This is a genomic window from Paraburkholderia unamae (assembly GCF_003268775.1).
Lineage (GTDB): Bacteria > Pseudomonadota > Gammaproteobacteria > Burkholderiales > Burkholderiaceae > Paraburkholderia > Paraburkholderia unamae.
The window spans coordinates 1-113,136 of sequence record NZ_QLSU01000012.1; the positions used below are offsets into that span (position 1 = coordinate 1).

Consider the following 113,136-nt stretch of genomic DNA (forward strand, 5'->3'; position numbering starts at 1 on the left):
CCGTGTTCTGTTCGCTTTGCTCAACCGCTCGCCCACTGTCGTCTTCAAGGCATGAGGGCTAGCGCCGCACAAAACGAATTGTTCAGGCCGGACTAGATAGCAGAATGACGAGCCAAGTCTGCGCTTCTGAGACGCGTGCGCCCGAGTTTCCGCCATGGCCCGGCAAGCAGTCCTTCAACATTGCGAATTAACTGGCCGGTTCCCGAGCGGAACCGACGCCTGAATGGCTGCGTGATGGTGCGTGCAAACACCCTTTTGGCCGTTTTTTTTGCCTTGGGGAGCAACGATCGCTCCGCGCGGCGACTGCTGCGCCGCACAAGCAAAAACCAACGGCAGAATCCGAAAACCCAGAAAGGGTAGCCGCCCCTGTCTGGTGGTATTTTTGGTGGTATCTATTCAGCGCAAAAACAACAGATGCCCGCCAGCATTGAAATAGCGGGAATTTTTTCATTCCGGCCCGAGCACCAAAGAATATTCCGGCAAGTTCCGGCGAAGTACAGAAACCCGCGACAGCACAAGGCTTCGCGGGTTTTTTGTTTCCTGCGTGTTCCGGGTTGATCCGTGGACAGCCGGTGGTATCGGGTGGGGCTACTGGCGGACGAACTACGGTCAGAAGAAAACCCACTAGCGAGGCTAGGCTTTGGCGTTTGAGCGAAGCTCTATCGGTACTCGTCTACCTCGACCGTGCCGCCCATCGCTTCCATCATGGCGCGGATATCGTCGGGTACATCGGGCACGCGGTCGCCGCTCTCGTTGAGCCAGTAACAAAAGAAACGCATACTTGCGCCGGTGCGTTTGAGCAATTCTGGCAGGTCCGACCGAGGCAGGCCCAAACGGTCGACCAGATAATGAAGATGAGGCGCCAGAAGGTCGCTCTGGACGTGCTGTTCGCTCCTGATACCCCAGACCCCAATGCGGCCGACTCCACTGCTGGGCCGCCCAGATGGCGTAACAAACAGTTCGCCTTTCACGATGGCAGTATCGGGTTGAACGTTGAAATAGTTCGTCCAGAATTCGGGAGGCTCGACGTTCTGATAGATCGAAAATGAGACGTGCGCAAGTGGATGCTTTGAGGTCATTTGATGTCTCGCTCAGGGCGCGTAGGCGTGAATGTTGTCCAACCACTCGCCATTGAAAGAAACGTCGCCGCTGTCATGGAACGTAATGTTGTCGTCGCCTCGAAGGCTATATTGGTCCTTGAGCGCGTGAATCATCCCGCCGAACGTGTCCATGTCGTAGCCGAGCATCCTGGCTGCGTATCGCTCGTTCATCGTCGACTTCGCCAGTTCTTCAACATCGCCACTGATGGCGTCCGGCTCATACGCGAACGGCTGGGCATCGCCAAGCGGCGTCAAAGTATCGCCAGCAACGTCGCTGAACAAATTGTCACCGGCCCCGCCAGCGTCGTCGCCACCATCTGAGTCATTGTCGCCAAACACCGCCCCGACCGCCGGTTCCACAGGCCCAAGCAAGCCATTGCTGTTACTTGCCGCTGCGGTCACCGCGCGCCTCGCGGCGTTCGCTGTCTGTACTGCGTCCATGCGCTGGACCATTGCGTTGTACTTTTCGATGTAGGCCGTAGCGCCCTCTGCATCCAGGCCCATCGATTCCATCACCGACTGGTGAAAGGTCTTGGGACGCATACTGGCAGCCATTCCGCCCCAGCCGGTCCGATACGTTTCGCCCCAGCATTGCGGCGCGTGTGGAACCCGCTCTGTCCTTACAGGTATGAGCCTGTCACGATCGATGACCGGCACGACCCGCCCGTCTACAACAGCCTGTTTCAGGATGCGCTCAATGCCCGGGTTATCGGTCGGCTGGTTCCAGTACGCGAAGCTCAGATGGTCTCGCAGGAATGAGCGAAGCGCGTCTATATCCGCGGCAATGGTTCGCCTGAAATCGTATCCGGGTCGGAAGTGACGCACGAAGGTGCGGTTGGCATCTTCAAGCGCCTTGAGTTCGTCGCCCGAGATAAAACGCAGCGGGACACCGGACGGGCTACGGTACTCCACAGCCGGTACAAGCTCGCAATTCCACGCACCACAATCGAGCGGGACCGTCAGTCCGTTATACGACATGGCACGCCTCCCGCCATGGCTGCTCGGCAGTTCCCATACGCCCACTCCGCATCGATCAGAGGTGGGTATAACTAGCACGCCAGCCAGCGGCACACCTTGCGCTACGTTGACAACGTCGCGTTTGATGCGGGACGCATCTGAGCCCCCTGTAGCACCACTTCTAACAGTGAAAATGCGCCTTCGTCACCGGCTCGCCGACCGGTGGCGAAGGTCAGGATTGTTCAGGCTCCCGTTTGGTTTCCTTGCAGCAGACAACCGGGCCAGCACGCCTCTCTTGGTGCTATCTATTCAGCGCGAAAACAACAATTGCCCGCCAGCATTGAATAGCGCGAATTTTTGCATTCCGGCCCGGCACCAGAATTCTTCTCCGGCAAGTTCCGGAGATCAGCAAAACCCGCGACAGCCACAAAGCCTCGCGGGTTTTCTACATTCAGCGCAAATTCGTCTGCGCCAGTTCCACCACCTCGTCCCCGCGCCCGCTCAACACCGCACGCAGCATATACAGGCTGAAACCCTTCGCCTGCGCCCATTGCAGTTTCGGCGGCATGGCCAGTTCGTGCCTGGTCGTCACCACGTCCACGAGCGCCGGTCCGGGGTGCGAGAACGCCGCGCGCAGCGCATCGTCAAGCGCCTCGGAAGTCTCCACGCGCACGCTGAAAAGCCCCGCTCCCCTGGCGATATCCGCGAAGTTGGTCGCGGCGAGATCGGTGCCGGTTTCGACATAGCCGCCTGCCTTCATCTCCATCGCCACGAAGCCAAGCGAACCGTTGTTAAGGACAACGATCTTAATCGGCAAGTCGAGCTGGCGCGCGGTGAGGATGTCGCCAAGCAGCATCGACAGACCGCCGTCGCCCGAGAGCGAGATCACCTGGCGCCCCGCGTGCGCCGCCTGCGCGCCGAGCGCCTGCGGCATCGCGTTGGCCATGGACCCGTGGTTAAACGAGCCATGCAGCCGGCGCCGGCCGTTCATCGTGAGATAGCGCGCGGCCCAGAGCGTGGGCGTGCCGACATCGACCGCGAAGATCGCATCGTCTTCGGCGAGCGCGTCGAGGCGCGCCGCCACATATTGCGGATGCAACGGCTTGCCCGCCGCCGCGGGGCGCGCGAGTTCGTCGAGTCCCTTGCGCGCGTTCGCGTAGTGCTCGCGCGCACGCTCGATGAAGCGCCGGTCGGTCTTGCGCGTGAGCTTGGGCGCAAGCGCGCGCAGCGTTTCACGCACGTCGCCGATGAGCCCGAGCGTGAGCGGCGTGCGCTTGCCGAGCGCGGCCGCGTCGCGGTCGATCTGCACGATATTCGCGTGCTGCGGATAGAAGTTGCGATACGGGAAGTCGGTGCCGAGCATCACGAGCGTGTCGCACGACATCATCGCGTGATAGCCCGAGCTGAAACCGATGAGCCCGGTCATGCCCACGTCGTACGGGTTATCCCATTCGACATACTGCTTGCCGCGCAGCGCGTGCACGGTCGGTGCGCCGAGCGCGTCCGCGAATGCCACCACTTCGTCGTGCGCGCCCTTGCAGCCGCTTCCGCACAATAGCGTTACCGCTTCCGAGCGATTGAGCAGATCCGCGAGCCGGTCGAGGTCCGCCGAAGAGGGCAGCGTAGCCGGGCGCGCCGCCTGCGCCCAGGTCACGTCCTCGTCGGCCGCTTCGAGCAGCGCGACGTCGCCCGGCAGCACGATCACGGCAACGCCCTTCTGGTCGATCGCCGTGCGCAGCGCCCTGTCGAGCACGCGCGGAAACTGCGAGGCGTTCGTCACCAGCTCGACATAGTGGCTGCACTCGCGAAAGATTTCGGTGGGATGCGTTTCCTGGAAATAGCCAAGCCCGATTTCCGTCGACGGGATATGCGCCGCGATCGCCAGCACCGGCGAGCGGTTGCGATGACAGTCGTACAGACCGTTGATGAGGTGCAGGTTGCCGGGCCCGCAACTGCCGGCGCACACAGCAAGCCGGCCGGTCGCCGCGGCCTCCGCGCCCGCGGCAAACGCGGCGACTTCCTCGTGCCGCGTGTGCATCCAGCGGATCGTGCCGAGCTTGCGCAGGCTCGCCGACAAACCGTTCAGGCTGTCGCCGGTCACTCCCCAGATACGCTCGACCCCCACCGCCTCGAGCGTTTTCGCCAAATGATCCGCAATCGTCTTCGCCATGATGGACTCCACATGAACCGTCAAGCGCAACGCGCGCGCCGAACGCGGGCGCTGCGCCAAAGAAAAGAGACAGGCAATGGCACGCCTCGCGCGCCGCGCACGTCCGGCGATGCCGGCCGGACCTGCCGATGCCTCGCGCTACGTTACGCCATCCTCCCGAAATACGCAGTCAAGCCGTGCGCGGCGCAGCGGTGCGGGCGCGGGATGCGTCGTCCCCGCTAAAATAGGCGGCTCTACGCGGCTTTCACGCTGTTTTCACGCTCTTTCCACGCCGTTTGCTGTTTGTCATGAATCTCGAAAGCATCCTCTTCTCACAGGGTTTCGGCTCGCGCCGCCAATGCCGCGCGCTCATCGCCGACGCGCGCGTCGCCGTGGCAAACGAGCCGTGCACCGATCCGCTCGCCACCTTCGACACGGCAGGCCTCGTGTTCAGCGTGGACGGCACGCCGTGGCCGTTTCACGAGCGCGCGTATGTCGCGCTCAACAAGCCCGCGGGCTATGAATGTTCGCGCGATCCGCAGCATCACTTGAGCGTGTTTCATCTGCTGCCGCCGCAGTTCGCGGCGCGCAACGTGCAGTGTGTGGGCCGCCTCGACCAGGATACAACTGGCCTCCTGCTGCTCTCTGACGACGGTCAGTTCGTGCACGCCTTCACGTCGCCCAAGCGCAAGGTGCCGAAGGTCTATGTGGCGACGACGCGCCATCCGCTCGACGACGCGCAATTGAAGGCCCTGCGCGAGGGCGTTCTCCTGCACGGCGAGCGCGAGCCGAGCACCGCCGTCGCGGCGAACGCGCGCGGGGAGCGCGAGCTCGAACTGAGCGTGCTCGAAGGCAAGTATCACCAGGTCAAACGGATGGTGGCCGCGGCCGGTAACCGCGTCGAAGCGCTGCATCGCGAGCGCATCGGTGGCTTCGCGTTGCCCGCAGGACTCGCGCCGGGCGCGTGGCTATGGCTCGACGACGCGGCGCTCGACGCGCTGCGCAACAAGGGGTAAACCACCACGCTGGCCGCGCACGCCTGCGGCTGCGTGCGTTGTCGCACCATGGGGCACAAGCGCCCGCCGTTTGCGCCGCACCGCAGCATGCCCTTGCTGACGTTCCGCCCTATACTCGTTTAAACAACGATTACAAGCTGCAAGGAGGGGCATCATGATCATCAACGGGACATTCGAAATCTCATTCGTGTTGATGGCATTCGTGGCGCTAGGGGCGATTCTGATTGGTGGCCTGCTCGCGTCGATGCATATGCGGCATCAGTACCATCCAAACCTGATCGGGGCGCTCGTCGGAGCGCTACTCTGCTTCCTCCTGCTCGAAGCGCTGCCGGCCATCACGTGAACGGCACGCTTTGCGCCGCGCCGCCCACCCGGCTCATGGGTGCGGCGGCAGCGTGCGCAAGAACGCATCCACATCCGCATAGCGCAAACGCACACGCAGTTCGCGCTTGAGCCGCGCATTCGAAAGACGGCGCGACTCCCGCATGAACGAGAGCAAGACCGGATCGAGTTCCCGCTCGGCCGCTTCGCGGCTCACGCGCGGCGCGCGCGCGAGGCCGAAGGCGTCGGCGACGCGGTCGAAGTACTCGCCCATCTTCAGTTCGCTGTCGTCCGAGGCGTGGATCGTGCGCGCCGGGCGGCCGTGAGTGGCCATGCGCAGGAGGATCGCCGCGAGGTCGTCTGCGTGGATGTGGCTCGTGTACACGTCGTCGCGCTCGACGAGCGCCGGCGTGCGCTTTTCCAGCCGCGCGAGCGGCAAGCGGTTCGCCGCGTAGATGCCGGGAATGCGCGCAACCGTGGCGCGCAGCGCGCCGCGCGCCGTCGCGCGCCGCAGTTGGCGCTCGGCGGAAACCCGGCGTATTGCACGGGCGTTGGCAGGCTGCGGGGTGCGGGTTTCGTCGATGCGCGCGCCGGCGCAATCGCCGTAGACGCCCGTCGTGCTGGCGTAGACGAGCGTCAGACGCGTGTGCCGGGCGCCGGGGGAGCGCCAGGTGCGCTCGGGTACAATAGCGGATCGTCCAGGGCTTGCGGCGTGGCCGAACATGCCGTGACGAGCCGGGCGCCGGGCGGGAACCGCCATGCCCGCCAGCGCGGGTCGCGCCGCGGCGCGCCTGCGCGCGGCAAGCGCCGCGATCAGGCCGCGTGTGCGCAGGTCGTCGTCGCCGGATTTTTGTGGCGGAGCGAGGTGCAGGACGGTGTGCGCGAGGCCGGCGAGCCGCCTGAGGCTCGCACGGGCGTCGAGGTCGCCGCGCACCGGCACCGCGCCTGCGGCGCGCAGCACGGCGTCGCGCTCCGGGCGGCGCGCGAGCGCGAACACGCGCACATGGTCCGGGCGAGCGCCCAGGCGGGCGAGACAGCGCAGGCCGACGTCGCCGCAACCGACAATCAGGATGCGCGCGCGGCGCAAGTTTCGTGTGGCAATCATGGTGGAACCATTTTAGCGGCCTGGGCCTCGCGGCGAAGCCCGGCCAGGAAATGCGGGCAAGCCCGCGACCGGATTCAACCCTCGGATTACAGACTTACGCTTCCCTGAATATGGCTTTCAACGTAACGCTCAAGCAAAGCGGCCGGCAATTCCAGGTCGAGCCCGACGAACCCATTCTCAACGCGGCCCTGCGTCAGGGCATCGGCCTGCCGTATGGCTGCAAGAACGGCGCGTGCGGCTCGTGCAAGGGCACGGTCTGCCACGGCGAAGTCGAACAGCGCGCGCACGCGGCTTCGGCGCTCTCCAATGACGAAAGAACCCGCGGCATGGCCCTCTTCTGCTGCGCGACGGCGCAGACGGACCTCGAAATCGACATCCGCGAAGTCGCAGGCGTGGGCGACATGCAGGTGCGCAAGCTGCCTACCCGCATTGCCGCCATCGAGCGCAAAGCCGACGACGTCGTCGTCCTCAAACTGCAACTGCCCGCCAACGAGCGCCTGCAATATCTGGCCGGCCAGTACCTCGAATTCATCCTCAAGGACGGCACGCGCCGCTGCTACTCCATGGCGAGCGCGCCCCACGAGGAAGGCCCGATCGAGCTGCACATCCGCCATATGCCGGGCGGCAAGTTCACCGACCACGTCTTCTCGCAGATGAAAGAGCGCGACATCCTGCGCTTCGAGGCGCCGCTCGGCACCTTCTTCCTGCGCGAGGAATCGGACAAGCCCATCGTGCTGCTCGCCTCGGGCACCGGCTTCGCGCCGCTCAAGGCGATTGTCGAACACGCGGTCCACAAGAACCTGAACCGCCCGATGACGCTCTACTGGGGCGCGCGCCAGAAGAAGGACCTGTACCTGATGGATCTCGCCGAGCAATGGGCGAAGGACATCCCGAACTTCCGCTTCGTGCCGGTGCTCTCCGAGCCCGCCGCCGGGGACAACTGGACCGGCCGCACGGGCTTCGTACACCGCGCCGTGATCGAGGATCTGCCCGACCTTTCCGGCCACCAGGTCTACGCGTGCGGCGCGCCGGTGATGGTGGAGTCGGCCCAGCGCGACTTCACGCAACACCACGGCCTGCCCGAAGACGAGTTCTACGCGGACTCGTTCACGAGCGCCGCGGACCTCGCGAACGCCGTCTGAAGCCGGTGTGCGCGGGTCGTTGCGTACGCAATGCAACGACCCGCGCTGACCCGCAAAAAGCCGCCGTCACGAAAAATTCTTCGGTCGAATGGAAAAATTCGGCACATTGACGGTTTACATCGCCGTTCGGCTTGTCGTATTCTTGCGCCCATGAACTGCATCCTGTCCGCTCTCCGACGTCGCCGCTCGCCCCATCTTTAGGGCCTGGCTAGTCGCGGACGCGCGTTGCACCTCTTCAACGCACAGCAAGTTCGAATCACGAAAGCCACGGCCAGTCCGTGGCTTTTTGTTTTTCCGCCGTATCCCGCCGTTTTCTTTACAACCTTTTTGCAGCCCCAACGCGGAGCCCGTTGCCATGAATTTTTCCGAGTACCCGATCGAGTCGCTGATGTACATCACCAACCGGCCCGAAATCGTTTTCACGCATGGCAAGGGGTCGTGGCTCTACGACAACGAAGGCAAGCGCTACCTGGACTTCATCCAGGGCTGGGCCGTCAACAGCCTCGGGCACTGCAACGAAGGCATGATCGAAGCGATGGAAAAGCAGGCGCGCCTGCTCATCAACCCGTCGCCGGCCTTCTACAACGAGCCGATGGCCAAGCTCGCCGGCCTGCTCACCGAGCATAGCTGCTTCGACAAGGTGTTCTTCGCCAACAGCGGCGCCGAAGCCAACGAAGGCGCGATCAAGCTCGCGCGCAAGTGGGGCAAGAAGCATCGCGACGGCGCCTACGAGATCATCACGTTCGACCACAGCTTCCACGGCCGCACGATCGCGACGATGTCCGCGAGCGGCAAGCCGGGCTGGGACACGATCTACGCGCCGCAAGTGCCGGGCTTCCCGAAGGCCGACCTGAACGACATCGCCTCGGTCGAGAAGCTCATCGGCGCGAAGACCGTCGCCGTGATGCTCGAGCCGATCCAGGGCGAAGGCGGCGTGATTCCCGCCACGCGTGAATTCATGCAGCAACTGCGCGCGCTCACGCAAAAGCACGGCATCCTGCTGATCGTCGACGAAGTGCAGAGCGGCTGCGGCCGTGCGGGCACCCTCTTCGCCTACGAACTCTCGGGCGTCGAGCCGGACATCATGACGCTCGGCAAGGGCATCGGCGGCGGTGTGCCGCTCGCGGCGCTGCTCGCGAAGAAGGAAATCGCCGTGTTCGAAGCGGGCGACCAGGGTGGCACGTACAACGGCAATCCGCTGATGACGGCCGCGGGCTACTCGGTGATCTCGCAACTGGTGGCGCCGGGCTTCCTCGAAGGCGTGCGTGCGCGCGGCGAGTATCTGCGCGACAAGCTGCTCGAGCTTTCGGCAGAGCGCGGCTTCCAGGGCGAACGCGGTGAAGGTCTGCTGCGCGCGCTGCTGCTCGGCAAGGACATCGGTCCGGAGATCGTCGAAAAGGCGCGCCTCATGCAGCCCGACGGCCTGCTGCTCAACGCCGCGCGTCCGAACCTGCTGCGCTTCATGCCTGCGCTGAACGTGACGACGGAAGAAATCGACCAGATGATGGCGATGCTGCGCACGATCCTCGACTCGCTGTAATCGAGCGGAGCACGAGCGATGTCCGTCACGATCCGCGTGTTTGCCGAAACCGATACCGAAGCGGTGCTCGCGCTCTGGCGCGAGGCGTTTCCCGAGTACAACGACGCGAGCCGGCCGCACCGCAATCCACGGCTGTCGATCGCGAACAAGCTCGGCACGCAGCCGGAGCTGTTCTTCGTCGCGATTCGCAACGACGGCGACGTTGAGGGCGCGATCGTCGGCACGGCGATGGCGGGTTACGACGGGCATCGCGGCTGGCTCTATTCGGTCGCCGTGGCGCCGCAGGCGCGGCGCCTCGGTCTCGGCACGCGGCTCGTGCGCCATGCGGAAAGCGCACTCGCCGCGATGGGCTGCCTGAAGCTCAACCTCCAGGTGCTCACCGACAAGGCCGAGGTGCTCGCGTTCTACGAGCGGCTCGGCTATCGCGCCGATGCCGTCGTGAGTCTCGGCAAGCGTCTTGCCGTGCAGGAGTCCGAAGCGGTTGTCTGAGCCCGATTGGTCGATGCCATAAAAAAAGCCGCATGGGTTTCGCACCCATGCGGCTTTTGTTTTCAGGCGGTCGCGAGGACCGCCATGTCATGCCTTACTCGCCCAGATACGCTGCGCGCACCTTCGGATCGTCGAGCATCTGCTTGGCTTCGCCTTCCATCGTCACGAGACCCGAGTCCATCACGTAGCCGCGATTCGCCGCCTGCAACGCGAGACGCGCGTTCTGCTCCACCAGCAGCACCGTGATGCCTTCCGACGAGATTGTGCGCACCACTTCGAAGATCTTCTCGACCATGATCGGCGAAAGACCCATCGATGGCTCATCGAGCAGCAAAAGCTTCGGCTTGCTGATGATCGCGCGCGCCATGGCCAGCATCTGCTGCTCGCCGCCCGAGAGCGTGCCCGCGAGCTGTGTGGCGCGCTCCTTCAGGCGCGGGAAGAAGCCGAACATGCGCTCGACATCCTTCTGGATGCCGTCGTTGTCGCTGCGCAGGTACGCGCCCATCTGCATGTTTTCGAGAATCGACATGCGCGCGAAGATGCCGCGGCCTTCCGGCACCATCGCGAGGCCGCGCTTGAGCAGCTCGTACGCCGGCACGCCCTTGATCGACTGGCCCATGTACTCGATGTCGCCCGCCGAGTAAGGCTTCAGCCCCGTGATGGCCTTCATCGTCGTGGTCTTGCCCGCGCCGTTCGCGCCGATCAGCGTGACCAGTTCGCCCTGGCGGACTTCCATGTCCACGCCCTTGACCGCCTGGATCCCGCCGTAGTTGACCTGAAGACCCTTGATTTTCAGAACCGATGTCGACATCAGTGAACCCCCGCACCCAGATACGCCTCGATCACCTTCGGGTCCTTCTGCACGTCATGCGGCAGACCCTCTGCGATCACCTTGCCATAGTCGAGCACTGTCATCCGGTTGCACAGGCCCATCACCAGTTTCACGTCGTGCTCGATCAGCAGGATGGTCTTGCCATCGGCGCGGATCTTGTCGAGCAGGCGCGTGAGTTCGACCTTCTCGGTCGCGTTCATGCCCGCCGCCGGCTCGTCGAGCGCGAGCAGCTTCGGGTCGGTCGCGAGCGCGCGCGCAATTTCCAGACGGCGCTGGTGGCCGTATGAAAGATTGCGCGACGTGTAGTCCGCGTACTGCGCGATGCCCACGTATTCGAGCAGTTCGAGCGCGCGCTCCTTGATCTCGCGCTCTTCCTGACGCTCCGAAGGCGTCTGGAACACGGCGCCGAGCAGACCGTGCTTCGTGCGCACGTGACGGCCCACCATCACGTTTTCGAGCGCGGTCATGCCGCCGAACAGGCGAATGTTCTGGAACGTGCGGGCAATGCCCGCCTTCGCGACCTGGTAGACGGCGGTGGGCGTATACGCGTCGCCGTCGAGCTTGAATTCGCCGGAGTCCGGCGTGTAGAGGCCGGTGATCACGTTGAAGAACGTGGTCTTGCCTGCGCCGTTCGGGCCGATCAGGCCGTAAATCGTGCCTTCCTCGATTTGCAGGCCGACATCGGACAGCGCCTGAAGGCCGCCGAAGCGTTTGTTCACGCCCTTCACGGACAGGCGGATAGGTTTGTTGCTCATCTTCTGTTCTCCCCCTTAGGCGCGAATCGGCTTCTTGCTGGCGCGCTTGGCAATCTTCGCGATCTTGTCTTCGTGCTTCGCCGCGGGCCACAGGCCTTCCGAGCGATACAGCATGATCACGACCATGGCGAGGCCGTAGAGCAACTGGCGAATGACTTCCGTATCGACGATTTCATGACCGAACAGCGCGTGCTGGAGCGGGCCCATCGTCGAGCGCAGGAACTCGGGGAAAATGGCGAGCAGCACGGCGCCGAGAATCACGCCCGGAATGTGGCCCATGCCGCCCAGCACCACGCAGGCGAGCACGACGACCGATTCCCAGAACGTGAACGACTCCGGCGACACGAAGCCCTGGAACGCACCGAACATCGCACCCGAAAGACCGCCGAACGACGCGCCCATCGCAAATGCGAGCAGCTTGACGTTACGGGTGTTGATGCCCATCGCCTTGGCGGCGATTTCGTCTTCGCGGATCGCGGCCCATGCACGGCCGATACGCGAGTGCTGCAAGCGCGTACAGACCCAGATCACGAGCAGCGCGCAGATCACGAACACGTAGTAATACATGTAGACCGACGTGAACGTGAAGCCGAACACCTCGTGCGGCTGCGCGAGATTGAAGCCCGCGACGTGCAGCGGCGCGACGCCGGTGATGCCCTGCGGCCCGTTGGTGATGTTCACCGGACGGTCGAGGTTGTTCATGAAGATACGAACGATTTCCCCGAAGCCCAGCGTCACGATCGCGAGGTAGTCGCCGCGCAGACGCAGTGTCGGCGCGCCGAGCAGGATACCGGCGAGCGCCGCGAGCGCCATCGCGCACGGCACCACGATCCAGTACGGCGTATGCAGGCCGCCCGGGAACATGCTGGCGATCCACGCGAACTGCGTGGTGAGGTGCGGCGAAGTCAGCAGCGCGGCCGTGTAGGCGCCCACCGCGTAGAACGCGATATAGCCCAGGTCCAGCAGGCCGGCGAAGCCCACCACCACGTTCAGGCCCAGCGCGAGCATCACGTACAGCATCGCGAAGTCGAGCACGCGCACCCAGTAGTTGCCGCCCGCGGCGCCGACCACGAAAGGCAGCGCGGCCACGACGATCGCGGTCACGACGCCAACCGCGAGGGTCTTCGTCGTGTTCTTTTCGGGGATGAGCGTCGTCGACGGCTCGATCGGTTGAATTGAAGTCATGTTGTGCTACTCCCTCTTATGCGCGGTCCGCGACACGTTCGCCCAGCAGCCCCGACGGACGGAACACGAGCACGACGATCAGCACGATGAATGCGAAGACGTCCTGATAGTTACTGCCGAACACCCCGCCGGTGAGGTTGCCGATATAGCCCGCGCCGAGCTGCTCGATCAGACCTAGCACCACGCCGCCGACCATCGCGCCGCCGAGGTTGCCGATACCGCCTAGCACCGCCGCGGTGAACGCCTTCATGCCGGGGATGAAACCCATGTAGAAGTGCGCGTTGCCGTATTCCGAGGCGATCATCACGCCGGCGAGCGCGGCGAGCGCGGAGCCGATCATGAAGGTGGCCGAGATCACGAAGTTCGGGTTCACGCCCATCAGGCTCGCGTTGGCCGGGTTTTCGGCGATGGCGCGCATCGCGCGGCCGAGCTTCGTGCGGTGCACGAGGAGCAGGAGGCCCGCCATCACGAGGAACGCGACGACGATGATGACGATTTCCGTCGGCGAGATCACGGCGCCCACGCCGGTATCACTCGGCTTGATGACGTTGATCGGATCGGTCGAGATGAGCTGCGGGAACGCGAGCGGATTGCGGCCCCAGATGATCATCGCGAGCGTCTGAAGCAGGATCGACACGCCGATCGCGGTGATCAGCGGCGCGAGACGCGGCGCGCGGCGCAGCGGCCGGTACGCGACTCGTTCGATAGTGTACCCGACGAACGCGCAAACAACCGCCGCCACCACAAGCGCAATGCACAGCGTGGGGATGTTCCCGAGACCAGGGAAATGATTCTGGATCACGTTGATCGCGGAGAGCGCGACCATGGCGCCCACCATGAGCACGTCGCCGTGCGCGAAGTTGATGATGCCCAGAATCCCGTACACCATGGTGTAGCCCAGTGCAATGATGGCGTAGATGCTGCCAAGCACCAGCCCATTCAGGATCTGCTGGATGAAAATATCCATTTAACGCTCCTTAGCCCGTGCAACCGGATTCGCGCTCGTCATCGGCCGGTGGGCGATGTTTTACGGAACCGCAACGACACTTTCGGGTATTGAAGTAAAAACCGGTAACGGTTGGCCACCCCGGTTCGCGTTGCCGCTGTGTTGCAGCGGCAGGCTCGCCAGAAGCGGATGCAAAAACGGCACCGTCGGATGGTTCGGTGCCGTCGGGTTCAATCAACTACGCGTCACGTTCGCAGTGACGGATTCGCGGCAGACCTCGCGGCCGACAATCGTGAATGCGTCAAACGTCATGACTCCCTCTCCTGAGCCGCTCTTGCGCTCCGTGATCTCGCCGGCGAGACCCGTCACGCCGCTGCGGCGAACCGGCACAACAACACCGGTGCATGCAAAAGCAATCTGCATGCCAGGATTGATCGATGTTGCACTCATACCCGCCTCGACACCGCCGTCGGGCCACGCATCGCGCGGCGCAACCGCAGCCGCCGAAGGCGCGGCAAAAGCAAACTCGAGTTGCATTAATCAGGTCTCCTGCGCCTTCCGAAATGCTTGCCTGACGGCCTTATCAGAGAGATTCAGCCCCCAGAACGCGCGCATTGTAACGCCAATTATGCGACGGGCAATATTGTTGAACCGGCAGGGTTTTCCTGCATTGCAACCACAATTCAGGATATCGGCCGCAATGAGGTTGCACCTTAGGTTGCGCCGTATTTTCGTGCATCAGTTGCACCAAAAATCGGCGCGGTTCGCATCATGTGTTGCAGGCTGTGACCGCAATGCCTTGTCGGGCGGGCTTCGGGTCAAAAAGAGGATATTTAAGGGGTGACATAAAAATCACGCCCTGACGTGGTGCGCTGTCGCTGGAAACGCTTCAACGAGATGAAAAATTTGGGGTCACACCACGTGATTTGATGTCGCACTCTAGCGAAAACACTAATAAGAACACCGGGTCGGCGGGCGGTTAACCCGCATTTTCCTTTAATGTGGCCCTTATTTTAATCGCGCAGCATACGCGACAGGCATAAAAAAACGCGCCCATTGGGCGCGTTTTTCGCAGACATGCGACCGGCGTGGATGTCAGGCCGGCTGACCCAGCCCTCGCGGCAGCGGGAACGCAATGTTCTCCTCGATGCCTTCGAGCGCGCGCACGTTGCGCGCACCGAGTTCGTGCAGACGGCGAATGATCTCCTGCGCGAGCGCTTCGGGCGCCGACGCCCCGGCCGTGAGGCCGATGCGGCGCTTGCCCTCGAGCCAGCGCGGGTCGATCTGCTCGGGCGCGTCCACCATATAGGCGGGAATGCCGCGCTTCTCGGCCACTTCGCGCAGCCGGTTCGAGTTGGAACTGTTCGGGCTGCCCACCACGATCACGATGTCGCACTGCGGGGCCATGAACTTCACGGCGTCCTGGCGATTCTGCGTGGCGTAGCAGATGTCCTGCTTCTTCGGCTCGCGAATGCCGGGAAAGCGCGCCTTGAGCGCGGTGATGATCTCGGCCGCGTCATCCACCGACAGCGTGGTTTGCGTGACGAACGCCACGCGCTGCGGATCGCGCAGCTTGAGGGCCTCGACGTCGGCGATGTCTTCGACGAGGTACATGCCCTCGGCCGCCTGCCCCATCGTGCCTTCCACTTCCGGATGGCCCTTGTGCCCGATCATGACGATATCGAGCCCTTCATCGCGCATCTTCGCGACTTCCACGTGCACCTTGGTCACAAGCGGACAGGTCGCGTCATACACGCGCAGGCCGCGCGACTCGGCGTCGGCGCGCACCGACTTGGAGACGCCGTGCGCGCTGAAGATCACCGTGTTGCCGGACGGCACTTCATCGAGCTGCTCGATGAAGATCGCCCCTTTCTTGCGCAGATCTTCGACGACATAAGCATTGTGGACGATCTCGTGCCGCACGTAGATCGGTGCGCCGTGAAGCTGGATGGCGCGCTCGACGATCTCGATGGCCCGATCGACGCCGGCGCAGAAACCGCGCGGCTGGGCGAGCAGGATTTCCGCTTCGGCCAGGTCGGCAATGGGGGACGTGTCCGTGATGGTCATGGGCTTTAGAGGATTCCGATGATTTGCACTTCGAACGCAACCGCCTGGCCGGCGAGCGGATGGTTGAAATCGAACAGCGCGGAAGTCTCGTTGACTTCCTTGAGCACGCCGGCGTAGCGGCCGCCGTCGGGCGCATTGAACTCGATCAGGTCACCCGGGTTGAACTCCTCGCCGATCATGCCGTTGTCACGCAGGGTCTTGAGCGAGACGCGCTGGATCAGGTCGGGGTTGCGCTGGCCGAAGGCCACGCCCGGTTCTAGCTGAAAGGTCGAGTGGTGGCCCACCTTCAGGCCCTGCAAAATGTCTTCCAGCGGCGGCGCAAGCTGGCCGGCGCCCATCAGGAGGGTGGCGGGACGGTCGACAAAGGTATTGACGATTTCGGTGCCATCGGCAAGCGAAAGCCGGTAGTGCAGCGTCACGTGGGAACCGGGTTTCACTTCGGAGATGTCGATGATGCTCATGCGTAACTCTTTTCGTCGGGACGCGCGCTTCGCGCGTGCGCGCCGCAAGGCGCCGGCCCAGCCTCCGTCGGGTGGCTGGAAAACATCTATTGTAAGCCACTTGGCCGGGGCGGTCTCGGCACGATTGTGCACCGCCGCCGCCAAAGCACGCCCGCGCGGCGCGCTCCGGCTCGCCCTATGGAGATTGTCATGACGGAACTTGCCTGCATGCCGGCGTCGCCCTATATGGCGACGCGCCGCGACGTCGCCCGGCCCGCTGCCGGCTGCGCCGAGCGCGGCCCCGGGCGCGATGGGCCGCCCGCGACTACGCTGCGCGAGCCGCCGCTTGCCGTGCTCGCCAGCGACAGCGAAGCGCCTGCGGCGCGCCCGCGCGACATGCCGCGCGAACGTCTGCGCGCGGCCGGCCCAACCGCGCTTTCCGATGTGGAACTGATCGCGATCCTGCTGGGCTCGGGATTGCCGGGCTACGACGTCTTCGAGGTCGCCCGCTCGCTGCTCGCGCATTTCGGGTCGCTGCGCGCCATGCTCGACGCGCAGCGCGAGGAATTCGAGAGTCTGCGCGGCATCGGGCCCGCAAAGGCCTCGGTGTTGCAGGCCGTCACCGAACTTGCGCGGCGCGCGCTCGCCGAGGCGCTGGACGACAAGCCGCTCGTCGACTCCCCCGGCGCGGTCGAGGACTATTTGCGGCTTTTGATCGGCGGGCGGCCGCACGAGGTGTTCGTGTGCCTATTTCTCGACGCGCGCCACCGGCTGATCCGCTCGGAGGAAAGCTCGCGCGGCTCGCTCACGCGCATGGCGGTGTATCCTCGGGAAATCGTGCGGCGCGCGCTCATGCTCAACGCCGCGAGCCTGATCGTCGCGCATAATCATCCTTCGGGCGCGGTGCAGCCCAGCGCGAGTGACCGGCGTCTCACGCGGGTGCTGCGCGAAACGCTCGCGCTCGTGGAAGTCCAGCTCATCGATCATCTCGTGATCGGCGCGCGCGAAACGTTTTCATTCGCACGCCACGGCTGGAACTGAGCCCGCGGACGGCTTCGCGGATGGCCTGCCAGACGGTCTGCATAGCGTCCGCGCACCGCTTGCGCCCCCACCCGGGCGCGGCGGCGCACAACAACATCCGCAAATCGTGTTTGATTTTCCTGGATTTTTTCTGCTAGAATTGCGGTTTGCCTATTTCCAACCCTGTTCCGAAGCCTTTGAGGTCTTCCAGGGGAAATACGGCCTGGGTTCGAGGTTGTCTCTCATCCATACGTGAGCGCGCTCTTATTCCGGCCATTTCTCGCCTGGGAAACTTAAGCGGCTCTCGAACTCAGAATTTCCGTAGGAGTGCACTCATGGCACGTGTATGCCAAGTCACTGGGAAAGCGCCGATGAGCGGCAACAACGTTTCCCACGCTAACAACAAGACCAAGCGCCGTTTCCTCCCGAATCTGCAAAATCGCCGTTTCTGGGTTGAAAGCGAAAACCGTTGGGTGCGTCTGCGCATCTCGAACGCAGGCCTGCGCCTGATCGACAAGAACGGCATCGATTCCGTGCTCGCAGACCTGCGCGCACGCGGCGAACTGTAAGGAGTAAATCATGGCCAAGGGTATTCGCGACAAGATCAAGCTCGAGTCGACCGCAGGCACGGGTCACTTCTACACGACGACGAAGAACAAGCGCAACATGCCGGAAAAAATGTCGATCAAGAAGTTCGACCCGGTTGTTCGCAAGCACGTCGAGTACAAGGAAACCAAGATCAAGTAATTGATCGGGTTCCGAGCCTGACGAAGACCGAAAACCCCGCTTTTTAGCGGGGTTTTTCGTTTTGGGCTCCGCCTCGAGCCCCGCCACGTCGCCCCTCGCGGCACGCAACGGTGTTTTACCCGCCGCGCCCACACTGCGGCTATCCCTCCACTCCTCTCTCGGAGTATGCTTCCCGCTTCACCGCCGCCACACGTTTGTCATCCATTCCTGACAGTGCGAGAGGACGGCAAAAAGCGCAGAACAAGAGAGACGGAGAAGCAGGATCATGAATTTCGATGTAGCGATCGTCGGCAGCGGCCTCGCCGGACTGAGCGTCGCGCTGAATCTCGCCGACACGCGTCGCGTCGTGGTCATCGCCAAGCGCGCGATGACCGAGGGCGCGAGCGACCGCGCGCAAGGCGGCATTGCCGCCGTGCTCGACTCGGCCGACAGCGTGGAGAACCACGTGGACGATACGCTCGTGGCAGGCGGCGGCCTGTGCGACGAGGCGGCCACACGCTACATCGTCGAGCATGGCCGCGAGGCCATCGAATGGCTGATCGCCCAAGACGTGCCGTTCACGAAGGACGCCGCAGCCGAACTCGGCTTTCACCTCACACGCGAAGGCGGCCACAGCCACCGCCGCATCATCCACGCCGCCGACGCCACCGGCCACGCCGTCGTGCAGACGCTGCTGGAGCGCGCGCGCTCGCACCCGAACATCACGATCCTCGAAGACCACCAGGCCATCGACGTCATCACGTCCGATCGCCTGGGCCTGCCGGGCCGGCGCTGCCACGGCCTCTACGCGCTCGATCTGAAGAACGACCGCACGGTGACGATCCAGGCGCCGCACACGGTGCTCGCCACGGGCGGCGCGGGCAAGGTCTACCTCTACACGACGAACCCCGACACGGCCACGGGTGACGGCATCGCCATGGCCTGGCGCGCGGGCTGCCGCGTGGCGAACATGGAGTTCATCCAGTTCCACCCCACCTGCCTCTTCCACCCGCACGCCAAATCGTTCCTGATCTCCGAGGCGGTGCGCGGCGAGGGCGGCGTGCTGCGCCTGCCCGACGGCACGCGCTTCATGCCCGACCACGACGCGCGCGCGGAGCTCGCGCCGCGCGACATCGTCGCTCGCGCGATCGACTTCGAGATCAAGAAGCACGGCATCGACTGCGTGCACCTCGACATCAGCCATCAACCGCCGGCGTTCCTCGAAGAGCACTTCCCGACCATCCTCGCGCGCTGCCGCGAATTCGGCATCGACATCACGAAGGAGCCGATTCCGGTCGTGCCCGCCGCGCATTACACGTGCGGCGGCGTCGTCACGGATCTGGCCGGACGCACCGACCTCGCGGGACTCTACGCCGTAGGCGAAACCTCGTACACAGGCCTGCATGGCGCCAACCGGCTTGCGAGCAATTCGCTGCTGGAGTGCCTCGTGATCGGCCGTTCGGCCGCCGAAGCGATCGAGGCGGAAGGCTTTGGCGCGGGCGCGCATGCCCCGCTGCCCGACTGGGACGAAAGCCGCGTTTCGGACTCCGACGAGGAAGTCGTGGTCGCCCACAACTGGGACGAGCTGCGCCGCCTGATGTGGAACTATGTCGGCATCGTGCGCACCGACAAGCGGCTCGAACGCGCGCAGCATCGCCTCTCGCTCCTGCGCGACGAAATTCTCGAGTACTACGCGAATTTCCGCGTCACGCGCGACCTGCTGGAACTGCGCAACCTCGTCGAGGTGGCTTCGCTGATCGTGGAAAGCGCGCGCTCACGCCGCGAAAGCCGCGGTCTGCACTACAGCCGCGACTGGCCGAATTCGCTGCCCAAGGCATTGCCGACGGTGCTTTCGCCCGAGCGCGTGCGCAATCGCACGGTTGCGTAACTCGACCTGCCTGGTAGCGCCCCAAAAAACAAAGGCCGCCTCACTCCGAGGCGGCCTTTTTGATGATGCTGCGGCAGCGAGAATGCGCCGCTTCAGACGATACGCATCGAGAAGTCCGTCGCGCGCACATCCTTCGTCAACGCGCCAATCGATACGCGGTCCACGCCCGTTTCCGCGATCGTGCGCACCGTGTCGAAGTTCACGCCGCCCGAAACCTCGAGCACCGCGCGTCCTGCCGTGAGCTTCACCGCCTCGCGCATCATGTCGAACGAGAAGTTGTCGAGCAGCACCGATGTCGCGCCGTGCGCGAGCGCCATTTCGAGCTGTTCGAGCGTTTCCACTTCGATCTGGATGGGCACGCCCGCATCGAGCGCAAGCGCCGCGTCCATCGCCGCCCCCACGCCGCCCGCTGCCGCGATGTGGTTTTCCTTGATCAGGATGCCGTCGTAGAGCGCGAGACGCTGGTTCGCGCCGCCGCCCACGCGCACCGCGTACTTCTGCGCGAGGCGCAGGCCGGGCAGCGTCTTGCGCGTGTCCAGAATGCGCGTGCTGGTATGCGCGATCGTGTCGACGTAGCGGCGCGTCACGCTCGCCACGCCCGAAAGCAGTTGCAGGAAGTTCATCGCGTTGCGCTCGGCCGTGAGCAGCGAGCGCGCCGGGCCGCGCAGCGAGCACACGGTCGTATCGGCAGCCATTCGGTCGCCTTCGCGATAGTGCCAGCGCACCTCGATGCGCGGATCGACCTGCTTCGCCACCCCGTCGAACCACAGTACGCCGCACAGCACGGCGTCTTCGCGCACGATGATGCGCGCGTTGCGCATTTCGTCGGCGGGCACAAGGCGGCCGGTCTGGTCGCCGGGGCCCACGTCCTCTTCGAGCGCGTCGGCGACGTTTCGGGCAATCGCGTCGTCGAACGCCGCGCCGTACTGAGCGCGCACGGCGTCCAGCACGGGGGAAACGGCATCGACTGCGAGCAATTCAAGTGCACCCATTTACGCCGCCCCCACTTGCGAGAACAGCGCGGTGTCGCGCGCGAGGTCGCCGCTCGCCTGCACGCGGCGCTTGTGCTCCGCGGCGAACGTCAGCATGCGGTCGATCGGCAGGCGGGCGCGCTCGCCGAGCGCGGCATCGACATGAATCTCGTTGTGACCGCGCTCCAGCACGTCGGCGAGATTCGCGAGGCCGTTCATGGCCATCCACGGGCAATGCGCGCAGCTCTTGCAGGTCGCGCTGTTGCCGGCCGTTGGGGCTTCGATGAAGGTCTTGCCCGGCGCGGCGAGGCGCATCTTGTGGAGGATGCCGAGGTCGGTCGCGACGATGAACCGTTGTGCGTCGAGCTTCACGGCCGCGTCGATCAGTTGCGTGGTCGAGCCGACCACGTCCGCGAGCGCGACCACGCCTTCCGGCGATTCGGGGTGGACGAGAATCTTCGCGTCCGGATATTCGGCGCGCAGCAGGTCGAGCTCGATCCCCTTGAACTCGTCGTGCACGAGGCACGAGCCCTGCCACAGCAGCATGTCCGCGCCGGTCTTCTTCTGGATGTAGCCACCCAGGTGCCGGTCGGGCGCCCAGAGGATTTTTTCGCCCTTGGCGTGCAGGTCGGCGACGATCTCGAGGCCGATGGACGACGTGACCATCCAGTCCGCGCGCGCCTTCACGGCCGCGCTCGTATTGGCGTAGACGACCACGGTGCGGTCCGGATGCTCGTCGCAAAACGCCGAAAACTCGTCGATGGGGCAGCCGAGGTCGAGCGAGCAGGTCGCGTCGAGGTCGGGCATGAGAATGCGCTTGTTCGGGCTCAGGATCTTCGCGGTCTCGCCCATGAAGCGCACGCCCGCCACGACGAGCGTCTGCGCCTCGTGATCGCGGCCAAAGCGCGCCATCTCCAGCGAATCGGCCACGCAGCCGCCGGTTTCGTCGGCAAGCTCCTGCAATTCGGGATCCACATAATAGTGCGCGACGAGCACCGCCTTCTCGCGCTTGAGCAACGCGCGAATCCGCTCCTTCAATCCCGCGCGCTCCGCCGTGGACGGCGCATCGGGCACGCGCGCCCACGCCTGTCCAACGCTACAGACGGCACCCTGCGGCCGGTCATATTCGACCTTCCTGATTGCCTGACTCATCATCTCCTGCCCCTACCGATCGCCGCGCCATTGAAGCCATTGTGGGGACTCCGGCTTTTTTTGCGGCCCAAAAAGAAAAACCCCGCCAGCGCGGGGTTTTGTGACGTCTCGTCATTCTAAAGGATTTTCCTACGCCTCACTGAGGGGCCCGAAATCCTCGCGGACCGATCAAGCGTAGCGACGCAGGCGCGACGCGAATTCCTGGAGCGCCTTGATCCCGCTTTGCTCAGCGCGATGGCACCAATCCTGGAGCTGCGTGAGCAATTGTTCGCGCGACGCGCTCGAACGTTCCCAGATCGCGGCCAGTTCGTTGCGCAGCTCGATGTAGGTGCGCAGCTTCTGGCTGTTTGCAAAAATCTGCGGCAACTGGCGCTTCTGCGGCTCGTTCAGGCTGGCTTCTTCCTTGTCGAACCACGTGCGAGCGCCACGCATGACCTTGTACTTCTCGCGCTCGCCCACTTCCTTCAGGTGCGCCAGCTCCTGGCGATACGCCTGCTTCACGGCCTTCGCGTAGCGCGCCATCACTTCGTAGCGGTTGGACAGCACGGCCTGAAGCGTTTCGTGGTCGGGCACGAGCTTGCCCTGGGTCAGGCGCGGCGTGGGCGCGACCTTCTTCACCTTGGCAAGGCCCACGGCCTGCATCATGCGGATGTACATCCAGCCGATGTCGAACTCGTACCACTTGTTCGAAAGCTTCGCGGAAGTCGCGAACGTATGGTGGTTGTTGTGCAGTTCTTCGCCGCCGATGATGATGCCTAGCGGGAAGAGGTTCGTGCTCGCGTCGGACGAGTTGAAGTTGCGATAGCCCCAGAAATGGCCAAGGCCGTTCACGACGCCCGCCGCCCAGAAGGGGATCCACGCCATCTGCACGGCCCATACGGTGAGGCCGACCGCGCCGAACAGCGCGACGTCGATCACCATCATGATGCTCACGCCGAGAATGGGATAGCGCGTGTAGACGTTGCGCTCCATCCAGTCGTTGGGCGTGCCGTGGCTGAAGCGGCGCAGCGTTTCTTCGTTCTTCGCTTCCGCGCGATAGAGTTCGGCCCCTTCGAGCAGCACCTTCCAGATGCCGCGCGTTTGCGGGCTGTGCGGATCTTCCTCGGTCTCGCACTTGGCGTGGTGCTTGCGGTGAATCGCCGCCCACTGGCCCGTGAGCATGCCCGTGGTCATCCACAGCCAGAACCGGAAGAAGTGGCTCGCGATGGGATGCATGTCGAGCGCGCGGTGCGCCTGGCAGCGGTGCAGATACACCGTCACGCCAATGATCGTGATGTGCGTCACCACCGCCGCGAACAGCAGGATTTGCCACCACGAGAAATGCAGCACACCGTGGGCAAGGAAATCAAGCAGGGAGTTCAACAAGGTTTTTACCTGTGAAACAAAGCGCGTCGGCCTTTCAGCCCGGCGCCGGTGTCAAGAAAGTGAAAGCGACTAGATGCGGTTGGACGGCATTCTACTAGAACCGTTCCAAGTGTTTGTAACAAAGGAAGATTTTTTTCTTTAATGGTGACGGCGTCAATGTCTGAAAGCCGTTTCGAGGCGCTTTGCCGCACCCGCTCCGACGTTTTTCGTGCGATCCGCCCCCATCTATTCTTTCACCGACGATCCGCACCTCACGCTGCGCGGGCGCAATCGCGATTCTGTGTGCTTCGAAGAGCCTCCGTACATTCTGGTTCACGTCCGAGCGTACCCCCGTGGTGCCGATCGCCGCGTCCTCTATCTGGATAGCTTGGTTCGAGTTGCGCGCCGTCGCAAGAAAATTCGACGAGATACGGCGCTGGCGCGCAGCAGCCGCAGACGCGCGTGAGATACGACGAATGGTTCTGCGAAACGCCCGAGATGAGCTTTTCGTTGGGAATCAAGGGCTCGATGCCGTCGAGGCGACGCACGACAGCATGGCGTCGGCGAATCTGCGCCACCTGGCCCTGAATACCGTCCAGCGAAATTGTGTCGCCAATACGCAACGAGCGATCGGCCACGAGAATGGCCGCAGGGTCACGCGCACGAGCGAGATCTGCATCGTGGCAAGGAGCCACAAGATGGCGCGAGGAAGGCGAGCATCCATGCGACCGCGATCAAGGTGGCGAGGATGACGAGTTGCCAGCGTAACCGCTCGCCCTCGCGCGCCGCCACGCATGCGGCTCAAGGATTGCCGCAAAAAGCCAGCAGAAACGCTGCGGCATGACCGGCGCGCAAACTTTCGCGGGCCGCCCGGCACCTACGCCGGCCGGACGGCCCCGCAAACTCGCGCGCCGCGCGCTTACTCCAGCGCGGCGTCCGGCTCGGCCGCTTCGCTCACCTGCGCCTTGGCGATCGCGTCCGCGGTTTCCTGCACGGCTGCGGATTCTTCCGGCGTCGTTTGCGCACCGGCCGCCTTCGTCTTCGGCTTCGGATCGCCACGGCGCTCCAGCACGGCGGCGAAGAAGCCGTCGGTAGCGTGGCGGTGCGGCCACAGCGAAAGGTAATCGCCCGTGTCGAGGCCCACACGCTGTTCGGCGAGCACGTCGCGCGCGCTCACCAGCACGAACTCGGGGTGCGCTTCGAGAAACTGCTTCACGACCGCTTCGTTCTCGGCTTCGAGAATGCTGCACGTCGCGTAGACGAGGCGGCCGCCGCGCTTGAGCAGGCGCGCGGCGCTCGTGAGAATCGAAAGCTGCTTGGGCGCGAGTTCCGTGATCGACTCCGGCGACTGGCGCCACTTGAGATCGGGGTTGCGGCGCAGCGTGCCGAGACCCGAGCACGGCGCGTCCACCAGCACACGGTCGATCTTGCCGATCAGGCGCTTGATCTTGGCGTCATGCTCGCTGTCGATCAGCACGGGATTGACGTTCGAGAGGCCGCTGCGCGCGAGGCGCGGCTTGAGCTTGGCGAGGCGCCGGTCGGACACGTCGAAGGCATAGAGGCGGCCCGTCGAGCGCATCATCGCGCCGAGCGCCAGGGTCTTGCCGCCCGCGCCCGCGCAGAAGTCCACCACCATCTCGCCGCGGCGCGGCGCCACGAGCGTGCAAAGCAACTGGCTGCCCTCGTCCTGCACCTCGAACCAGCCGTTCTTGAACGCGTCCAGCTTCGAGAGCGCGGGCTTGCCCGTCACGCGCACGCCGAACGGCGCGAACGGCGTTTCGCCGCCTTCGATGCCTGCGGCGGACAGCGCGCGGATCAGCTCGTCGCGACTCGCCTTGATGGGGTTCGCACGCAGGTCGAGCGGCGCCGGGTAGTTCAGCGCGGCAGCCAGTTGCGCGAGTTCGGCGGCGTCGAAGCGCGTTTCCAGCGCCTTGACGATCCATTCGGGCAGGTTGAGCTGCACGCGCTGCGGCAGGCTTGCCGGGTCGATGCGCGCGACGTGCTCGAGCCAGCTCGCTTCGGCGTCGGACACGAACGGGCGGATTGCCGAGCGGCCGGCAGTCGCCATCAGGCCGAGCAGCGTGAGGCGGCGCGTGGGGCTGCCCGAGCCGCTTTCGGCGAGGTGGGCGAACTCCATGCGCCGGCGCAGCACGGCGAACACGGCCTCGGCGATCACGCCGCGCTCGGCATGACCGAGCTTCGGATGCTCGCGGAAGAAGCGGCTGGTCACGGCGTCGGCCGGGCCGGTGAATTTAAGGACGTCGGCGAGCAACGTCTCCGTTTGTCCGATCAGAAAACCATGCAGTCTCATGCGCCCTCCCCGGCGGCTTGCGAGTCGTCTAAGAAGAGCCACTGCGGCTCGGGCGGCGTGAGCGTCACGCGTTCGCCGTCGAGCGCCACGCGCCCCTCGACGAACCAGCGCACTGCACGCGGGTACATTACGTGTTCGGTCTTGAGCACGCGCGCGGCGAGCGCCGCGGCGTCGTCGCCCGCGCGCACCGGCACCACCGACTGTGCGACGATGGGGCCATGATCGAGCGTGGGCGTGACAAAGTGCACCGTGGCCCCATGCACGCGGCAGCCCGCGTCGAGCGCCTGCTGGTGCGTTTTGAGGCCCGGAAACATCGGCAGCAGCGACGGATGGATGTTGAGCATCCGACCCGAATAATGGCCGACGAACGATTCGGTCAGCACGCGCATGAAGCCCGCCAGCACGACGAGGTCCGGCGCGTAGCCGTCGATGACTTGAGCAAGCGCCGCGTCGAAGCTGGCGCGATCGGGAAACTGGCGATGATCGACCACCGCCGTGGCAATGCCGTGCGAAGCCGCGAACGCAAGGCCCGCGGCGTCAGGACGGTTGGCAATCACGGCGGCGATGCGCGCGCCCCAAGCCTCCTGCGCGCAAGCGCGCACGATGGCTTCCATGTTGCTGCCCCGCCCCGAAATCAGGATGACGAGATTTTTCATCCGCGGATTTTATCATCGGGGGACGTGCGCAACGTTCGTGCGGCGGCGATCGTCGCCTCGTGCGTTTATAATCTTCTGTTTCGTCGCGGCCCGTGGGCCGCCCCGCGGCCACTCCGGTGGCCAGATAACCGGTCTTGGCATGCGCGCCCGGCCTGCGCGCTTTTCGAGGTTCCTTCAGGTTCCGCTATCGTGAGAGTCTTCCGCGGTCTTCCCAACGCCGAAAGCCGGGCGCCCTGCGCGCTCACCATCGGCAATTTCGACGGTGTCCACCGCGGGCATCAGGCGTTGCTCGCGCGCGTGCGCGAAGCGGCGAACGCGCGCGGCCTGCCCGTCTGCGTGATGACCTTCGAGCCCCATCCGCGCGAGTTCTTCAACCCGGCCGGCGCTCCGCCGCGCATCGCCATGCTGCGCGACAAGCTCGAAGCGCTGCGCGAGAACGGCGTGGACCGCGTGGTGGTCGAGCACTTCAACCATACGTTCGCGAGCCAGTCGCCCGAGGCGTTCGTCGAGCACATCATCGTGGACGGCCTGCACGCGCGCTGGATGATGATCGGCGACGACTTCCGCTATGGCGCGAAGCGCGCGGGCGACTTCACCTCGTTGCAGGCGGCGGGCAAGCAGTACGGCTTCGAAGTCGAGCAGATGGCGACCGTGGCCGACCCGTCGGGCGTGCGCATCTCCAGCTCCGCCGTGCGCGCGCAACTGCACGCGGGCGACCTCGACGCCGCGCGCGCCTCGCTTGGCCGCGGCTACCAGATCAGCGCGCACGTCACGCACGGCCTGAAACTCGGCCGCGACCTGGGCTTCCCCACGATGAACCTGCTGATCGGCCACAAGCGGCCGGCACTCAAGGGCATCTTCGTCGTGATGGTGCACGGCATTGCCGACCACCCGCTGCCGGGTGTGGCGAGCCTCGGCCTGCGCCCGACCGTGGACGACTCCGGCCGCGTGCTGCTCGAAGTGCATCTGCTCGACTGGCACGGCGACGCCTATGGCAAGCTCGTGCGCGTCGAATTCCTCAAAAAGCTGCGTGACGAGGAGAAGTTTCCCGACCTCGAAACGCTTACCGCCGCGATCGCTCGCGATGTGGCGAACACCCGCGCGTGGTTCGCCGCCGCGGGCGCCGACGTGGCCGGCGGCGCATCGACCGGCTTCGCCACCTCGGCCACCGACCGAATTAGGTGACCTGCGGCCCGCCTGTGCGGGCTGCCCGCCCCCAGGCGCCACGCGCGGCACATGCCGCGCCAGGGCGCCCGAGGCGACGGTTGCGCGGCATCGGCCGCAACGCTGACGCCATGCATCCCCCGAATTCCACGTGATCTCACCATGAGCGACAAGAAAGCATCCTCCGGCAAGCCGCAGAAGTCCGAATCGAAGTACCCCGTCAACCTGCTCGACACCCCGTTCCCGATGCGCGGTGACCTGCCCAAGCGCGAGCCGCAATGGGTCAAGGAGTGGGAAGAGAACCAGGTCTACGAGAAGATCCGTGCGGCCTCGAAGGGCCGCAAGAAGTTCATCCTGCACGACGGCCCCCCGTATGCGAACGGTGATATCCACCTCGGCCACGCGGTGAACAAGATCTTGAAGGACATGATCGTCAAGGCACGCAATCTCGCGGGCTTCGACGCGGTCTACGTGCCGGGCTGGGACTGCCACGGCATGCCGATCGAGATCCAGATCGAAAAGCAGTTCGGCAAGTCGCTGCCCGCCCAGGAAGTGATGCAGAAGGCGCGCGAGTACGCCGCCGGCCAGATCGAAACGCAGAAGAAGGGTTTCAAGCGCCTGGGCGTGCTCGGCGACTGGAACAACCCGTACAAGACGATGAACTTCGCGAACGAGGCGGGCGAGATCCGCGCACTCGCGAAGATCATCGAGAAGGGTTACGTGTTCCGGGGCCTGAAGCCCGTGAACTGGTGTTTCGACTGCGGCTCGGCGCTCGCTGAAGCCGAAGTCGAGTACAAGGACAAGACCGACCCGACCATCGACGTGCTGTTCACGTTCGCGCAGCCCGCCGAAACCGCGGCCGCGTTCGGTCTGCCCGCGCTGCCGCGCGAGGAAGGCGGCATCGTGATCTGGACCACCACGCCCTGGACGATCCCGTCGAACCAGGCGCTGAACGTGCACCCGGAGATCGACTACGCGCTCGTGGACACCCAACGCGGCCTGCTGATCCTCGCCGTCGAGCGCGTGGAAGCCTGCATGAAGGACTTCGGCCTCGAAGGCCAGATCGTCGCGACCACGAAGGGCGAAAAGCTCTCGCTGCTGCGCTTCAATCACCCGCTCGCCTCGGCGCACCCGGGCTACAAGCGCACCTCGCCCATCTATCTGGGCGACTACGTGACGACCGACACCGGCACGGGCATCGTCCACTCGGCGCCCGCCTACGGCGTGGAAGACTTTGTGTCGTGCAAGGCGCACAACATGGCCGACTCGGACATCATCAGCCCGGTGATGGGCGATGGCCGCTACATCGAATCGCTGCCGCTCTTCGGCGGCCTCTCGATCTGGGCCGCGAACCCGAAGATCGTCGACGCGCTCGACGCCGCCGGCACGCTCCTGCGCAGCGAAAAGTACCTGCACAGCTACATGCACTGCTGGCGCCACAAGACGCCGATCATCTACCGCGCCACATCGCAGTGGTTCGCGGGCATGGACGTGACGCCGAAAGACGGCGGCAAGACGCTGCGCGAAACGGCGCTCGAAGGCATCGAAGCCACGGCGTTCTACCCGTCGTGGGGCAAGCAACGCCTCTACTCAATGATCGCCAACCGCCCGGACTGGACGCTCTCGCGCCAGCGCCAATGGGGCGTGCCGATGGCGTTCTTCGTGCACAAGGAAACCGGCGAGTTGCACCCGCGCACGCTGGAGCTGCTCGAAGAAGTCGCGAAGCGCGTGGAAAAGCAAGGCATCGAAGCCTGGCAGACGCTCGACGCCCGCGAACTGATCGGCGACGACGCGAATATGTACGAGAAGAACCGCGACACGCTCGACGTGTGGTTCGACTCGGGCACGACGCACTGGCACGTGCTGCGCGGCTCGCACAAGGATGCGCTCCAGTTCCCGGCCGACCTCTATCTGGAAGGCTCGGACCAGCATCGCGGCTGGTTCCACTCGTCGCTGCTCACGGCCTCGATGCTCGACGGCCGCCCGCCCTACAACGCCCTGCTCACGCACGGCTTCACCGTGGACGGCGAAGGCCGCAAGATGTCGAAGTCGCTCGGCAACGGCGTCGATCCGCACGAAGTGGCGAACCGCCTGGGCGCGGAAATCATCCGTCTGTGGATCGCCTCGACCGACTACTCGGGCGAACTCGCGATCTCCGAGGAAATCCTCAAGCGCGTGACGGAAGGCTATCGCCGTATCCGCAACACGCTGCGCTTCCTGCTCTCGAACCTCTCGGACTTCGACTTCGACAAGCACGCGCTGCCTGCAAGCGAGTGGCTCGAAATCGACCGCTACGCCGTGGCGCTCACGCACACGCTGCAAAACGACGTGCTGTCGCACTACGACCGCTACGAATTCCACCCGGTCGTGGCGAAGCTGCAAACGTTCTGTTCGGAAGACCTGGGCGGCTTCTATCTCGACGTGCTGAAGGACCGCCTCTACACGAGCGCAGCGGACTCGAAGGCCCGCCGCGGCGCGCAAACGGCGCTGCACCACATCACGCACAGCCTGCTGCGCATCCTGGCGCCGTTCCTCTCGTTCACGGCCGAAGAAGCGTGGAAGGTGTTCCAGCCGCAAAGCGAAACCATCTTCACCGAAACGTTCCACGCGTTCCCGGACGTCGCCGGCGCCGAAGATCTGATCGTCAAATGGACGCTCCTGCGCGAAGTGCGCGGCAACGTGACGAAGGCGCTCGAAGAGGCGCGCGTGGCGAACCAGATCGGCTCGTCGTTGCAGGCCGAAGTGCGCATTCTCGCGAGCGGCGCGCGTTACGACGCGCTCGCCTCGCTCGGCGACGACCTCAAGTTCGTGCTCATCACCTCGGCGGCGGAAGTCGTGAAGGTGGAAAGCGAGGCGGACGAAGGCGTCGAAGTGGTCACTTCGAAGTACCTCAAGTGCGAGCGCTGCTGGCACTACCGCGAGGACGTGGGCGCGAACGCCGAGCATCCGGGCCTGTGCGGCCGCTGCGTCGTGAATCTGTTCGGTGACGGTGAAAAACGGAGCGCGGCATAATGGCGAAAACCATGCCGAAGCAGACTCGTTCGAACGGCGCCGGCGGCACGCTCGTGCCGTGGCTGGGGGTCGCGGTGATCGTGATCCTCGCCGACCAGCTCACGAAAATCGCCGTCAACAAGGTGTTCAGCTACGGCGAAGGGCGCGTGATCACGCCGTTCTTCAACCTCGTGCTCGTCTACAACAAGGGCGCGGCGTTCAGCTTCCTGTCGGCGGCGGGCGGCTGGCAGCGCTGGGCGTTCACCGCGCTCGGCGTGGTGGCGGCGCTCGTCATCTGCTATCTGCTCAAGCGCCACGCCGCGCAGAAGCTTTTCTGCACGGCGCTCTCGCTCATCATGGGCGGCGCGCTCGGCAACGTGATCGACCGCGTAATGTACGGCCACGTGATCGACTTTCTCGACTTCCACGTGGGCGGCTGGCACTGGCCGGCGTTCAACCTCGCCGACAGCGCGATCTGCGTCGGCGCGGCGCTGCTGGTGTTCGACGAATTGCGGCGCGTGCGCGGCGCGCGCTGAAAACCCAGGCACCGCCTGGGAGGAGCCTTGACTTGAACACCTCCGCAGCCAATCCGGGCGAGCTGGCCGGCCGCCATCTCGTGCTCGGCATGACGGGTGGCATCGCCTGCTACAAGATCGCCGAACTCACGCGCCTGTTGACCAAGGCAGGCGCGACCGTGCAGATCGTGATGACCGAGGCCGCCACGCAGTTCATCACGCCGGTCACGATGCAGGCGCTGTCGGGCCGCCCCGTCTACACGAGCCAGTGGGACGCCCGCGTGCCCAACAACATGGCGCACATCGACCTGTCGCGCGAAGCGGACGCCATCGTCATCGCGCCCGCCTCCACCGACTTCCTCGCGAAGCTCGCCCACGGTTTCGCCGACGACCTGCTCTCCACGCTGTGCGTGGCGCGCGACTGCCCGCTGCTGGTCGTGCCCGCCATGAACCGGCAGATGTGGCAAAACCCGGCTACGCAGCGCAACGTCGCGCAACTGCGCGCCGACGGCGTGGAAACGCTCGGCCCCGATTCCGGCCCGCAGGCGTGCGGCGAGATCGGCGACGGGCGCATGCTCGAACCCGAGGCCGTGTATGAAGCAATCGTCTCTTTCTTCGCGCCGAAAGTGCTCGCGGGCCGCAAGCTCCTGATCACCGCCGGCCCGACCTTCGAGCCGCTCGACCCCGTGCGCGGCATCACCAACCGTTCCAGCGGCAAGATGGGCTTCGCGCTCGCGCGCGCCGCGCAGCAGGCCGGCGCCGAGGTGCATCTGGTGGCGGGCCCGGTCGCGCTGGCAACGCCCTGGGGCGTGTACCGCGAGGACGTGCAAACCGCGCAGCAGATGTACGACGCCGTGATGCGCGCGGCGCCCGACGCCGACGTGTTCATCGGCGTGGCGGCGGTGGCCGACTGGCGCGTCGATCATGTCGCCGAGCACAAGATCAAGAAGACGGCCGAGCACCGCATGCCCACGTTCACGTTCGTCGAGAACCCGGACATCCTGGCCTCGGTCGCGGCCATGCCGAATCCGCCGTACTGTGTGGGCTTCGCGGCCGAAAGCGGCGACCTCGACGTGCACGGCGAGGAAAAGCGCGCGCGCAAGAAGGTGCCGCTGTTGATCGGCAATCTCGGCCCGCTCACATTCGGCCAGGACGACAATGAAGTCGTGCTGTTCGAGGCAAGCGGCCGCAAGCCGCTGCCGCGCGCGGCCAAGCAGGCCCTCGCGCAGACGCTCGTCGCCGAGATCGCGCGACGTCTGCCGGACCCGAGCATCATTTCGTGACGCGCGAGCCGGCGCACCCGTGCGCCGGCTCGCGACACGAGAAACGTAGTCAAGGAGCAGTACTGACATGACGCTGCTTTCCGTACTGGATCAATCGCCCGTCATCGCCGGGCACAGCGCGGCGGACGCCATCGCCGCCACCATCGAGCTCGCCCAGCTCGCCGACGACCTCGGCTACACGCGCTACTGGTGCGCCGAGCATCACGGCCTGCTGGGCGTGTGCAACCCCTGCCCCGAAGTCATGCTCGCGCGCCTGGGCAGTGTGACGAAGCGTATTCGCATCGGCTCGGGCGGCATCATGCTGCCCTACTACAGCCCGTTCAAGATCGCCGAGCAGTTCATGATGCTCGAGGCGCTGTTTCCGGGGCGTGTGGACCTTGGCGTCGGGCGCGCGCCGGGTGGCGACATGCGCACCGCGCAGGCCGTGGCCGCCGGTGCATACAATCGCGGCGACCAGTTCGCGCAGCAGGTGCAGGACCTCGTCGGCCTGATGGACGGCACGCTGCCGGCGAGCCATCTCGCGCATGGCGTGGTGCTGCAACCGCAGATCGAAACGCGCCCGCAGCTCTGGGTGCTCGGCTCCAGCGACTTCGGCGGCCTGCTCGCCGCGCAGCTCGGGCTGCGCTTCTCGTTCGCGCACTTCATCAATGCGCATTTCGGCCATCTCGTGGCCGAGGCGTATCGCGACCGCTTCACGGCGGGCCACGAAGCGAAGCCGTATCTCGCGTGCGCCGTGTTCGCGATCTGCGCCGACACCGAAGCCGAAGCCGCCGACCTCGAAAAGGCCGTCGACCTGCGCCGTGTGCAGATGGCCTACGGCCTGAACGCGCCGATTCCGAGCCTCGAACAAGGCCGCGCGCAGGAGTATGGCGAGCGCGATCAGATCGTGATCGACCGCGAAAAGCCGCGCAGCGTCATCGGCACGCCCGAGAGCGTCGCGGAGCGCCTCCTCGCGATCAAGGACCAATTTCGCGCGGACGAACTCATCGTGCTGACCGTCGCGGGCAGCTACAAGGCTCGCCTGCGCTCCTATGAACTGCTCGCCGAGGCCTTCCAGCTGCCTCGCGCCTGAGTCATCCCCTTCGCCCCAATCACCCTGACTTCATGAAAATCGACATCAAGATCCTGAACGAGCGCATGCGCGACCAGCTGCCCCAGTACGCCACGCCGGGCAGCGCCGGCCTCGACCTGCGCGCGTGCCTCGACGCGCCGATCACGCTCGAACCGGGCGAAACGAAGCTCGTGCCGACGGGCCTCGCGATCCACGTAGCCGATCCGGGCTACGCGGCGCTGATCCTGCCGCGCTCGGGCCTGGGCCACAAGCACGGCATCGTGCTCGGCAACCTGGTTGGCCTGATCGACTCCGACTACCAGGGCGAGCTGATGATCTCCACCTGGAACCGTGGCCACACCACGTTCACGCTCAATCCGCTGGAGCGCCTCGCGCAACTCGTGATCGTGCCGGTCGTGCAGGCGCAGTTCAACATCGTCGACGACTTCGAGGCGAGCGAGCGCGGCGAAGGCGGCTTCGGCAGCACGGGCAAGCACTGAGCCCGACGGTTGCGCCAGCAACAAAAAAGCACGCCTCGGCGTGCTTTTTTCTTTTAGAAGGATGCTTCGGTTTGTTGCGCGGCGCCGGGGCGCCGGCGATACCACAACGCATAGACCACCACCAGCACCGCGAGAAACGCGAGGCCGTAGGCCAGCGTCATGCGGAATTCGCGGGTGAACGCCGTGCCGACCAGAATACCCAGCATCAGGAGCGCGCCCAGCACGCTCGTGAACGGGAAGCCCCACATGCGGAAGCGCAGCGGCGCCCCGCCCTCGCGCGTCTGGCGCACGCGGAAAAAGATCTGCGTGACGAAGATCATGAGCCACGTGAACATCGCGCCGAACATCGCGATCGACATCATCAGCGTGAACGCCGCCTGCGGCCAAAGCGCGTTGAGCACCGCCGCCACCGCGATGCCGATGGTCGAGAGCGAGAGCGCGGCCGTGGGCACGCCGTGGCGCGTGAGACGCCCGAACGCCGCCGGTGCGTAGCCCGCGCGCGAGAGGCTGAACATCATGCGGGTGGTGATGTAGAGCTGGCTGTTCATGGCCGAGAGCGCCGCCACGAGCACGATGAAGTTGATCGCACCGGCCGCATACGGCACGCCGGTCTCAGCCATGACCCGCACGAACGGGCTCTCGTTGCCGCCCGCCTCAGTCCACGGCACGATGGCGAGCATGAGCGCGAGGGTGAGGATGTAGAACAGCACGAGCCGCAGCACGGTCGCGCGGAACGCCCGCGTGACGGCGCGCTGCGGGTCCTGCGCCTCGGCGGCCGCCACGGCGATGGTTTCCACGCCGAGATAGCTAAAAAGCGAAACGATCGTCCCGACCCACACGCCCCACCAGCCCTTGGGCAGCAGGCCGCCGTGCGACGTGTAGTTCGCGAGTCCCACGCCCGATTCGGCCGGCGCGCGCCAGACGAACCACGAGCCGAGCAGGATGAACGCGACAATGGCCGCGATCTTGAGGCTCGAAAAGAGATATTCGATCGCGCCGTAAGCGCGCACGCTCATGGCGTTCACGACGATGAGCGCAGCGGAAAAACCGACGATCCAGTAGAGCCCCGGCACATGGGGAAACCAGAACTTCATGTAGACGGCGATGGCCGCGACCTCGGTGCCGACCGCCAGCACATACGCCGACCAGTACGCGTAGCGCACGACGAACCCGGCGAGTGGCCCGATGTAGTGCTCGGCGTACGCGCCGAACGAGCCCGACACCGGGTGGGCGACGGTCATTTCGGCGAGCGCGCCCATCAACAACAATGCGATCAGCGCGCCGATCGCATAGGAAATGAGCACGCCGGGCCCGGCGAAGGAGATCGCGAAGCCGCTGCCGAGAAAGAGCCCGGTGCCCACCGCGCCGCCGATGGCGATCATCGTCATCTGCCCGGCGGACAATCCCTGGCGCAGCCCCTGTTCGCGTTTGACGATGGCTTCGAACGCGCCCGATTTACGTGGTACCACGGTTACACCCCTGCTTCGCGCAGCCGCCATCCGGCGTTGCGCATCATGAAAACGTCTACGGCGAGACAAACGCTTATTTTACTTTGAGGCGGCTCGTCACCCTGCCGGGCCGGACCGCCAAAGAAAAACGGCGCAGTCCTTTCGGACTGCGCCGTCTTGCCTTGAAGCCGGGTGCGGTGTCGCTTACTCCACTTCCACCGCTTCCGGATTGCGCGGCGCCGGCTGCTCGTCGAACGTGAGCTGGACCTTGTCGTCCGCATCCACGTCCACGGTCACGCGGCCGCCGCTCATGAGCTTGCCGAACAGCAGTTCGTCGGCGAGTGCACGGCGGATCGTGTCCTGGATCAGGCGCTGCATCGGCCGCGCGCCCATGAGCGGGTCGAAGCCGTGCTTGGCCAGATGCTTGCGCAGCGCGTCGGTGAAGACCGCATCGACCTTCTTCTCGTGCAGCTGGTCTTCCAGTTGCATGAGGAACTTGTCGACCACGCGCATGATGATTTCCTCATCGAGCGCACGGAAGCTGATCGTCGCATCGAGCCGGTTGCGGAACTCCGGCGTGAACAGGCGCTTGATGTCGGCCAGTTCGTCGCCCTGCTCGCGCCGGGTCGTGAAGCCGATCGTCGACTTGTTCATGGTGTCGGCACCCGCGTTCGTCGTCATGATGATGATGACGTTGCGGAAATCCGCCTTGCGGCCGTTGTTGTCGGTCAGCGTGCCGTGGTCCATCACCTGCAAGAGCACGTTGAAGATGTCCGGGTGCGCCTTCTCGATTTCGTCGAGCAGCAGCACGCAGTGCGGCTTCTTCGTGACGGCTTCGGTCAGCAGACCGCCCTGGTCGAACCCGACGTATCCCGGCGGCGCGCCGATCAGACGGCTCACCGCATGGCGCTCCATGTACTCCGACATGTCGAAGCGGATCAGCTCGATGCCGAGCGTGAACGCGAGCTGGCGCGCCACTTCGGTCTTGCCGACGCCCGTCGGGCCGGAGAACAGGAACGAGCCGATCGGCTTGTCCGTCTTGCCCAGACCCGCGCGCGCCATCTTGATCGAGGCCGACAGCGCGTCGATGGCCGGATCCTGGCCGAACACCACGGCCTTGAGATCGCGGTCGAGCGTTTGCAGCTTGCTGCGATCGTCCTGCGAGACGCTTTGCGCCGGCACGCGCGCGATCTTCGAGATGATCTCTTCGATCTCGCTCTTGCCGATGGTCTTCTTCTGCTTCGACTTCGGCAGGATGCGTTGCGCCGCGCCCGCTTCGTCGATCACGTCGATGGCCTTATCGGGCAAGTGACGGTCGGTGATGAAGCGCGCCGACAGCTCAGCGGCCGCGTTCAGCGCGCCCGACGAATACTTCACGCCGTGGTGCTCCTCGAAGCGCGACTTGAGACCGCGCAGGATCGCCACGGTTTGCTCGACGGTCGGCTCGACCACATCGACCTTCTGGAAGCGCCGCGACAGCGCCGCGTCCTTCTCGAAGATGCCACGGTATTCCGTGAACGTCGTCGCACCGATGCACTTGAGCGTGCCCGACGAGAGCGCCGGCTTGAGCAGGTTCGACGCGTCGAGCGTGCCGCCCGATGCGGCGCCCGCGCCGATCAGCGTGTGAATCTCGTCGATGAACAGAATGGCGTGCGGACGCTCTTTGAGTTCCTTGAGCACCGTTTTGAGGCGTTGCTCGAAGTCGCCGCGATATTTCGTGCCCGCCAGCAGCGCGCCCATGTCGAGCGAGTAGACCTGTGCATCGGCAAGAATGTCCGGCACTTCGCCGCGCGTGATGCGCCAGGCGAGGCCTTCCGCGATCGCGGTCTTGCCGACACCGGCCTCACCAACGAGCAGCGGATTGTTCTTGCGGCGGCGGCACAGCACCTGCACCACGCGCTCCACTTCCAGTTCGCGACCGATGAGCGGATCGATACGGCCATCCTTCGCCATCTGGTTCAGGTTCTGCGTGAACTGGGCGAGCGGCGTTTCCTTCTGGCCGGCGGCGTCTTCGGCTTCGGCATTCGCGTCGCTGGCCTTGGCGGCTTCGCCACTGCCCGTCTTCGCAATACCGTGCGAAATGAAATTCACGACATCCAGACGCGTCACGCCCTGCTGTTGCAGGTAGTAGACCGCGTGCGAGTCCTTCTCGCCGAAGATGGCGACCAGCACGTTCGCGCCCGTCACTTCCTTCTTGCCATTGGAAGTGGACTGAACGTGCATGATCGCGCGCTGGATCACGCGCTGGAACCCGAGCGTCGGCTGCGTGTCGACGTCATCCGTGCCGGGAACCGTAGGGGTGTTGTCGTGAATGAAGTTGCGCAGGTTCTGTCGCAGGTCTTCGATATTGGCGGCACACGCGCGCAACACTTCCGCCGCTGTTGGATTGTCCAACAGCGCCAGCAGCAGATGCTCGACCGTTATGAACTCGTGCCGCGCCTGACGTGCTTCCATGAACGCCATGTGCAGGCTGACTTCCAGTTCCTGGGCAATCATGCTTCCTCCATCACACACTGCAGCGGATGCCCGGCCTGCCGTGCGTGGGTAACGACTTGCTCAACCTTGGTCGACGCGATGTCTCGCGTATAGACCCCACAAACGCCCCTGCCCTCGCGATGGACCTTCAACATGATCTGCGTTGCGGTCTCGCGGTCCTTATTGAAATATTCCTGCACGACCATCACGACGAATTCCATCGGCGTGTAGTCGTCATTCATTAGCACGACCTTGTACATGGAGGGCGGTTTGACCTTTTGCTCCTGCCGCTCCAGTACGGTTGAATCCTGCTTGTCCGGGATAATCGCCATACACCCATTCTAAACAACTCGGACAGGCCCGCAATCCTGCCGTAACCTGACCGGCCGGCCGGTGAACCCGGCGCTCCCGACCTGCGACCCGCTGCAAGCAATTCATGCGCCCTGGCCCGGCCCCGATCCCTTCGACCGGCTGCGGGGCCGGTACACAATCCTGCTCTCAGCAGCTTTCACGCCACCGTTGAATCGAGTATCGCACAACCTTGGCGTTGTCGTGGAAAGCGACTGTAGGCGTCCGCACGCTCGGCATCGGAATTCGTGCAGCGGTGCATCCCATGTGCGTCGATTATGCGTTTTTTCAAGACGCCCCATGTAGTCGCTTCATGCACCTGTGCGCAGCGTCGGCGAAAAGCAGGAAAAACCCTGGAAATGCGGTCTTTACAACGCGTCAAGGAGCGTCTCAAAATATTCTTGACACCAGAATAAAGACCCTCAACAATCAAGCTGGCACTTTTTTCAACCGCCTTAAATTCGAAAAAATGCCGTTGGTGAGCTTGTGAGGAGGGGGCGATCGCACCGCGATCGTTTAGCTTTTCGAACTGCTCGTGGTAGTGACATGAGTTACAGGGGAAGTTGGTATGGCAACCGGTACGGTCAAGTGGTTCAACGACGCGAAGGGTTTCGGGTTCATCACGCCGGATGAAGGCGGCGAGGACCTGTTCGCTCACTTTTCGGCTATTCAAATGAATGGCTTCAAGACCCTCAAAGAAGGGCAAAAGGTGAGCTTCGAGGTCGTGCAAGGCCCGAAGGGTAAACAGGCATCGAACATTCAGTCAGCAGCCTGATCTGTTCGATATCTGTACCTTGGAAACCCGGCTTCGGCCGGGTTTCTTTTTTGGTTTCACGGTTTCTTAACGAACGCGTGCTAGCTCACGCGCAACGTGCCCATCATGCCGAGATCCTCGTGCTCGAGGATGTGGCAATGAAACATGCGATCGCCCGCCTCGTGCTGCACGGTCGCGATGTGCACCGTCTCCCCTCGCCGCACGTTCACCGTGTCGCGCCACGCGAGCCAATCCTCGTTCTTGCGCACGCCGCCTTGCTCGCGCGCCAGCACCTGAAACTGCGTGCCGTGCAAATGAAACGGATGATCCATGTCCGTACCGTTCGCTATCGCCCAGTGCTCGACTTCGCCGCGCCGGCTCGTGAGCGTCACGCGCGCCGGATCGAATACCGCGCCATTCACCATGAACTGCATGCCGCTCGGCATTCGGTGCGTGGCCGCACCCGGCTGGTGCATCGCGTGCATGTCCATTGCTTCGCTGAACAGAACGGTTTTTTTCGCAGGCGGCTTCGAGCCTGATGCGTCGAGCGGCGCGATGTCACGCAGGCGAGCCGGCAACGCGGGCTGCGTTGTCTCCCCCGGTGCAAAGCGGATGTTTGCCAATATCTGGGACGGACCCGCAGGCAAACTGCCATGCGACATCGCCATCTTGTGCCGGTCGTATTGCGCCGCGATGAGCGACGCGCGCGACGCGCCCTGCCCCGCGCGCACGATCAGCTCCGCCCGCTCGCCCGGCGCGAGCAACAGCTCGGTGACACCCTCGCGCGCCGTGCCCAGCAGGCCGCCGTCGGTGCCGACTTGCGCGAAGGCGCGGCCATCGTCGAAAGCGAGCCGCAGATAGCGCGCATTGCAGCCGTTCCACACGCGCCAGCGCTCGTCGCGCACGACCTCGATCTGCGGTTCACGCGCGCCGTTCACGAGCACGAACTGACCTTCGCGGCCGTTCATCCAGTCCATCATGCTGTTCGGGGCAATCATGCCGTCGGCGGCAAGCTTCAGATCCGAGACGAACAGATGGCGCTCGGGCCACGCAGCGAGCGGATCGGCGGCGGCGCGCACGACGATCGGCCCAGCCAGCCCGCGAAACACCTGCTCCGACGTCAGCATGTGCGGATGCGGGTGATACCAGTACGTGCCCGCACTGCCCGGCGGCAACGTGAAGCGGTAGACATGCTGCTCGCCCGGCGCGACGGGGCTCGACGGATTGCCGTCCTGATCGGGCGGCACGGGCAGACCGTGCCAGTGGATCGTCGAAGGCTGGGGCAGCCGGTTCACGAACGTGATCTCGACCGTGTCGCCTTCGCGCACGTCGATCAACGGGCCGATGACCGGGCCGTCGTTTCCGGTCGTGCCGCCTGCGTCGTATTGCCAGAAGACCGTTTGCGGCTGACCTTGCAGTAACGGGCGCTGCGCGCGGCGGGCGATAAGCGTCGCGCGGAACTGGCCCGGCTCGCGGCTCTCGTTGGCGAGCGTGCGCAGCACGGCGAGCGGCGCGCCGGCGGGTAACGCGTCGGCGGCGGCAAGCGGCGCCTGGGCCGCCGTCATGCCGCCGGACATCGCGGGCATGTCCGACATGCCCGGCATGGCGTGCATCGAGTGCATCGCCTCGCCCGCGCCTTGCGCGTAGGCATGGCGCGCGAACAGGGATGCCGTGGCGGCGCTCAATGCGCCGGACAAAAATGCTCTTCGTTTCATCGATGAATTCCTCTTACCTCATCCGTACCTGAGCACGCGGCGCGCAGCGACTGGCGAGCCGCGCGTGCAACCGTACGCTTCGCCTGCGCTGCCCGCGCGCGAAGCACCTCGGAAAAACAACGGGCCGCGCCCGACGATGCGCGAGCGGCCGTGTTCAGGCGATGGGAGGAGGCAAGGGAGGCGCGTGCGTAATCCCGGCACGCAGGGTCACGGGCGGGACGGCGGGCATGGAACCGGCGCGCATCCCGACGCCGAACGAAGTCGCAACGGGCGGCGCGCCGCAGTGCGCACCGCAACCGGCGACGCAACAACTCGCGCCGCAGTGACCATGCGAACCATGGCGCCCGGTTTCCGCCATGCCGCCGTCATTCGTCGTGCCGCAATGGTCGCCGGCCGCAACAACGGCGTGCGCCACCGGCGCAATGTGCTGCGTGCGTTGCGTGTGCTCGCATGCCGACGCGCCGCGCACGGCGAAGAACGCGAACAGACAGGCAAGAAGGAGACGGCACAGAAAAATCATGCGACCTGGGGAAACGAACTGACTGAGTTGATGCGCATCATCATATCGCACGGCAGACGCCACGACGCGCGCGCGGCCATGAACAACCTGTACCCCATCATGGCGCATGCGAAAGCCCTGGCCGCGAATTCATACGGCATCCTTATGTTATCAGGCATCGTGAAGGTGGACTTCCTCGCTGGCGGCAAGGTGCTCGGCTACTACAACGCCCGTGCGCTCTCGTACGGCTTGCAGGCGGGGGCGAAGCAATACCTCGACGAAAGCAGCGGCGGGTCGATCGGTTCGGGCACGAGCGTCGTGATCGTGGGAGTCAGTGATCTTTGGCCGTACTACGCCAATGACAATGAAAACGCCGGCTAACCATCGTTCAGCCGGCGTTTTGCATTGGGGCGTGCGGCCCCTTAACGTAGGCGTGACACGCTTACATATTCTCGATCATCACCTGCCCGAACCCCGAGCACGACACCTGCGTCGCTCCTTCCATCAAACGCGCGAAGTCATACGTGACGCGCTTTTGCAGAATCGACTTCTCCATCGACGCAATGATGAGGTTTGCCGCCTCGACCCAGCCGAGGTGACGCAGCATCATCTCCGCCGAGAGAATCTCGGAGCCCGGATTCACGTAGTCCTTGCCCGCGTACTTCGGCGCCGTACCGTGCGTCGCCTCGAACATTGCCACGGAGTCCGAAAGATTCGCACCCGGTGCGATGCCGATGCCGCCCACCTGCGCCGCCAGCGCGTCGGAGATGTAGTCGCCGTTCAGGTTCAGCGTGGCGATCACGTCGTATTCGGCCGGGCGCAGCAGGATCTGCTGGAGGAACGCGTCGGCAATCACGTCCTTGATCACGATGTCGCCGCCCGTCTTCGGGTTCTTGATCTTCATCCACGGGCCGCCATCGATCAGTTCGGCCGCGAACTCCTTTTGCGCGAGCGCGTAACCGTAGTCGCGGAACGCGCCTTCGGTGAACTTCATGATGTTGCCCTTGTGCACGAGCGTGACCGAGCGGCGCTCGTTGTCGATCGCATACTGGATCGCCTTGCGCACGAGGCGCTCCGTGCCCTCGCGCGAGACCGGCTTGATGCCCAAACCCGAGCTATCGGGAAAGCGGATCTTCGAAACGCCCATCTCATCGCGCAAAAACTTGATGATCTTCTTCGCGCCTTCGGATTCCGCGGGCCACTCGATGCCCGCATAAATGTCTTCCGAGTTCTCGCGGAAGATCACCATGTTGACCTTCTCGGGCGCACGCACCGGCGAGGGCACACCCTTGAAGTACTGGACAGGTCGCAGACAAACGTAAAGGTCGAGTTGCTGGCGCAGCGCGACGTTGAGCGAACGGATGCCGCCGCCCACGGGCGTCGTGAGCGGGCCCTTGATCGAGACCACGTATTCCTTCACGACGTCGAGCGTCTCGTCGGGCAGCCATACGTCGGGGCCGTACACGCGCGTGGCCTTCTCGCCCGCGTAGATTTCCATCCAGTGGATCTTGCGCTTGCCGCCGTAGGCCTTTTCCACCGCCGCATCGACCACCTTGAGCATGACGGGCGTGATATCCACGCCCGTGCCGTCGCCTTCGATGTACGGGATGATCGGCTGGTCGGAAACGTTGAGCGAGAAGTCCGGATTGACGGTGATCTTTTCACCGCCGGTCGGAACCTTGATGTGCTGATACGACATGATCGACTCCAGTAAGGGCAAGGCTGTTGTAGCGGGTGTGACGCAGCGCGTGTCGAGGCGACGAAGCCATTCGTCCGGCGCAAGAGGCATCTCGCCGTTGCAGCTTCTCGACATCCGGCGCGGTCGATGTTCGCAGCAAGACTGTCCAGGGGCACGCGGCATAAGGCGCACTGCACATGCAGTGCTGCGCGGGCGGCCCGTGCGCGTGAGGGTCTGGCGGTTATTCTAGCCCACGCCCCGCGCATGCGTGCCGCGCCCAACACGCGCATTCGCGCGCCCCGCACGCGGCTTGCGATGCTGCACCGCCGCATCCCGTGAGGCTGCCGGTCAACCCGCGATCCAGCCCGCTCACATCTTATGTCTTATATAAGACATAAGAAATAACGAAACCGATTATGCTTTAAGATCACGGCGCCAGCCCGCCATCGATTTGCTCTCACATTCCTGTCATGCGTTTGATCGCCCTCAATAAACCGTTCGGCACAATCTGCCAATTCTCGCCGCATGAAACCCGTCAATCACTGGCGGACTGGGTGAAGGTGCCGGGCGTCTATCCGGCCGGGCGTCTCGACTCCGACAGTGAAGGCCTGCTGCTTCTCACCGACGATGGCACATTGCAGGCACGCATTGCTGAACCGCGACGCAAGCTCGTGAAGCGTTATTGGGCGCAAGTGGAAGGCGCGCCCGACGAGGCAGCGCTTGCCGCGCTCGAACGCGGCGTCGATCTCGGCGACTTCGTGACACAACCGTGTCGCGCGAAGCGCATCGCCGAGCCTGAAAATTTGTGGCCGCGCAATCCGCCGATTCGCTATCGCGCCGCGATCCCCACCACATGGGTCGAAATTGCGATCAGTGAAGGCAAGAATCGCCAGGTGCGTCGCATGACCGCTGCCGTGGGCTATCCGACGCTGCGGCTCGTGCGCGTCGCAATCGGCGCACTCGATATTTTTTCGCTGGGCCTCGCTCCCGGTGAAAGCCTCGACGTGCCCACGAATGCGCCGTGGCAAAGCACATCTCATAAACACAAGTAACGACAAGTAACTGTTGCGCAAGCACTTTTCGCGCGTTGTGCGATTTCGTGCGAATCGCGCACCACGTCCCCCGCCTTTCATTTTTTGCCCGTTGCAAAGCAAACGAAAATTTCGCGTCAACCATCTCGCGAGACCATGCGTTATTCGACGCAGATGCCTCCCGAAGCTATCCGGCATTCAGCCTTCAGGGTCTTCGCAGCAATGCACAGTCCCGACCGCTAGCAGACGCGAAACGTCAATTCGTGCAAATTCGCGCGAATTTGTCGAAAGCGACTGTCAACCGAAAGGTGGATGGCACGTTTACCGACCTGACTCCAATAACCGGGTCACTTGGTTAATTAACTCAAGCTGAGGATTCACAACATGAACAAACTGATCGCTGCTCTGGTCGCTGGCCTCTTCGCATCGGCTGCATTCGCACAAGCTTCGGCTCCGGAAGCTGCACCGGCTGCTGCACCGGCTGCTGCTGCTTCGGCACCGGCTCACAAGGCAACGCACAAGAAGTCGCACAAGAAGTCGTCGCACAAGAAGGCAGCGAAGGCTGAAGCCGCTTCGGCAGCTTCGGAGTAAGCTTGCTGTAAGACGCAAAGAGGAACGGCATACGTTGCCGCTCTTCAGCGCGACGAAAGGCAGAGCGCCGCAAGGCGTTCTGCCTTTTTGTTTGGCCGCGTGCTTTTTTCGCACGCCGCTCGCCATGCATAATCTCGCGCAGCATATTGCGTGATATGCGCCGCGCGAGCGCGTTTTGACCCGTTCTGACCTGGTCGCGTAACATGCGCGGATTAACCTCAAGCAAGGAGTCTCTCGTGCGATTTTCCCTGCGCCCGTTTTTCGTGCGCTGCGCGCTCGCCGTCGCATTGCCTCTCGCCGCTTGCGCGGCGCTCATGTTCACCACGGCGGCGACGTCGACCCTCGCACAGGCGCAGCAAATGCCGCCTGGCGCGAAGCAACCCAGTGAATTTCCGCGTGTGAAGCTCACCGCGGGCATGTTCGTGATCGACGCCGCCGTCGCTGCCAACGACGCGGATCGCGAGCAAGGCCTCATGTATCGCACGCAGCTCGGCCCGAACGAAGGCATGCTGTTCGTGTTCGGCGAGAACGCCGTGCACTGCTTCTGGATGAAGAACACGTTGATCCCGCTCTCGATTGCGTTCATTCGCGCCGACGGCACGATCACCGACATCGACGAGATGCAGGCGGAAACGACCAACAACCACTGCCCGCGCAACAACGGCACCTTCGCGCTCGAAATGCCCAAGGGCTGGTTCACGGCAAAGGGCATCAAGCCCGGCATGAAGCTTCAGGGCCTGCCCCCGCTCCAGTAACCCGACTCGCGCTGCGCGCAAGCCGGCCCCGCTCGCATGCGGCGCCGGCTTTTTTTGCGCCCGCGCGACAATCCGCCGCCGGCGTGCTTCCGGACACCGCCCGCAACGAGACGCCCCCGCCGCGACGCCCTTCCTGCAAAAGCGGCGCGCAAGCGCTATCCTATTAATCCCCCGCATGACACGTGCCACGACGGACGGCGCCATGCGGTGCATCGGGCCGCGCGCTGGCCGCGCCGCGTGCCGCCCGGCAGTTCCATGGCGCGTCATTCCAAGGAGATCACCGTGCCTCGCAAGACCCCCATTGAGCGCTACCGCAACATCGGGATCAGCGCTCATATCGATGCCGGCAAAACCACGACCACCGAGCGCATTCTTTTTTACACCGGCGTGAATCACAAGCTCGGCGAGGTCCATGACGGCGCGGCGACCATGGACTGGATGGAGCAGGAACAGGAACGCGGCATCACGATCACCTCGGCCGCGACCACTGCGTTCTGGAAGGGCATGGCCGGCAATTACCCCGAACACCGCATCAACATCATCGACACGCCGGGGCACGTGGACTTCACCATTGAGGTCGAGCGCTCCATGCGCGTGCTCGACGGCGCGTGCATGGTGTACGACTCGGTTGGCGGCGTGCAGCCGCAGTCGGAAACCGTGTGGCGCCAGGCGAACAAGTACAAGGTGCCGCGCATCGCGTTCGTCAACAAGATGGACCGCGTCGGCGCGGACTTCTTCCGCGTGCAGCGCCAGATCGGCGAGCGCCTGAAGGGCGTGGCCGTGCCTATCCAGATTCCGGTGGGCGCGGAAGATCACTTCCAGGGCGTGGTCGATCTCGTGAAGATGAAGGCGATCGTCTGGGACGACGAGAGCCAGGGCGTGAAATTCGAATACGCCGAGATTCCCGCGAATCTCGTCGAGCTTGCGCACGAGTGGCGCGAGAAGATGGTCGAAGCCGCCGCCGAAGCCGATGAAACGCTGCTCGAAAAGTATCTCGAAGATCACGAGAGCCTGACCGAGGAAGAGATCAAGGGCGGCCTGCGCAAGCGCACGATCGCCAACGAGATCGTGCCGATGCTCTGTGGCAGCGCGTTCAAGAACAAGGGCGTGCAGGCCATGCTCGACGCCGTGATCGACTATCTGCCCTCGCCTGTCGACGTGCCCGCGATTCTCGGCCACGATCTCCACGACAAGGAGATCGAGCGCCACCCGACCGACGACGAGCCGTTCTCGGCGCTCGCGTTCAAGATCATGACCGACCCGTTTGTCGGCCAGTTGATCTTCTTCCGCGTGTATTCGGGCGTGGTGGAGTCGGGCGACACGGTGCTCAACGCGACCAAGGACAAGAAGGAGCGCCTCGGCCGCATTCTGCAAATGCACGCGAACGAGCGCAAGGAAATCAAGGAAGTGCGCGCGGGCGACATCGCCGCCGCGGTCGGCCTGAAGGAAGCGACGACGGGCGACACGCTGTGCGATCCGGCGCATGCCATCGTGCTCGAAAGGATGATCTTCCCCGAGCCCGTGATCTCGCAGGCCGTCGAGCCGAAGACCAAGGCCGACCAGGAGAAGATGGGCATCGCGCTCAATCGTCTCGCGCAGGAAGACCCGTCGTTCCGCGTGCAAACCGATGAAGAGTCCGGCCAGACGATCATCTCGGGCATGGGCGAGCTGCACCTCGAAATTCTCGTCGATCGCATGCGGCGCGAGTTCGGCGTGGAAGCGACCGTCGGCAAGCCGCAGGTCGCGTACCGCGAGACCGTGAAGAACAAGGTCGAAGATGTCGAAGGCAAGTTCGTCAAGCAGTCGGGCGGGCGCGGCCAGTACGGCCACGCGGTCATCACGCTCGAACCGCAGCCGCCTGGCAAGGGCTACGAATTCGTCGACGCCATCAAGGGCGGTGTGATTCCGCGCGAGTTCATCCCGGCGGTCGACAAGGGCATCCAGGAAACGCTCAAGGCGGGCGTGCTCGCGGGCTACCCCGTGGTGGACACGAAAGTGACGCTCACGTTCGGTTCGTACCACGACGTGGACTCGAACGAAAACGCCTTCCGCATGGCCGGTTCGATGGCCTTCAAGGAAGCGATGCGCAAGGCCAAGCCGATCCTGCTCGAACCGATGATGGCCGTGGAAGTGGAAACGCCCGAGGACTTCATGGGCAACGTGATGGGCGACCTCTCCAGCCGGCGCGGCATTGTGCAGGGCATGGAGGACATCGCGGGCGGCGGCGGCAAGATCGTGCGCGCCGAAGTGCCGCTCTCGGAGATGTTCGGCTACTCCACGTCGCTGCGCTCGCTCACGCAGGGCCGCGCCACCTACACGATGGAGTTCAAGCACTACGCCGAAACCCCGCAGAACGTGGCCGAAGCGGTCATCAACGCGAAGAAGGCCTGAACGCGCCTTGGCCGGGCTTGAGCCCGCCCGGCGCACCGAAGCCCGTCCCCGCGCCTTGCCGCGGGGGCGGGCTTTTTTTCTGTCCGCAAGCCAACGCCGCAAGCGCTGTCCATCCAGTGGAGCACGGCGCTCGGCCCTATTTTTGACCATGTCACAATGAGCCGATTGAGCTGATTGAGCCTGATTGAGCCGATACGTAAGCGGGCCTGGCACGGCCCGCCAAAACGAAGGAGACACGACGATGAGCCACGATCACGATCACGACCATGACCACGAGCATCACGACGACGCCCCGCCCGACTGGCGCGAGCACGGCGTCAAGGTGATACGCGGCGACCAGCTCGACGCGAACACCGCGCAAACGCCGGGCATGAACCGCGCGGCCGCCATCAACGCGGCGCGCGTGGGCGCGCAGAAAATCTGGGCGGGCACGGTCACGATCCATCCGAACGCGAAGACGGGTGCGCATCATCACGGCGCGCTGGAAAGCGTGATCTACGTCGTGCGCGGGCACGCGCGCATGCGCTGGGGCGAGCATCTGGAGTTCACGGCGGAAGCCGGCCCCGGCGACTTCATTTTCGTGCCGCCCTACGTGCCGCACCAGGAGATCAACGCGAGCACCGACGACCCGCTCGAATGCGTGCTGGTGCGCAGCGACAACGAGGCTGTTGTCGTGAACCTGAACATCGACGCCGTGGAAGCGCCGGAAACCGTGTACTGGGTCGATCCGATCCACCGGCATCCGCACGACCATTGAGCGACCCGCCCACGTTTGCATGACCCAATGACGACTCCCGCCGCCCCGCTCCGCGCCCGCCTGATTCCGCTCTACGCCGCGCTCATCGCCGCCAACCTCGGCGCGTGGGCGTGGGCGCTGATCGCCTTTCGCCACTATCCGCTGCTGCTCGGCACCGCGCTGCTCGCGTACGGCTTCGGCCTGCGCCATGCCGTGGACGCCGACCACATCGCCGCCATCGACGCCGTCACGCGCAAGCTCATGCAGCAAGGCAAGCGTCCGCTCGGCGTGGGACTCGCGTTCTCGCTCGGGCATTCGACCATCGTGATCGTCGCCACGCTCGGCATCGCGCTCACGGCACTGTCGTTGCACGGGCGCTTCGAGCAGTTTCACGAGATCGGCTCGACCATCGGCACGCTGGTTTCGTCCACCTTCCTGCTCGTGCTCGCGGGCGTGAACCTCGTGATCCTGCGCGATGTGTGGACGCGCTACCGGCGCGCGCAACAAGGCGACGACGCGGCGCTTGCGGCCGCCGCCCGTGCTGCCGCGCCCGCCGGCCTTTTCTCGCGCGCGCTGCGCCCCCTCTTCGCGCTCGTCACGAAAAGCTGGCACATGTACCCCGTGGGCGTGCTGTTCGGCCTCGGCTTCGACACGGCCACCGAGATCGGCCTGCTCGCCATCGCCGCCGCCGAAGCGGGCAAGGGCCTGCCCATGTATTCGATTCTCGTGTTCCCGGCGCTCTTCACGGCGGGCATGACGCTCGTCGATTCCACCGACAACGTGCTGATGGTCCACGCCTACGGCTGGGCCATGGACGACCCCAAGCGCAAGCTCTACTACAACGCGAGCATCACGTTCGTCTCGGCGCTCGTGGCGATCGTGATCGGCGGCGTGGAAGCGCTCGGTCTCATCGGCGAGAAGCTTGGTGCGAGCGGCGGCGCGTGGACGCTCGTCGCCGGGCTGAACGAGCGCTTCGGCGAACTGGGCTACGGCATCATCGCCGCGTTTATCGCATGCTGGATCGGCTCGGTGCTGTTCCATCGCTGGCGCCGCCCCGCCGCGGCCCGGTGAACCGCGCCGAGTGTGCGTGCGCCTGGCCAGGTCCCGCTGAACGCACCTGAGCCGCACCTGAGCCGCACCGCGCGCGCGCACAACGCGGCGAGCGCGCGCAACCCCGCGAAACCCTACCCTTCGCCTCGTTTGCCGAAAGCGCGTAAACTAGGCCGACCTTGTCGACTTCGCTTCACCCATTCGTCGTCTGCCGCACCGCTTGCCGCCGTCGCGCCCGCCTTCGGGGCACGCGCGTCCCCTGAACGGAACCGCACGGAAATCCCGCACCGATGAAACGACCGCAGTCCCGCCGTCCGCATGACGCGTCCCACCCGTCCCGCCTCGAACCGCTGCGCGCCCATGCCGGCGATCATGGCAACCACGCTCTCGACGAATTCCTTGCCGGCCGCCTCACGCGCCGCGAACTGCTGCGTTATGCGAGCGCCATCGGGCTCACGTCGCTGCCCGCCGTTGCCGGACTCGCGGCGCTTGCCGCGCCGCGCGGCGCCCACGCGCAGGGCGCGGCCAAACCCGGCAACCAGACGATCCGCGTGGCGCACCTGATGCCCGCGGGCGCCGTCGATCCGCTCACCGTGACCGACGCGGGCGCGCTGTGCCTCTTGAACCAGACCGGCGAATTCCTCGCCAACGACGACGCCGAAGGCCGTCTGCAACCCGCCCTCGCGCTCTCGTGGAAAGCGAATGCGAAAGCGGACGTCTGGACGTTCAAGCTGCGCCCCGACGTGAAATTTCACGACGGCCAGCCGTTCGGCGCGAAGGACGTGGTGGCGACGTTCGACCGCCTCGCCGACCCGGCCAGCGGCTCGGCCGCGCTCTCGGTGCTCAAGGGCGTGCTCTCCAAAGGCGGCACGAAGGCCATCGACGCGCACACGGTGGAATTCCATCTCGACGCGCCCAACGGCAACTTCGCCTACTACGTTTCTTCGGACAACTACAATGCCGTGATGCTGCCCGCGAACTATGCGGGCAATTACGAAAAAAGTTTTATCGGCACCGGCGCATTCAAGCTCGACAAATTCGAAGCGCGGCGCGGCGCGAGCTTCGTGCGCAATCCCGACTATTGGGGCGACAAGGCACTGCCCGCGCGCGTGGAATTCGCGTTCTACGCCGACGAGCAGGCGCAACTGCTCGCACTGCAAGGCCACCAGGCCGACGTGATGGGCACCTTCACCGTGCAGGGCGGCATCGGCATCCTCAACAACCCCGACTTCAAAGTGATCGGCGTGCGCTCGAGCGCGCACCGCCAGATCCACATGCGCAACGATTCGCCCACGTTCAAGGACAAGCGCGTGCGCCAGGCGCTCGCCCTCGCCCTCGATCGCGATGTGATGGTGCGCGGGCTGTTCAAGGGCCGCGCCGTGGTGGGCAACGACAGCCCCTTCGCGCCGATCTTCCCCTCCACGGCGACCGACGTGCCCCAGCGCAAGGCCGATCTCGCGAAGGCACGCCAGTTGCTCGCGCAGGCGGGCGTGGCGGGTGGCTTCGACGTGACGCTCACCACGGAGAAGTACATGGAGATACCGGACCTCGCCGTGGTCGTGCAGAACGCGGCGAAGGCCGTCGGCATTCGCATCGCGCTCAAGGTGGAGAGCCAGTCGCAGTACTACGGCGCGGGCACGTTCGGCAAATCGGACTGGCTCGATTCGCCGCTCGGCATCACCGACTATGGGCATCGCGGCGTGCCGAATGTGTTCCTCAACGCGCCGCTCACGTCGGGTGGCACGTGGAATGCTGCGCATTTTCGCAACGCGCAGTACGACAAACTGGTCGCGCAGTTCGCGGCGACGCTCGACGTGGCCGCCCAGAAACAGGTGGCGCGTCAGATCCAGACGCTTCTGCTCGACGAGACGCCCGTGATCATCCCGTACTTCTACGACCAGTTGATCGCGCAGCGCACCGCGCTTTCCGGCGTGCGCTTCACCGCGCTCGCCCAGCTCTATTTCGATCGCGCCACGCTCGCCGCCTGAACCCGGCGCGCCACGCGAGCGCACCCGAAACGGAGGTCCGATGGCTACTCCGCTCCCGCCAGCGCCCCAGTCGACCGGCATCGCGAGCCCGCGTGCGCTCGCCCCGCGCGCGGGCGTCGCGCGCTTTCTCGGCCGGCGCGCAGCATGGGCGATCTTCACGCTCTGGCTGCTCTCGGTGCTTGTGTTCGCGGGCGGCCAGTTGCTGCCCGGCGACATCGGCCGCGCAGTGCTCGGGCCGCTCGCCGACGCGCGCGCGGTCGCCGCCCTCAACCACGAACTGGGCGCGGACCGGCCGCTCCTCGACCAGTATCTCTCCTGGATCACGCATGCGCTGCGCGGCGACTTCGGCGTGTCGTGGAGCTACAAGCAGCCTGTCGCGCCCTTCGTGGGCGACGCGCTCGCGCAGTCGGCCAAACTCGGGCTGCTCGCGTTCGTGGTGGTGGTGCCGCTCGGCATCGCGGGCGGCGTGTGGGCGGCGCTGCACGAAGGCCGCCTGATCGATCGCGCGATCAGCACGGGGGGCCTGTGCGCGAGCGCCGTGCCGGAGTTCGTCTCGTCGATCGTGCTGATCCTCATCTTCGGCATCTGGCTGCGCTGGCTGCCTGTCGAAGCCACCGCGCCCACCGGCGCGGGCGCGCTCGAACAATTGCGCCATCTCGTGTTGCCCGTGCTGCCGCTCGTGCTCGTGTTCTTCGGCTATCTCGCGCGCATCGCGCGCGCGGGCACGATCGCGGCGCTCGACGCCGACTACACGCGCACCGCGATCCTCAAGGGCTTGCCGAGCCACGTCGTGATCACGCGGCACGTGCTGCGCAACGCGCTGCTGCCCAGCATCACGGTGGCGGCCACGCAGCTTGGCTATCTGATCGGCGGGCTCGTGGTGGTCGAGTCGCTGTTCCGCTATCCGGGCGTCGGCTCGCTCATCTACAACGCGGCGAAGGCGAAGGATTTCCCGCTGCTGGAAGCGGGCGTGCTCGCGGTGGGCGCCGTGTACACGCTCGCCAATCTGGCTGCCGACGCCTTGCACGCGCTCCTCGACCCGCGCCTGCGCGCTCCGGGAGGCGCATGAACGATATGGCATCCGAAGCAATCTCACCGGACGACGGTCCAAACGGTCCAAACGGTCCAAACGGTCCAACCGTTCCGGACGGGAACCCGCCGGGCGAACGCCCCGATGCAGCGCTTGCCGACACGCGCCTGCGCGACACGCTGCATCTGCTGCTGCGCTCGCCCTCGTTCGTCGCGGGTGCGCTGATCCTCGTCGGGTGGACGCTCTGCGCGCTCGCGGGCCAATGGTTCGCGCCGCACGACGCGTATGCGTCCGACCCGCTCAGCTCGCTCCTGCCGCCCGACCCTGCGCACTGGTGCGGCACCGATCAGCTCGGCCGCGACATCTGCTCGCGCGTGATCGTGGGCGCACGCGACATCCTCACGATCGCGCCGCTCGCCACGCTCGTGGGTACGCTCGCGGGCGCGGCGCTCGGACTCGTCACGGGCTATTTCGAAGGCGTGTTCGGCACGCTCGTCGCGCGCACGCTCGACGCCGTGCTCGCCCTGCCGCTCGTGATCGTCGCGCTCCTCGTAATCGCAGCCGTAGGCGCGTCGAACCTCGCCGTGGTGCTCGTGATCGGCATGACGTTCGCGCCGCTCGTTGCGCGCACGGTGCGCGCCGCGGTGCTCGCGGAACGCCATCTCGACTATGTGGCCGCCGCGCGTTTGCGCGGCGCGAATGCGTTCACGGTGATGTTCACCGAGATCCTGCCGAACGTGTGGCCGCCCATTGTCGTCGAGGCGACCGTGCGTCTCGGCTACGCGATCTTCGCGGTGGCCACGCTCTCGTTTCTCGGCTTCGGCATCCAGCCGCCTTCGGCCGACTGGGGGCTCGCGCTCGCCGAGTCGTACACGCTGCTCGCGGGCGGCGCATGGTGGACCGTGGCGTTCGACGCGCTCGCCATCGCCTCGCTCGTGGTGGCCGTGAACCTCATCGCCGACAGCCTGCGCGAGGTGCTCCAATCGTGAACCGGCCCGCTTCTGCCCGCCCCGCTCTCGCCACCTTCAGCGCGCCGCGCGAAGACGATGCGCTCGCGCTGGTCGGCCTCACCGTCGCGTATCGCATGCGCGGACGCGAGCGCGACGTGCTCACCGACGTCTCGCTGCGCATCCGGCGCGGCGAAGCGTATGGGCTCGTGGGCGAGTCGGGCTGCGGCAAATCGACGGTCGCGCTCGCCGCGCTGCGCTACCTCGCGCGCAACGCCCGCGTGAAGGCGGGACGCATCGCGATCGCGGGCGAGGACGTGCTCGCGCTCGACGCCGACGGTCTGCGCACGTTGCGCGCCAATGCGGTATCGATGGTCTATCAGGATCCGGCCGGCGCGCTCAATCCCACGCTCACCATTGCGCGCCAGTTGAGCGAAGCGTTCGAGGCCGCAGGCGCCGATGCAAGCGTTGCGCGCACGCGCTCGCACGCAATGCTGGAGCGCGTGCGCATTGCCGATCCGGGCCGCGTGCTGGCGAGCTATCCGCACCAGCTCTCGGGCGGCATGCAACAGCGCGTGGTGATCGCGATGGCGCTCGCGTCGAACCCCACGCTCCTGATTCTCGACGAACCGACCACGGGCCTCGACGCCACCGTCGAAGCCGAAGTGCTCGACCTCATTGCGAAGCTGCGCGTGGAACTGGGCATGGCGGTGCTGCTCATCAGCCACGATCTCGCGGTGATCGGGCGCATGTGCGAGCGCGTGGGCGTGCTCTACGCGGGACGTCTCGTAGAGGAAGGCGCGACGCGCGACGTGTTCGAGCACGCGCGCCATCCGTACACGGTCGGCCTGCTGCGCTGCCTGCCCGCGCACGGGCGCAACAAGCACGCAGGCGCACTCGACACCATTCCGGGCGAATTGCCCGCGCCCGGCGCGAGCACGGCGGGCTGCATCTACGCGCCGCGCTGCCGGCTTGCCGATGCGCGCTGCCGCGAACACGCGCCGCCGCCGCATCGCATGACGTCGGCCCACGGCGAGCAGATGTCGCGCTGCCACTATCACGAGCGCGCGATGGAATTGCCCTTCGGGAATCTGATCGCAGGCGACGATGGCCCGCAATCCGCAAGCGAAACACCCTCGACCTCGACGCGCGAAGGCGCACCGCGCGTGGTGCTGCGCGCGCGCGATGTCTCGCGCACGTTCGGGCACGGCGCGAACGCGGTGCGTGCGCTCGACGGCGTGTCGATCGAGTTGCATGCGGGCGAGACGCTCGGCCTCGTGGGCGAGTCGGGCAGCGGCAAGACGACGCTTGCGCGGCTGCTGCTCGGCCTGCACGCGCCCGATGCGGGCGGCGCCGTCGAACTCGACGGCAAGCCCCTGCATGCGCACGTTGCACGGCGTCGCGCCGAGGAGCGCGCCGCGCTGCGCGTGGTGTTCCAGCATCCGGATGCCTCGCTCAATCGCGCGCTGCCCGTGAAGCGGCTGATCTCTCGCGCGCTGGCGCGGCGGCGCGAGGCTGCCGGGGCCGTTCACGCGGAGCACGATGCCACCGAGGATTCACGCGTGGCCGGCCTGCTCGAAGCCGTGCGCGTGCCCGCGCGCTATCTCGCGGCGCGCGCGCGTCAGCTCTCGGGCGGCCTCAAGCAGCGCGTGGCGATCGCCCAGGCATTCGCGGGCGAGCCGCGCATCGTGATCTGCGACGAGCCCACCTCCGCGCTCGATGTCTCCGTGCAGGCCGCCATTCTGAATCTGCTCGCGCGCCTGCAACGCGAGCGCGACGTGAGCTATCTGTTCATCTCGCACGATCTCGATGTCGTGCGCTATCTCGCCGATCGCATCGTCGTGCTCTACGCGGGACGCGTGGTGGAAAGCGGTCCCGCGGGCGCGGTGTTCGACGGCCCGTGGCATCCGTATACAGAAACGCTGCTTGCCGCACGCGCCCTGGGCGCGCCGCCAGCCAATGCCGCGCCGCGCACGCGCAACGCGCAGCAGGGCTGCGTTTTCAGTGCGCACTGCCCGCGCAAGCTCGGCGCCCTTTGCGACGAAACGCCCCCGCCTCTCGCCGATGCGGGCGGCGATCATCGCATTCTCTGTCACATCCCGCTCGATGCACTGCGCGCACAACAGAGCGCGGCGAAGGACACGCTGCCGGCGACCTGAGTGTGCGGTAGCGCGCACAGCGAGCAAAGCGCCGGCGTACGCGAGAATCGTTGCGCTGGCCGCCTTTGCAACGCGAATCGCGCTGCACGGCCCCCGCGTTTCATCGCCGAAACGTTTTTGGCTCGATTTCAGTCACGCGGGCGACACATGAATTGTCAAGTCCACCGCGCGCGCCGCTGCCGGACCGATGGCACAAAACTGGCTACAACGGCACCAGGCATCCGGCCGCTGCAATCCGGCGCGACAGCGCGGGTCGTCACGACGGGCGGACGGATGGCCGGCTGCTCGACGCGCTTGTCATCTGCCGTCCCACGCCAGTGGCTCCGACAATCCACAAGTAGTCCTGCCTGATCCGGCCATCCGGCGCGCGGTCGGCCGGTTGCTTTTTTTGTAGCGCTGATGTGGCAATGCAGGCAGGCCCGAATCGGGACATCGGGATGTGTGCCTGACGGGGAGCGGCGCACGCACACAAGGCGTGCCGCCCTGCACGGGGATGAGAGGCGACGGCGCATGACGCTGCCGCCTCGCGGGGAGAAAACGATGAAAATGACAGCGATTAATAAGCATTACTATGCTATCGCCCGGGGAGCGGCAATGTGCGTGGTGGGAGCAGGCGTTCTGTTCCCTGCAATCGCCGCACATGCAGCGGACAGCGATGCCATCAATCCGGTCATTCTCGTCGCGGACGCGCCCTTGCCCGCGAGCGGCGCGGAAGGCGGGGGAATCTTCGGTGCGCCGGTTGCGCAGTCGCCTGGCGCGCAAATGTCCAGCGAAGGAACGTCTACTTCGGCAACGCCCTCGAAAAATGATTCGGAGTCCGATTCGGCCAGCCTGGCAAGCGACGTTTCCGCGGTGTTCGCGCCAAACGATTGCGTCACCCGACCGGGTGGCACTTGCGTCAGGGGCAACGGTCGTGGTCCGGGCGCCTCCAGCGCATCGAACGCGGGCAATGGCGGCAGCAGCGGCGCAGGCAGCAGCGGAAACGGCAACACCAACGGTAGTGGCAATGCGGGCGCGGCTACGGCCGGCACCGCAGGCTCTTCCGGCTCCACCGGCGCCGCCCGCAGCGGCAGTTCAGGCGCAGGTGGAACGGGCCCGAGCGGGTCGGGTGGCGGCTCGAGCAGTTCGGGGGGCGGAAAGGGAGGAAGCAGCAGCGGTGGCAACAACGGCGGCGGTAACAACGGCGGCGGTAACAACGGCGGTGGCAACAACGGCGGTGGTAACAACGGTGGCGGCAACAACGGCGGCGGCAGTTCAGGCGGCTGTGGTTGCGGCAGTCACGGCGGATCGGCCAGCGGACCTTCGGGCGGCCCCGCAGGCGGATTCGGCGGCGGCTTTGGCGGCGGGTTCGGCGGCGGGTTCGGCGGATTCGGTGGCGGCTTTGGTGGCGGATTCGGCAAGGGTGGACCGTCGGGCGGCCCGGGCGGCGGGTACGGCGGCGGTCACGGTGGCGGCCATGGCGGCGGGCATTGAACCTGCACGGCGGTGCAGGCAAGCCGCCGCAGCCACCCCGATCTGGCGCGACGGCCAATCGCGTCAGTCCTGGCGTCGGCGGCGGCGTTCCGGTCCCCCGGCCGGGACCCGCCGCCGGGGACGGGAAGCCGGCTGCGCGGCGCGCATCGCGCCACTGCCCGGCGGCCACGCGCCCTGCCTGCTCGCCGTGCACCGGCGCATGCGCTAAGCCACGCATTAGGCCACGCGCTGGAGCGCGGCGCACGGCCCAACACCAGCGCCGACGCCGCGCCCTCCTTTTCGCTACAGCATCTCCAGCGGACGCTTGCTGCGCGGCGGCTTGAAATAAGCGTCGAGCGCCGCGCAGTCGTCGGCGCTGAGCGCGAGGTCGAGCGCGGCGCGATTGTCGCGCACGTGTTCCACGCGCCCGGCCTTCGGAATCGCGCACACGCCGCTTTGCCGAAGCACCCACGCCATCGCCACGCGATAGACCGACACGCCATGCGCATGCGCGATATCGTCGAGCGGCGAGCGCCGTGGCAGCCGCGCGTGATCGACGGGGCTATACGCCATCACCGGCATGCGCTGCGCGGCACTCCACGGCAGCAGGTCGAATTCGGCTCCGCGCCGCGCCACGTTATAGAGAATCTGGTTGGTCGCGCACGCGTCGCCGCCCGGCGTCGCGAACAGTTCTTCCATGTCGTCGGTGTCGAAGTTGCTCACGCCCCAGTGGCGGATCTTGCCCGCGCGCACGAGCGCCTCGAAGCCTTCGACGGTCTCCGCGAGCGGCACCCCGCCGCGCCAATGCAGCAGATACAGATCGAGCCGATCGGTGCCAAGACGCTTCAGGCTCGCCTCGCACGCGCGCGCCACGCCGCTGCGGCTCGCATTGTGCGGATACACCTTGCTCACGAGAAACACCTCGTCGCGCAGCCCCTGCAAGGCCTCGCCGACGAGCCGCTCGGTCGCGCCGTCGCCGTACATCTCGGCGGTGTCGATGAGCGTCATGCCGAGCGCGACGCCTTCGCGCAGCGCGGCGATTTCCGCTGTGCGATGCGCGCTGCGCTCGCCCATCTCCCACGTGCCCTGCCCGAGCTTTGGAATGCGTTCGCCGTCCGGCAACGCGACGCTGGCGATATCGGTCGTCATGATCTCCCTTTGCGCCCGCTCGCGCGGCGCGTCGTACCCATCGAGCGACCAGTGTATCGCCTGGTGTGCAATGCGGTCATACGCACTTTCGCAAGCCGTTCATTAACGTGTTCGTACGCCGATGACATAAAATTGCCGTTCGCCTTTCATGCCTTACTCTCATGAACGCACCCACGGAAGACCGCTGGCGCGACCTGCGCCCGGACCCGGACAACGACACCCCGCTCTATTTGCAGCTCGCGCGCAAGCTGAGCATCGCGATCCACGACAATCGCTGGAACGCGGGCGAAGCGCTGCCTTCAGAGCGCGTGCTCGCGGAATCGCTCGGCGTTTCGCGCATCACGGCGCGCAAGGCAATCGCACTGCTCGTCGAGCAGGGCCTGATTCGCCGCACTCAGGGCGCGGGCAGCTTCATCACGCCGCGTATCGAAGACCCGCTCTCGCGCCTCACGAGCTTCAGCGAGATGCTGCGCCAGCGCGGTTTCACGCCCAGCTCGCGCTGGCTCGCGCGCGAGATCCAGCCCGCGAGCCGCGACGAGGTGATCCAGCTCGGGCTCTCGCCGGCGGCGGCCGTCACGCGCCTGAAGCGGCTGCGTCTGGCCGACGGCATCGTCATGGCCGTCGAGAATTCCACCTTTCCCGCCGCGCTGATTCCCGATCCCAATGCGATCGGCGACTCGCTCTACAGCTTCCTCGAACAGCGCGGGCTGTCGATCGTGCGCGCGCTGCAACACTTTCGCGCCGTGAACGCGAGCGAGGAAATCGCGCGGCAAATGAGCATCGCGCCCAACGAGGCGCTGCTGCTCATCACGCGCGTGGGCTACACCGCCGACCAGCGCGCCATCGAGCTCACCGACACCTACTGCCGCAACGACTACTACGATTTCGTCGCGGAACTGAGGAAGTAAGCCCGCTCCGGTTCATGGCGCACGCCCTCACGCGAGCCACACCGGCGCGTCCGTGCCGATCGGCACCGGCGCGCGCGAGTGAAACGGCGGCGTGAGTTCGAGCCGCTCGGCGGGCGCCACCGCGCGCACGCGCCCGAACGGCGAGGCCATCTCCTCGAGACAATCGGCGATATCGGCGGCGCTCACCTCGGGCGCGCGCTGGCCGTCGTCGAGCGTGCCCATCGTCTGGAGCCAGCGGCCCGTTTGCGCGAGCGAGAGGCGCACATGCCAGCTGCCGCCCTCGCGCATGCGCCGCGCGAGCGCAACTATCGCGCCGAACGCCGCGAGATAGCCCGTGGCGTGATCGAGCGCCTGGCACGGCAGCGGGCGGGCCTGCGCGAACGGTTGCGCGCCCGCGCTGATAGCGGCACTGTTGCCCACGCGCGCGGCGGCGACGCTCTCCGCCCAGACGATGCCGCTCGCCGACTGCACGAGGCTGTCGAAGCCGCGCCGCTCGCGCCACGGCCCGCGATGGCCATACGCACTGATCGACACGCACACGATGCCGGGCCGCCGCTGCGCAAGCGCTTCGGGCGCAAATCCGCGCGCGGCGAGCGCGCCGGGGCGGTAGCCCTGCACGAACACATCGGCGTCGCGCACGAGCGCGCGCAACTGCCCGCACGCGGCTTCGTCGCGCAAGTCGAGCGTGGCCGAACGCTTGCTGCGCCCGTTGTCGATCACAAGCGGCGCGATATTCGGCAAGTGCGGGCCGTTCACGAGCAGCACGTCCGCACCGTGCTGTCCTAGCGTGCGCCCGCACACCGGCCCCGCGATGATGCGCGTGAGGTCCAGCACGCGCACGCCTTCGAGCGCGCGCACGCCGCTGCCCGCGCGCGGCGCCTCGACCGGCGAGTCACCGATACGCTCGATCTCGAACAACGGCAAGCTCGCCACCGCCCTCGCCTGTTCGTGCGCGGCCCACTCGCGCGGCGCACGCACGAGCGCGGCGCACAGGCCGGCTTGCGCGAGCGCGTCGTCGAGCGCCGCGCCTTCCCAGCCGAGGATCGCGCGCGCCACCGCGTCGCGGTCGTCCGCGCAGCCGAGTACGCGCAGGATGCCCGCGAGGTGATGCGGGAAGTTCGCGTGCAGTTGGACCCAGCGGCCGTCGCCGGTGGGGAAATGGCCCGTCACGGGATGCCGCAGCTCGGTGGGCGGCTTGCCGTCCACGCTCAAATAGCGCTCGCTGCGAAACGCCGCGAGCGCGCGGCGCATGTCGATCCCCACACGTTGGCTACGCCCGCTGCGCGCCGCATGCAGTTGCGCGGCGGCGAGCCCCGCCGCGCCGATGCTCGCCGCCGCCAGCGTACCCACGCGAAAAACCGACGGCAGGCCCGGATCGTCGCCTTCGACGTCGAGCAGGCCGAGCGCGGCCGGGTCGCAGTCGGCCAGCATCCAGAGGTGTTCGAGCGCGTCGCGTGGCGTCATGGCGTGAGGTCCTTGTGCGAGGTCAGTGGCCGGGTTCGTGTGATGGCATCGTCGCGCCGCTCGAATCTCGAATCAATCTTGATTATCATGATCAACATAGATTGATTTCTCCGGTTCCGGGAGGCGCACCACCATGTCCAGCTATATGACCGCGGCCGAGGCCGCCGCCGCGCTCGGCATCAGCCGGGCCACGCTGTATGCCTATGTGAGCCGCGGACTGATCGGCTCCACGCCCTCACCCGACGGCCGCCACAACCGCTACGCGGCCGCCGAGGTGCGCCGCCTCGCGCGCCGCAAGGCCGACGGCAAACGCGCGGGCAAGGTCCTCCAGAAGGTGCTCGACTGGGGCGTGCCCGTGCTCGAATCGTCGATCACGCTGATCGCCGGCGGCAAGCTCTACTATCGCGGCGAAGACGCCATCGCCCTCGCGCGCCAGGCCTCGCTGGAGGACGTCGCGGCACGGCTCTGGCAGTGCACGCCGCGCCGCATCGTGGAGGCGCCGGGCGCGCCGATCGCGGCCGCGCAATGGTCGGCATGGCTGAAGATCTGGAGCGCGCACACGCCGCTCGAACTCGCGCTCGTGCTGCTGCCCGCCGCCGCCGCGCAGATGCCGCGCGTCTGGGCGCAAAGCCGCGACGCACAAATCGATACCGGTGCGATCCTCATGCGCCTGCTCGCCGCCGCGCTCGTTTCGGCCGCGCCTTCGAACGAACCGTTGCACCGCCAGCTGGGCGACGCCTGGGGCGTGCGCTCGCGCGCGCAGACCGATCTGCTGCGCGCGGCGCTCGTGCTATGCGCCGACCACGAACTGAACGCCTCGACGTTCACGGTGCGGTGCATCACCTCCACGGGCACGCACCTGTTCGGCGCGGCGACGGGTGGACTTGCCGCGCTCGCCGGTCCGCGGCACGGCGGCGAAACCACGCGCGTGGCCGCCCTCTTCGACGAAGCCGCGCGCGCCGACGACCTGCATCGCTACCTCGCGGCACGCCTTGCGCCCGACGAGCGCGGCGTCGCGCCGCCGCTCTCCGGCTTCGGGCACCCGCTCTATCCCGATGGCGATCCGCGTGCGCGCCTGCTGCTGGATCTGCTCGCGCAGCGCGCGCCGGCGCGCTCGCCCATGGACGATGTCGACGCGCTCGCGCAAGCCGTGGCCGAAACGAACGGCGCGCGGCCCACACTCGACTTCGCGCTCGCCGCCATCGAGCGCGTGCTCGCGCTGCCGCGCGGCGCGGCGTTCACGCTGTTCGCCGTTGGCCGAGTGACGGGCTGGATCGCGCACGCGCTGGAGCAAACCGCCGACGGCAGGCTGATTCGCCCGCGCGCACGCTATGTGGGGGAAATGGCGGGGGCAACGGACGACAGCGCGGGCCACGTCGCGTAGCCCGCGCAAGGTGCGATCCGAGGGCTGGCCGCCCTCGGCGCTCAGCCTTCAGCACTCAGCCCGCCGCCCGCGCGCCCCATTGCGCGCGCTGCGCCCACTCGCGCAACGCTTCGCCAACGCGCGAGGCGAAACCGTACGATCCCGCGGCTCGCGGCTGCGCCACCGCACCGCTCGTTGCGGCCGTCGCGCCGCCCAGCGCCAGCATGAAGCGCGCGCCCTCGTGGCCCGCGCTCACGTGCACGCGCACGCCGGCCATCAGGTCGATCGACTCACCGGCGCGCAGCCAGTAGTCGCCGGCGTCGCCCGCGATAGTGAGCCACAGTTCGCCCGCGCTCACGTGCAATTGCATTGCCTGCGCGAGCCGCCACGTCTCGACGGGCTCGCCGTGTTCCAGTTCGAAGATTCGGATTTCGCGCATTGCCGTGCTCCTTGCAGACCGGCCGCCGACAGGACTCGGGCGGCCCCCGGAGCGCACGCTTCAGAGCGGCTGGATACGGCTTGAAGCGGCTTGAAGCGCCTTCCCGGTAGGAGCATTATTGCGGTCAGTGAGGTACGATCCCATGCACAGTTCCGAACAGTTCGCACGGAACTGTGCAGCCAAAAAACCGGACAGTCGTACCGCAACCACCCGGGCGCCGCCTGAAACGAAGCCCAAGCGAACGCCAGCGAGCCCCAGATGAAACTCGAACTCGACCGCGCGAGCGACGTGCCGCTCACCGACCAGATCGTCACCGGCGTCCAGACCTGGATCCGCTCGCGCGCCGCGCATCCCGGCGCGCGCCTGCCGTCGATCCGCCAGTTCGCGGCCGACTACGCCATCAGCCGCTTTCCCGTGATCGAAGCGTACGACCGGCTGGTCTCGCTCGGCTTTCTCGACTCGCGGCACGGCTCGGGCTTCTACGTGAGCGAACACGCGCGCCTCGGGCTCTCCGGCATGGGCACCTGCGACCTCTCGAACGCCGCCGACGAATCGGGCCATCTGCTCAGCCAGTTCGAGCGGCCCGACGAAACGCTGCAACTCGACAGCGGCTCGATCCCGCAGGCATGGCGCGACGTCGACGCACTCGGCCAGGCGATCCGCCACGTCTCGCGCACCGACCCCGCGAGCCTCGTCGACTACGGCACGCCCACCGGCGACGCCACCTTGCGCGAGCATCTGCGCAACCGGCTCGCGCCGCTCGGCATCGTCGCCGACGCGAAGCAGATCCTCATCACCGAAGGCGCGAGCGAGGGCCTCGACCTGCTGATGCGCTACATGCTCAAGCCCGGCGACACGGTGTTCGTCGAGGACCCCGGCTACTACAACCTGTACGGCCTGCTCAAGCTGCACGGCGTGCGCCTCGTGGGCATCCGCCGCACGGCGGGCGGGCCCGACATCGAGCATCTGCACGCCATGCTCGCCGAGCACCGCCCGCGCGCGTTCTTCGTCAACACCGTCTTCCACAACCCGACCGGCTCGACGATCTCGCCGCCGGTCGCGTTCCGGCTGCTGCAACTCGCGCGCGAGCACCACTTCACGATCGTCGAGGACGATATCTACGCCGACTTCCAGGCCGATCCCACCGACCGGCTCGCGGCGCTCGACCAGTTCGAGCATGTCGTGTACGTGGGCGGCCTGTCGAAGACGCTCTCTTCGTCGCTGCGCGTGGGCTACGTGGTGGCCAACACCGCGATCGTGCGCGACCTTGCCGCCATCAAGGCGCTCACGACGATCAGCGGCTCGCGCTTCGCGCAGGCCGTGGCCGCCACGCTGCTGGAGCGCGGCGCGTATCGCAAGTACCTCGAACGGTTGCGCCGGCGCGTGGCCGAGGCGCAGGGCACGGCCGCGCGCACGCTCGAAGCGCACGGCTGGGAGCTGTTCGGCGGCCCGGCCGCCGCAGCAGTCCCGGCGGCGCGCGGCTACGCGCAACCGGGCGGCAAGTTCGTCTGGGCGCGCGTGCCGCATATCGAGGATTCGGCGCGTCTCGCGGTGTGCGGCGAGCCGCTCGGCGTGGCCGTTTCGCCGGGAAGCCACTTCCGCCCGCACGGCGAGGCGAGCCCATGGATCCGCATCAACGTGGCGCTCACACTCGATCCGCGCGCCCAGGCGTTTTTCGCGGCGGCGGCGCGGCTCGAGGCGTAAGGGCGCAGCGATTGTGAAGGCCGAGTCTTGAGGGCCGGAGCACGGCCCCCTATCAGCGCGCGCGCGCCGTTTTCCCTACAATGGCGCTTGCCTGCGCGCCCACTCCTCGCCCATGTCCGAATCCACCGCTGCGTCCAGCACCGCTCCGTCTCCCCGCTCGTTGTCCGTGATGCTGTGGCTCGTCGCCACCGGCTTTTTCATGCAGACGCTCGATTCGACCATCGTCAACACGGCGCTGCCCGCCATGGCGACGAGTCTGGGCGAATTACCGTTGCGCATGCAATCAGTCGTGATCGCGTATTCGCTCACGATGGCGGTGATGATTCCGGTGTCGGGGTGGCTAGCCGACAAGCTCGGCACGCGGCGCGTGTTTCTCGGCGCGATTTTCGTGTTCGCGCTCGGCTCGCTGCTGTGCGCGAGCTCGCATACGCTCAACCAGCTCGTGCTCTCGCGCATCGCGCAGGGCGTGGGCGGCGCGATGCTGCTGCCGGTCGGGCGTCTTGCTGTGCTGCGCACGTTTCCCGCCGAGCGCTATCTGCCCGCGCTCTCGTTCGTGGCGATTCCGGGCCTGATCGGCCCGCTCATCGGCCCGACGCTGGGCGGCTGGCTCGTGCAGATCGCCTCGTGGCACTGGATCTTTCTCATCAACGTGCCGGTGGGCGTGGTGGGCTGCATCGCCACCTTCATCTTCATGCCCGACAGCCGCAACCCCGAGACGCCGCGCTTCGACCTGCCGGGCTATCTGCTGCTCGTGATCGGCATGGTGGCGATTTCGTTCGCGCTCGACGGGCACTCCGAACTCGGCATCCAGCACGCCACCGTGCTCGTGCTGCTGATCCTCTCGCTCGCCGCCTTCGTCGCCTACGGGCTGCACGCGGTGCGCACGCCGCAGCCGATCTTCTCGCTCGATCTCTTCAAGATCCACACCTTCAGCGTGGGCCTGCTCGGCAACCTGTTCGCGCGCATCGGCAGCGGCGCCATGCCCTATCTGATCCCGTTGCTGCTCCAGGTCGCGCTCGGCTACACGGCGTTCGAAGCGGGCCTCATGATGCTGCCCACGGCCGCCGCGGGCATGTTCTCGAAGCGGCTCGTGACGTACCTCATCATGCGCTACGGCTATCGCAGCGTGCTGGTCTCGAACACCGTGCTGGTGGGCCTCATGATGGCGAGCTTCGCGCTTTCGACGCCCGCCGAACCGCTGTGGCTGCGCATCGTGCAACTCGCGCTGTTCGGCGCCGTGAACTCGATGCAGTTCACGGCGATGAACACGCTCACGCTCAAGGACCTCGGCACGGGCGGCGCGAGCAGCGGCAACAGCCTGTTCTCGCTCGTGCAGATGCTCTCGATGAGCCTCGGCGTGACGGTGGCGGGCGCGCTCCTCACCACCTTCACGGGGCTCATCAGCCACAAGACGGGCGAGAGCGTGATTCCGGCCTTCCACGCGACGTTCATTTGCGTGGGCATCATCACGGCGGGCTCGTCGTGGATCTTCGGCCAACTCTCGTCGGACGTGCGCCGCACCGCGAAAAAGACCGATCCGTCCGAGCGCACCTGAGGATAGCTGAGGGCACCTGAAGGCCCGCGAGAGCGCGCGCCGTGGCCGGCGCGCACCGCGAAGGTGCAGCGCGCGCACCATCGCAGAAGCCTGTGCGCAATTGCCAAACAATCGCGAATAAGCACGGGCGCCCGTGCACGGGCCATTCCCACGGGGCCAGGGACTCGCATACTTTTTGCTGTCCTATCCTGTAAACTTGACGCTCACGCGTCCAGCCCTCCACGCTCCCCGCGCGCCATCGACACGAAATGACCAGCATGATCGACCTCGATCCCCCCGGCTACCAGTCGCGCCCCATCGCGGGCGTGGAAGGCGCCCGCCGCACGGTGCTATACGGCGGCTACACCGTCTTCAGCGTGTTTCAGCCCGTGTTCTCGGTCGCGCACCGGCGCGCGATCGGCTATCACGCCTCGCTGCGCGCGCACGACGAGCACGGGCAGCAGGCCCCGTCGCAGGAGGTGTTCACGCAGGCGGCGCGGCGCGGCGATCTGCTCGAACTCGGCCGTCTCGCGGAGTCGCTGCATCTGGGCAACTTCAACGCGTTCGATTCGCATGACGAATGGCTCTTCCTGAGCCTGCATCCGGCCGCCCTCATGGACACGAGCTACGGCGACGCCCTGCTCGCCGGCCTCAAGGCGCTCGGTCTGCAACCGCAGCGCGTGGTGCTCGAAGTGTCGGAGCAGGCCGGGGGCGAGAATTCGCGCTTTGCCGAGATCATCGACGGGCTGCGCAAGGCGGGCTTCGTGATCGCGCTGGACGGCTTCGGCGCGAAGCATTCGAACATCGACCGCGTGTGGCAACTGCGGCCCGACATCGTGACGCTCGACCGCAGCCTGCTCGCCCAGGCGAGCCGCCATGCGCATATCGAGCGCGTGCTGCCGGGTCTCGTTTCGATGCTGCACGAGTCGGGGCAGCTCGTGCTGGTGGGCGGGCTTTCGACCGAGCGCGACGCGCTGATCGCACTGGAAAGCAACGCCGACTTCGTGCAGGGCGCGTATTTCGCGCGGCCCGACGTCGAGCCGGTGCCGCCGGCCGTGGCCGCGCAGCTTATGGACGACCTCTCCGCGCGCCTGCGCGAGCGCGTTGCCGCGCGCGACCGCGCGCAGTCGGCGCGCCTCGCGCCCTATGTGAGCGCCATCGAAGCCGCCGCGAAGCACCTGGCCGAGGGCGTCGCCATGACCGACGCCACGCTGCCGCTGCTGGGCCTCGACGACACGGCGCGCTGCTTCCTGCTCGACGCGTCGGGTCGCCAGATCGGCGACAACGTGCTGCCCGACGGGCGCACGTCGCAACGCGCCAAGCGTTTCCGGCCGCTGCTGCATTCCCAGGGCGCGAGCTGGGAGCGCCGGCCGTATTTCATTGGTGCGATGAAGTCGCCGGGCCGCGTGCAGTTCACGCCGCCCTATCTCTCGATCAACGAGGCGCACCTGTGCGTCACCGCGTCGGTCGCCGCGCAAACGCCGCACGGCGTGCAGGTGCTTTGCGTCGACATCAACTGGGAAGCCGCCTCGCAGCGCGGCTAATGCCGGTTCAGGCCGGTTCATGCGAGCACGGGCGGTTGCGCGAGCATCGACGCGCAGCCGTGAGAACCGGACGCAACGGCGGCGACGGCGAGCGTCGAAACGCAATTCACGCCGACCGCCCCCGCCGCGAAGCGTGCGAGCAGCTTGCGCACGGCCGCGCCGCCGAACGCGCGATTGGCCGCATCGAGCGCGCCGCCGTCGTCCGTCGTGGCGACACACATGACCGGCCCGCGCCGCCCGTGCGGGCCGACGCCCACGTGCAGCCATGCCGCCAGTTCCCCATCCTCCCCGACGATCGCCACGCCCGGCTCGCCTTCCAGCGCGAGCGCCTCGGCGTGCAGCACGCGCACGGCGCTCGCTTCGTGCATGACGTGGGCACCGTGCGCCCCGGCAGCGCTTGCCGCGACCAGCGCCGTTGCGGTCACGCCCAGCAGATCCATCAGGCCGGCGCGGTCCTGCGCAAGGAGCACGTCGCGTAGACGCTCCACCGTGCGCACATGCTGCGCCTTGTCCGCGGGCGCCGCGCGCGGTGCGGCCGCGCGAGCGAGCCGTACACGAGCGCGCCGCACGATCTGGCGGCAATGTGTGTTGGTGCAACCGGTGAGCGCGGCGATCTGCGCATAGTCGCAGTCGAAGGCCTCGCGCAGCACGAACACGGCCTGTTCGAGCGGCGCGAGCCTTTCCAGCAGGAGCAGCAGTCCGTCCGAAAGGCGCGCGGCGCGCAAGCCGGCCTCCTCGGCGGAGGGCGCCGCGTCGTCGAGCCACGCGAGTTCGCGCTCGCCCGCGCTCTCGCGGCGCAGGCGCCGCAGCCGGTCGATCGCAAGCCGCACCGTCACCGTGGCAAGCCACGCCTGCGGCGTGCGTACGGCCTGTGCGTCGGCGTCGCGCCAGCGGAACCACGCGTCCTGCACGACGTCCTCGGCCTCCGCGCGGCTGCCCAGCACGCGCACGGCCAGCGCCAGCAGACGTGCGCGCGCCGCGTCGAACGCAGCGGCGCGACGCGCGTCGCCCCATCTTTCGTCCTGCGGCCCGGCTTCGCCATTCATTGGGGTCGCGGCCTCAATATGCCCTGCGGCCTCCAGCCTCGTTTCGTCGATTGCCTGCGTCATTCGCTTCGCTCCTTGGCCTTGCGTGTTCGCCCGATCCCCTCAAGACGTTCGGCAACGGGCCGACGTGACAGCGGCGCACAAAAATATTGGCGTCACGCGGCGAGCGCGCCGGGCGTCTTGAAGGCGAGCCGCTTCTTGCGCCGCTCACACCGCTCACGCCAACCGAAAACCGCGAGGACACTCATGCATCCCTTTGCACCGCATCATGCAGCATTGCCGCCGAACGCGCTCAATCTCGTTCCGACCGTCATCGAAACATCCGGACGCGGCGAGCGCGCCTACGACATCTACTCGCGCCTGCTGCGCGAGCGCATCGTGTTTCTCGTCGGACCGGTGACCGAGCAGAGCGCGAGCCTCGTGGTCGCCCAGTTGCTCTTTCTCGAAGCCGAAAATCCGGAAAAGGACATCAGCCTCTATATCAACTCGCCGGGCGGCTCGGTCTACGACGGCATGGCCGTCCACGACACGATGCAGTTCGTCAAACCCGATGTCTCGACGCTATGCACCGGTTTCGCCGCCAGCATGGGCTCATTTTTGCTCGCCGCGGGTGCGCAGGGAAAACGCTTCGCACTGCCAAACGCACGCATCATGATCCATCAGCCATCGGGCGGCGGCCAGGGCACCGCCGCCGACGTCGAACTCCAGGCGCGCGAGATTCTCTACCAGCGCGAGCGGCTGAACGCGATGCTCGCGGCGCACACCGGCCGCGCCATCGAGCAGATCGCCCACGACAGCGATCGCGACAATTTCATGTCGGCGCAGGAGGCGACGGAGTATGGCCTGATCGATCGCGTGCTGAACTCGCGCGCGGAATCGCTACCGCGCTAATGCGCAGCGCCCGGCCGCCTGGCCACCAGACCGCCGCAAGCCACGCTTCAGGCGAGCCGCACGGCGAGCCACGCCGCCAGCACGCCCTTGTATTCGGCCACGAGCAGTTTGCGCTCCTTGGGCTTCGCCGCGGCGTATAGCGGATTGAGGCTCTTGATGACCTGAAGCATGACCTCGGCCACGCGGTACGCTTCATCAGACGAAAGCGCGGGCTGATAGCGCAGGAAAACCGCTGTGAAACGCTGGCGCAGGAGGTTGCGCACGGCGGCGTCGCGCTTGAAGCCCAGCGGCACGGAAAGCAGCGGCAGATACGCGGGATAGTCGTGCATCAGATCGACCATCAGGTCGAACAGGCGCTCGACGAGTTGCGGCAGCGGCAGCCTGGCCGGATCGTCGTGCGCCGCGAGGAGCGCGCTCCAGCGCGCATCCATCTCGTCGCCGTAGCGCTTGCGCAGCGCGAAGGCCAGCGCCTCCTTGTTCGGAAAGTACTGGTACGCCGCGCCCACCGAAACGCCCGCCTGCTGCGCGATCTGCGTCATGGTCGCCACGTCGAAGCCGCGCTCGGCGAACGCCTCGCCCGCGGCTTCGAGCAGCGCGTCCACGGTGCGCGCCGCGCGTTCCTGGCGCGGCACGCGCCGTGCGTTTTCGGTTTGCGCTTCCTTGCGCGCGAGCGGGTCTGCCGCCATATCTGAAGCCTCCCTCACGTTTCGTGTATGATATGTGAAGCCATCCTCACATATAGGTGAATCATGACGCAAGCACTTTCTCTGAACCCGCGCACCACCGCGCTCGTGATGATCGACCTCCAGCACGGCATCGTGAGCCGCCCGGTCGCGCCCCATAGCGGCGCACAGGTGGTCGCGAACGCCAGGCCGCTCGCCGACGCGCTGCGCGCCAAGGGCGGCGCCGTCGTCTGGGTGCGCGTGCTCCTGAACGACATTCTCGCCCTGCCCGCCGACGCGCCCACGCGCACGCCCGACGCGCCGCCCGCCCCCGCCGAGGCCTCCGAACTCGTGCCCGAAATCGGCGCGCAGCCCGGTGACGTGATCGTCTCGAAGCGCCAATGGGGCGCGTTCTACGGCACCGACCTCGAGCAGCAACTGCGCCGCCGCGGCATCGACACGATCGTGATCGGCGGCATCGCCACGAACTTCGGCGTTGAATCCACGGCGCGCCAGGCGTTCGATCTGGGCTTCAAGCTCGTATTCGTCGAAGACGCCACGTCGGGCCTGAACGAAGAGATGCATCGCTTTTCGTTTGAGAAGCTGTTCCGCCATATGGGCCACGTGCGCTCGACGCAGGAAACGATCGCGGCGCTCGCATAAGTCTCTTTCGCTGGCGTAAAACAAAAAAGCCCTCGATTCGCATCGGGGGCTTTTTGCTTGCGCCACATGAATCGTGGCGCAGGGAACGGGCTTCGAATTTACGCGAAGTTTTGCGCTGCGAAGTCCCAGTTCACGATGTTCCAGAACGCTTCGACGAACTTCGGACGTGCGTTGCGGTAGTCGATGTAGTAAGCGTGTTCCCACACGTCGATCGTGAGGAGCGCCTTGGCGTCGGTCGTGAGCGGCGTGGCGGCGTTGCTGGTCGACACGATGTCGAGCGAGCCGTCAGCCTTCTTCACGAGCCACGTCCAGCCCGAGCCGAAGTTGCCGACTGCGGCCTTCGTGAAGGCTTCCTTGAACGCGTCGTAGGAACCCCACTTGGCGTTGATCGCGTCGCCGAGCGCGCCCGACGGTGCGCCGCCGCCTTGCGGCGAGAGGCTGTTCCAGAAGAACGTGTGATTCCAGATCTGGGCTGCGTTGTTGAACACGCCACCCGACGACTTCTTGACGATTTCTTCGAGCGAGAGCTTCTCGAACTCGGTGCCCGGAATCAGGTTGTTCAGATTCGTGACGTAAGCCTGGTGGTGCTTGCCGTAGTGGAACTCGAGCGTCTCTTCCGACATGTTCGGAGCGAGGGCGTTCTTCGCGAACGGCAGCGGCGGGAGCGTAAATGACATGATGCGGTTCCTTCGTCGTGTTATGGGGAGTTCTGCGTGAAGTTCTACATGGTGACCGGCATAGAGCACTCGATTGTAGGCGAGTTGGAATAACCCCGCAAACACGCGGCCTTTATGCCGGAGATGGTTTGCGCGGGGCTTTTGCGCAGGTTCGGCCACGCCGTTTTATACCGCTTTTGCTGACCGATGGCGCCGTACCGCACCGGCTGCGCGCCGCGCGCTGTTCGATGCTGCGACGCTCGAACAGCGCTTTCGATGCAAGCTGATCCTGGCCGGTGGCGTACATACCAATCCGCACGCGTACACACACAAGCGCACACAAGCACGCGCAAGCGGCTGCAATCTCGTTGCAATATCCGCGCAACCGGTGTGCAACCTTCCTGCAACGAGACTGCAACAATCGCCCGCCGCCACGGCTTTTCGTCGTGGCGGCGCCGTGGTGCGATCACGCGTTCAGGCACTTGCGCCGGTGCCCTCCCTGCGCAGCAATCAGCGCGCCTGGCACCCGGTTCAGAAACCGTCGGCAAGACGCGGCTGAACATCGGCGAGCGCGACGTCGGCGCTGCCCTGCGCGAGATGCACGGTGAGCCGCTTGCCGGGCTTGAGCGTGGCGGGCGAGCGCACGGCCGCGCCGTTCTGCGCATCAAGCAGCGCCGCGTATCCGCGCTCAAAGGTGCGCTGCGGGCTCAGCACTTCGAGGCGCGCCGTCAGTTCCGAAACGCGCGCCGCCTCGCGCTCGCGCTGCCGCGCGAAGGCGCCGTCCAGGCGCCGGCCGAGCGACTCCACCTGGGTGCGCTGCGCGGCGGCGTCGGGCCGCGCGCGCTGCCAGCGCATTTGCATGACGTTCAGGCGCGCACGGGCTTCGGCGCTCGTACGCGAGCCGGCCGAAGCGAGCCGTATCGCCAGTTGGCGCAGGTGCGTACGCTGTTGCGCGAGCCGCTCGGCAGGCGAAACGAGCCGGCGCGCCAGCCAGTCGAGTTGCTGCGCGCGCCGCTCGAGCAGGCGGCCGAAGTCGCGCGCGAGGGCGGCGTGCCACTGGTCGAGGTCGCGCAGCAGCAGCGCGCGCTGCGGGCTCACGAGTTCGGCCGCGCCCGTGGGCGTGGGTGCGCGCACGTCGGCGGCAAAGTCGGCGATGGTGAAATCGGTTTCGTGCCCCACGCCGCTCACCACGGGAATCGCGCTCGCCGCGATCGCGCGTGCCAGCGCCTCGTCGTTGAACGACCAGAGATCCTCGATCGAGCCGCCGCCCCGGCACAGCACGAGCACGTCCACCTCGTTGCGCGCGTTCGCGGTTTCGAGCATCGCCGTGAGCTTTTCGGCCGAGCCCGCGCCCTGCACCGGCGCCGGATAGACGATCACCGGCAGGTGCGGTGCGCGGCGGCACAATGTCGTGAGCACGTCGCGCAGCGCGGCCGCCTGCATCGACGTAATCACGCCGATGGCGCGCGGGTGCGAAGGCAGCGCGCGCTTGCGCTCGGGGTCGAAGAGCCCTTCGGCCTCGAGTTGCGCCTTCAGGCGCAGGAAGGCTTCGTAAAGCCGGCCCTGGCCGGTGCGCCGCACGGCTTCGACGTTCAGTTGCAGTTCGCCGCGCGGCTCGTACATCGTGACGAGCGCGCGCACTTCGATACGATCGCCTTCGCGCGGCGTGAATTCGGCGTACTGCGCGCGGCCGCGGAACATCACGCAACGAATCTGCGCCTGGCCGTCCTTGATCGAAAAATACCAGTGGCCGCTCGCGGCGCGCGTGAAGTTCGAAACCTCGCCGGAGATCCATGCAAGCGGAAAGGTGCGCTCGAGCATCGAGGCGATCGCCCGGTTGAGCGCCGAAACCGGCACGACGACGTCGCCCGAGGCAGCGGAGGAAGCGGAAAATCGGTCGGATAGCATGCGAAAGGGGATGTGGATAAGCGTCGGCCGGACAGACGATAGACCGTTCGGGGGGCGGCAGTCCAGCACGAATGCGTCCCGGCCGGCAAGCCCGACGAAGTGTCCACATTGGGTGCGTCATGCGACACGATGACCGGCGACGCCTCGCAAACGCTGACAACTCCATACATCCGATTGATTTATATAGGTTTTTTATCTTTATAACATTCTTACAGACCGATGGAATGGCCGAGCAATGGGCCTTCCAGCCTTCGCGATGTCCACTTCTCCACAAAGTTGTCCACAGGCGGTGAATTTTCCGACGTTTCGCGGGGCTTACACCTTCCCGACAGTTACGCGCGGACAGGCAACTTGCCGCGTGGCGCCGACCCGCGCTAGAGTGCCGGGTTCACGACCGACTGCGCCATGCCACACGGCATGCGAAGCCGTCCCGCTTGCGGGCGCGCCTGGTCGCCGTCTTTGCCTCGCGCCCACTTCGAACCGGAGAACCGCCTCGATGCCCGCCCAGCCCGTCAGCCTCCTGCATCCCGCGTCCGGCGCTTCGCGCGTGGGCGACGGCCGCCGCGCGGTTCGCCAAGGCGTTTGCCACGCCGCAGTTAACCACGCTGTCAGCCCCGCAGTTAACCCATGAGCGGCCCCGTCTCCAGCCTCAAGGAACGCCTCGAAGCGCAATTCGCGCACGCGTGGCAGCGGCGCGGCGCGCTCGCCTGGGCGCTCACGCCGCTCGCCGCCGTGTTCGCCGCCGTGAGCGGCGCGCGCCGCGCCGCCTTCGCGGCCGGCTGGCTCAAGCGCGTGCGAGTGGGCGTGCCCGTGGTGGTGGTCGGCAACGTGACCGTGGGCGGCACGGGCAAGACGCCCACCGTGATCGCGCTCGTCGAGGCGCTGCGCGCGGCGGGCTTCTCGCCCGGCGTGGTCTCGCGCGGCTACGGCGCGAAAATCGATCGCCCCACGCCGGTGACGCCCGACACGCCCGCCCGTCTTTCGGGCGACGAACCCTTGCTGATCGCCCGGCGCACGGGCGTGCCCGTGTGGGTGTCGCCCGACCGCGTCGCGGCGGCCACGGCGCTGTGCGGCGCGCATCGCGACATCGACGTGATCGTGAGCGACGACGGCCTGCAACACTATCGCCTCGCGCGCGACGTCGAGATCGTGGTGTTCGATCATCGTCTGGGCGGCAACGGCTTCCTGCTGCCCGCGGGACCACTGCGCGAGCCGCTCTCGCGCCGGCGCGACGCCACGCTCGTCAACAACCCGTTCGAGCGCACGCTGCCGGCCTGGCCCAATACGTTCGCGCTCAAGCTCGAACCCGGCGACGCCTGGCACCTCGCCAATCCGGCGCTGCGCCGCCCGCTCGCGCAGTTCGCCGCTGACGCGGCCACGCCGGGGCAAGGCGCCCGGATAACGTCGGACAAGCCGGCCAAGCCGGGCTCTCAGGCCGCGCCGCGCATCGTGGCGGCAGCCGGCATCGGCTCGCCGGAGCGCTTTTTCGCGACACTGCGCGCGGCCGGGCTCGCGCCGCAAACCATGCCGCTGCCCGATCATTACGCCTATGCGACCAACCCGTTCGCCGACGTCACTGCCGACGCGATCCTGGTCACCGAAAAGGATGCAGTAAAATTGGGGGCCTGGAACGACGCGCGCATCTGGGTCGTCCCCGTTGAAGCCGCGCTCGATCATCGCCTCATTACCCTGGTTGTGGAGAAACTCCGTGGACGCTCGTCTGCTTGAAATCCTGGTCTGCCCGATCTGCAAGGGCCCGCTCAGCTACGACCGCGCCGCGCAAGAGCTGATCTGCCATGCGGACAAGCTCGCTTACCCGATCCGTGACGGCATTCCGGTCATGCTCGTCGACGAAGCGCGTCAAACCGTGGAAGGCACGCCGGTCGATCCGGCCGGGCCGGGCGCCGCGTAAAGAGGCGCACCAGGCCTCCGGGCCCGCTCGCCCCTTGGCCCTCCGGCCCGCGGCCATGCGGGCCGCGCCGTCGGCATCGTGTCACCACGGCGCGCCGCACACGCCCGAGTCCTTCCGGCCTGGCCGTTCCGGCACGCCTTCGCTTCCCCAATCCGCTTCCCGCCCTTGCCGAGACTGGCCATGACCGCTCCCCTGCACCCCTTTATCGCCGTCGTCCCGGCGCGTCTCGCGTCCACCCGGCTGCCCAACAAACCGCTCGCCGACATCGGCGGCAAGCCCATGGTGGTACGCGTGGCCGAACGCGCGCGCGCTTCGGGCGCGCAGCAGGTGCTGATCGCCTCGGACTCGCAAAGCGTGCTCGACGCCGCCCGCGCGCACGGCTTCGAAGCGGTGCTCACGCGCGAGGATCACCCCTCGGGCACCGACCGCCTCGCGGAAGTCGCCGAGCACTTCGGCTGGAGCGACGAGACGATCGTGGTCAACGTGCAGGGCGACGAGCCGCTGATCGACCCCGCGCTCGTGTGCGACGTTGCGTCGCACCTCGCCACGCATGCCGATTGCGCGATCGCCACGGCCGCGCACCCCATCACCGCCCCCGACGAAATCTTCAGCCCGAACGTCGTGAAGGTCGTGCTCGATGCACGAGGCGTGGCGCTTTATTTCTCGCGTGCCCCCATTCCCTGGGCACGCGACGCATGGCAGCCGCACTGGTCGCCGGCCCGCCTCGATCTCGGCGCAATGCCCGCCCCGCCTGCCCCCGCGACGGTTTACCGCCATATCGGCCTCTATGCCTACCGTGCGAAATTCCTGCGCAGCTATCCCACGCTCGCGCACTCGCCGATCGAGCAGGTCGAGGCGCTCGAACAGCTCCGCGCGATGTGGCACGGCGAGCGCATCGCGGTGCTCGTCACGCAGGAGGCACCCGCTCCGGGCGTCGACACCCCCGCCGACCTCGCCCGTGTGCAGGCGTTATACCGGCCTTAATTCCGTCCGTGGCGCAAAAATCCCATGGCATAATCAATTGTTTGCGCGAGCCGTCTAAAGCCTTTGTGCGTCGGGGTTTCCCCGCTTTTCGGCGCCGCCCCGCAGCGCCGCCGCGTGCCCAGGCACCGTGCGACAAGCCGCGCGGGACGTGTTGCCGCCCACCGAATGCGTGGGACCGCCGCGCCGCAAGAATTCACACAGATCGGAGATTGTTGACATGCGTTTGATCCTGTTGGGCGCCCCCGGTGCGGGCAAGGGAACCCAGGCAAACTTCATCAAGGAGAAGTTCGGCATCCCGCAAATCTCGACGGGCGACATGCTGCGCGCGGCCGTCAAGGCAGGCACGCCGCTGGGACTCGAAGCGAAGCGCTTCATGGACGCGGGCGAGCTCGTGACCGACGAGCTCATCATCAATCTCGTGAAGGAACGCCTTCAGGAGCCGGACTGCAAGAACGGCTACCTGTTCGACGGCTTCCCGCGCACGCTGCCGCAAGCCGAAGCGATGAAGCAGGCGGGCGTCGCGATCGACTACGTGCTGGAGATCGACGTGCCGTTCGACGAGATCATCACGCGCATGAGCGGTCGCCGCATGCACCCGGCTTCGGGCCGCACCTACCACGTCAAGTTCAATCCTCCGAAAGAGGACATGAAGGACGACGTGACGGGCGAGCCGCTCGTCCAGCGCGACGACGACAAGGAAGAAACGGTGCGCAAGCGTCTGGACGTGTACGTCGCCCAGACCAAGCCGCTCATCGCCTACTACAGCGACTGGGCGAAGCGCGGCGAGGAAAACGGCCTGAAGGCGCCGCAGTATCGCGCCATCGCGGGTCTGGGCAGCGTCGACGAAATTCGCGAGCGCGCGTTCGAAGCGCTCAAGTAAGCCGCTTTAAAGGCCGCTTTAAAGACTGATTCGAAGCCGGCTTCGGCTTCCTTGCTGGTTTGCCTGCGGGCCGGCTGGCGCCGCACTCCCGATTGCCTCGGGGCGCGACGCCGGCCGGCCCGCTTTGTTTTTGGTAGGTCTCGCGTGGGCTTGCTCCTGCGCCAGGCACGAGCACAACGAAAGGAGACAAGACATGCAGATCCGCGACAACGTATTCCTCATCACCGGCGGCGCGTCGGGCCTCGGCGCGGCCAGCGCCCGCCTCATCGCGGCGCAGGGCGGCAAGGTCGTCATCGCCGACCTCAACGAGGACGCCGGCAACGCGCTCGCCGGTGAGCTGGGCGGCGTGTTCGTGAAGTGCAACGTGGCGAGCGAGGAAGACGGCGCGCGCGCCGTGGCCGCGGCAACCGCGCTCGGCACGCTGCGCGGCCTCGTGAACTGCGCGGGCATCGCGCCCGCCGTGAAGACCGTGGGCAAGGACGGCCCGCACCCGCTCGACACGTTCTCGAAGACCATCTCGGTCAACCTCATCGGCACTTTCAACATGATCCGCCTCGCGGCGGCCGCCATTGCCCAGACCGCGCCCGCCGAGGGCGGCGAGCGCGGCGTGATCGTCAACACGGCTTCGGTGGCGGCGTACGACGGCCAGATCGGCCAGGCGGCCTATGCAGCATCGAAGGGCGGCGTCGTCGCCATGACGCTGCCGATCGCGCGCGACCTCTCGCGCAGCGGTATCCGTGTGATGACGATCGCGCCCGGCCTCTTCGAAACGCCGATGCTGCTCGGCATGCCCAAGGACGTGCAGGACGCGCTCGGCGCGATGGTGCCGTTCCCCCCGCGCCTCGGCAAGCCGGACGAGTACGCGATGCTCGTCAAGCAGATCGTCGAGAATCCGATGCTCAATGGCGAGGTGATTCGCCTGGACGGCGCGATCCGCATGCAGCCGAAGTAACGCGGCGCCCTGCCCCGCGCAAAACAAAAAAGCCCGCGACGTCTATCGCGGGCTTTTGCATTTTGGCGTCCAGGGCTCGTCCGGTCGCGCCTTCAGTCGTTATCGAGCGTGCGCTGGCGTAGCTCGTGCAACTGCGATTCGACGACGGTCGCGTCTTCGGCCTCGGGGCGCTCGTCGAGATAGTGTTCGAGGTCTTCGAGCGCCGGGCGCAGATAGTCGAGGCGCGCATACGCGAAGCCGCGGTCGCGCACTTCCTCGATACTCTCCGGCAGCAGGATCACGAGCCGCTGCTGGATGGCGAGCAGGCGTTGCCAGCGCTCGGTCTGGAGATACACGGCCTTCAGGTTGCGCAGCATGCGCGCGACGATCTCGCGCCGCGTGGCGGGTTCGAGCAGCATGCGCAGCGCGCGCGCCACCGAGTCGCCCGCGTTGGCCACGAACGGTTCGAGCATCTCCACCATGTCGGACTCGGTGAGCGTGCGGCCCGTGGTGGGGTCGAGCATTTCGTCGCCTTCGGGCAGCGTCACGCGCAGCAGGAAATGTCCCGGAAACGACACGCCCTTCACCGGCAATCCAAGCTGCCCCGCCACCTCCAGATACAGCACCGCCAGCGAAATGGGGATGCCGCGGCGGCGCTTGAGCACGACGTTCAGATGGCTGTTATCGGGATCGAGAAAATCGTTGAGATTGGCGGCGAAGCCCATCTCGCGAAAGAAGCAGCGGTTGAGCACGCCGACCTGCTGACGCACGTCCGCGCCCTCGGGCATGCGGCGACGCACGCGCAGCGCGAGTTCGTCGATCTCGGCGAGCGTGCCCTGCATATCCAGATCCGGATACGCGTCCTGGGCAATCGCGAGTGCCGCTTCGGTGAGCGGCAGGCTCTCGTCATCGGCAACGAGCGCGCTGAAATAATCCAGAACCCGCGTAGACATCGTGCTCACTTCGTCCGCCTCTTGAAGTACGCGTATTTGAAACCCATGAGCCACAGCATACCGAAATATAGCGCCGCGAACAGGACGAGACACGCGCCGAGCAGCGCAATGCGCGCGAGCGGTTCGTGACGCAGCGCGATCCAGTCGTAGCTGATCGCACACCAGTGCATGGCCCCTGCGAGCACGAGGCATGCCCCGAGCAATTGCACGAAGAACGTCGTCCAGCCCGACGACGGCATGTAGATGCCGCGGCGGCGCAGCCCGATGAAGAGCAGCAGCGCGTTGATGCAGGCGCCCAGGCCGACCGAGAGCGTCAGGCCCGCGTGCGAGAAGATCGGCACGAAGAAGTAGTTGCTGATCTGCGTGGCGATGAGCACACCCACGCCGATCTTCACCGGCGTCTTGATGTCCTGGCGCGCGTAGAAACCCGGCGCCAGGATCTTGATGAGAATGAGGCCGATGAGCCCCACGCCGTACGCCGCGAGCGCGCGGCCCGTCATGACGACGGAGGTTGCGTCGAACTTGCCGTAGTGAAACAGCGTGGCCGTGAGCGGCTCGGCGAAGAAGAACAGCGCGACGGCCGAAGGCGCGGCGAGCAGGAAGGTCACGCGCAGACCCCAGTCGAGCAGCGCGGAATACTCGTGCGGATCGGCGTCCACGTGCGCTTTCGAGAGACTCGGCAGCAGGATCGTGCCGAGCGCCACGCCGAGCAGCGCCGTAGGGAACTCCATCAGGCGGTCGGCGTAGTTGATCCACGACACTGCGCCCGGCCCGAGACGCGAAGCGATATTGGTGTTGATGATGAGGCTGATCTGCGCGACCGAGACGGCGAACATGGCCGGCACCATCTTCGCGAGCACACGCTTCACGCCCTTGTGCGCAAGCGCCTTGAGCGGGTTCAGGCCGATGCGCGGCATCATGTCGATGCGCTTCAAGCCCGGCAACTGCACGAGGAATTGCAGCACGCCGCCCACGATCACGGCCCATGCGAGCGCGTAGACCGGCTGCTTCATGTGCGGCGCGAACGCCACGGCCGCCGTGATGAACGAAACGTTGAGCAGCACCGGCGCGAACGCGGGCAGCGAGAACTGCTTGTACGTGTTGAGCACGCCGGACGCGAGCGACGTCAGCGAGATGAACACGATGTAGGGGAACATGATGCGCGTCATCGTGACGGCGAGCGGGAACGCCTGGCCGTCGCTCTTCAAGCCCGAAGCGACCACGATCACGACGAACGACGCGCCGAAGATGCCGAGCAGCGACAGGGCCGCGAGCACCCAGGCGAGCACGGTCGAGGTCGCGTCGACGAGCGCGCGCGTGGCGTCGTGGCCCTTCTGGTTCTTGAACTCCGCGAGAATCGGCACGAACGCCTGCGAAAAGGCGCCTTCCGCCGAGATGCGGCGCAGCAGGTTGGGAATGCGAAACGCGACGTAGAAAGCGTCGGTGTACTGACTCGCGCCAAATGCGCGGGCAATCAGCGTTTCTCGGGCCAGACCGGTCACGCGCGACAGCAGCGTGAAGCCGCTGACTGTCAGCAGGGCTCGGAATAGATTCATGGGGCGCTTATTATACGGGCGCCGTCCGGTCCGTCGCGCATGCGCGGCCCGAAGGCCTGCGCCGCGAGGAGGCAACGGCAAAGGGCGCTGATTGTGACCGCGTCGCGTTAAAGGCGTTCACCTCTGACAGCCCTTGACGTCGCAAATACGTCACGATTGTCACCTCGACGATTCTCTTGCTATAATCGTCGATTCGAGTTCTCTCGCTCATTGCGAGTATGACCCGAAACGCGCCTTGGAAAGGGAGCGGGAAGCATCCGGAGATTTCGGGCCAGCTTCTTCGCTTTGGCACAAAAGGCGCGGCCGGCAAGCCGGCAAATACCGTTTTGCGCTTTCAGGCAACACTGCCGAAAGAGCAAATCCAGGCAAAGAGCGTTGTCCGGCACGACCACAGGTCGGCGGGTCCGCGCTCCGCAATCACAAGGAATCGAAATGGCAAACTCCGCACAAGCACGCAAGCGCGCTCGTCAAGCCGTCAAGGCAAACGCACACAACTCGGCACTGCGCTCGAAGTTCCGCACCGCCATCAAGGCTGTTCGCAAGGCGATCGACGCCGGCGACAAGGCAAAGGCTGCTGAAGTTCTGAAGGCATCGGCCAAGACGCTCGACATCATCTCGGACAAGAAGATCGTCCACAAGAACAAGGCCGCTCGCCACAAGAGCCGCCTGGCTGCTGCCGTCAAGGCAATGCAAGCCGCGCAGTAAAGAGATTCAGGCTGCCCGTCACCACGGGCACGACTTCTCCTGCGTCACAAGAAAAACCCGCTTCGGCGGGTTTTTTGTTGCCTCGACGTTTCGCACCGCCCGTCTCCGGACCGACGCAGACCAGCGCAGACCAGCGCGAACGAAACGGACAACGGAAGAAAGCGGACGTAAAAAAACCCGCCGAAGCGGGTCGTTCGCGCCGCGAGGCTCAGCGAGAGCCGCCGCGCTGCGTTGCGTGGTCCTCGGGCAGCTCGCACGCCTCGGTCACGACGAGATCGTTGTCCTTGGCGAAGTTCAGCACGAAGTTGAAGGCCATCGGCTCGATGTCCTTCAGGCGCGAGTCCAGCACCACGACCTTGAGGTCGCCGATCATCGTGGGACGCACATAGAGCGAATAGCGCAGGTAGGCGTTCGGGCCGCGAGCATTGGCCGACGCTTTCGGGCCGAAGCTCGACATCACGCCCGCGAGACGCTCCGACCAGTCACTCGGTCGAAACTTCTTCCCCGAGCTGGTGATGCCTTGAATGAAGTATTCGGTTGGAGCGTCGTCGGCCATGCAGGAGTACCTGTGTGTATAGCTGCTGGGTGCGTTTGCAGCATGTAACGGCGGCACGAGCGCTGCGCCCGCGCTTGTACCGCGGGATGCCGGCCACGGGGGTTCGCCCGCCGCCATGCGCATGGACAGTCCGATGGATGGGGAACGGCTGCCCGCGCACCCCGCCCGGCCGCACAGTCTCGAAAATCGCCGCCGCTGCCTTTGGCAAAGCAATCGATACCAAACGATCGATGCAGAGCAATCGCCGCAAAGGGATGGGCAGGTCGATTCCGGACGCGCTGCCGCTCAGCGCACAGGCCGCTCCCGCGGGCTTTTCTGCCGTTGCTGCGAGGCGTTGCCACCTTGCCGCCGCATACGTCCAGGACCCGTTTGTCGTGCCTAAGAAATCCCTGAGATTATAGCGTACCGGCCGTTATGACGCAGCGCACACAAGGCATCTGAAAGGCTAAAGTCGGGCCGCGCCGACGCCCCTCGAACCGGGATGCGGCGCGCGCCGCCGTGCCTCGCCAAACTTTCGGGCAACTCGTCAAACTGCGCAAAATCCTTTATGCTGCTTTGACTTACCACCAACCGCAGCGGCGTCGCCGGCCCCAGCATGCAGTTCGAGGCCGGATCGGGCGCCGTTTTTCGTTTCATGACCTCCCGGACCATACGCCATTACCTTCAGTTCAAGGATTTCTCCCTTGACGAATATGAATATGTGCTGGAGCGCGCGCGCATCCTGAAGCGCAAGTTCAAGAACTACGAGACCTATCACCCGCTGCACGACCGCACGCTGGCGATGATCTTCGAGAAGAGCTCCACGCGCACGCGCCTCTCGTTCGAAGCCGGCATCTTCCAGCTGGGCGGCCACGCCGTGTTCATGAACACGCGCGACACGCAGCTCGGCCGCGGCGAACCGATCGAGGATTCGGCGCAGGTGATCTCGCGCATGGTCGACATCATCATGATCCGCACGTTCGGCCAGGACATCCTCGAGCGTTTTGCCGAAAGCTCGCGCGTGCCGGTCATCAACGGCCTCACGAACGAATATCACCCTTGCCAGGTGCTGGCCGACATCTTCACGTACTACGAGCATCGCGGGCCGATTCGCGGCAAGACCGTCGCGTGGGTTGGCGACGCCAACAACATGCTCTACACGTGGATCGAAGCCGCGCATATCCTCGGCTTCAAGCTGCGCATCTCCACGCCGCCGGGCTACCCGCTCGACCCCGCGCTGGTCGCGCCGGAAAGCCAGCCGTTCTACGAAGTGTTCGCGGACCCGCACGACGCCTGCGACGGCGCTGACCTCGTCACCACGGACGTCTGGACCAGCATGGGCTTCGAAGCCGAAAACGAAGCGCGCAAGCAGGCCTTCGCCGACTGGTGCGTGGACGCGCCGATGATGGCCCGCGCCAACGCCGACGCGCTCTTCATGCACTGCCTGCCCGCGCACCGCGGCGAGGAAGTGAGCGCCGAAGTGATCGACGGCCCGCAGAGCGTGGTGTGGGACGAGGCGGAAAACCGCCTGCACGTGCAGAAGGCGCTCATGGAGTTCCTGCTGCTCGGCCGCCTGAACCACTAAGGCCAGCGCACGCTGCCTTGCAAAAAAGCCGACCCTCGGGTCGGCTTTTTTTCGTCCGCGCTCGCGACGGTCGTCAGACCGTTTCGCCAAGACGCCGCGCGAGAGCCTTCAAAAGCGGCGCGACGCGCTCGCGGAACACCTCGGGCCCCATCGACGAAGCCGGCCCGCTGCAACTGAGCACGAGCCAGCGCCGCTCGCGCGGCTCGCGAAATGGCACCGCCACGGCGTTGACGTCTTCGTGCCAGTCGCGAAACGAGTAGCAGCACCCTTCCTTGCCGAACACTTCGATCTCGCGCTTCGCGGCTTCGACCAGCGCCGGCCCTTGCGCGCCCGCCGCCTTCTCCAGTTCGGCGAACAGCGCGAGGCGCACGTCGATGGGCTGCACGGCCAGGTACGCACGCCCCATCGAACTCGTCAGCATCGAGAGGCGCGAACCCGAAGCGAGACCGAGCGTAAGCGCCGTCTCGCTGCGGATCGTCTCCAGATAAATCACGTCGAGGCCGTCGCGGCACCCGAGCGACACCGCCGCCCCCACCTCGCGCGCGAACTCGCGCATGTGCGGGCGCGCGAGTTCGAGCGTGTCGGTACCCGAGAGCAGCGCGAAGCCCAGTGACAGCACACCCGCGTCGAGCGCATATTTGCCGAGCGATTCGTCGAAACGCAGGTAGCCGAGCACGGTGAGCGTGTAGGCGAGCCGGTTCACGGTCGCCTTGGGCAAGCCCGTGCGCTCGACGAAGTCGCGGTTGCCGAGCAGCGTCTCGCCGGGCCGGAACGCCCGCAGCAGGTCGAGCCCGCGAGCAAGCGCCACGACGAACTTGCGTTCGTCGATCGGACCCTCGGCCAGCGAGGAAGAAAACGATGAAGTTGTCGTCGATCCGGATGCAGACATGGGTGCGCTAGTGCTACACTAAAGTCAATTTGCAAAACATTGTTCCGCATAGCGGAACTAACGTCAAGCGCAAATTCGCCCAATTCAAGGATTCAGGAAAGCAAGGAGAGACACCATGGCCGCAAACGCCCAGTTCCATTGGGAAGATCCGCTGTTGCTCGACCAGCAGCTCACCGAGGACGAGCGCATGGTGCGCGACGCCGCCGCCGCCTACTCGCAAGACAAGCTTGCGCCGCGCGTGCTGGAAGCGTTCCGCCACGAGAAAACGGACGCGTCGATCTTCCGCGAAATGGGCGAAGTCGGTCTGCTCGGCCCGACGATTCCCGAGCAATACGGCGGCCCCGGCCTCAACTACGTCGCCTATGGTCTGATCGCACGCGAAGTCGAGCGGATCGACTCGGGCTATCGCTCGATGATGTCGGTGCAGTCATCGCTCGTGATGGTGCCGATCTACGAATTCGGCTCGGAAGCGCAAAAGCAGAAGTACCTGCCGAAGCTCGCGAGCGGTGAATGGATCGGCTGCTTCGGCCTCACGGAGCCGAACCACGGCTCGGACCCGGGCAGCATGGTCACGCGCGCGAAGAAGGTGAACGGCGGCTTCTCGCTCTCGGGCGCGAAGATGTGGATCACGAACTCGCCGATCGCCGACGTGTTCGTCGTCTGGGCGAAGCTCGAGGAAGACGGCAAGGACGACATCCGCGGCTTCATCCTGGAAAAGGGCTGGAAGGGTCTCTCGGCCCCGGCCATCCACGGCAAGGTGGGCCTGCGCGCCTCGATCACCGGCGAGATCGTGCTCGACGAGGTGTTCGTGCCGGAAGAGAACATCATGCCGGGCGTGAAGGGCCTGCGCGGTCCGTTCACCTGCCTGAACTCGGCACGCTACGGCATCGCCTGGGGCGCGCTCGGCGCCGCGGAATCCTGCTGGCACACGGCGCGTCAGTACGTGCTCGACCGCAAGCAGTTCGGCCGCCCGCTCGCCGCCAACCAGCTGATCCAGAAAAAGCTCGCCGACATGCAGACGGAAATCACGCTCGGCCTGCAAGGCTGCCTGCGTCTGGGCCGCATGAAGGACGAAGGCACGGCCGCCGTCGAGATCACCTCGATCATGAAGCGCAACTCGTGCGGCAAGTCGCTCGACATCGCGCGTCTCGCGCGCGACATGCTGGGCGGCAACGGCATCTCCGACGAGTTCGGCGTGGCGCGCCACCTCGTGAACCTCGAAGTGGTGAACACGTACGAAGGCACGCACGACATTCACGCGCTGATCCTGGGCCGCGCGCAAACGGGCATTCAGGCGTTCTTCTGATCGTCCCCCTGCCTCGCGCCGCCTGCGCATGAAAAAACGCCGCACGATTCGTTTCGTGCGGCGTTTTTTTTTCGGCTTCAGCCGTGCAGCTTACTTGTTCGGCTGCGGCGTCATGCGCAGATACGGACGCAGCGCCTTGTAGCCCTTCGGGAACTTCTGCTTGATGACCTCTTCGTCCTTCAGCGACGGCACGATCACGACGTCATCGCCCTGCTTCCAGTTGCCGGGCGTGGCGACCTGGTAGTGGTCGGTGAGTTGCAGCGAGTCGATCACGCGCAGCACTTCGTCGAAGTTGCGGCCCGTGCTCGCCGGGTACGTGATGATGAGACGCACCTTCTTGTTCGGGTCGATCACGAACAGCGAGCGCACGGTGAGCGTCTCGTTCGCGTTCGGGTGAATCATGTCGTACAGCGTGGAGACCTTGCGGTCGCCGTCGGCCAGAATCGGGAAGCCGACGTTCGCCGCCTGCGTCTCGTTGATGTCCTTGATCCACTCGTTGTGCGATTCGGCGTTATCCACGGAGAGCGCGATCGTCTTCACATTGCGCTTCTCGAATTCGTCCTTGAGCTTCGCGGTCAGGCCAAGCTCGGTCGTGCAGACCGGCGTGAAGTCGGCCGGGTGCGAGAACAGCACGCCCCAGCTGTTGCCAAGCCATTCATGAAACTTGATACGGCCAATGCTCGAATCCTGATCGAAGTCGGGTGCGATATCGCCAAGACGTAGACTCATGGTGGGCTTCCTTTGTACGAGGTGTGAACGCGTTTTGAACGCGCTCTGAACGAATCCGGGCGCACGGCCCGATGATCCAGTGGACGTTTACATACTCAAGCATACAGGTCGCGCTCGTGCCCCGCTAACGAACATCGCCTCACACCGGTATGCGTTTTTGTCATTTTGAGCCATCATGTGGAAACTTTGGGTGCCGGATCAACTCAATACGTCTCATCGCGCGCATGTCTTTGTGCGCTTAATCCAGACACTTTCCCGTGCGCCTTCGCAGGAACGGATCGTGCGAATTCGGCTCGTGACTGCGCGTCACGCTTGCCAGCGCCCGTATCTTTGTTACGATTCACGCGTGATGTGACACGATGGGAGCCAGTCAATGTCAGAAGTCAACAAGGAGAGGCTGATGTCCGATATCAAAACCGTCCTCGCGGATGCAGAGGACCTGCTCAAGCAGGCAGCGAGCGCTACGGGCGAGCGCGCGTCGGAGTTGCGCGAAACGGCACTCTCGCGTCTGAAACAGGCAAAAGAGAAAGCCGCCGACGTCCAGGTGGTCGTGGTCGAGAAAGGCAAGAAAGCGGCGCGCGCCACCGACGACTACGTGCACGAGCATCCGTGGGCATCGATCGGCATCGCTGCCGGCGTGGGCGTGCTGGTCGGTCTGCTGATCAACCGCAAGTAAGCGCCCGCCAGCGCCGCCGTACGGCGCGCGGTCGCTGAACCGCGCGCCATACGCACGAGAAGCCGTCTCGGGGCCGCTAACGCCCGGATGGCTTCTCGCCTACGCTGAGCGCCGCTTCGCCCACCGGTCTCGCCGGGCGACGCCGCCGGCCGTTTTTTCTCGCGCCTTGCTCGCGCACTCGCCTGCGCAACCTGCCCTCGCCATGACGACAGACACCCAATCGCAGCGCCACGAACACGGACCCTTGCGCCGGCTGCTCAGCTCTGCGTTCGCGATGCTTCAAACGCGTCTCGAGCTGATAGGCATCGAACTCGCCGAAGAGAAGGACCGGTTGATCGCCGTGCTGTTCCTCGGCCTCGCGGCGATGATGCTCGCCTTGCTCGCGCTCGTCGCGCTCACCGCGCTCGTTGCCATCGCGTTCTGGGACACGTGGCGCTGGCAAGCGCTTGCCTGCATTACGGCCGTCTACGCGATCGCAGCGATCGTCTGCGCCATGAAGGCGCGAGCAGGGCTGCGCAATGCGCCGCTCGTCTTCCAGGCGACGCTAGAGGAATTCGAAAAAGACCGCGAAATCCTGCGCAAACCCTAGCCGGCCGGGCTTGCGATGCCTGCCGGAAGCTTGATGCCCCGGCACCCACCGCGCGCCCGCACAGCGCCCTTCGATCCGCCTGTGATCCCGCCTTCGACCTGATAGCCGCGAGCCGACGCCATGAGCCAACCCCGACCGGACACCTCCTTTCGCCCCAACCGCATTCGCTCGCACGACCTTTCTACGCCGCAACTGCGCGCGTTGCGCAAGGAACTGCTGCTCGTGCGCGCCGCTGTCGAGCGCGCCGAAATGTCCGAATCGATCGTCGAACTCCGCTCGGCGGTCACCAATTTCAGCTGGCTGCGCTTCGTGGTGCCCGGCTTCAGCCGCTCTGGGTCCGGCGGCGGCGGCGTGGGCGCCGGTCTCGGCAATCTGCTCAAGCAATATCCGCTGCTCAGTTCGCTCGTCTCGCTCATCGTTGCCAAGCCGCTGCGCACGAGCCTCGTTAGCGCCGCGCGCCCCGTCATCAAGTGGGGCGGACTCGCCTTCACGGCATGGGAGGCGTACCGCGTGTGGCAGCAGGTGCGACGCCAGCGCGGCGCGGCGCCTGGCCGCGCTTCCCGCAATTCATCCGACGAAGACGATCTCACCGGCTGATCCGCTCGCGGCTCGTCTGCCTCCCCGCGCCGCTCATCGATCCTTCCAGCACGTCTGCACAACCGCCTCGGCTGCGCTGCCGCCCACGCCCTGATTGCGGCGCACGCCTGTGGCGTCGAGCACGTACGCGCCGCAAGCGTCGTCGCGCATCGGTCCGGTTTCCACGGGCTCGGCCGCGATCGCGTAGCCCCCGTTGGAGTCGTCGGCAGGCATGAGGCGCAGGCGGTAAACCGGCGCGCCCGTTGACGGCGACTGATCGAATCCTGCCGGCAGCGTTCCGGTCGAAGCGCTCTGCGTGTCGACGAACTGCGCCGCGCGGTAAAGCGCCGCCACGGCGTCGACGCGGTGCCCGCGTGCGATCTGCGCGTGCCACGACGGCAACGCGAAGGCCGCAACCACGGCCGCCACCGCGAGCGCAACGACCAGTTCGAGCAGCGTGAACGCGCGGTGCCGGTAGTTTTTCACCATGCCTCCTCCACTCGTCAAAACGGCCGCGCAACGACCTGCCGCCAATGGCGCTCGATGTGCCTTGCGTCGCCTGTGTCGTCGAAGATCAACTGCGCCTGTAGCCAGCTTTGCGCCTGTTCGGACGCGCCGAAGCCGCGCGCGGTGACGAGATACGCACGCGCCAGTGGACGGCTGTCGATACGCCACGCCTCGGCCAGGCACTGCGGCGGCCGGGCCGATCCCGGCCACGCGGCAACAGGCGTGAGCGCCTGGCGCTCGAAGGTGTCTTGCCGCCGCCAGGCTTGCGGCTCGCCGGATTGCGTCGCGGCGACGGGTGCGCTCATCGAGCCATTCGCCAACTCACGCGCGCAGAGTACGAGCGCGGCTTCGGCGGCATGAAAGGCGCGCAGATGATCGACGACGGCGTCGGCGTTGCGTGCCTCGAGCAGCGCCGCCTCGAACGAGGCCGCCGAACTCACCAGCATCATCGAGACGATGAGCAGCACGACCGGCAACGCCATACCGCGCTGTGCGGGCCGACTGAAGCGCAGATGCATACGGGCCAACGTCATGACGCCGCCAGCGCCGCATTGCGCAGCACGATGTGCCGCCAGAACGCCTGCCGCGCCCGCCCGTCTGCGCCGAGCCCCTGCGCGCCCTCGCAATCGACATAGTGCGTGCGCCGGGGAAAAGCGCCGCCGCGCACCAGCACGCACAGATCGACGGCGACGACCGAGGCCCACTGATCGCGCGCAAGCACCGACGCATCGACCGGCTGCGCCGCACCCGCCGTCCAGTAACGCAACCGCAAGCGCTCCACGCCCTCGACGAGCGGCTGCGCCGTGCCAACCTTGCCCGAGCCTTCGCAGTAGAGTTCGGGCTCGCCGGTCGATGCGCTCGCCTTGACGTGATAGCGATTCACGATCTCGCTACCGGCCGCACCCGCCGCCTGACCGAGGCAGTCCGTGACCTGGCCGTTCGCGGCGGGCCACGTCGATACGCCGTCGCCCTGGTAGCGCACCGCGAGCCCGTCCGAGCGGCCCGATAGCGATTCGCAGGCAAGCGCGGCGTCCGCGCCCACCGGCCGCCCAGCCGTGCAACCGAAGATCGCCGGGCCGGCAAGCGGCACGCGCGTATCGGCGGCGACGAACCCGGCCATCTGGATCTGCTCGCCCATCAGCAGCAACGCGTTCATGCCTGCCTCGTGAATGCGCGCGGCATCGCTCGCATACGCGAACGCCTGACGCTGCGACCGGTAGGCCGCCAGCGCGCCAAGCGTCACCACGAGGCCGAGCGCCACGGCAATCGTCAGTTCGAGAAGCGTGTGGCCAGCGCCTCGACGCGCCAGGGTGAGCTTCGGTTTCATCGCAGGAACGCCAGCGCTACGCAGTCGCGTCCCGCCGGGACCGCGACGTCAAGACACGGCTGCGCCCGCGCAGCCGCAGCCGCGCCCGAGGCCGCTGCGAACTGCGTGGCAAGCCAGGTGGCGCTCGCGATCGACACTTCGCCTGCGCTGCTCGATGTGGCGAGGCGCCCTTCTGGCACGATGGATGTCGACAGCGCCTTCCATCGATCCGTGGCCGCGCCCGTCACCGCCGTCGCGCGTGCGGCTTCGGCAAGCGCGGCGGCGGCGAAAACGGCGCGCTCGCGCGCCGCTGCCAACTGCGCATGGCGAGCCAAACCGAATTGCGTGCTCATCAAGCCAAGACCGCTCATCGCCATGATGCCAAGCGCGATGGCGACTTCGAGCAGCGTCGATCCACGCTCGCCAGCAATGCCTGCCCACCTCATGACGCCCCCGCGCACGCACCGTCGCTAATCCGCGCCCGGCCGCCCGCCGCGATGCGTATGCAGCGCCGCCATCGCGCGCCGCGCTGTGCCGCCGAAGCGGCGCGCGGCGCGACCTCGATATTGCGCAGACTGCCAATGGTCTGCCCCGCCGGCGGCGTAAACGTAATGGCGGTGAGCCCGGACGCCACCGCAATCGCGTCGAGCGCCGGCTGCACGCGCAGCGGCACGTAGGCGCCGCCTCGCTCGAACATGACGGCCCAGCCGCACGACCAGTCGGCAAGACCCGACGGGCACGCCTTCGCCGCCGCAAGACAGTTGCGCGCCGCGTCGACACGGCAAACGGTAATGCGCGCCTTGCGCCGGATCGCTTCGTTGCGCGCATAGGCGAGCGTGCCGAGCATCGCATTGGCGCGCGCATCGACCTGGTCGCGCACGCGCCAGGCGGTAAAAACGGGGGTGGACAGGGTCGCGCCGATCGCCAGCAAGACGATGACGACCATCGCTTCGATGAGCGTGAATCCTCCGCATTTCATCAGCAATCCTTAATTTGAATGGATTGCCATCAATCTACGGACGAATGCGAAACGAAACAATTAGCCGAACGGCTAGCTGGTGCGCGCGACGCCGACTCGCGAGAATGCAAGCATCACGACAGCGGCAGGGAACAGGAGGAAAAGCTATGCGAACGCGCTCAGCGCTTTTTCGCGGGAACAGCAGGCGTGGCGGCGGCGCCGGTGCGGCGGAATTCCTCGATCACGTCCTCGAATTCGGAAACGTCTTCGAAGCGTCGGTACACCGAAGCAAAACGTACGAACGCGACCTTGTCGAGTTCGCGCAATTCGCCCATCACGAGCTCGCCAAGGCGCTCGCTGCGCACTTCGCGCTCGCCGCTACCGAGCAGTTGATACTCGATGCGGGCAACCGCCGCGTCGATCGCGTCGGCTGCAACGGGCCGCTTGCGCAGCGCCAGTTGCATGCTCGCCATGATCTTGCGGCGGTCGAACTCCGTGCGGCTGCCGTCCTTTTTGACGATGGCCGGCATCGCCAGCTCGACCCGCTCGTACGTCGTGAAACGCTTGTCGCAGGCCGGGCAGCGGCGGCGGCGCCGGATCGCGGCGCCGTCTTCGGACACGCGCGAGTCGACGACCTGCGTGTCTTCGTGCCGGCAAAAGGGGCAGCGCATACTGGCTTAGCGGTAAACCGGGAAGCGCTTCGTCAGCTCGGCGACCTGCGCCTTCACGCGCTCGATCGTCGCTGCGTCTTCCGGATTGTCGAGCACGTCGGCAATCAGGTTGCCCACCTGCTCGGCTTCCTTCACGCCGAAGCCGCGCGTCGTCATCGCCGGCGAACCCAGACGGATACCGCTCGTCACGAACGGCTTTTCCGGGTCGTTCGGGATCGCGTTCTTGTTCACCGTGATGTGCGCGGAGCCGAGCACGGCTTCCGCTGCCTTGCCGGTGATGTTCTTCGCACGCAGGTCGACCAGCATCACGTGGCTTTCCGTGCGGCCCGAGACGATGCGCAGACCGCGCTTGACCAGGGTTTCGGCCAGCACGCGCGCGTTTTCGACCACTTGCTGCTGATAGGTCTTGAATTCCGGCGCGAGCGCTTCCTTGAACGCCACGGCCTTGCCCGCGATCACGTGCATGAGCGGACCGCCCTGGATGCCCGGGAAGATCGCCGAGTTGATCTGCTTCTCGAATTCGGCCTTCATCAGGATCACGCCGCCGCGCGGGCCGCGCAGGCTCTTGTGCGTGGTCGTGGTGACGAAGTCGGCGTGCGGCACCGGGTTCGGGTAGACGCCCGCGGCGATCAGGCCTGCGTAGTGCGCCATGTCGACCATGAAGTACGCGCCAACGGCCTTGGCAACCTTGGAGATGCGCTCGAAGTCGATACGCAGCGCGAATGCCGACGCACCGGCGATGATCAGCTTCGGCTTGGTTTCGTGCGCGCGCTTTTCGAGCGCTTCGTAGTCGATGTCTTCGTTGGCGTCGAGGCCGTAGCTCACCACGTTGAACCACTTGCCGCTCATGTTGAGCGCCATGCCGTGCGTGAGGTGACCGCCTTCGGCGAGGCTCATGCCCATGATCGTGTCGCCCGGCTTGAGCACGGCGAAGAACACGCCCTGGTTGGCCTGCGAGCCCGAGTTCGGCTGAACGTTCGCGGCTTCGGCGCCGAACAGTTGCTTCACGCGGTCGATCGCGAGCTGCTCGACGATATCCACGTATTCGCAGCCGCCGTAATAGCGCTTACCGGGGTAGCCTTCGGCGTACTTGTTGGTGAGCTGCGAGCCCTGAGCGGCCATGACCGCGGGCGAGGTGTAGTTTTCCGACGCGATGAGCTCGATGTGCTCTTCCTGGCGGCGGTTTTCGAGTTCGATCGCCTTGAAGAGTTCGGGATCGACGTTGGCGTTGGTGCTTTCGGCTCTGTCAAACATACGGATTCCGTTAAGTGTGTTCAGGTTGACCGGGTCTCGCGCGGAACGCGTAGCGGGTACGCGGCGCTGCTGGCAAAGAGGCCAGCCTTGACGTGGCGGAAGGAGGCGCCGCACACGCGAGGCAGGACAGCCATGGCCCATCAAGGCCCAGCAGCGCTAATGAAAGCGCGCGAAAATCGGCTGCCCAGGCGAACGGCAAAACGGCACCCTGCGCTTCACGGTGGGTCGTTCCACCTTGAGTCCCCAATAGCCGGCTTGCAGCCGCCACTTCGGAACCCTATCGCCAGTCACGCAGGGATTGAGCGCGTTAGTGTATTGGAACGGCAGGGAATAGGCAACCGCCCGCGCAACGCCTTGACGGGCGCGGGTTGCGGCGCGAACGACGGTACGAACTGCGGGGTGAGCGATGGCGTCAACGGCGGCGTCAACGGCGGCGTGAACTGCGGTGTGAACTGCTGCACGAACGACGGCCCGGTCGCCAAAGCGCCGCCGGTCGCCAAAGCGCCGCCGGCCGCCATGCGCACCGCGCGCGTTCTGTCCCTTCCTTGCCGCAACGCGGCATTGGAAGTAGGCTTTCCCCTTTCCTCGCCTACCACCGACCAGGGAGCCACCATGATCGTTTTCGTCACCGGCGCGTCCGCCGGCTTCGGCGCCGCCATCGCCCGCGCCTTTGTAAAGGGCGGCCATCGCGTCGTCGCCACCGCGCGTCGCAAGGACCGCCTCGACGCCCTCGCCGCCGAACTCGGCGACGCCCTCCTGCCCATCGAACTCGACGTGCGCGACCGCGCGGCGGTCGAAGCCGCACCCGGCGCGCTGCCGCCCGAGTTCGCAGGCGTCGACGTGCTCGTCAACAACGCCGGGCTCGCGCTCGGCGTGGAGCCGGCGCAGAAGGCCGACCTCGACGAGTGGGAGACCATGATTGACACCAACTGCACGGGTCTGGTGCAGGTTACCCACGCGTTCCTGCCCGGCATGATCGCGCGCAACCGCGGCCACATCTTCAATCTCGGGTCGGTGGCGGGCCGCTGGCCGTATGCGGGCGGCAACGTCTATGGCGCGACCAAGGCCTTCGTGCGCCAGTTCAGCCTGAACCTGCGCGCCGACCTTGCGGGCACCGCGCTGCGCGTGACCGACATCGAGCCGGGCCTGTGCGGCGGCACCGAATTCTCGAACGTGCGCTTTCGCGGCGACGACGACAAGGCGGCCAACGTCTACAAGGACGTGCAGCCGCTCACGGCAGAGGACATCGCCGACTCGATCTACTGGATCGCCACGCGCCCGGCCCACGTCAATATCAACACGATCGAGCTGATGCCCGTCGCCCAGTCTTTCGCCGGACTGAGCATCCATCGCGGCTAAAATCTGCTTACGTTTTTCTTACTTATGTCAGTCGTACGAAAGACGCGAAAGACGTAGAAGCTGCGCGTTCCGGTAGAATGCGCGGCATGGAAAATTGCACCAGCAAGCCGGACGAGGAGTCATCCCCGGCCGGCCGCGATTTCACGTGGCCAGTGCGGGTCTACTACGAAGACACCGACGCCGGCGGCATCGTGTTTTACGCGAATTACCTCAAGTTTTTCGAGCGAGCGCGCACCGAATGGCTGCGCGCGTGCGGCGTCGACCAGCGTCGGCTCGCCGAGGAAACGGGCGTGCTTTTTGTCGTGCGCAGCACCGCGCTCGACTACCGCGCGCCCGCGCGTCTCGACGAAGTCGTCACGACCGTGAGCCGAGTCGAAAAACTCGGCCGTGCCTCGGTCGACTTCATGCAGGAGGCGTGGCGCGACGGCACGCTGCTCGTCACGGGCGTCATCCGCGTTGCCTGCGTCGACGGCCGGGCCATGCGTCCCGCCCCCATTCCAGCCCACGTTCATGCAGCCTTGCAACGTGGACCGCAGAAAGACCTGCACGCCGTGTCAACGGCAGTGCAGTAATTACCGTTGATACGACGCCAGTGAACTCGCGCCGGTCAATGCAGGACCAAGCAGGGTTCGGCCGCGGCGGCGCGAAAGCTTCCCAAACGCCTACAGGAAGCCTCGCGTTGTCTTGCAGCCGCTCGCCCCTTCCGGGACGTCACAACGAACCTATATGAACACTACACAAGATCTGTCGATCATTTCTCTCGTTCTTAATGCGAGCATACTGGCACAGGCGGTGATGGGGCTTCTTCTGCTCATGTCGCTGATTTCCTGGACCTTCATCTTCCGCAAGTGGTTCGCGATCCGCCGGGCGCGCACCCAGACCGAGCGCTTCGAGCGCGACTTCTGGTCGGGCGGCGACCTGCAAGCGCTCTATCAGAGCGCGGCGAACAACCGTCACACGATCGGTGCGCTCGAGCGTATCTTTGAATCGGGCATGCGCGAATTCCTGAAGGCGAAAGAAAAACGCCTGAACGATCCGGGCGCCGTGCTCGACGGCGCGCGCCGCGCCATGCGCGCGGCTTTCCAGCGCGAAATGGACGCACTTGAGGCGAACCTCTCGTTTCTCGCCTCGGTCGGCTCGGTGAGCCCGTACATCGGTCTCTTCGGCACGGTCTGGGGGATCATGAATGCGTTCCGCGGCCTCGCGAACGTGCAGCAGGCCACGCTCGCGAACGTCGCGCCCGGCATTGCCGAAGCGCTGACGGCGACCGCGATCGGTCTGTTCGCCGCCATTCCGGCGGTGGTCGCGTACAACAGCTACGCCCACGACATCGACCGTCTCGCGATTCGCTTCGAAACCTTCATCGAAGAATTTTCGAACATCCTGCAACGTCAGGCCCACTAATCTTCCGCAGTCAGCAAGGAGTCGAAGATGGGAGGCTCAGTCCGTTCGAGCATGCGAGGCAGCCGCTCGCGCCGCGCGATGGCCGATATCAACGTCGTGCCGTATATCGACGTGATGCTGGTGTTGCTCGTGATCTTCATGGTGACGGCGCCGCTCGTCGCGCCGTCCATTGTCAACCTGCCCACCGTGGGCGGGGCTTCGCAACAGCAGCAGGTTCCACCGGTCGTGGTCAATATTCGCCCCGACGGCAATCTGAGCGTACGCTATAAGGACGATTCCGGCGCCACGCAGCAGGAAAACATGACGCGCGCCGATCTCAATGGCTTCGTTGCCGATCGCGAGCAAAGCCATCCCGACCAGCCCGTCGTGATCGCGGCCGACAAGTCCGTCAAGTACGAGACGGTGATGAACGTGATGTCCGACCTGAAGGCGCATGGCGTCAAACGTGTCGGACTGCTCGTCAAATCGCAATGATCCGCAAGAACGATTCGTATCCGCTGCAACCTCCACGCGAGCGTGGCACGGGACGTGCTGTCGCGCTCGCGGTGCTCATGCACCTGCTGCTCGGTCTGTTCCTGTATCACGGCATCCATTGGCAGAACAGCACGCCGGCGGGCGAAGAAGCGGAACTCTGGACCGAGGTGCCGGACCTGTCGACGCCGAAGCCGTTGCCGCCGCCCGCGCCAGTGGCCCCGACCCCTGCCCCGCCGCCGCCGCAAACCGAGGACGCCGACATCGCGCTGCAACAGCAAAAGCGTAAGCAGCAGGAAGCGGCACGCGAGGCGCAACTGGCCGAGCAGCAGCGCCTGAAGCAGCAGCAGGAAGCGGAGGCGAAGCGCCAGCAGCAGCTTGCGGCCCAGCAGGCCGCGCAACTGGCCGCGCAGCAAAAGGCGCAGAAGCTCAAGCAGCAGCAACAGCAGCAGCAGGAGCAACAACAGGCCGCGGCTGAAAAGCAGAAGCAGCAGGAACAGCAGCAAGAAGCGCTCAAGAAGCAGCAGCAAGAAGATCAGCAGAAGCAGGCGAAGCTCGACGCGCAGAAGAAGGCCGACGCCGAAAAGGCGGCCAAGGCGAAGGCCCAGGCCGACGCCCAGGCGAAGAAGCTCGACGCGGAACGCCGCGCCCGCATCGCGCAGATGCAAGGCTCGATGGGCGGCGGTGAAGGTTCGAGCGGCAACGGTCTGGCGAAGAGCGGCACGGGCAGCGGCTCGGGCGGCAATGCGACTTCGCCGGGCTATGCGGACAAGGTGCGCCGGCGTGTGCGTCCGAACATCGTGTGGGCGGGCGAAACGTCCGGTCTCGAAACGGAGATTTCGGTGCGTTGCTCGCCGACGGGCACGCTGCTTTCGGCGTCGATCACGCGCAGCAGCGGCAACGCGTCGTGGGACGATGCTGCATTGCGCGCGGTCCAGCGCTCGGATCCGATGCCGGTCGATACTGACGGCAAGACGCCTTCGAGCTTCAAGATCACCTTGCGCCCGGCAGGCTAAGGGCTGCCATAAGATGCAGAAAGGTTGACGAAAGCCGGCACGCGGCGGCAGACCAAGGAACGATTCGAACGAATTCGGGTCAGTCTGCTGTTGCGTGGTGTCACAAAAATCGCTTTTTCAGGAAACAGTACAGCATGAGTTTGATGACGAAGCTTGGCCTGCGAACCCTCGTCGCGTCCTGCCTGATTACGGCTGGCGGCGCAGCGAACGCACAACTCAACGTCCTCGTCACCGGCGTGGGCTCCACCCAGTTCCCCATCGCCACGGCAAACTTCGCCGGCGAAGCGAATTCTCCCCAACAGGTCGCGGCTATCGTGCGCGCCGACCTTCAGCGCAGCGGCAAATTCACGAACATCGACGCGGGCAGCGCGCCGATCTCGGAAAACGACTCGGTCGACCTCGGCAGCTGGAAGGCCAAGGGCGCGAATGCGTTCGTCGCGGGCAGCGTGAACAAGCTCGCCAACGGCCAGTACGAAGTGCGCTTCAAGCTCTACGACACCGTGAAGGGCGAAAGCCTCGGCGGCCTCGTGCTCACGAGCCCCGCGAGCGGCTTGCGCATGAGCGCCCACAAGGTCGCGGACTACATCTATCAGAAACTGCTCGGCGATCGGGGTGTGTTCGCCACACGTCTGTCGTACGTGATTCGCACGGGCGGCCGTTATCAATTGCAGATTTCGGACTCCGACGGACAAGACGCGCACATTGCGCTCTCGAGCCCCGAGCCGATCATCTCGCCGGCCTGGTCGCCTGACGGCACCAAGGTCGCTTACGTATCTTTCGAAAAGAAAAAACCGATCGTCTACGTGCATGACCTGCCTACGGGTCGCCGTGTGGTCATCTCCGACCAGAAGGGCAACAATTCGGCGCCCGCCTGGTCACCGGATGGACGCACGCTTGCCGTCGCACTGTCGCGCACGGGCAACACGCAGATCTTCGCCGTCAATGCCGACGGCTCCGGCCTGCGCCGCCTCACGCAAGGCACGACGATCGATACCGAACCCACCTACTCTCCTGACGGACGCTCGATTTACTTCACGAGCGACCGCGGCGGCCAGCCACAGATCTACAAGATGCCGGCCCAGGGCGAAAGCACCGGAGCAGCACAACGCGTGACGTTCTCCGGTAACTACAATACGAGCCCGCGGGTCAGCCCGGACGGCAAGCAACTGGCGTACATCTCACGCACGGGCGGCGGATTTAAGCTGTACATTCAAGATCTGCAATCCGGTGTCGCCACAGCGCTCACTGACACGACACATGACGAATCGCCGAGCTTCGCGGCGAACGGTCAGTACATTCTTTACGCCACTCAGGTGAACGGCCGTGGCGTGCTGGCTGCTGTATCGACCGATGGTCGTACTCGGCAAATCCTGTCCGTTCAGGGCGGCGTCGTACGCGAGCCGTCCTGGGGTCCTTTTATGCAATAACACTTCAGGAGAGCAAAAATGATGTCGAAGAAAATCCGCCTGGCTTTGGCCGTCTTGATGATCGGCGCACTGGCAGCATGCAAGTCGGGCGTCAAGGAAGAAAACCAGAACGCCGGCGCGATGAGCACCCAACCGAACCCGAACGCGGTTGCCCAGGTGAACGTCGACGAACTGAACAACCCGAACAGCCCGCTCGCCAAGCGCAGCGTGTACTTCGATTTCGACAGCTACGCCGTCAAGGACGACTACCAGTCGCTGCTGCAAGCGCACGCGCAATACCTCAAGACGCACCCGGAACGTCACGTCCTGATCCAGGGCAACACCGACGAGCGCGGCACGAGCGAATACAACCTGGCGCTGGGCCAGAAGCGTGCTGAAGCCGTCCGTCGCGCCCTCTCGCTGATGGGCGTGCCCGACTCGCAGATGGAAGCTGTCAGCCTCGGTAAGGAAAAGCCGGTCGCAACGGGCCACGACGAAGCATCGTGGGCGCAAAACCGCCGTGCTGACCTCGTGTATCAACAGTAATTGAGTATTGGATGAAGGGGCGTATGTCGCACCGTTTCTCCCTGCTGCGGACTGCCGCAGCCGCCTGCGTGGCCGGCGTCGCCTTTTCGGCGCTGCCGGCCCACGCGGGTCTCTTCGATGACGATCAGGCGCGCCAGGCGATCCTCGACCTGCGCGCGAAAACGGACAGCCTGGCGACCCAGTTGTCCGCCGCCCAGCGCACGATCCTCGACCAGTCCAACCACATCGACCAGCTCAACCAGCAGGTCGCCACGTTGCGCGGACAGGACGAGGACATGGCGAACCAGTTGGCGACCCTGCAAAAGCAACAGAAGGACTACTACACGGATCTCGACACGCGGCTCAAGAAGTTCGAACCGCAGCAGGAGACCGTGGACGGCGTGCAAGGCACGGTTCAGCCGGGTGAAATGGAAACGTTCAACGCCGCTTCGCAGCAGTTCCGCAACGGCGACTTCAAGAACGCGGCCACGTCGTTCCGTAGTTTCATCTCGAAGTTCCCGCAGAGTCCTTATCAGCCGACCGCGCAGTACTGGCTCGGCAACGCGCTTTACGCGCTGAAGGACTACAAGGGGTCGACCGCGACTTGGCAGAACCTGGTCAGCAAGTACCCGCAACATCCGCGCGCCCCCGAGGCGCTGCTGGCGATTGCGAACAATCAGATCGAGCAAGGGCAAAAGGCTGCGGCCAAGCGCACGCTCGAGCAGATCGTTTCGCAGTACGGCAGCTCGGACGTTGCCCAGACGGCGCAGAGCAAGCTCTCCCAGCTCAAATAAGCGCTGCTGGCTGGTTTTGGCGTCACGCGGAGCAGGCTTGCCGGTTGCCGCTGCCGCGACATGCGCCTCTCGCGTGTAAGGAAGGCCCGGGGCACGACGTGTCCCGGGCTTTTTCAATCGGCTTTGTGACGGGTATGGTTGACACTTCAGCCATGTCTCGCTATAATCCCGCTTCTCTTTTGGGTCGTTAGCTCAGCTGGTAGAGCAGCGGACTTTTAATCCGTTGGTCACAGGTTCGAATCCCGTACGGCCTACCACCTACCCTTCTTGGGCAGGTTAAAGAGGAAAATCAAGCACTTTCGAGCAATCGGAGTGCTTTTTTTTCGTCCATAGCGTCCGTCGACCGGGCGTCAAAAACTGGTCTTTGCCGGAAATCTGCCGGAACGGAAGAATCCAGATCGAGCGAACTTCAACTTCGCGTGGATTCTGAAATGGCCTACATCAAGCAACGCGGCAACTATTGGCGCGTCGAAGTCCGACGACGAGGTTACAAGCCGGCATACCGCACATTCGACACCAAGCAACAGGCCCAGCAATGGGCACGGCGCATCGAGACCGAGATCGATGCAGGAAGCTATATCGACCGAACCGAGGCCGAACGCACAACGCTACGAGAAGCACTCGACCGCTACGCGACGGAAATCGTCCCTGCAAAGCGCTATCCGCAACAGGAAAGGACACGGATCGCGCGCTGGAAACAACACGAGCTTGCCCATCGACCGTTGGCGAGCCTATTGTTGGTCGTTAGGGGCCTTTAAGCTGCGTAAGTAGCCGAGTCGCATCGTGAGCCACCGTTGGTTTCTAGTACGGATGCTCCAAGACGTTCCGTAGTTGCGCGATCTTTCTAACCACTCGCGGAGCCAACAAGCCCAACTCTTTGAGCTTATCGAGCCGCTCCGGAAAGTTGCGCGGCTCGGGCAACGCAAGCGCGTGCAGTAACCGAAAGATCTGACAATCAATCGCTCTTTTTGAGTTTGTGAGACTGTTCACAAGACCACGCGGCCCACCAAGCCGCAAGTCCTTTTCGGCGAAAAGCAAATAGTGTTCGGGATGCAAGGGCGTGGAATACTTCAGCGTGTTTAACGCTTTCGGGTCCACTATTGGGCGCTTCCATGGCGCTACTAATTGGTCGAGATATTCCCGTAAGATTTGCGTGCTCAAAGAAGGCCCCGGCGTTACCTACGAATTGTTCGGTTCACCGACGTCCCCAATGCGGTTCAACTCTATGAAATGCGCTGCACCACCGCGCTTTCTGGGCGGACGACACGCCGCACCGGGAAGGGGCGAACTGGCGAGCGCACACCCGTCATCAATTGAAGCACGCGGCCGCCCGAGATCAGCGCCCCAGTTCAATGATGGAGTCAATTAGTTCCGCTCCGCCTTCGACGTCCTCATGCCCAACAAAGCGCGCAACCTCCATGTGCCCATCCCGAAACACATCAATCTCGATCCGTTGACCGACTACAGCGATGGATACGAGAACGCTCTCGGACCGATGCCGCCCGAGGGTGTAGTGGATCCTTGCTGCATCGAGTTTTTCCAGCAGCGTGAACAATGTGTGGTCCATGCCTAACTCCTATTTTTTGAAACGTCCGTCATTAAGCAACTTGAGCGCCTTGCGGGCATCTTTCACACCATCCTGTGCATCGCCCTGGATTTCGTTCAAAGTCGAGTTCAGGTATTGACCTGGAAACTCGCGCAATACGGAACCTTTGCATTCGGCAGAGATGATGTCACAGGCATACGTGCTTCCACGATCGTTGGCTGCCACATCGACAACGCCTTGGCCGAGCGCGTCCGGCTCATACGAAAACGGCTGCGCATCGCCGAGCGGCGTCGAATCGCCACCCGCGTCGCCGATGAGGTACTCCTCGCCCGCGCTATCATCCTCGGCATGATCATTGTCCGCAGCGACGTCGCCGCCGAGCAACGTGCCTGCCGCCGCCTCGACCGAATCTAACCAATCAAACTTGCCACCGGTGCTCGATCTGGCGGCACTACTCGCAGCGGCGGCCGCCCTTACCTTGATCGGCACGTATGGCGTGCGATCAATCGCTCGCCCGAACTCGTCAAGTGGGACGAGTTCGCCAGTATTCAGCACGCCGTAGACGGTTGGCTTCGGGTCAGGCGCGCGCTTTGGCCAGCTTTGCGGTGCGTAGGACCGGCCCACTCGCCGACTACCGCGCCATGTCCGGTCGATTGCCGGAATAACCCGCCCGTCGCGTACCGCGTCGCGGAGGATGCGCCTCACACCTTCGCCGTCGACCGGTGCAGACAGACCCGAGATCCTCAGGTGTTCCCTGATGAACGCAATATAGGCGCCAAAATCGCTACAGGCGCGCGCCGCTCGGCGGCTGGTGCCAACCCGGAAGTACCGGTCGAAGTCACGCTGGTCCTGTTCGATCTGCTCCTCGCGCTCCTTGCGTGCTTTCTGACGCTCCTCATACGAGAGCTTCCAGCCGCGATCAACGTCATCCACGTCACGAATAGGAACGAGCGAGCATTGCCAATCGCTCGTCAGCGGCACAAACAGGGCGTTGTACGAATACCCCCACTCAGGAAGCGACATGTCCCATCCCTATCGATCTGAGGTTGGTATATCTAGCACGCAGCAAGGCAGCGGACTTTGCGGTAAGTAAGACTCCAGTGAATTGATGCGGAACGAATGCAGCCGGTGAAGCTTCGCGAGATATTGGGTCCCGATGCCACTCAAACACACCTGCGACGAAAAAACGGCGTTTCAACGGCAGTGGCACACGTTCCGTTCGCGCAAAAAACCATCGACCCGAGGCGGCCCACGGTGGGCGTGACCTGCGTATCACGCGCCGCGAATCCCTTACTGGACAAAGCTAAGCGGCTGTTTACCAAGCAGGAAGTAACCACGCTGGTTACCACGGAAGCCGTGGGTTTTCACCTCACAATTGTCACTTTCTCCGCATCTGCGACCGTTAATCCGTTGGTCACAGGTTCGAATCCCGTACGGCCTACCAAAGCATCAAACAAAAAGCCCAGTCTTCGGACTGGGCTTTTTGCTTTCCAGGCGCCGCGCGCCATGAAAGCGGTGGCACGCGAGCATGCGTCCAGCATGTATACTTGCCCCTTCCCCGCCGTCCCCTCTTCCGCTGCACAGGCCCGTCACCATGAAGTTCACGACTCTTGCCTGCGCTCTGCTCGCGCTTTTCTGGCTCAGTCTGCGCGTTCAGGCGCAAACCCAACCTCAACCCGAGGACTACGAATACCTGCGCCGCATTCGCGTGCCGGACGCCGTCGTCAATTGCGTCGCCGCGCTCGACGAGTGGGTGCACAAGGCCCAGCGCTACGATTCGCTGCTCGTGCCCGACCGCCGCGCGCTCACCGCCAATATCGAGAGCCCCGTGCCCCCGAGCGCCACGCCCGTGCCGCCCGCGAGCGCCGCCGTCACGCAGGTCACGCCCATCGACACGCTGATCCATCTGCACGCCTTCGCCAAGGTGCGAGGCAAGTACGCCTGGGTACCCGTCAAGGCGACCTGCGGCATCTGGCATTCGCACGTCGTCGACGTCGCGCTCTCGCCGCGCAGCACGCATACCGCTTCGCCCATCCACTGAGACCGCGCGCATCCGGCATGCGCCGGCGCGCTCAGTTCGCCGTGCCGCGCGCAGCGGCGGGCGCCTTGCACAACGCCGCGTTGTGCAAGATCGCTTTGCCGGTCGACTGGTAGTTCTCTTCGTCGCAAGGCGGCAAGCCGAACGATGCGTCGCTGTCCTTGTCGCTGTCGTCGTGATTGCGCAGCGCCGTCGTCTGCGCGAGTGTGGCGAGGCACTTCGCGTTCTCACCCAGATGATATTGCGTGAGCGCGAGGTCGCTGCGCACGCGATCGGCTTCGATCCAGTCCATGTCCATCGAACACTCGCCGATCAGTTGCGTGAACCCCGTTTCGGCCGCCGCGTAGTCCTTCTTCGCATACTGCGCGCGCGCCTGCGTGAGACGCGCCGCGCGCGAGCGGTCGGTGCAGGCGGCGCCCGGCCGCCGGTACTCGCCGTCGAACATCGCGCGCGCGCCGCAAGCGGTGCGGCATGCGTCAGCGCCGCCCGAATCGAGCCGCAAGGTGCCCTGGCCGCCTGAAATCGAGATGTGGCAGGTCTCGCCGCCATCGCTCGACACCCCTGCATTGCCTTTGAGCGTGCCCGAGAGCGAGCACGTGTGACAGTTGCCGCCGATCGTATCGAGTGTGAACCGGTTTCCCTTTACGACGAGCGTGCCATGCGCGTGGCCGCCTTCGACGTAGAAATATTCACCGGGTTCGACAGCCGATGCGGGCGCAACGAATGCGCCCGCCACTCCCATCAAACCGCATGCGCCTGCAATCCACAACGCCGCGCGCCCCCCTGCCCGTCGCCCTGACTTCATCGTTCCTTCATCCTCTCGCGACATCGCCGCAATGCGTTGCGGGCCAATGTAGCAAAAAAGCCCGCGCGCCATTCGGCGCACGGGCTTCGCATGAAGTCAGGCGCGGCGTGCGCCGCACGCGAACTCAGTCGGCCTTGACGCCTTCCACCTGGATCTGCAAGGTGGTGGCCGTCTTGAAGCCGTACGACTGGCCCCAGTTCACGCCGTAGTCCGCGCGGTCGAATTGGGCCGATGCGTCGGCGCCGCACACTTCGCGCTTGAGCATCGGGTTCTGGAAGCACTTGAACGAATCGATCTTCAGGTTCAGCGGCTTCGTCACGCCGTGCAGCGTGAACGTGCCGATCACTTCCACGGGCTTGTCGCCGTCGAAGCGGATCGACGTGCCCTTGTAGGTGGCCGTCGGGTACTTGGCGGTGTCGAGGAATTCAGCCGAGCTCACGTGCTTGTCGAGCTGCGAATTGCCGGTATCGATCGACGCTGCGTCGATCGTCACGTCCACCGTGCCCGTCTTCGCCGCGCGGTCCAGCGTGACCGTGCCCGAGCTCTTCGTGAACTTGCCGCGCCACACCGAGACGCCGCCGAAGTGGTCGGCTTCGAAGCTCGGATACGTGTGCATCGGGTCGAGGTTGTAGGTCGTCGTGGCCGCGAACGCGGGCGTGGCGATGGCGGCGGCCAGTGCGGCGGCCGCGGCGGCGGCGAAAATCGTCGTCTTCATGAAGCGATTCCTGATGCGAGAGAAACTGCGTGAAAAATGCGTGGCCGGTGCGCGTCAGTGCGCGGCGGACACGATGTGAAATTTGATCTGCACGTCGTCGGCCACGACAGAGGTGTCCTTCCACTCGCCCGCGCCAATGCCGTATGCGAGGCGCTTGATGGGCAGCGTGCCGTCGAACACCTGGTTCGCGCCGTCCTTGTGGAATTGCACCGGCACCACGACGTCGGTCGTCTTGCCCTTGATCGTGAGCTTGCCGGCCACTGTGAACGCGCCGTTCGCGCCCGGCTTGATCTGCGTGGAAACGAAAGTCGCGTGCGGGAAGTGCGTGGCGTCGAACCACTCGTCGCCCGCGACTTCCTTGTTGTATTCCGGCGCGCCGATGTCGAAGCTCGCCACCTCGACGTCGAGCTTCGCGCTCGACGCCGCGACGTTGGCCGGATCGAAGCGCACGTCGGCGGAAAAGTGGTTGAAGCGCCCTTCGACAGGCACGTTCATCTGCTTGAACACGGCGGTGACCGAGTTCTTCGCGGCCTCGGCGGCGGCATTCGCGCTGGTGGCGAAAGCCGCGCCTGCGGCGAGCGCCGCGCCGAGCGCGACGACGGAAACGGAATGGGCAAGGCGTTGGATCATGGGCGTTCGGTCCACGTTGGAGTGCGTCGGGAAGTCGGTGAAATGGGTCCGGCGCGACACGCGCCGGGCAAGTCAGTCGCGCGGCGTGCCGAACGGCAGCATGCGCGCGAGGATGTTCTGCCGGTCGATCAACTGATGCTTGATGACCGCGAGCACGTGCAGCACGACCACGGTGAGCAAGGTGTAGTTGAGCGCGATATGCACGAAGCGCAGCACGCCCTTGAGCGCGGTGTCGGGGGCGATCAGCACGGGCATCGGCCAGATGCCGAGGTACACCACCTGGATGCCCGCCGCCGAGCTGTACAGGTAGCCCGTGACCGGAATCGCGACCATCAGCACATAGAGGGCTGCGTGGCCCACGTGCGCGGCGAGCCGCTCCCAGCCATGCATGGAGCCGGGTAGCGCAGGCGCCGTGTGCGTGGCGCGCCAGACAATGCGCACGAGCACGAGCGCGAGCACGGTCACGCCGATCCACTTGTGCCACGAGAAGTAGCGCAGCTTGGTGGGCGTGATGCCGGGAATGTCGGTCATGACCCAGCCGAGCGCAAAGCCCCAGACGATGAGCGCGGCGATCAGCCAGTGCAGCAGCATGGCAAAGCCGTTATAGCGACCGGCGGGCTTGACGTTAGGGTTCATCGGCATACGACTCCAATATTCGAGGTGTGCACTTTACCCGGCCAAACCTATTCAAACAATCGTCTAAAATGGATGGTTATCATCCACTTTCTCGATAGGTCGACGATGGGCCACACTTCGGATCGCGCCTCGGACCGCTCCCCCAGCCTCGAACAGCTGCGCGCGCTCATCGCCGTCGCCGAAACAGGCAGCTTCTCGGCGGCGGCGCGCCAGCTCGACCGCGCGCAGTCGGTGGTCAGCTATACGATTGCGAATCTCGAGGCGCTGCTGGGCGTGGCGCTGTTCGAGCGTGGCAAGCGCAAGCCGGAACTCACGGCCGCGGGCCGCGCGATCCTCGCCGATGCGCGCCGCCTCGATCTGCTCATGGGTCAGCTTAACGCCAAGGCGGCCGGCTTGCAGCGCGGGCTCGAGGGCGAGGTCTCCCTGGCTGTGGACGTGATGTTTCCGTCGCAGCGGCTCGTCGAGGCGTTGCAGGCGTTCGCATTCACGTTTCCCACCGTCGCGCTGAATCTCACCATGGAAGCGCTCGGCGGCGTGCTCAAGCTCGTGCTCGACGGCGACTGCGCTTTGGGCATCAGCGGGCCGAACCACAACTGGCCACATGTGATCGAGGCGCAGTCCATCGGCACCGTCGAACTCGTGATGGTCGCGGCGCCTTGCCATCCGCTCGCCAAGGCGGAGCAGCCGGTGCGCATTTCCGATGCGCGCGAGCACACGCAACTCGTGCTGACCGATCGCAGCCGCCTCACCGAAGGCCAGAACTTCGGCGTGTACAGCAATCGCGCGTGGAAGCTCGGCGACCTGGGCGCCAAGCACCGGCTGCTGCTCGCGGGACTCGGCTGGGGGTCGATGCCCAGGCACCTCGTGGAAGCCGATCTCGAAGCCGGCAGGCTCGTGCGCGTCGCGCTCGCGGACCGGCGCTCGGTGAGCTACAACATCTCGCTGATCCATCGCACCAATGCGGCGCGCGGCCCCGCCAGCGAGTGGCTCAGCCATTACCTGTTGCAAGGCACGCCGCCGCAATCGCCGTTGCCCGACGCGCGTTGAAAGCGGCGGGCGCGCACAGGCGCTTGCATGAACGGAGTTGTACAAACGCAACCGAACGCGCGCCTGACAATGCTTCACAAACCCGCGCGAGCCGCGCCCCTCGTGGCGTACACGGCAACCCAGGCCGCCTGTGCGCAGCGCCTCCGCACGCGGCCGGATTTATCGAGATGCATCGCCATGCGAGGATCGCGCCACCGCTCGCCTGGGAGCGGGCCAGAGCATCCCGCCCGGCCCGGCGCCCGCACGCGAGCCAGGTTTCGCTCGGTCGGTCATCACGCATCATGGTCAACTTCATCTGCTTTCTGCTCTGGAATCTCGCCTTGCTCGTCGCCGTGCGGGTGGGCTGCTGGCTCATTCACTGCACGCGCCCCGATCTCACGCTGCACGGCACGCGTGTCTTCGTCGTCTTGATGGCGATTGCGCTCGTGTTCGATACGGCGATCACCTTCCTCGTGTTCGCCGACGCGGGCGGCCCGTGGAAAGCGCACAACCCGAGCGAGACCTGGCCGGAGCGCGCGCTGGCTTATGCGCTCGCCGCGTTGCTCGCCCTGCTCGCGGCGCGGCGAGCACGCCGGGTGGAATCGCGCAAGGCCCGCAGCACACGCACGGCGCCGGAGGGTGCGCTCGAAATCGAAACGTCGCCATACAGCAAATCGACGTTGCCGATGTGAGCCAGGCGGGAGAGAGTCCACATCCGGCTCGCCTCTCTCGACACACCCGGCTCACGCTTCAGCTTTTCTTGCTCTTACCGGCCTTTTGTGGCGCCGCCGCCGGGGCCGCGGCGGGCACCACGCCCGACCAACCCGGCAGATAACGCGCTTCGGAATCGTGCGCGTGCGAAAGCGCGTCGGCGAGCGCGGCGTCGAAGTCCTTGCGCAAACGCGTTTCGGACACCTTGCGGCGCAGGTAGTCGGCCCACAGGAATTCGCTGAACGGCGTCGTGTCCTTCGCATAGCCGCCGGCCGTGCGCAACTCGCCCGCGAGGCTGCGGTACGGGTCGTCGGCCAGACCGAGAAGCTGGCGCGGCAACTGGTCGAACTCGCAGCGCTCGCCCGCCGCGTCGAACGGATGCACCCACTGGTTATGCTCCATCATCCGCCAGAAGATGGTGGGCTCGAGCCACGAGAGATCCTTGAGCACCGTCACGCGCACGCTCGCCACGCCTTCTTCTAGCCATGCGCGCCCGAGGTGGTGATGGTCGACCACGAAATAGCGCGACTTCGGGCCGAGCACAGCCGGGAACCAGTGCGAGTCGATGGCCGACGCGCGGCCCTTCTTGTCGAGCGCTTTCCAGTGTGCGCGCTTGACGTTCACCTCGCGCAGGCCAACGGTGATCTGCGTGGGGCGCAGTTCGTCGAGCTTCACGGTGACGAGATGGAGATCGGTGTTCTGAAGGTTCATTGCGGTCCTCCTTTTTGGTGTCTGAGCCAATCGCGCAACGATACCGCCGATTGACCCCGTATGCCGTAACAATCGCCCATGCGCCGGGCGCGCCCTGCGCAGGGTCAATCCCGAGGCGAGCGGGCACGCAGGATGCACGCTTTCGCCGCTTCGCCTATAAATGCGCTGAGGGACAGACGACGATAGCCACGCGCGTTCGTCATGCGCCCGCATGTCACTTCAGTCAGTTCCGTCAGTTCCATGTCTTGCCTGCTCAACCAACGACACAAGCGAGGGCATTTTGGATCTCGAAACCATCCGCACATTCATCATGACCCGGGGCATCGACTTCGGGACCAAGGTCGTGGCGGCGATCGTCCTGTGGATCATCGGACGATGGGCCATCAATCTCGTCGCCGGCTTGCTGCGCAAGGTGCTGGCGCGCAACGAACGCATCGATCCCACGCTCGCGCATTACCTCAGCTCGATCCTCGCCGCCGTATTGAACCTGCTGCTGGTCCTCGCAATCCTCCAGGTATTCGGCGTGCAGACCACGTCGTTCGCCGCGCTCCTCGCCGGTCTCGGCCTCGCCATCGGCACGGCGTGGGGCGGCCTGCTCGCGCATTTCGCGGCGGGCGTGTTCATGCAGGTGCTGCGGCCGTTCAAGGTGGGCGACTTCGTGACGGCGGGCGGCGTGACCGGCACCGTGAAGGAACTGGGCATCTTCGGCACGACCATCATTTCGCCGGACAACGTGGTGAATATCGTCGGCAACAACAAGGTCTTTTCGGACACCATCTCGAACTACAGCGCGACGCCCGTGCGCCGTGTCGAGCTGACCGCGAAGATCGCCAACGGCGTCGATCCCCTCGACGCGGCCAACCGCTTGCGCGCGGCCCTCGCGAAGATTCCGAACGTTTCGCAGGAGCCGCCGCCCGACGTCGAGATCCTCTCGTTCACGCCCGAAGGCCCGCTGCTGGCCGTGCGGCCCTTCACGAACAACGACACCTACTGGCAGGTGTACTTCGACACCAACCGCGCGATCGTCGAAACCTTCAAGGACGCGGGCTACCCCACGCCCGAAACGCCTTCGATCATTCGCCGCGTGGGCGGATAGCGGCGCCTCGCACCAACAAAAAACGGCATCGCCCTCGCGGGCGATGCCGTTTTTCTTTTCCGCGTTGCCGCTCGGGCAAGCCGCGCGCTCAGCCGCCGTTGGGCTTGCGCACCGCGGCGCCGCTCGCGTTCTTGCGCGTCATCTTCCAAAGCCCGCCGATCAGGACCGGCACGATCGCGGCGCCGATGCCGACGAGCACGATCACATTGAGGTACTGGCGAATGAACGGGATGTTGCCGAAGAAGAAGCCGAGCAGCACGAGCAGCAGCACCCAGAACAGCGCGCCCGCGATATTGAAAAGCTGAAAGCGCTGCATGCTCATTTGCGAAACGCCGGCCACGAACGGCGCGAACGTGCGCACGACGGGAATGAAGCGCGCAAGCACGATGGTCTTGCCGCCATGACGCTCGTAGAAGTCGTGCGTTTTCTGGAGCGCCGCACGGTCCAGGAAGCGCTCGAGCACGGGAATGCGCGTGTTGAACACCTTCGGCCCGATGGCCCGGCCAATCAGATAATTGACCGTGTTGCCCGTGACCGCCGCGACGATCAGCAAGGTGATCAGGAGGCCGAGATTCATCTCGTGCGTGGCCGCGAACGCGCCGCCGATGAACAGCAGCGAGTCGCCTGGCAGAAACGGCAGGATCACGAGCCCGGTTTCGCAGAACACGATGAGAAACAGCACCGCGTAGACCCACGCGCCGTACTGGTGGATGAAGACTCCAAGAAACTTGTCGATGTGCAAGACAAGGTTGGCGAACTGTAGCAGCGTATCCAAAAGTGTCCCTTATTGATCGTGGGCCGCGCCCCAAAAAAAAGACGCGTCGGCCCAGTGTTGCGCGAGAAGCAAAATTGACCGCGCCATCATACCGAAAGTGCCCGGCGTCACGAAAAATTCCCGTGATTTTCGGTGAATTCGCGCACAAAGCGCACCATGCTGGCGGCATTTTGGCGCTTTCGACCGGGTCTCCGGGGCGCGCGGCCGCGGCTCGCCGACTCGTTATAATTGCGCGCATGTCTTCGAATTCCGAACCCATCGGCGCCACGCCCGAGGCGCCAGGCGCACCCGCCGAAACCGGCGGCGACACGGCCGCCCCGCGCGCCGCCCGGCCCGCACGCGCGATCCAGGCCCTGCCCGACCAGCTCATCAGCCAGATCGCCGCGGGCGAGGTGGTCGAACGGCCAGCATCGGTCGTCAAGGAACTGCTCGAAAACGCGCTCGACGCGGGCGCGAGCACGCTGCGCATCCTGCTCGACGAGGGCGGCGTGAAGCGCATCTCCATCGCCGACGACGGCTGCGGCATTCCCGAAGCCGAGTTGCCGCTCGCGCTCATGCGCCACGCCACGAGCAAGATCCGCTCGCTCGCCGAGCTGGAGAGCGTCGCGACGCTCGGGTTTCGCGGCGAAGCGCTGGCGTCGATCGCCTCAGTGGCCGAGATGTCGATCACGAGCCGCAGCGCCGACGCGCCGCACGCCGTGAAAATCGACGCGCACACGGGCTCGATCTCGCCCGCGGCAGGCGGCCAGGGCACGACGATCGAAGTGCGCGAGCTGTACTTCAATACGCCCGCACGCCGCAAGTTTCTGAAGAGCGAGCAGACCGAGCTTGGCCACTGCCTGGAAATGATCCGCCGCAGCGCGCTGGCGCGCCCGGACGTCGCGATCTCGGTGCTGCACAACGGGCGCGCGGTCGAGCACTGGAACGCGAGCGATCCCGCCACGCGCGTCTCGAAGATCCTCGGCGAAGTGTTCGCCACGGCGCACCTGCCGCTCGACGAGCGCGCGGGACCGCTCGCCGTGTACGGCTGCGCGGGCCTGCCCACGGCGAGCCGCAATCGCGCCGACCAGCAGTACTTCTTCGTGAACGGTCGCTTCGTGCGCGACAAGCTGCTCACGCATGCGGTGCGCGCGGCCTATGAGGACGTGCTGCACGGCGACCGCTATCCGTCGTACGTGCTGTTCCTCGACCTGCCGCCCGAGGCCGTCGACGTGAACGTGCATCCCTCGAAGATCGAAGTGCGTTTTCGCGACTCGCGCTCGATTCACCAGTTCGTGTTCCATGCCGTGCAGCGCGCGCTGGCGCGCCATGCGGGCGCTTCGCCGGAAACGACCTCGGGCGGACACGCCGCGCTCATCGAGCCGCGGGCGTTGCCGGGCGCCGGTGTGCTTGGCGGTTCGGTCGGGCTGACGTCGGGTGCATCGGGTGGATCCGGCACTGCGGGCGCTTCCGGCGCCACGGATTTCCCGCGCTCGGGCGGCACGTTCGGCGCGGAAGGCAAGTTCGGCACCGCGAGCGTGGCAAGCAGCTTTGGCGGCACGGGCGGCGCAGGTACGCACGCGTCGGGCTTCAGCCCGGCGGGTGGCGGCAGCGGCGCGGGTGCGGGCTCAGGCAACACCTGGCTGCGCCAGTCGCGCATGCAGCAAGGCAGCCTGCCCGTTGCACAGCCGCTCGCGCTCTACGACGCGCTGTTCGGCCGCAAGGACGTTGGCGCGGGCACCGCGCAAGGCGCGACCGTGCCGCAGGCGCAGGACGGCGCAGCCGGGGCATTCGCCGCAAGCGCCCCGCCGCCCGCCTTCGATGCCGGCGACGATCACCCGCTCGGCTTCGCGCTCGGCCAGGTGCACGGCATCTACGTGCTGGCGCAAAACGCGCGCGGCCTCGTGATCGTCGACATGCACGCCGCGCACGAACGCATCCTGTACGAGCAGTTCAAGCAGGCGCTCGCCGACCGTTCGCTCGCCGTGCAACCCTTGCTGATCCCGATTTCGATGACGGCCGACCCCGTCGAGACCGGCACCGTCGAGGAAGAGAAAGCGACGCTCGAAGCGCTGGGCTTTGACCTGGCCGTGCTCTCCCCCACCTCGATCGCGATCCGCGCCGTGCCCGCGCTCCTCAAGGACGCCGACCTCCAGGCGCTCGCGCGCGCCGTGCTCGCCGACCTGCACGAGTACGGCGGCTCGCGCGTGCTGACCGAGCGCCAGCACGAAATGCTCGGCACGCTCGCCTGCCACCACGCGGTGCGCGCGAACCGGCGGCTCACGCTCGACGAGATGAACGCGCTGCTGCGCCAGATGGAAGTCACCGAGCGCGCCGACCAGTGCAATCACGGCCGGCCGACCTGGTACCAGCTCACGCTCGCCGATCTCGATCGGCTTTTCATGCGCGGTCAATGACGCAGTCCACGAAACACGAAACCGGCGCGCTGCCCGTCGCGTGCCTGCTCGGGCCGACGGCGTCGGGCAAGACAGCGGCCGCGCTCGCCTATGCCGCGCAGTCGGCGGCGCGCGGGCGCACGGTCGAAATCGTGAGCATCGATTCGGCGCTCGTCTATCGCGAGATGGACATCGGCACGGCCAAGCCGAGCGCCGCCGAACGCGCGGCCGTCGCGCATCACCTGATCGACATCGTCGATCCCGTGGACGCTTATTCCGCCGCCGACTTTCGCGCCGACGCACTGCGCGTGACGGGCGAGATCGTCGCGCGCGGGAACGTCCCGCTGCTGGTGGGCGGCACGATGCTCTACTACAAGGCGCTCACGCAAGGCCTGAACGACCTGCCTTCGGCCGACCCGGCCGTACGCGCGCAACTCGACGCCGATGCCGCACACGACGGCTGGCCCGCCATGCATGCGCGCCTGGCCCAGGTCGATCCCGCCACGGCGGCGCGTCTTGCGCCGAACGATTCGCAACGCATCCAGCGCGCGCTCGAAATCTTCATGCTGAGCGGGCAGCCGATGTCGGTGCTGCTCGCCACGCCCTCCACGCGCGAAGACGAAGCCGCACGCTACCGCTTCGTGCCCATCGCGCTCGAACCGTCGGATCGCGGCGTGCTGCACGCGCGCATCGAAGCGCGCTTCGACGCGATGCTCGCGGGCGGTCTGATCGACGAGGTGAAGGCGCTGCGCGCGCGCGGCGATCTCAACCCCAACCTGCCGTCCATGCGCTGCGTGGGCTATCGCCAGGTGTGGGAATACCTCGACGGCGAAGTCGATTACGACACCATGCGCGATAAAGGCGTATTCGCCACGCGCCAGCTCTGCAAGCGCCAGCTCACATGGCTGCGCGCGATGCCGGAGCGCATCGTCGTGGATTGCTGCGCGGCGGATGCGACCGTGCAGGCGGTCGCGGCGGTCGAGCGCGCATTGCCGCCCGCA

At 65.7% G+C, this 113,136-nt stretch carries 109 protein-coding genes, 1 tRNA gene, 1 pseudogene and 1 riboswitch (1 of these 112 only partly in view); of the genes and pseudogenes, 62 read left to right on the forward strand and 49 right to left on the reverse strand.

Features of this window, described 5'->3' with window-relative positions; all coding sequences use genetic code 11:
• Window positions 1–659 precede the first annotated feature (659 nt).
• The 3 genes from C7401_RS20305 to poxB form a co-directional block, all read right to left on the reverse strand.
• Window positions 660–1,079, reverse strand: coding sequence for a DUF4279 domain-containing protein (locus C7401_RS20305; RefSeq protein WP_112173200.1), 420 nt, complete (start codon window positions 1,077–1,079; stop codon window positions 660–662).
• Window positions 1,080–1,091: 12 nt separating this feature from the next.
• Window positions 1,092–2,078: a hypothetical protein gene (locus C7401_RS45620; protein WP_258397170.1), complete on the reverse strand. Its 987-nt coding sequence runs from the start codon at window positions 2,076–2,078 to the stop codon at window positions 1,092–1,094.
• A gap of 430 nt (window positions 2,079–2,508) precedes the next feature.
• On the reverse strand, window positions 2,509–4,227 hold the full coding sequence (poxB, locus tag C7401_RS20315) for a ubiquinone-dependent pyruvate dehydrogenase (protein ID WP_112173409.1): 1,719 nt from the start codon (window positions 4,225–4,227) through the stop codon (window positions 2,509–2,511).
• Between the two features lie 287 nt (window positions 4,228–4,514).
• Between poxB and C7401_RS20320 the strand changes: the two genes are divergently transcribed.
• Together C7401_RS20320 and C7401_RS20325 are read left to right on the forward strand one after the other, a co-directional pair.
• A complete protein-coding gene (locus C7401_RS20320) occupies window positions 4,515–5,222 on the forward strand; it encodes a pseudouridine synthase (protein WP_112173201.1) in 708 nt (235 codons plus the stop codon).
• Between the two features lie 154 nt (window positions 5,223–5,376).
• A complete protein-coding gene (locus C7401_RS20325; RefSeq protein WP_112173202.1) occupies window positions 5,377–5,565 on the forward strand; it encodes a hypothetical protein in 189 nt (62 codons plus the stop codon).
• Between the two features lie 33 nt (window positions 5,566–5,598).
• Here C7401_RS20325 and C7401_RS20330 read toward each other — a convergent pair whose 3' ends face one another.
• Window positions 5,599–6,648 carry an NAD-dependent epimerase/dehydratase family protein gene (locus C7401_RS20330; protein ID WP_112173203.1) on the reverse strand — a complete coding sequence of 350 codons (1,050 nt, stop codon included), beginning with the start codon at window positions 6,646–6,648 and terminating at the stop codon, window positions 5,599–5,601.
• A gap of 110 nt (window positions 6,649–6,758) precedes the next feature.
• Here C7401_RS20330 and C7401_RS20335 point away from each other — a divergent pair, with 110 nt between their 5' ends.
• From C7401_RS20335 to C7401_RS20345, 3 genes are all read left to right on the forward strand, one after another.
• A complete protein-coding gene (locus C7401_RS20335) occupies window positions 6,759–7,790 on the forward strand; it encodes a CDP-6-deoxy-delta-3,4-glucoseen reductase (protein WP_112173204.1) in 1,032 nt (343 codons plus the stop codon).
• A 355-nt stretch (window positions 7,791–8,145) separates the two neighbouring features.
• On the forward strand, window positions 8,146–9,330 hold the full coding sequence (locus C7401_RS20340) for an acetylornithine transaminase (protein ID WP_112173205.1): 1,185 nt from the start codon (window positions 8,146–8,148) through the stop codon (window positions 9,328–9,330).
• Between the two features lie 18 nt (window positions 9,331–9,348).
• On the forward strand, window positions 9,349–9,819 hold the full coding sequence (locus C7401_RS20345) for a GNAT family acetyltransferase (RefSeq protein WP_112173206.1): 471 nt from the start codon (window positions 9,349–9,351) through the stop codon (window positions 9,817–9,819).
• Between the two features lie 94 nt (window positions 9,820–9,913).
• On the opposite strand, the gene C7401_RS20350 is transcribed toward C7401_RS20345, so the two are convergent.
• From C7401_RS20350 to C7401_RS20380, 7 genes are all read right to left on the reverse strand, one after another.
• Window positions 9,914–10,630 carry an ABC transporter ATP-binding protein gene (locus C7401_RS20350; protein WP_112173207.1) on the reverse strand — a complete coding sequence of 239 codons (717 nt, stop codon included), beginning with the start codon at window positions 10,628–10,630 and terminating at the stop codon, window positions 9,914–9,916.
• Window positions 10,630–11,406 (reverse strand): ABC transporter ATP-binding protein, encoded by a 777-nt coding sequence (locus tag C7401_RS20355; RefSeq protein WP_112173208.1) that lies wholly within the window; start codon window positions 11,404–11,406, stop codon window positions 10,630–10,632. The genes C7401_RS20350 and C7401_RS20355 overlap by 1 nt, the downstream gene beginning before the upstream one ends.
• Window positions 11,407–11,421: 15 nt before the next feature.
• Window positions 11,422–12,591 carry an ABC transporter permease subunit gene (locus tag C7401_RS20360; RefSeq protein ID WP_112173209.1) on the reverse strand — a complete coding sequence of 390 codons (1,170 nt, stop codon included), beginning with the start codon at window positions 12,589–12,591 and terminating at the stop codon, window positions 11,422–11,424.
• Between the two features lie 16 nt (window positions 12,592–12,607).
• Window positions 12,608–13,558 carry a branched-chain amino acid ABC transporter permease gene (locus C7401_RS20365; RefSeq protein ID WP_112173210.1) on the reverse strand — a complete coding sequence of 317 codons (951 nt, stop codon included), beginning with the start codon at window positions 13,556–13,558 and terminating at the stop codon, window positions 12,608–12,610.
• Between the two features lie 213 nt (window positions 13,559–13,771).
• Window positions 13,772–13,987 (reverse strand): hypothetical protein, encoded by a 216-nt coding sequence (locus C7401_RS20370; protein WP_146757960.1) that lies wholly within the window; start codon window positions 13,985–13,987, stop codon window positions 13,772–13,774.
• Between the two features lie 645 nt (window positions 13,988–14,632).
• The gene (gene ispH, locus C7401_RS20375) at window positions 14,633–15,604 is read right to left on the reverse strand and encodes a 4-hydroxy-3-methylbut-2-enyl diphosphate reductase (RefSeq protein ID WP_112173212.1); all 972 of its coding nucleotides are present in this window, start codon (window positions 15,602–15,604) and stop codon (window positions 14,633–14,635) included.
• Window positions 15,605–15,609: 5 nt separating this feature from the next.
• Entirely contained in the window at window positions 15,610–16,065 is a 456-nt protein-coding gene (locus tag C7401_RS20380; protein WP_112173213.1) for an FKBP-type peptidyl-prolyl cis-trans isomerase, read from the reverse strand.
• A 189-nt stretch (window positions 16,066–16,254) separates the two neighbouring features.
• Here C7401_RS20380 and radC point away from each other — a divergent pair, with 189 nt between their 5' ends.
• From radC to nadB, 4 genes are all read left to right on the forward strand, one after another.
• Window positions 16,255–17,085: a RadC family protein gene (gene radC / locus C7401_RS20385; protein ID WP_181565638.1), complete on the forward strand. Its 831-nt coding sequence runs from the start codon at window positions 16,255–16,257 to the stop codon at window positions 17,083–17,085.
• Window positions 17,086–17,399: 314 nt separating this feature from the next.
• The gene (gene rpmB, locus C7401_RS20390; RefSeq protein ID WP_027794135.1) at window positions 17,400–17,633 is read left to right on the forward strand and encodes a 50S ribosomal protein L28; all 234 of its coding nucleotides are present in this window, start codon (window positions 17,400–17,402) and stop codon (window positions 17,631–17,633) included.
• Window positions 17,634–17,643: 10 nt separating this feature from the next.
• Complete coding sequence (rpmG, locus tag C7401_RS20395) at window positions 17,644–17,811, forward strand: 50S ribosomal protein L33 (RefSeq protein WP_027817504.1); 168 nt, start codon at window positions 17,644–17,646, stop codon at window positions 17,809–17,811.
• Between the two features lie 265 nt (window positions 17,812–18,076).
• Complete coding sequence (gene nadB, locus C7401_RS20400) at window positions 18,077–19,678, forward strand: L-aspartate oxidase (RefSeq protein WP_112173214.1); 1,602 nt, start codon at window positions 18,077–18,079, stop codon at window positions 19,676–19,678.
• 92 nt (window positions 19,679–19,770) lie between these two features.
• Here nadB and nadC read toward each other — a convergent pair whose 3' ends face one another.
• The 6 genes and pseudogenes from nadC to purN form a co-directional block, all read right to left on the reverse strand.
• Window positions 19,771–20,670 carry a carboxylating nicotinate-nucleotide diphosphorylase gene (gene nadC, locus C7401_RS20405; protein WP_112173215.1) on the reverse strand — a complete coding sequence of 300 codons (900 nt, stop codon included), beginning with the start codon at window positions 20,668–20,670 and terminating at the stop codon, window positions 19,771–19,773.
• Window positions 20,671–21,801, reverse strand: a complete 1,131-nt coding sequence (gene nadA / locus C7401_RS20410; RefSeq protein WP_112173411.1) for a quinolinate synthase NadA — start codon at window positions 21,799–21,801, stop codon at window positions 20,671–20,673. It lies immediately after the preceding gene.
• A gap of 168 nt (window positions 21,802–21,969) precedes the next feature.
• Window positions 21,970–23,166, reverse strand: a complete 1,197-nt coding sequence (locus C7401_RS20415) for a DesA family fatty acid desaturase (protein WP_112173216.1) — start codon at window positions 23,164–23,166, stop codon at window positions 21,970–21,972.
• Between the two features lie 94 nt (window positions 23,167–23,260).
• Window positions 23,261–23,789 (reverse strand): annotated as a pseudogene (locus tag C7401_RS20420) (mechanosensitive ion channel domain-containing protein); the annotation flags it as partial.
• A gap of 275 nt (window positions 23,790–24,064) precedes the next feature.
• Entirely contained in the window at window positions 24,065–25,456 is a 1,392-nt protein-coding gene (locus tag C7401_RS20425) for an RsmB/NOP family class I SAM-dependent RNA methyltransferase (RefSeq protein ID WP_112173217.1), read from the reverse strand.
• On the reverse strand, window positions 25,453–26,112 hold the full coding sequence (gene purN / locus C7401_RS20430) for a phosphoribosylglycinamide formyltransferase (RefSeq protein WP_112173218.1): 660 nt from the start codon (window positions 26,110–26,112) through the stop codon (window positions 25,453–25,455). Before purN ends, C7401_RS20425 begins: the two co-directional genes overlap by 4 nt.
• A 189-nt stretch (window positions 26,113–26,301) precedes the next feature.
• Here purN and C7401_RS20435 point away from each other — a divergent pair, with 189 nt between their 5' ends.
• From C7401_RS20435 to dut, 6 genes are all read left to right on the forward strand, one after another.
• Complete coding sequence (locus C7401_RS20435; RefSeq protein ID WP_112173219.1) at window positions 26,302–27,297, forward strand: bifunctional riboflavin kinase/FAD synthetase; 996 nt, start codon at window positions 26,302–26,304, stop codon at window positions 27,295–27,297.
• A gap of 141 nt (window positions 27,298–27,438) precedes the next feature.
• Window positions 27,439–30,288, forward strand: coding sequence for an isoleucine--tRNA ligase (gene ileS / locus C7401_RS20440; RefSeq protein WP_112173220.1), 2,850 nt, complete (start codon window positions 27,439–27,441; stop codon window positions 30,286–30,288).
• Entirely contained in the window at window positions 30,288–30,803 is a 516-nt protein-coding gene (gene lspA, locus C7401_RS20445; protein ID WP_112173221.1) for a signal peptidase II, read from the forward strand. The genes ileS and lspA overlap by 1 nt, the downstream gene beginning before the upstream one ends.
• 32 nt (window positions 30,804–30,835) lie before the next feature.
• Entirely contained in the window at window positions 30,836–32,065 is a 1,230-nt protein-coding gene (gene coaBC, locus C7401_RS20450; RefSeq protein ID WP_224040752.1) for a bifunctional phosphopantothenoylcysteine decarboxylase/phosphopantothenate--cysteine ligase CoaBC, read from the forward strand.
• A gap of 67 nt (window positions 32,066–32,132) precedes the next feature.
• Window positions 32,133–33,137, forward strand: a complete 1,005-nt coding sequence (locus C7401_RS20455; RefSeq protein ID WP_112173222.1) for an LLM class flavin-dependent oxidoreductase — start codon at window positions 32,133–32,135, stop codon at window positions 33,135–33,137.
• 32 nt (window positions 33,138–33,169) lie between these two features.
• Window positions 33,170–33,616, forward strand: a complete 447-nt coding sequence (gene dut / locus C7401_RS20460) for a dUTP diphosphatase (protein ID WP_112173223.1) — start codon at window positions 33,170–33,172, stop codon at window positions 33,614–33,616.
• Between the two features lie 53 nt (window positions 33,617–33,669).
• On the opposite strand, the gene C7401_RS20465 is transcribed toward dut, so the two are convergent.
• From C7401_RS20465 to clpS, 3 genes are all read right to left on the reverse strand, one after another.
• Window positions 33,670–35,085: an amino acid permease gene (locus C7401_RS20465; RefSeq protein WP_244314950.1), complete on the reverse strand. Its 1,416-nt coding sequence runs from the start codon at window positions 35,083–35,085 to the stop codon at window positions 33,670–33,672.
• A gap of 183 nt (window positions 35,086–35,268) precedes the next feature.
• Window positions 35,269–37,560, reverse strand: coding sequence for an ATP-dependent Clp protease ATP-binding subunit ClpA (gene clpA, locus C7401_RS20470; RefSeq protein WP_112173225.1), 2,292 nt, complete (start codon window positions 37,558–37,560; stop codon window positions 35,269–35,271).
• Window positions 37,557–37,871 carry an ATP-dependent Clp protease adapter ClpS gene (gene clpS / locus C7401_RS20475; protein ID WP_028213389.1) on the reverse strand — a complete coding sequence of 105 codons (315 nt, stop codon included), beginning with the start codon at window positions 37,869–37,871 and terminating at the stop codon, window positions 37,557–37,559. The genes clpA and clpS overlap by 4 nt, the downstream gene beginning before the upstream one ends.
• Before the next feature lie 584 nt (window positions 37,872–38,455).
• Between clpS and cspD the strand changes: the two genes are divergently transcribed.
• Entirely contained in the window at window positions 38,456–38,662 is a 207-nt protein-coding gene (cspD, locus tag C7401_RS20480) for a cold shock domain-containing protein CspD (protein WP_007586257.1), read from the forward strand.
• An 80-nt stretch (window positions 38,663–38,742) separates the two neighbouring features.
• Here the strand turns inward: cspD and C7401_RS20485 are convergent, their stop codons facing one another.
• Window positions 38,743–40,356, reverse strand: a complete 1,614-nt coding sequence (locus C7401_RS20485) for a multicopper oxidase family protein (RefSeq protein ID WP_112173226.1) — start codon at window positions 40,354–40,356, stop codon at window positions 38,743–38,745.
• A gap of 184 nt (window positions 40,357–40,540) precedes the next feature.
• On the opposite strand from C7401_RS20485, the gene C7401_RS20490 reads away from it, so the two are divergent.
• Complete coding sequence (locus C7401_RS20490) at window positions 40,541–41,236, forward strand: lipid-binding SYLF domain-containing protein (RefSeq protein WP_146757961.1); 696 nt, start codon at window positions 40,541–40,543, stop codon at window positions 41,234–41,236.
• Window positions 41,237–41,297: 61 nt separating this feature from the next.
• Here C7401_RS20490 and icd read toward each other — a convergent pair whose 3' ends face one another.
• Window positions 41,298–42,554, reverse strand: a complete 1,257-nt coding sequence (gene icd / locus C7401_RS20495; protein WP_112173228.1) for an NADP-dependent isocitrate dehydrogenase — start codon at window positions 42,552–42,554, stop codon at window positions 41,298–41,300.
• 449 nt (window positions 42,555–43,003) lie between these two features.
• Between icd and C7401_RS20500 the strand changes: the two genes are divergently transcribed.
• The 11 genes from C7401_RS20500 to C7401_RS45025 all read left to right on the forward strand — a co-directional run bounded on the left by C7401_RS20500 (window position 43,004) and on the right by C7401_RS45025 (window position 56,684).
• A complete protein-coding gene (locus C7401_RS20500) occupies window positions 43,004–43,585 on the forward strand; it encodes a pseudouridine synthase (RefSeq protein WP_112173229.1) in 582 nt (193 codons plus the stop codon).
• 363 nt (window positions 43,586–43,948) lie between these two features.
• On the forward strand, window positions 43,949–44,155 hold the full coding sequence (locus C7401_RS20505) for a hypothetical protein (protein ID WP_112173230.1): 207 nt from the start codon (window positions 43,949–43,951) through the stop codon (window positions 44,153–44,155).
• A 236-nt stretch (window positions 44,156–44,391) separates the two neighbouring features.
• On the forward strand, window positions 44,392–44,910 hold the full coding sequence (locus C7401_RS20510) for a DUF192 domain-containing protein (RefSeq protein ID WP_165842008.1): 519 nt from the start codon (window positions 44,392–44,394) through the stop codon (window positions 44,908–44,910).
• A gap of 282 nt (window positions 44,911–45,192) precedes the next feature.
• The gene (fusA, locus tag C7401_RS20515; protein WP_112173413.1) at window positions 45,193–47,301 is read left to right on the forward strand and encodes an elongation factor G; all 2,109 of its coding nucleotides are present in this window, start codon (window positions 45,193–45,195) and stop codon (window positions 47,299–47,301) included.
• Window positions 47,302–47,542: 241 nt separating this feature from the next.
• Window positions 47,543–48,058, forward strand: a complete 516-nt coding sequence (locus C7401_RS20520) for a cupin domain-containing protein (protein WP_112173232.1) — start codon at window positions 47,543–47,545, stop codon at window positions 48,056–48,058.
• Window positions 48,059–48,085: 27 nt separating this feature from the next.
• Entirely contained in the window at window positions 48,086–49,108 is a 1,023-nt protein-coding gene (locus C7401_RS20525; protein ID WP_112173233.1) for a HoxN/HupN/NixA family nickel/cobalt transporter, read from the forward strand.
• A 269-nt stretch (window positions 49,109–49,377) separates the two neighbouring features.
• A complete protein-coding gene (locus C7401_RS20530) occupies window positions 49,378–51,075 on the forward strand; it encodes an ABC transporter substrate-binding protein (protein WP_112173234.1) in 1,698 nt (565 codons plus the stop codon).
• Between the two features lie 40 nt (window positions 51,076–51,115).
• Complete coding sequence (locus C7401_RS20535; RefSeq protein ID WP_112173235.1) at window positions 51,116–52,144, forward strand: ABC transporter permease; 1,029 nt, start codon at window positions 51,116–51,118, stop codon at window positions 52,142–52,144.
• A 5-nt stretch (window positions 52,145–52,149) separates the two neighbouring features.
• Window positions 52,150–53,094 (forward strand): ABC transporter permease, encoded by a 945-nt coding sequence (locus C7401_RS20540; protein ID WP_112173236.1) that lies wholly within the window; start codon window positions 52,150–52,152, stop codon window positions 53,092–53,094.
• Window positions 53,091–55,211, forward strand: a complete 2,121-nt coding sequence (locus tag C7401_RS20545; RefSeq protein WP_258397171.1) for a dipeptide ABC transporter ATP-binding protein — start codon at window positions 53,091–53,093, stop codon at window positions 55,209–55,211. The genes C7401_RS20540 and C7401_RS20545 overlap by 4 nt, the downstream gene beginning before the upstream one ends.
• Before the next feature lie 540 nt (window positions 55,212–55,751).
• Window positions 55,752–56,684, forward strand: a complete 933-nt coding sequence (locus C7401_RS45025; protein WP_181565639.1) for a hypothetical protein — start codon at window positions 55,752–55,754, stop codon at window positions 56,682–56,684.
• Window positions 56,685–56,966: 282 nt separating this feature from the next.
• Here the strand turns inward: C7401_RS45025 and C7401_RS20550 are convergent, their stop codons facing one another.
• The gene (locus C7401_RS20550) at window positions 56,967–57,812 is read right to left on the reverse strand and encodes an aldo/keto reductase (protein ID WP_112173237.1); all 846 of its coding nucleotides are present in this window, start codon (window positions 57,810–57,812) and stop codon (window positions 56,967–56,969) included.
• A 161-nt stretch (window positions 57,813–57,973) separates the two neighbouring features.
• Here C7401_RS20550 and C7401_RS20555 point away from each other — a divergent pair, with 161 nt between their 5' ends.
• Entirely contained in the window at window positions 57,974–58,720 is a 747-nt protein-coding gene (locus tag C7401_RS20555; protein ID WP_112173238.1) for a GntR family transcriptional regulator, read from the forward strand.
• Window positions 58,721–58,747: 27 nt separating this feature from the next.
• On the opposite strand, the gene C7401_RS20560 is transcribed toward C7401_RS20555, so the two are convergent.
• A complete protein-coding gene (locus C7401_RS20560) occupies window positions 58,748–60,184 on the reverse strand; it encodes a CoA transferase (RefSeq protein ID WP_112173239.1) in 1,437 nt (478 codons plus the stop codon).
• Window positions 60,185–60,317: 133 nt separating this feature from the next.
• Here C7401_RS20560 and C7401_RS20565 point away from each other — a divergent pair, with 133 nt between their 5' ends.
• A complete protein-coding gene (locus tag C7401_RS20565; protein WP_112173240.1) occupies window positions 60,318–61,568 on the forward strand; it encodes a citrate/2-methylcitrate synthase in 1,251 nt (416 codons plus the stop codon).
• A gap of 55 nt (window positions 61,569–61,623) precedes the next feature.
• Here C7401_RS20565 and C7401_RS20570 read toward each other — a convergent pair whose 3' ends face one another.
• Window positions 61,624–61,986, reverse strand: coding sequence for a DUF2917 domain-containing protein (locus C7401_RS20570; protein WP_112173241.1), 363 nt, complete (start codon window positions 61,984–61,986; stop codon window positions 61,624–61,626).
• A gap of 258 nt (window positions 61,987–62,244) precedes the next feature.
• Between C7401_RS20570 and C7401_RS20575 the strand changes: the two genes are divergently transcribed.
• The 3 genes from C7401_RS20575 (at window position 62,245) to C7401_RS20585 (ending at window position 66,768) form a co-directional block, all read left to right on the forward strand.
• Entirely contained in the window at window positions 62,245–63,690 is a 1,446-nt protein-coding gene (locus C7401_RS20575) for an aminotransferase-like domain-containing protein (RefSeq protein WP_112173242.1), read from the forward strand.
• 112 nt (window positions 63,691–63,802) lie between these two features.
• The gene (gene mdtD, locus C7401_RS20580) at window positions 63,803–65,245 is read left to right on the forward strand and encodes a multidrug transporter subunit MdtD (RefSeq protein ID WP_112173243.1); all 1,443 of its coding nucleotides are present in this window, start codon (window positions 63,803–63,805) and stop codon (window positions 65,243–65,245) included.
• A gap of 248 nt (window positions 65,246–65,493) precedes the next feature.
• A complete protein-coding gene (locus C7401_RS20585; RefSeq protein WP_112173244.1) occupies window positions 65,494–66,768 on the forward strand; it encodes an EAL domain-containing protein in 1,275 nt (424 codons plus the stop codon).
• Window positions 66,769–66,785: 17 nt separating this feature from the next.
• Here C7401_RS20585 and C7401_RS20590 read toward each other — a convergent pair whose 3' ends face one another.
• Entirely contained in the window at window positions 66,786–67,877 is a 1,092-nt protein-coding gene (locus tag C7401_RS20590) for a sigma-70 family RNA polymerase sigma factor (protein WP_258397172.1), read from the reverse strand.
• A 183-nt stretch (window positions 67,878–68,060) separates the two neighbouring features.
• Between C7401_RS20590 and clpP the strand changes: the two genes are divergently transcribed.
• Window positions 68,061–68,705: an ATP-dependent Clp endopeptidase proteolytic subunit ClpP gene (clpP, locus tag C7401_RS20595; RefSeq protein WP_112173245.1), complete on the forward strand. Its 645-nt coding sequence runs from the start codon at window positions 68,061–68,063 to the stop codon at window positions 68,703–68,705.
• Window positions 68,706–68,752: 47 nt separating this feature from the next.
• On the opposite strand, the gene C7401_RS20600 is transcribed toward clpP, so the two are convergent.
• Window positions 68,753–69,391 carry a TetR/AcrR family transcriptional regulator gene (locus C7401_RS20600; RefSeq protein ID WP_112173246.1) on the reverse strand — a complete coding sequence of 213 codons (639 nt, stop codon included), beginning with the start codon at window positions 69,389–69,391 and terminating at the stop codon, window positions 68,753–68,755.
• Between the two features lie 63 nt (window positions 69,392–69,454).
• Here C7401_RS20600 and C7401_RS20605 point away from each other — a divergent pair, with 63 nt between their 5' ends.
• Complete coding sequence (locus C7401_RS20605) at window positions 69,455–70,030, forward strand: isochorismatase family protein (protein WP_112173247.1); 576 nt, start codon at window positions 69,455–69,457, stop codon at window positions 70,028–70,030.
• Between the two features lie 98 nt (window positions 70,031–70,128).
• On the opposite strand, the gene sodB is transcribed toward C7401_RS20605, so the two are convergent.
• Window positions 70,129–70,707 (reverse strand): superoxide dismutase [Fe], encoded by a 579-nt coding sequence (gene sodB / locus C7401_RS20610; RefSeq protein ID WP_112173248.1) that lies wholly within the window; start codon window positions 70,705–70,707, stop codon window positions 70,129–70,131.
• Window positions 70,708–71,217: 510 nt separating this feature from the next.
• A complete protein-coding gene (xseA, locus tag C7401_RS20615) occupies window positions 71,218–72,594 on the reverse strand; it encodes an exodeoxyribonuclease VII large subunit (protein WP_112173249.1) in 1,377 nt (458 codons plus the stop codon).
• Between the two features lie 627 nt (window positions 72,595–73,221).
• Between xseA and lpxK the strand changes: the two genes are divergently transcribed.
• The 5 genes from lpxK to C7401_RS20640 all read left to right on the forward strand — a co-directional run bounded on the left by lpxK (window position 73,222) and on the right by C7401_RS20640 (window position 77,322).
• On the forward strand, window positions 73,222–74,322 hold the full coding sequence (gene lpxK, locus C7401_RS20620; RefSeq protein ID WP_112173250.1) for a tetraacyldisaccharide 4'-kinase: 1,101 nt from the start codon (window positions 73,222–73,224) through the stop codon (window positions 74,320–74,322).
• On the forward strand, window positions 74,303–74,506 hold the full coding sequence (locus tag C7401_RS20625) for a Trm112 family protein (protein WP_112173251.1): 204 nt from the start codon (window positions 74,303–74,305) through the stop codon (window positions 74,504–74,506). Before lpxK ends, C7401_RS20625 begins: the two co-directional genes overlap by 20 nt.
• 180 nt (window positions 74,507–74,686) lie before the next feature.
• A complete protein-coding gene (kdsB, locus tag C7401_RS20630) occupies window positions 74,687–75,490 on the forward strand; it encodes a 3-deoxy-manno-octulosonate cytidylyltransferase (protein WP_112173252.1) in 804 nt (267 codons plus the stop codon).
• A 217-nt stretch (window positions 75,491–75,707) separates the two neighbouring features.
• On the forward strand, window positions 75,708–76,370 hold the full coding sequence (adk, locus tag C7401_RS20635; protein WP_112173253.1) for an adenylate kinase: 663 nt from the start codon (window positions 75,708–75,710) through the stop codon (window positions 76,368–76,370).
• 193 nt (window positions 76,371–76,563) lie between these two features.
• Entirely contained in the window at window positions 76,564–77,322 is a 759-nt protein-coding gene (locus C7401_RS20640; protein ID WP_112173254.1) for an SDR family NAD(P)-dependent oxidoreductase, read from the forward strand.
• A gap of 92 nt (window positions 77,323–77,414) precedes the next feature.
• Here the strand turns inward: C7401_RS20640 and C7401_RS20645 are convergent, their stop codons facing one another.
• Together C7401_RS20645 and murJ are read right to left on the reverse strand one after the other, a co-directional pair.
• Window positions 77,415–78,254, reverse strand: a complete 840-nt coding sequence (locus tag C7401_RS20645) for a SirB1 family protein (RefSeq protein WP_112173255.1) — start codon at window positions 78,252–78,254, stop codon at window positions 77,415–77,417.
• Window positions 78,255–78,259: 5 nt separating this feature from the next.
• Window positions 78,260–79,810: a murein biosynthesis integral membrane protein MurJ gene (gene murJ / locus C7401_RS20650; protein WP_112173256.1), complete on the reverse strand. Its 1,551-nt coding sequence runs from the start codon at window positions 79,808–79,810 to the stop codon at window positions 78,260–78,262.
• 432 nt (window positions 79,811–80,242) lie between these two features.
• On the opposite strand from murJ, the gene rpsT reads away from it, so the two are divergent.
• The gene (gene rpsT, locus C7401_RS20655; RefSeq protein WP_112173257.1) at window positions 80,243–80,515 is read left to right on the forward strand and encodes a 30S ribosomal protein S20; all 273 of its coding nucleotides are present in this window, start codon (window positions 80,243–80,245) and stop codon (window positions 80,513–80,515) included.
• A 208-nt stretch (window positions 80,516–80,723) separates the two neighbouring features.
• Here the strand turns inward: rpsT and C7401_RS20660 are convergent, their stop codons facing one another.
• Window positions 80,724–81,071, reverse strand: a complete 348-nt coding sequence (locus C7401_RS20660; RefSeq protein ID WP_112173258.1) for a DUF3579 domain-containing protein — start codon at window positions 81,069–81,071, stop codon at window positions 80,724–80,726.
• 634 nt (window positions 81,072–81,705) lie between these two features.
• Here C7401_RS20660 and argF point away from each other — a divergent pair.
• Window positions 81,706–82,635, forward strand: coding sequence for an ornithine carbamoyltransferase (gene argF, locus C7401_RS20665; RefSeq protein WP_112173416.1), 930 nt, complete (start codon window positions 81,706–81,708; stop codon window positions 82,633–82,635).
• 73 nt (window positions 82,636–82,708) lie between these two features.
• Here argF and C7401_RS20670 read toward each other — a convergent pair whose 3' ends face one another.
• Window positions 82,709–83,524, reverse strand: coding sequence for an IclR family transcriptional regulator (locus C7401_RS20670; RefSeq protein ID WP_112173259.1), 816 nt, complete (start codon window positions 83,522–83,524; stop codon window positions 82,709–82,711).
• Between the two features lie 115 nt (window positions 83,525–83,639).
• Between C7401_RS20670 and C7401_RS20675 the strand changes: the two genes are divergently transcribed.
• Window positions 83,640–84,830 (forward strand): acyl-CoA dehydrogenase, encoded by a 1,191-nt coding sequence (locus C7401_RS20675; RefSeq protein ID WP_112173260.1) that lies wholly within the window; start codon window positions 83,640–83,642, stop codon window positions 84,828–84,830.
• A gap of 90 nt (window positions 84,831–84,920) precedes the next feature.
• On the opposite strand, the gene C7401_RS20680 is transcribed toward C7401_RS20675, so the two are convergent.
• Window positions 84,921–85,559: a peroxiredoxin gene (locus C7401_RS20680; RefSeq protein WP_112173261.1), complete on the reverse strand. Its 639-nt coding sequence runs from the start codon at window positions 85,557–85,559 to the stop codon at window positions 84,921–84,923.
• Between the two features lie 373 nt (window positions 85,560–85,932).
• On the opposite strand from C7401_RS20680, the gene C7401_RS20685 reads away from it, so the two are divergent.
• The 3 genes from C7401_RS20685 to C7401_RS20695 all read left to right on the forward strand — a co-directional run bounded on the left by C7401_RS20685 (window position 85,933) and on the right by C7401_RS20695 (window position 87,421).
• Window positions 85,933–86,235, forward strand: coding sequence for an ElaB/YgaM/YqjD family protein (locus C7401_RS20685; protein WP_007584918.1), 303 nt, complete (start codon window positions 85,933–85,935; stop codon window positions 86,233–86,235).
• Window positions 86,236–86,437: 202 nt separating this feature from the next.
• A complete protein-coding gene (locus C7401_RS20690) occupies window positions 86,438–86,824 on the forward strand; it encodes a phage holin family protein (protein WP_112173262.1) in 387 nt (128 codons plus the stop codon).
• 120 nt (window positions 86,825–86,944) lie between these two features.
• Window positions 86,945–87,421 carry a DUF3318 domain-containing protein gene (locus C7401_RS20695; protein ID WP_112173263.1) on the forward strand — a complete coding sequence of 159 codons (477 nt, stop codon included), beginning with the start codon at window positions 86,945–86,947 and terminating at the stop codon, window positions 87,419–87,421.
• Between the two features lie 33 nt (window positions 87,422–87,454).
• Here the strand turns inward: C7401_RS20695 and C7401_RS20700 are convergent, their stop codons facing one another.
• The 7 genes from C7401_RS20700 to glyA form a co-directional block, all read right to left on the reverse strand.
• Entirely contained in the window at window positions 87,455–87,886 is a 432-nt protein-coding gene (locus tag C7401_RS20700) for a type IV pilin protein (RefSeq protein ID WP_373864450.1), read from the reverse strand.
• Window positions 87,887–87,903: 17 nt separating this feature from the next.
• Window positions 87,904–88,440 carry a pilus assembly PilX family protein gene (locus C7401_RS20705; protein ID WP_112173265.1) on the reverse strand — a complete coding sequence of 179 codons (537 nt, stop codon included), beginning with the start codon at window positions 88,438–88,440 and terminating at the stop codon, window positions 87,904–87,906.
• A complete protein-coding gene (locus tag C7401_RS20710; RefSeq protein ID WP_112173266.1) occupies window positions 88,437–89,234 on the reverse strand; it encodes a PilW family protein in 798 nt (265 codons plus the stop codon). Before C7401_RS20710 ends, C7401_RS20705 begins: the two co-directional genes overlap by 4 nt.
• Complete coding sequence (locus C7401_RS20715; RefSeq protein ID WP_146757962.1) at window positions 89,231–89,659, reverse strand: type IV pilus modification PilV family protein; 429 nt, start codon at window positions 89,657–89,659, stop codon at window positions 89,231–89,233. The genes C7401_RS20710 and C7401_RS20715 overlap by 4 nt, the downstream gene beginning before the upstream one ends.
• Window positions 89,656–90,192, reverse strand: coding sequence for a GspH/FimT family pseudopilin (locus tag C7401_RS20720; RefSeq protein ID WP_112173268.1), 537 nt, complete (start codon window positions 90,190–90,192; stop codon window positions 89,656–89,658). Before C7401_RS20720 ends, C7401_RS20715 begins: the two co-directional genes overlap by 4 nt.
• Window positions 90,193–90,350: 158 nt before the next feature.
• Entirely contained in the window at window positions 90,351–90,842 is a 492-nt protein-coding gene (gene nrdR, locus C7401_RS20725; RefSeq protein WP_112173269.1) for a transcriptional regulator NrdR, read from the reverse strand.
• Between the two features lie 6 nt (window positions 90,843–90,848).
• On the reverse strand, window positions 90,849–92,096 hold the full coding sequence (gene glyA / locus C7401_RS20730) for a serine hydroxymethyltransferase (protein WP_112173270.1): 1,248 nt from the start codon (window positions 92,094–92,096) through the stop codon (window positions 90,849–90,851).
• Window positions 92,097–92,271: 175 nt separating this feature from the next.
• Window positions 92,272–92,397: riboswitch (ZMP/ZTP riboswitch) on the reverse strand.
• Between the two features lie 311 nt (window positions 92,398–92,708).
• Between glyA and ydfG the strand changes: the two genes are divergently transcribed.
• The 10 genes from ydfG to C7401_RS20780 all read left to right on the forward strand — a co-directional run bounded on the left by ydfG (window position 92,709) and on the right by C7401_RS20780 (window position 99,829).
• Complete coding sequence (gene ydfG / locus C7401_RS20735; RefSeq protein ID WP_112173417.1) at window positions 92,709–93,455, forward strand: bifunctional NADP-dependent 3-hydroxy acid dehydrogenase/3-hydroxypropionate dehydrogenase YdfG; 747 nt, start codon at window positions 92,709–92,711, stop codon at window positions 93,453–93,455.
• Window positions 93,456–93,532: 77 nt separating this feature from the next.
• A complete protein-coding gene (gene ybgC / locus C7401_RS20740) occupies window positions 93,533–94,027 on the forward strand; it encodes a tol-pal system-associated acyl-CoA thioesterase (protein WP_112173271.1) in 495 nt (164 codons plus the stop codon).
• Window positions 94,028–94,181: 154 nt separating this feature from the next.
• A complete protein-coding gene (tolQ, locus tag C7401_RS20745; RefSeq protein ID WP_112173272.1) occupies window positions 94,182–94,859 on the forward strand; it encodes a protein TolQ in 678 nt (225 codons plus the stop codon).
• A 27-nt stretch (window positions 94,860–94,886) separates the two neighbouring features.
• Window positions 94,887–95,333: a protein TolR gene (gene tolR / locus C7401_RS20750; RefSeq protein ID WP_112173273.1), complete on the forward strand. Its 447-nt coding sequence runs from the start codon at window positions 94,887–94,889 to the stop codon at window positions 95,331–95,333.
• Complete coding sequence (gene tolA, locus C7401_RS20755) at window positions 95,330–96,346, forward strand: cell envelope integrity protein TolA (protein ID WP_112173274.1); 1,017 nt, start codon at window positions 95,330–95,332, stop codon at window positions 96,344–96,346. The genes tolR and tolA overlap by 4 nt, the downstream gene beginning before the upstream one ends.
• 134 nt (window positions 96,347–96,480) lie before the next feature.
• Window positions 96,481–97,773 carry a Tol-Pal system beta propeller repeat protein TolB gene (tolB, locus tag C7401_RS20760; protein ID WP_112173275.1) on the forward strand — a complete coding sequence of 431 codons (1,293 nt, stop codon included), beginning with the start codon at window positions 96,481–96,483 and terminating at the stop codon, window positions 97,771–97,773.
• Between the two features lie 18 nt (window positions 97,774–97,791).
• Window positions 97,792–98,298 carry a peptidoglycan-associated lipoprotein Pal gene (gene pal / locus C7401_RS20765; RefSeq protein ID WP_112173276.1) on the forward strand — a complete coding sequence of 169 codons (507 nt, stop codon included), beginning with the start codon at window positions 97,792–97,794 and terminating at the stop codon, window positions 98,296–98,298.
• Between the two features lie 23 nt (window positions 98,299–98,321).
• Window positions 98,322–99,071 (forward strand): tol-pal system protein YbgF, encoded by a 750-nt coding sequence (gene ybgF, locus C7401_RS20770; RefSeq protein ID WP_112173277.1) that lies wholly within the window; start codon window positions 98,322–98,324, stop codon window positions 99,069–99,071.
• A 181-nt stretch (window positions 99,072–99,252) separates the two neighbouring features.
• A tRNA-Lys gene (locus C7401_RS20775) sits at window positions 99,253–99,328 on the forward strand.
• Window positions 99,329–99,502: 174 nt separating this feature from the next.
• Entirely contained in the window at window positions 99,503–99,829 is a 327-nt protein-coding gene (locus C7401_RS20780) for a hypothetical protein (protein WP_181565640.1), read from the forward strand.
• 578 nt (window positions 99,830–100,407) lie between these two features.
• On the opposite strand, the gene C7401_RS20790 is transcribed toward C7401_RS20780, so the two are convergent.
• Window positions 100,408–100,638 (reverse strand): hypothetical protein, encoded by a 231-nt coding sequence (locus tag C7401_RS20790; RefSeq protein ID WP_258397173.1) that lies wholly within the window; start codon window positions 100,636–100,638, stop codon window positions 100,408–100,410.
• A gap of 9 nt (window positions 100,639–100,647) precedes the next feature.
• Window positions 100,648–101,640 carry a hypothetical protein gene (locus C7401_RS20795; protein WP_112173279.1) on the reverse strand — a complete coding sequence of 331 codons (993 nt, stop codon included), beginning with the start codon at window positions 101,638–101,640 and terminating at the stop codon, window positions 100,648–100,650.
• Window positions 101,641–102,211: 571 nt separating this feature from the next.
• Between C7401_RS20795 and C7401_RS20800 the strand changes: the two genes are divergently transcribed.
• The gene (locus C7401_RS20800) at window positions 102,212–102,658 is read left to right on the forward strand and encodes a BspC domain-containing protein (RefSeq protein ID WP_112173280.1); all 447 of its coding nucleotides are present in this window, start codon (window positions 102,212–102,214) and stop codon (window positions 102,656–102,658) included.
• 31 nt (window positions 102,659–102,689) lie between these two features.
• On the opposite strand, the gene C7401_RS20805 is transcribed toward C7401_RS20800, so the two are convergent.
• From C7401_RS20805 to C7401_RS20820, 4 genes are all read right to left on the reverse strand, one after another.
• A complete protein-coding gene (locus tag C7401_RS20805) occupies window positions 102,690–103,397 on the reverse strand; it encodes a hypothetical protein (RefSeq protein WP_181565645.1) in 708 nt (235 codons plus the stop codon).
• Between the two features lie 187 nt (window positions 103,398–103,584).
• Window positions 103,585–104,175, reverse strand: coding sequence for a YceI family protein (locus C7401_RS20810; protein ID WP_112173281.1), 591 nt, complete (start codon window positions 104,173–104,175; stop codon window positions 103,585–103,587).
• A 54-nt stretch (window positions 104,176–104,229) separates the two neighbouring features.
• Entirely contained in the window at window positions 104,230–104,805 is a 576-nt protein-coding gene (locus tag C7401_RS20815; RefSeq protein ID WP_112173282.1) for a YceI family protein, read from the reverse strand.
• Window positions 104,806–104,877: 72 nt separating this feature from the next.
• Window positions 104,878–105,447, reverse strand: a complete 570-nt coding sequence (locus tag C7401_RS20820; protein ID WP_112173283.1) for a cytochrome b — start codon at window positions 105,445–105,447, stop codon at window positions 104,878–104,880.
• A 99-nt stretch (window positions 105,448–105,546) separates the two neighbouring features.
• Here C7401_RS20820 and C7401_RS20825 point away from each other — a divergent pair, with 99 nt between their 5' ends.
• Window positions 105,547–106,488: a LysR family transcriptional regulator gene (locus C7401_RS20825; protein ID WP_112173284.1), complete on the forward strand. Its 942-nt coding sequence runs from the start codon at window positions 105,547–105,549 to the stop codon at window positions 106,486–106,488.
• 281 nt (window positions 106,489–106,769) lie between these two features.
• Window positions 106,770–107,159 carry a hypothetical protein gene (locus C7401_RS20830; RefSeq protein WP_112173285.1) on the forward strand — a complete coding sequence of 130 codons (390 nt, stop codon included), beginning with the start codon at window positions 106,770–106,772 and terminating at the stop codon, window positions 107,157–107,159.
• Window positions 107,160–107,217: 58 nt separating this feature from the next.
• Here C7401_RS20830 and C7401_RS20835 read toward each other — a convergent pair whose 3' ends face one another.
• Window positions 107,218–107,889 carry a ParB-like protein gene (locus C7401_RS20835; RefSeq protein WP_112173286.1) on the reverse strand — a complete coding sequence of 224 codons (672 nt, stop codon included), beginning with the start codon at window positions 107,887–107,889 and terminating at the stop codon, window positions 107,218–107,220.
• A 280-nt stretch (window positions 107,890–108,169) separates the two neighbouring features.
• Here C7401_RS20835 and C7401_RS20840 point away from each other — a divergent pair, with 280 nt between their 5' ends.
• On the forward strand, window positions 108,170–108,985 hold the full coding sequence (locus tag C7401_RS20840; protein WP_112173287.1) for a mechanosensitive ion channel family protein: 816 nt from the start codon (window positions 108,170–108,172) through the stop codon (window positions 108,983–108,985).
• Between the two features lie 88 nt (window positions 108,986–109,073).
• Here the strand turns inward: C7401_RS20840 and C7401_RS20845 are convergent, their stop codons facing one another.
• Window positions 109,074–109,760: a DedA family protein gene (locus tag C7401_RS20845; protein ID WP_112173288.1), complete on the reverse strand. Its 687-nt coding sequence runs from the start codon at window positions 109,758–109,760 to the stop codon at window positions 109,074–109,076.
• Between the two features lie 236 nt (window positions 109,761–109,996).
• Here C7401_RS20845 and mutL point away from each other — a divergent pair, with 236 nt between their 5' ends.
• Window positions 109,997–112,156: a DNA mismatch repair endonuclease MutL gene (gene mutL, locus C7401_RS20850; RefSeq protein ID WP_112173289.1), complete on the forward strand. Its 2,160-nt coding sequence runs from the start codon at window positions 109,997–109,999 to the stop codon at window positions 112,154–112,156.
• Window positions 112,153–113,136, forward strand: partial view of a tRNA (adenosine(37)-N6)-dimethylallyltransferase MiaA gene (gene miaA / locus C7401_RS20855; protein ID WP_112173290.1) — the 5' portion only. 3 nt of this gene lie beyond the right edge of the window; 984 of the gene's 987 nt are visible here — the first part of the coding sequence; it begins with the start codon at window positions 112,153–112,155; its stop codon lies beyond the right edge, outside the window. The genes mutL and miaA overlap by 4 nt, the downstream gene beginning before the upstream one ends.

Coding starts and splice junctions, on each gene's coding strand:
- tolA (WP_112173274.1), top strand. CDS start 95,330: ATGATCCGCAAGAACGATTCGTATCCGCTGCAACCTCCACGCGAGCGT.
- pal (WP_112173276.1), top strand. CDS start 97,792: ATGATGTCGAAGAAAATCCGCCTGGCTTTGGCCGTCTTGATGATCGGC.
- C7401_RS20350 (WP_112173207.1), bottom strand. CDS start 10,630: ATGTCGACATCGGTTCTGAAAATCAAGGGTCTTCAGGTCAACTACGGC.
- C7401_RS20600 (WP_112173246.1), bottom strand. CDS start 69,391: ATGGCGGCAGACCCGCTCGCGCGCAAGGAAGCGCAAACCGAAAACGCA.
- C7401_RS20670 (WP_112173259.1), bottom strand. CDS start 83,524: ATGTCTGCATCCGGATCGACGACAACTTCATCGTTTTCTTCCTCGCTG.
- C7401_RS20355 (WP_112173208.1), bottom strand. CDS start 11,406: ATGAGCAACAAACCTATCCGCCTGTCCGTGAAGGGCGTGAACAAACGC.
- radC (WP_181565638.1), top strand. CDS start 16,255: ATGACGGAACTTGCCTGCATGCCGGCGTCGCCCTATATGGCGACGCGC.
- C7401_RS20520 (WP_112173232.1), top strand. CDS start 47,543: ATGAGCCACGATCACGATCACGACCATGACCACGAGCATCACGACGAC.
- ileS (WP_112173220.1), top strand. CDS start 27,439: ATGAGCGACAAGAAAGCATCCTCCGGCAAGCCGCAGAAGTCCGAATCG.
- C7401_RS45025 (WP_181565639.1), top strand. CDS start 55,752: ATGAAAATGACAGCGATTAATAAGCATTACTATGCTATCGCCCGGGGA.
- C7401_RS20570 (WP_112173241.1), bottom strand. CDS start 61,986: ATGCGCGAAATCCGAATCTTCGAACTGGAACACGGCGAGCCCGTCGAG.
- C7401_RS20815 (WP_112173282.1), bottom strand. CDS start 104,805: ATGATCCAACGCCTTGCCCATTCCGTTTCCGTCGTCGCGCTCGGCGCG.
- C7401_RS20335 (WP_112173204.1), top strand. CDS start 6,759: ATGGCTTTCAACGTAACGCTCAAGCAAAGCGGCCGGCAATTCCAGGTC.
- C7401_RS20380 (WP_112173213.1), bottom strand. CDS start 16,065: ATGAGCATCATCGACATCTCCGAAGTGAAACCCGGTTCCCACGTGACG.
- C7401_RS20825 (WP_112173284.1), top strand. CDS start 105,547: ATGGGCCACACTTCGGATCGCGCCTCGGACCGCTCCCCCAGCCTCGAA.
- C7401_RS20835 (WP_112173286.1), bottom strand. CDS start 107,889: ATGAACCTTCAGAACACCGATCTCCATCTCGTCACCGTGAAGCTCGAC.
- C7401_RS20680 (WP_112173261.1), bottom strand. CDS start 85,559: ATGAGTCTACGTCTTGGCGATATCGCACCCGACTTCGATCAGGATTCG.
- dut (WP_112173223.1), top strand. CDS start 33,170: ATGAAAATCGACATCAAGATCCTGAACGAGCGCATGCGCGACCAGCTG.
- C7401_RS20540 (WP_112173236.1), top strand. CDS start 52,150: ATGGCATCCGAAGCAATCTCACCGGACGACGGTCCAAACGGTCCAAAC.
- kdsB (WP_112173252.1), top strand. CDS start 74,687: ATGACCGCTCCCCTGCACCCCTTTATCGCCGTCGTCCCGGCGCGTCTC.
- murJ (WP_112173256.1), bottom strand. CDS start 79,810: ATGAATCTATTCCGAGCCCTGCTGACAGTCAGCGGCTTCACGCTGCTG.
- C7401_RS20555 (WP_112173238.1), top strand. CDS start 57,974: ATGAACGCACCCACGGAAGACCGCTGGCGCGACCTGCGCCCGGACCCG.
- C7401_RS20705 (WP_112173265.1), bottom strand. CDS start 88,440: ATGACGTTGGCCCGTATGCATCTGCGCTTCAGTCGGCCCGCACAGCGC.
- C7401_RS20575 (WP_112173242.1), top strand. CDS start 62,245: ATGAAACTCGAACTCGACCGCGCGAGCGACGTGCCGCTCACCGACCAG.
- clpA (WP_112173225.1), bottom strand. CDS start 37,560: ATGATTGCCCAGGAACTGGAAGTCAGCCTGCACATGGCGTTCATGGAA.
- C7401_RS20560 (WP_112173239.1), bottom strand. CDS start 60,184: ATGACGCCACGCGACGCGCTCGAACACCTCTGGATGCTGGCCGACTGC.
- lpxK (WP_112173250.1), top strand. CDS start 73,222: ATGAGCGGCCCCGTCTCCAGCCTCAAGGAACGCCTCGAAGCGCAATTC.
- C7401_RS20685 (WP_007584918.1), top strand. CDS start 85,933: ATGTCAGAAGTCAACAAGGAGAGGCTGATGTCCGATATCAAAACCGTC.
- tolB (WP_112173275.1), top strand. CDS start 96,481: ATGAGTTTGATGACGAAGCTTGGCCTGCGAACCCTCGTCGCGTCCTGC.
- C7401_RS20645 (WP_112173255.1), bottom strand. CDS start 78,254: ATGTCTACGCGGGTTCTGGATTATTTCAGCGCGCTCGTTGCCGATGAC.
- C7401_RS20455 (WP_112173222.1), top strand. CDS start 32,133: ATGACGCTGCTTTCCGTACTGGATCAATCGCCCGTCATCGCCGGGCAC.
- rpsT (WP_112173257.1), top strand. CDS start 80,243: ATGGCAAACTCCGCACAAGCACGCAAGCGCGCTCGTCAAGCCGTCAAG.
- icd (WP_112173228.1), bottom strand. CDS start 42,554: ATGTCGTATCAGCACATCAAGGTTCCGACCGGCGGTGAAAAGATCACC.
- C7401_RS20715 (WP_146757962.1), bottom strand. CDS start 89,659: ATGAGGTGGGCAGGCATTGCTGGCGAGCGTGGATCGACGCTGCTCGAA.
- C7401_RS20325 (WP_112173202.1), top strand. CDS start 5,377: ATGATCATCAACGGGACATTCGAAATCTCATTCGTGTTGATGGCATTC.
- cspD (WP_007586257.1), top strand. CDS start 38,456: ATGGCAACCGGTACGGTCAAGTGGTTCAACGACGCGAAGGGTTTCGGG.
- ispH (WP_112173212.1), bottom strand. CDS start 15,604: ATGACCATCACGGACACGTCCCCCATTGCCGACCTGGCCGAAGCGGAA.
- tolQ (WP_112173272.1), top strand. CDS start 94,182: ATGAACACTACACAAGATCTGTCGATCATTTCTCTCGTTCTTAATGCG.
- C7401_RS20585 (WP_112173244.1), top strand. CDS start 65,494: ATGACCAGCATGATCGACCTCGATCCCCCCGGCTACCAGTCGCGCCCC.
- C7401_RS45620 (WP_258397170.1), bottom strand. CDS start 2,078: ATGTCGTATAACGGACTGACGGTCCCGCTCGATTGTGGTGCGTGGAAT.
- xseA (WP_112173249.1), bottom strand. CDS start 72,594: ATGCTATCCGACCGATTTTCCGCTTCCTCCGCTGCCTCGGGCGACGTC.
- C7401_RS20345 (WP_112173206.1), top strand. CDS start 9,349: ATGTCCGTCACGATCCGCGTGTTTGCCGAAACCGATACCGAAGCGGTG.
- nadB (WP_112173214.1), top strand. CDS start 18,077: ATGAATTTCGATGTAGCGATCGTCGGCAGCGGCCTCGCCGGACTGAGC.
- lspA (WP_112173221.1), top strand. CDS start 30,288: ATGGCGAAAACCATGCCGAAGCAGACTCGTTCGAACGGCGCCGGCGGC.
- C7401_RS20530 (WP_112173234.1), top strand. CDS start 49,378: ATGAAACGACCGCAGTCCCGCCGTCCGCATGACGCGTCCCACCCGTCC.
- sodB (WP_112173248.1), bottom strand. CDS start 70,707: ATGTCATTTACGCTCCCGCCGCTGCCGTTCGCGAAGAACGCCCTCGCT.
- C7401_RS20790 (WP_258397173.1), bottom strand. CDS start 100,638: ATGGACCACACATTGTTCACGCTGCTGGAAAAACTCGATGCAGCAAGG.
- C7401_RS20505 (WP_112173230.1), top strand. CDS start 43,949: ATGAACAAACTGATCGCTGCTCTGGTCGCTGGCCTCTTCGCATCGGCT.
- C7401_RS20780 (WP_181565640.1), top strand. CDS start 99,503: ATGGCCTACATCAAGCAACGCGGCAACTATTGGCGCGTCGAAGTCCGA.
- C7401_RS20800 (WP_112173280.1), top strand. CDS start 102,212: ATGAAGTTCACGACTCTTGCCTGCGCTCTGCTCGCGCTTTTCTGGCTC.
- C7401_RS20675 (WP_112173260.1), top strand. CDS start 83,640: ATGGCCGCAAACGCCCAGTTCCATTGGGAAGATCCGCTGTTGCTCGAC.
- clpP (WP_112173245.1), top strand. CDS start 68,061: ATGCATCCCTTTGCACCGCATCATGCAGCATTGCCGCCGAACGCGCTC.
- C7401_RS20805 (WP_181565645.1), bottom strand. CDS start 103,397: ATGGGAGTGGCGGGCGCATTCGTTGCGCCCGCATCGGCTGTCGAACCC.
- C7401_RS20535 (WP_112173235.1), top strand. CDS start 51,116: ATGGCTACTCCGCTCCCGCCAGCGCCCCAGTCGACCGGCATCGCGAGC.
- ydfG (WP_112173417.1), top strand. CDS start 92,709: ATGATCGTTTTCGTCACCGGCGCGTCCGCCGGCTTCGGCGCCGCCATC.
- C7401_RS20695 (WP_112173263.1), top strand. CDS start 86,945: ATGAGCCAACCCCGACCGGACACCTCCTTTCGCCCCAACCGCATTCGC.
- glyA (WP_112173270.1), bottom strand. CDS start 92,096: ATGTTTGACAGAGCCGAAAGCACCAACGCCAACGTCGATCCCGAACTC.
- C7401_RS20660 (WP_112173258.1), bottom strand. CDS start 81,071: ATGGCCGACGACGCTCCAACCGAATACTTCATTCAAGGCATCACCAGC.
- mutL (WP_112173289.1), top strand. CDS start 109,997: ATGTCTTCGAATTCCGAACCCATCGGCGCCACGCCCGAGGCGCCAGGC.
- C7401_RS20810 (WP_112173281.1), bottom strand. CDS start 104,175: ATGAAGACGACGATTTTCGCCGCCGCCGCGGCCGCCGCACTGGCCGCC.
- mdtD (WP_112173243.1), top strand. CDS start 63,803: ATGTCCGAATCCACCGCTGCGTCCAGCACCGCTCCGTCTCCCCGCTCG.
- clpS (WP_028213389.1), bottom strand. CDS start 37,871: ATGGCGATTATCCCGGACAAGCAGGATTCAACCGTACTGGAGCGGCAG.
- poxB (WP_112173409.1), bottom strand. CDS start 4,227: ATGGCGAAGACGATTGCGGATCATTTGGCGAAAACGCTCGAGGCGGTG.
- C7401_RS20640 (WP_112173254.1), top strand. CDS start 76,564: ATGCAGATCCGCGACAACGTATTCCTCATCACCGGCGGCGCGTCGGGC.
- C7401_RS20425 (WP_112173217.1), bottom strand. CDS start 25,456: ATGAGACTGCATGGTTTTCTGATCGGACAAACGGAGACGTTGCTCGCC.
- ybgC (WP_112173271.1), top strand. CDS start 93,533: ATGCGCGGCATGGAAAATTGCACCAGCAAGCCGGACGAGGAGTCATCC.
- C7401_RS20820 (WP_112173283.1), bottom strand. CDS start 105,447: ATGCCGATGAACCCTAACGTCAAGCCCGCCGGTCGCTATAACGGCTTT.
- C7401_RS20525 (WP_112173233.1), top strand. CDS start 48,086: ATGACGACTCCCGCCGCCCCGCTCCGCGCCCGCCTGATTCCGCTCTAC.
- C7401_RS20370 (WP_146757960.1), bottom strand. CDS start 13,987: ATGAGTGCAACATCGATCAATCCTGGCATGCAGATTGCTTTTGCATGC.
- C7401_RS20320 (WP_112173201.1), top strand. CDS start 4,515: ATGAATCTCGAAAGCATCCTCTTCTCACAGGGTTTCGGCTCGCGCCGC.
- rpmG (WP_027817504.1), top strand. CDS start 17,644: ATGGCCAAGGGTATTCGCGACAAGATCAAGCTCGAGTCGACCGCAGGC.
- purN (WP_112173218.1), bottom strand. CDS start 26,112: ATGAAAAATCTCGTCATCCTGATTTCGGGGCGGGGCAGCAACATGGAA.
- C7401_RS20340 (WP_112173205.1), top strand. CDS start 8,146: ATGAATTTTTCCGAGTACCCGATCGAGTCGCTGATGTACATCACCAAC.
- C7401_RS20565 (WP_112173240.1), top strand. CDS start 60,318: ATGTCCAGCTATATGACCGCGGCCGAGGCCGCCGCCGCGCTCGGCATC.
- C7401_RS20605 (WP_112173247.1), top strand. CDS start 69,455: ATGACGCAAGCACTTTCTCTGAACCCGCGCACCACCGCGCTCGTGATG.
- C7401_RS20365 (WP_112173210.1), bottom strand. CDS start 13,558: ATGGATATTTTCATCCAGCAGATCCTGAATGGGCTGGTGCTTGGCAGC.
- argF (WP_112173416.1), top strand. CDS start 81,706: ATGACCTCCCGGACCATACGCCATTACCTTCAGTTCAAGGATTTCTCC.
- C7401_RS20550 (WP_112173237.1), bottom strand. CDS start 57,812: ATGACGACCGATATCGCCAGCGTCGCGTTGCCGGACGGCGAACGCATT.
- C7401_RS20690 (WP_112173262.1), top strand. CDS start 86,438: ATGACGACAGACACCCAATCGCAGCGCCACGAACACGGACCCTTGCGC.
- C7401_RS20830 (WP_112173285.1), top strand. CDS start 106,770: ATGGTCAACTTCATCTGCTTTCTGCTCTGGAATCTCGCCTTGCTCGTC.
- ybgF (WP_112173277.1), top strand. CDS start 98,322: ATGTCGCACCGTTTCTCCCTGCTGCGGACTGCCGCAGCCGCCTGCGTG.
- C7401_RS20305 (WP_112173200.1), bottom strand. CDS start 1,079: ATGACCTCAAAGCATCCACTTGCGCACGTCTCATTTTCGATCTATCAG.
- C7401_RS20710 (WP_112173266.1), bottom strand. CDS start 89,234: ATGAAACCGAAGCTCACCCTGGCGCGTCGAGGCGCTGGCCACACGCTT.
- C7401_RS20330 (WP_112173203.1), bottom strand. CDS start 6,648: ATGATTGCCACACGAAACTTGCGCCGCGCGCGCATCCTGATTGTCGGT.
- tolR (WP_112173273.1), top strand. CDS start 94,887: ATGGGAGGCTCAGTCCGTTCGAGCATGCGAGGCAGCCGCTCGCGCCGC.
- C7401_RS20500 (WP_112173229.1), top strand. CDS start 43,004: ATGCGTTTGATCGCCCTCAATAAACCGTTCGGCACAATCTGCCAATTC.
- rpmB (WP_027794135.1), top strand. CDS start 17,400: ATGGCACGTGTATGCCAAGTCACTGGGAAAGCGCCGATGAGCGGCAAC.
- adk (WP_112173253.1), top strand. CDS start 75,708: ATGCGTTTGATCCTGTTGGGCGCCCCCGGTGCGGGCAAGGGAACCCAG.
- C7401_RS20485 (WP_112173226.1), bottom strand. CDS start 40,356: ATGAAACGAAGAGCATTTTTGTCCGGCGCATTGAGCGCCGCCACGGCA.
- nrdR (WP_112173269.1), bottom strand. CDS start 90,842: ATGCGCTGCCCCTTTTGCCGGCACGAAGACACGCAGGTCGTCGACTCG.
- C7401_RS20720 (WP_112173268.1), bottom strand. CDS start 90,192: ATGAAATGCGGAGGATTCACGCTCATCGAAGCGATGGTCGTCATCGTC.
- C7401_RS20590 (WP_258397172.1), bottom strand. CDS start 67,877: ATGACGCAGGCAATCGACGAAACGAGGCTGGAGGCCGCAGGGCATATT.
- C7401_RS20795 (WP_112173279.1), bottom strand. CDS start 101,640: ATGTCGCTTCCTGAGTGGGGGTATTCGTACAACGCCCTGTTTGTGCCG.
- C7401_RS20360 (WP_112173209.1), bottom strand. CDS start 12,591: ATGACTTCAATTCAACCGATCGAGCCGTCGACGACGCTCATCCCCGAA.
- nadA (WP_112173411.1), bottom strand. CDS start 21,801: ATGAGTCAGGCAATCAGGAAGGTCGAATATGACCGGCCGCAGGGTGCC.
- nadC (WP_112173215.1), bottom strand. CDS start 20,670: ATGGGTGCACTTGAATTGCTCGCAGTCGATGCCGTTTCCCCCGTGCTG.